General features: G+C 73.3%; 94 protein-coding genes and 1 tRNA gene (2 of these 95 cut by a window edge). 56 read left to right on the forward strand and 39 right to left on the reverse strand.

Translation table 11 applies throughout. The annotated features are described in order from the left end of the window. Nucleotides 1-1,832: the 5' portion of a Tex family protein gene (locus tag HT134_RS20515; RefSeq protein ID WP_175602021.1), read on the reverse strand. It extends 634 nt beyond the left edge of the window; only the first 1,832 of its 2,466 coding nucleotides appear in the window; it begins with the start codon at nt 1,830-1,832; its stop codon lies beyond the left edge, outside the window. Between the two features lie 179 nt (nt 1,833-2,011). On the opposite strand from HT134_RS20515, the gene HT134_RS20520 reads away from it, so the two are divergent. The 8 genes from HT134_RS20520 (at nt 2,012) to HT134_RS20555 (ending at nt 10,295) form a co-directional block, all read left to right on the forward strand. Continuing rightward, complete coding sequence (locus tag HT134_RS20520; protein WP_175602022.1) at nt 2,012-2,446, forward strand: RpiB/LacA/LacB family sugar-phosphate isomerase; 435 nt, start codon at nt 2,012-2,014, stop codon at nt 2,444-2,446. 81 nt (nt 2,447-2,527) lie between these two features. Then, complete coding sequence (locus tag HT134_RS20525) at nt 2,528-3,598, forward strand: S-methyl thiohydantoin desulfurase family protein (protein ID WP_175602023.1); 1,071 nt, start codon at nt 2,528-2,530, stop codon at nt 3,596-3,598. Continuing rightward, nucleotides 3,591-5,150, forward strand: a complete 1,560-nt coding sequence (locus HT134_RS20530) for a hydantoinase/oxoprolinase N-terminal domain-containing protein (RefSeq protein WP_175602024.1) — start codon at nt 3,591-3,593, stop codon at nt 5,148-5,150. Before HT134_RS20525 ends, HT134_RS20530 begins: the two co-directional genes overlap by 8 nt. Before the next feature lie 24 nt (nt 5,151-5,174). Further along, a complete protein-coding gene (locus tag HT134_RS20535) occupies nt 5,175-6,812 on the forward strand; it encodes an ABC transporter substrate-binding protein (RefSeq protein WP_175602025.1) in 1,638 nt (545 codons plus the stop codon). A 3-nt stretch (nt 6,813-6,815) separates the two neighbouring features. After that, entirely contained in the window at nt 6,816-7,832 is a 1,017-nt protein-coding gene (locus tag HT134_RS20540; protein WP_175602026.1) for an ABC transporter permease, read from the forward strand. Nucleotides 7,833-7,843: 11 nt separating this feature from the next. Further along, nucleotides 7,844-8,680 (forward strand): ABC transporter permease, encoded by an 837-nt coding sequence (locus tag HT134_RS20545; RefSeq protein WP_312888272.1) that lies wholly within the window; start codon nt 7,844-7,846, stop codon nt 8,678-8,680. Next, the gene (locus HT134_RS20550; RefSeq protein ID WP_175602027.1) at nt 8,677-9,414 is read left to right on the forward strand and encodes an ATP-binding cassette domain-containing protein; all 738 of its coding nucleotides are present in this window, start codon (nt 8,677-8,679) and stop codon (nt 9,412-9,414) included. Before HT134_RS20545 ends, HT134_RS20550 begins: the two co-directional genes overlap by 4 nt. Further along, a complete protein-coding gene (locus HT134_RS20555) occupies nt 9,411-10,295 on the forward strand; it encodes an ABC transporter ATP-binding protein (protein ID WP_175602028.1) in 885 nt (294 codons plus the stop codon). Before HT134_RS20550 ends, HT134_RS20555 begins: the two co-directional genes overlap by 4 nt. Nucleotides 10,296-10,307: 12 nt before the next feature. On the opposite strand, the gene HT134_RS20560 is transcribed toward HT134_RS20555, so the two are convergent. After that, nucleotides 10,308-10,796 (reverse strand): MarR family winged helix-turn-helix transcriptional regulator, encoded by a 489-nt coding sequence (locus HT134_RS20560; protein WP_175602029.1) that lies wholly within the window; start codon nt 10,794-10,796, stop codon nt 10,308-10,310. Nucleotides 10,797-10,866: 70 nt separating this feature from the next. Between HT134_RS20560 and HT134_RS20565 the strand changes: the two genes are divergently transcribed. Continuing rightward, complete coding sequence (locus HT134_RS20565; RefSeq protein WP_175602030.1) at nt 10,867-12,273, forward strand: MFS transporter; 1,407 nt, start codon at nt 10,867-10,869, stop codon at nt 12,271-12,273. Here HT134_RS20565 and HT134_RS20570 read toward each other — a convergent pair. Both HT134_RS20570 and HT134_RS20575 read right to left on the reverse strand, forming a co-directional pair. Continuing rightward, the gene (locus HT134_RS20570) at nt 12,251-12,607 is read right to left on the reverse strand and encodes a DUF742 domain-containing protein (protein ID WP_175593501.1); all 357 of its coding nucleotides are present in this window, start codon (nt 12,605-12,607) and stop codon (nt 12,251-12,253) included. The two genes, HT134_RS20565 and HT134_RS20570, sit on opposite strands and share 23 nt — an antisense overlap. Continuing rightward, entirely contained in the window at nt 12,600-14,516 is a 1,917-nt protein-coding gene (locus HT134_RS20575) for a sensor histidine kinase (protein ID WP_217708113.1), read from the reverse strand. The genes HT134_RS20570 and HT134_RS20575 overlap by 8 nt, the downstream gene beginning before the upstream one ends. 163 nt (nt 14,517-14,679) lie before the next feature. On the opposite strand from HT134_RS20575, the gene HT134_RS20580 reads away from it, so the two are divergent. Further along, nucleotides 14,680-16,260: an ABC transporter substrate-binding protein gene (locus HT134_RS20580; protein WP_175602031.1), complete on the forward strand. Its 1,581-nt coding sequence runs from the start codon at nt 14,680-14,682 to the stop codon at nt 16,258-16,260. A 4-nt stretch (nt 16,261-16,264) separates the two neighbouring features. On the opposite strand, the gene HT134_RS20585 is transcribed toward HT134_RS20580, so the two are convergent. After that, nucleotides 16,265-16,417, reverse strand: a complete 153-nt coding sequence (locus HT134_RS20585; protein WP_175602032.1) for a hypothetical protein — start codon at nt 16,415-16,417, stop codon at nt 16,265-16,267. Between the two features lie 20 nt (nt 16,418-16,437). On the opposite strand from HT134_RS20585, the gene HT134_RS20590 reads away from it, so the two are divergent. Further along, entirely contained in the window at nt 16,438-17,103 is a 666-nt protein-coding gene (locus HT134_RS20590; RefSeq protein ID WP_217708175.1) for a hypothetical protein, read from the forward strand. A gap of 49 nt (nt 17,104-17,152) precedes the next feature. Here HT134_RS20590 and HT134_RS20595 read toward each other — a convergent pair whose 3' ends face one another. Together HT134_RS20595 and HT134_RS20600 are read right to left on the reverse strand one after the other, a co-directional pair. Further along, nucleotides 17,153-18,052, reverse strand: coding sequence for a cobalamin biosynthesis protein (locus HT134_RS20595; RefSeq protein ID WP_312888300.1), 900 nt, complete (start codon nt 18,050-18,052; stop codon nt 17,153-17,155). A gap of 88 nt (nt 18,053-18,140) precedes the next feature. Beyond that, nucleotides 18,141-18,923: a phosphotransferase gene (locus HT134_RS20600; protein WP_175602035.1), complete on the reverse strand. Its 783-nt coding sequence runs from the start codon at nt 18,921-18,923 to the stop codon at nt 18,141-18,143. A gap of 142 nt (nt 18,924-19,065) precedes the next feature. On the opposite strand from HT134_RS20600, the gene HT134_RS20605 reads away from it, so the two are divergent. Further along, nucleotides 19,066-19,139, forward strand: a tRNA-Arg gene (locus tag HT134_RS20605). A gap of 346 nt (nt 19,140-19,485) precedes the next feature. Here the strand turns inward: HT134_RS20605 and HT134_RS20610 are convergent. Together HT134_RS20610 and HT134_RS20615 are read right to left on the reverse strand one after the other, a co-directional pair. After that, nucleotides 19,486-20,733: an alpha-L-fucosidase gene (locus HT134_RS20610; protein WP_246364860.1), complete on the reverse strand. Its 1,248-nt coding sequence runs from the start codon at nt 20,731-20,733 to the stop codon at nt 19,486-19,488. Between the two features lie 27 nt (nt 20,734-20,760). Next, on the reverse strand, nt 20,761-21,948 hold the full coding sequence (locus HT134_RS20615; protein ID WP_175602037.1) for an ROK family transcriptional regulator: 1,188 nt from the start codon (nt 21,946-21,948) through the stop codon (nt 20,761-20,763). 95 nt (nt 21,949-22,043) lie between these two features. On the opposite strand from HT134_RS20615, the gene HT134_RS20620 reads away from it, so the two are divergent. Genes HT134_RS20620 through HT134_RS20645 form a run of 6 tightly spaced genes read left to right on the forward strand, consistent with a single transcriptional unit; the run spans nt 22,044 to nt 30,726 of the window. Next, nucleotides 22,044-23,333 carry a sugar ABC transporter substrate-binding protein gene (locus HT134_RS20620; RefSeq protein WP_175602038.1) on the forward strand — a complete coding sequence of 430 codons (1,290 nt, stop codon included), beginning with the start codon at nt 22,044-22,046 and terminating at the stop codon, nt 23,331-23,333. Beyond that, nucleotides 23,330-24,298 carry a carbohydrate ABC transporter permease gene (locus tag HT134_RS20625; protein WP_175602039.1) on the forward strand — a complete coding sequence of 323 codons (969 nt, stop codon included), beginning with the start codon at nt 23,330-23,332 and terminating at the stop codon, nt 24,296-24,298. Before HT134_RS20620 ends, HT134_RS20625 begins: the two co-directional genes overlap by 4 nt. Next, on the forward strand, nt 24,295-25,146 hold the full coding sequence (locus tag HT134_RS20630) for a carbohydrate ABC transporter permease (RefSeq protein ID WP_175602040.1): 852 nt from the start codon (nt 24,295-24,297) through the stop codon (nt 25,144-25,146). Before HT134_RS20625 ends, HT134_RS20630 begins: the two co-directional genes overlap by 4 nt. 17 nt (nt 25,147-25,163) lie before the next feature. Beyond that, nucleotides 25,164-26,138: a Gfo/Idh/MocA family protein gene (locus tag HT134_RS20635; protein WP_175602041.1), complete on the forward strand. Its 975-nt coding sequence runs from the start codon at nt 25,164-25,166 to the stop codon at nt 26,136-26,138. Further along, the gene (locus HT134_RS20640) at nt 26,135-27,100 is read left to right on the forward strand and encodes a Gfo/Idh/MocA family protein (RefSeq protein ID WP_175602042.1); all 966 of its coding nucleotides are present in this window, start codon (nt 26,135-26,137) and stop codon (nt 27,098-27,100) included. The genes HT134_RS20635 and HT134_RS20640 overlap by 4 nt, the downstream gene beginning before the upstream one ends. Next, nucleotides 27,100-30,726, forward strand: a complete 3,627-nt coding sequence (locus HT134_RS20645; protein ID WP_175602043.1) for a carbohydrate-binding protein — start codon at nt 27,100-27,102, stop codon at nt 30,724-30,726. The genes HT134_RS20640 and HT134_RS20645 overlap by 1 nt, the downstream gene beginning before the upstream one ends. 115 nt (nt 30,727-30,841) lie before the next feature. On the opposite strand, the gene HT134_RS20650 is transcribed toward HT134_RS20645, so the two are convergent. Beyond that, the gene (locus tag HT134_RS20650) at nt 30,842-31,348 is read right to left on the reverse strand and encodes an MBL fold metallo-hydrolase (RefSeq protein WP_217708114.1); all 507 of its coding nucleotides are present in this window, start codon (nt 31,346-31,348) and stop codon (nt 30,842-30,844) included. Nucleotides 31,349-31,418: 70 nt separating this feature from the next. Here HT134_RS20650 and HT134_RS20655 point away from each other — a divergent pair, with 70 nt between their 5' ends. Both HT134_RS20655 and HT134_RS20660 read left to right on the forward strand, forming a co-directional pair. Then, nucleotides 31,419-31,928 carry a cupin domain-containing protein gene (locus HT134_RS20655; RefSeq protein ID WP_281387590.1) on the forward strand — a complete coding sequence of 170 codons (510 nt, stop codon included), beginning with the start codon at nt 31,419-31,421 and terminating at the stop codon, nt 31,926-31,928. 77 nt (nt 31,929-32,005) lie between these two features. Beyond that, the gene (locus HT134_RS20660; RefSeq protein ID WP_175602044.1) at nt 32,006-32,374 is read left to right on the forward strand and encodes an Mth938-like domain-containing protein; all 369 of its coding nucleotides are present in this window, start codon (nt 32,006-32,008) and stop codon (nt 32,372-32,374) included. A 380-nt stretch (nt 32,375-32,754) separates the two neighbouring features. Here the strand turns inward: HT134_RS20660 and HT134_RS20665 are convergent, their stop codons facing one another. Next, nucleotides 32,755-32,925 (reverse strand): hypothetical protein, encoded by a 171-nt coding sequence (locus tag HT134_RS20665; protein WP_175602045.1) that lies wholly within the window; start codon nt 32,923-32,925, stop codon nt 32,755-32,757. A gap of 191 nt (nt 32,926-33,116) precedes the next feature. On the opposite strand from HT134_RS20665, the gene HT134_RS20670 reads away from it, so the two are divergent. From HT134_RS20670 to HT134_RS20680, 3 genes are all read left to right on the forward strand, one after another. After that, entirely contained in the window at nt 33,117-35,699 is a 2,583-nt protein-coding gene (locus HT134_RS20670; protein ID WP_175602046.1) for an NACHT domain-containing protein, read from the forward strand. A gap of 5 nt (nt 35,700-35,704) precedes the next feature. Beyond that, nucleotides 35,705-36,604, forward strand: a complete 900-nt coding sequence (locus HT134_RS20675; RefSeq protein ID WP_175602047.1) for a DNA-processing protein DprA — start codon at nt 35,705-35,707, stop codon at nt 36,602-36,604. Nucleotides 36,605-36,666: 62 nt separating this feature from the next. Then, nucleotides 36,667-37,401, forward strand: coding sequence for a hypothetical protein (locus HT134_RS20680; RefSeq protein ID WP_175602048.1), 735 nt, complete (start codon nt 36,667-36,669; stop codon nt 37,399-37,401). Between the two features lies 1 nt (nt 37,402). On the opposite strand, the gene HT134_RS20685 is transcribed toward HT134_RS20680, so the two are convergent. Next, a complete protein-coding gene (locus HT134_RS20685) occupies nt 37,403-37,993 on the reverse strand; it encodes a TetR/AcrR family transcriptional regulator (RefSeq protein ID WP_175602049.1) in 591 nt (196 codons plus the stop codon). Nucleotides 37,994-38,080: 87 nt separating this feature from the next. Here HT134_RS20685 and HT134_RS20690 point away from each other — a divergent pair, with 87 nt between their 5' ends. Further along, complete coding sequence (locus tag HT134_RS20690; RefSeq protein WP_217708116.1) at nt 38,081-38,497, forward strand: DUF6463 family protein; 417 nt, start codon at nt 38,081-38,083, stop codon at nt 38,495-38,497. Between the two features lie 10 nt (nt 38,498-38,507). On the opposite strand, the gene HT134_RS20695 is transcribed toward HT134_RS20690, so the two are convergent. The 4 genes from HT134_RS20695 to HT134_RS20710 form a co-directional block, all read right to left on the reverse strand. Then, the gene (locus HT134_RS20695) at nt 38,508-39,173 is read right to left on the reverse strand and encodes a TetR/AcrR family transcriptional regulator (RefSeq protein WP_175602050.1); all 666 of its coding nucleotides are present in this window, start codon (nt 39,171-39,173) and stop codon (nt 38,508-38,510) included. Nucleotides 39,174-39,227: 54 nt separating this feature from the next. Then, entirely contained in the window at nt 39,228-40,481 is a 1,254-nt protein-coding gene (locus HT134_RS20700; protein ID WP_217708117.1) for a DUF1266 domain-containing protein, read from the reverse strand. After that, nucleotides 40,478-41,248 carry a transcriptional regulator gene (locus HT134_RS45765; RefSeq protein WP_246364710.1) on the reverse strand — a complete coding sequence of 257 codons (771 nt, stop codon included), beginning with the start codon at nt 41,246-41,248 and terminating at the stop codon, nt 40,478-40,480. The genes HT134_RS20700 and HT134_RS45765 overlap by 4 nt, the downstream gene beginning before the upstream one ends. 171 nt (nt 41,249-41,419) lie before the next feature. After that, complete coding sequence (locus tag HT134_RS20710; protein ID WP_175602051.1) at nt 41,420-42,403, reverse strand: AF_0692 family protein; 984 nt, start codon at nt 42,401-42,403, stop codon at nt 41,420-41,422. 164 nt (nt 42,404-42,567) lie between these two features. Between HT134_RS20710 and HT134_RS47060 the strand changes: the two genes are divergently transcribed. Together HT134_RS47060 and HT134_RS20720 are read left to right on the forward strand one after the other, a co-directional pair. Continuing rightward, nucleotides 42,568-43,797: a sensor histidine kinase gene (locus tag HT134_RS47060; protein ID WP_175602052.1), complete on the forward strand. Its 1,230-nt coding sequence runs from the start codon at nt 42,568-42,570 to the stop codon at nt 43,795-43,797. A 52-nt stretch (nt 43,798-43,849) separates the two neighbouring features. After that, the gene (locus HT134_RS20720; protein ID WP_312888279.1) at nt 43,850-44,509 is read left to right on the forward strand and encodes a response regulator; all 660 of its coding nucleotides are present in this window, start codon (nt 43,850-43,852) and stop codon (nt 44,507-44,509) included. A gap of 64 nt (nt 44,510-44,573) precedes the next feature. On the opposite strand, the gene HT134_RS20725 is transcribed toward HT134_RS20720, so the two are convergent. Further along, nucleotides 44,574-44,918 carry a VOC family protein gene (locus HT134_RS20725; protein ID WP_175602053.1) on the reverse strand — a complete coding sequence of 115 codons (345 nt, stop codon included), beginning with the start codon at nt 44,916-44,918 and terminating at the stop codon, nt 44,574-44,576. Nucleotides 44,919-45,038: 120 nt separating this feature from the next. Here HT134_RS20725 and HT134_RS20730 point away from each other — a divergent pair, with 120 nt between their 5' ends. Together HT134_RS20730 and HT134_RS20735 are read left to right on the forward strand one after the other, a co-directional pair. After that, nucleotides 45,039-45,506: a cupin domain-containing protein gene (locus HT134_RS20730; RefSeq protein WP_175602054.1), complete on the forward strand. Its 468-nt coding sequence runs from the start codon at nt 45,039-45,041 to the stop codon at nt 45,504-45,506. 139 nt (nt 45,507-45,645) lie between these two features. Beyond that, nucleotides 45,646-46,674: a hypothetical protein gene (locus tag HT134_RS20735; RefSeq protein ID WP_175602055.1), complete on the forward strand. Its 1,029-nt coding sequence runs from the start codon at nt 45,646-45,648 to the stop codon at nt 46,672-46,674. A gap of 59 nt (nt 46,675-46,733) precedes the next feature. Here HT134_RS20735 and HT134_RS20740 read toward each other — a convergent pair whose 3' ends face one another. Beyond that, a complete protein-coding gene (locus HT134_RS20740; protein ID WP_175602056.1) occupies nt 46,734-47,360 on the reverse strand; it encodes a TetR/AcrR family transcriptional regulator in 627 nt (208 codons plus the stop codon). A 70-nt stretch (nt 47,361-47,430) separates the two neighbouring features. On the opposite strand from HT134_RS20740, the gene HT134_RS20745 reads away from it, so the two are divergent. Both HT134_RS20745 and HT134_RS20750 read left to right on the forward strand, forming a co-directional pair. Beyond that, nucleotides 47,431-48,963: an FAD-dependent monooxygenase gene (locus HT134_RS20745; protein WP_217708118.1), complete on the forward strand. Its 1,533-nt coding sequence runs from the start codon at nt 47,431-47,433 to the stop codon at nt 48,961-48,963. 57 nt (nt 48,964-49,020) lie between these two features. Further along, a complete protein-coding gene (locus HT134_RS20750) occupies nt 49,021-50,025 on the forward strand; it encodes a BtrH N-terminal domain-containing protein (protein ID WP_175602058.1) in 1,005 nt (334 codons plus the stop codon). A gap of 34 nt (nt 50,026-50,059) precedes the next feature. Here HT134_RS20750 and HT134_RS20755 read toward each other — a convergent pair whose 3' ends face one another. After that, nucleotides 50,060-50,635: a hypothetical protein gene (locus tag HT134_RS20755; protein WP_246364712.1), complete on the reverse strand. Its 576-nt coding sequence runs from the start codon at nt 50,633-50,635 to the stop codon at nt 50,060-50,062. Between the two features lie 257 nt (nt 50,636-50,892). Between HT134_RS20755 and HT134_RS20760 the strand changes: the two genes are divergently transcribed. From HT134_RS20760 to HT134_RS20780, 5 genes are all read left to right on the forward strand, one after another. Then, nucleotides 50,893-54,183 carry a DUF4132 domain-containing protein gene (locus HT134_RS20760; RefSeq protein WP_217708119.1) on the forward strand — a complete coding sequence of 1,097 codons (3,291 nt, stop codon included), beginning with the start codon at nt 50,893-50,895 and terminating at the stop codon, nt 54,181-54,183. Then, the gene (locus HT134_RS20765) at nt 54,180-55,256 is read left to right on the forward strand and encodes an ATP-binding protein (protein WP_175602059.1); all 1,077 of its coding nucleotides are present in this window, start codon (nt 54,180-54,182) and stop codon (nt 55,254-55,256) included. The genes HT134_RS20760 and HT134_RS20765 overlap by 4 nt, the downstream gene beginning before the upstream one ends. A 2-nt stretch (nt 55,257-55,258) precedes the next feature. Next, nucleotides 55,259-57,502, forward strand: coding sequence for a DUF5682 family protein (locus HT134_RS20770; RefSeq protein WP_175602060.1), 2,244 nt, complete (start codon nt 55,259-55,261; stop codon nt 57,500-57,502). Continuing rightward, on the forward strand, nt 57,499-58,617 hold the full coding sequence (locus tag HT134_RS20775; RefSeq protein WP_175602061.1) for a VWA domain-containing protein: 1,119 nt from the start codon (nt 57,499-57,501) through the stop codon (nt 58,615-58,617). Before HT134_RS20770 ends, HT134_RS20775 begins: the two co-directional genes overlap by 4 nt. A 68-nt stretch (nt 58,618-58,685) precedes the next feature. After that, nucleotides 58,686-60,776 (forward strand): YehQ family protein, encoded by a 2,091-nt coding sequence (locus HT134_RS20780; protein WP_175602062.1) that lies wholly within the window; start codon nt 58,686-58,688, stop codon nt 60,774-60,776. Between the two features lie 16 nt (nt 60,777-60,792). Here the strand turns inward: HT134_RS20780 and HT134_RS20785 are convergent, their stop codons facing one another. The 5 genes from HT134_RS20785 to HT134_RS20805 are packed head-to-tail and all read right to left on the reverse strand — an operon-like array spanning nt 60,793 to nt 64,605. Next, the gene (locus tag HT134_RS20785; RefSeq protein ID WP_175602063.1) at nt 60,793-61,299 is read right to left on the reverse strand and encodes a DUF1707 SHOCT-like domain-containing protein; all 507 of its coding nucleotides are present in this window, start codon (nt 61,297-61,299) and stop codon (nt 60,793-60,795) included. Further along, nucleotides 61,296-62,099: an ABC transporter permease gene (locus HT134_RS20790; RefSeq protein WP_175602064.1), complete on the reverse strand. Its 804-nt coding sequence runs from the start codon at nt 62,097-62,099 to the stop codon at nt 61,296-61,298. Before HT134_RS20790 ends, HT134_RS20785 begins: the two co-directional genes overlap by 4 nt. Beyond that, a complete protein-coding gene (locus tag HT134_RS20795; protein WP_175602065.1) occupies nt 62,096-63,061 on the reverse strand; it encodes an ATP-binding cassette domain-containing protein in 966 nt (321 codons plus the stop codon). The genes HT134_RS20790 and HT134_RS20795 overlap by 4 nt, the downstream gene beginning before the upstream one ends. A 27-nt stretch (nt 63,062-63,088) precedes the next feature. Continuing rightward, nucleotides 63,089-64,075 (reverse strand): DUF4097 family beta strand repeat-containing protein, encoded by a 987-nt coding sequence (locus HT134_RS20800; RefSeq protein WP_246364714.1) that lies wholly within the window; start codon nt 64,073-64,075, stop codon nt 63,089-63,091. After that, nucleotides 64,075-64,605: a toxin-antitoxin system HicB family antitoxin gene (locus HT134_RS20805; protein ID WP_175602066.1), complete on the reverse strand. Its 531-nt coding sequence runs from the start codon at nt 64,603-64,605 to the stop codon at nt 64,075-64,077. The genes HT134_RS20800 and HT134_RS20805 overlap by 1 nt, the downstream gene beginning before the upstream one ends. Before the next feature lie 281 nt (nt 64,606-64,886). Here HT134_RS20805 and HT134_RS20810 point away from each other — a divergent pair, with 281 nt between their 5' ends. From HT134_RS20810 to HT134_RS20825, 4 genes are all read left to right on the forward strand, one after another. After that, nucleotides 64,887-65,564, forward strand: a complete 678-nt coding sequence (locus HT134_RS20810) for a YqjF family protein (RefSeq protein ID WP_217708120.1) — start codon at nt 64,887-64,889, stop codon at nt 65,562-65,564. A gap of 123 nt (nt 65,565-65,687) precedes the next feature. Then, nucleotides 65,688-66,977 (forward strand): cellulose binding domain-containing protein, encoded by a 1,290-nt coding sequence (locus tag HT134_RS20815; RefSeq protein ID WP_175602068.1) that lies wholly within the window; start codon nt 65,688-65,690, stop codon nt 66,975-66,977. 181 nt (nt 66,978-67,158) lie between these two features. Continuing rightward, nucleotides 67,159-67,434 (forward strand): hypothetical protein, encoded by a 276-nt coding sequence (locus HT134_RS20820; protein ID WP_175602069.1) that lies wholly within the window; start codon nt 67,159-67,161, stop codon nt 67,432-67,434. Between the two features lie 164 nt (nt 67,435-67,598). Next, on the forward strand, nt 67,599-68,654 hold the full coding sequence (locus HT134_RS20825; RefSeq protein ID WP_217708121.1) for a trypsin-like serine peptidase: 1,056 nt from the start codon (nt 67,599-67,601) through the stop codon (nt 68,652-68,654). A gap of 229 nt (nt 68,655-68,883) precedes the next feature. Here the strand turns inward: HT134_RS20825 and HT134_RS20830 are convergent, their stop codons facing one another. Continuing rightward, entirely contained in the window at nt 68,884-70,035 is a 1,152-nt protein-coding gene (locus HT134_RS20830; RefSeq protein ID WP_175602070.1) for a CU044_5270 family protein, read from the reverse strand. Beyond that, nucleotides 70,032-70,586 (reverse strand): RNA polymerase sigma factor, encoded by a 555-nt coding sequence (locus tag HT134_RS20835; RefSeq protein WP_312888280.1) that lies wholly within the window; start codon nt 70,584-70,586, stop codon nt 70,032-70,034. The genes HT134_RS20830 and HT134_RS20835 overlap by 4 nt, the downstream gene beginning before the upstream one ends. A 330-nt stretch (nt 70,587-70,916) precedes the next feature. On the opposite strand from HT134_RS20835, the gene HT134_RS20840 reads away from it, so the two are divergent. The 3 genes from HT134_RS20840 (at nt 70,917) to HT134_RS20850 (ending at nt 73,652) form a co-directional block, all read left to right on the forward strand. Then, the gene (locus HT134_RS20840) at nt 70,917-72,020 is read left to right on the forward strand and encodes a hypothetical protein (protein WP_175602071.1); all 1,104 of its coding nucleotides are present in this window, start codon (nt 70,917-70,919) and stop codon (nt 72,018-72,020) included. Nucleotides 72,021-72,195: 175 nt separating this feature from the next. Then, entirely contained in the window at nt 72,196-72,741 is a 546-nt protein-coding gene (locus HT134_RS20845) for an RNA polymerase sigma factor (protein WP_175602072.1), read from the forward strand. Beyond that, on the forward strand, nt 72,738-73,652 hold the full coding sequence (locus HT134_RS20850; protein ID WP_175602073.1) for a hypothetical protein: 915 nt from the start codon (nt 72,738-72,740) through the stop codon (nt 73,650-73,652). The genes HT134_RS20845 and HT134_RS20850 overlap by 4 nt, the downstream gene beginning before the upstream one ends. Before the next feature lie 367 nt (nt 73,653-74,019). On the opposite strand, the gene HT134_RS20855 is transcribed toward HT134_RS20850, so the two are convergent. From HT134_RS20855 to HT134_RS20865, 3 genes are all read right to left on the reverse strand, one after another. Further along, complete coding sequence (locus HT134_RS20855) at nt 74,020-83,625, reverse strand: non-ribosomal peptide synthetase/type I polyketide synthase (RefSeq protein ID WP_175602074.1); 9,606 nt, start codon at nt 83,623-83,625, stop codon at nt 74,020-74,022. Next, complete coding sequence (locus tag HT134_RS20860; RefSeq protein WP_246364884.1) at nt 83,622-88,319, reverse strand: non-ribosomal peptide synthetase; 4,698 nt, start codon at nt 88,317-88,319, stop codon at nt 83,622-83,624. The genes HT134_RS20855 and HT134_RS20860 overlap by 4 nt, the downstream gene beginning before the upstream one ends. A gap of 185 nt (nt 88,320-88,504) precedes the next feature. After that, a complete protein-coding gene (locus HT134_RS20865; RefSeq protein WP_175602076.1) occupies nt 88,505-89,227 on the reverse strand; it encodes a GntR family transcriptional regulator in 723 nt (240 codons plus the stop codon). 160 nt (nt 89,228-89,387) lie between these two features. Here HT134_RS20865 and HT134_RS20870 point away from each other — a divergent pair, with 160 nt between their 5' ends. Together HT134_RS20870 and HT134_RS20875 are read left to right on the forward strand one after the other, a co-directional pair. Further along, entirely contained in the window at nt 89,388-90,041 is a 654-nt protein-coding gene (locus HT134_RS20870; protein WP_175602077.1) for an N-acetylmannosamine-6-phosphate 2-epimerase, read from the forward strand. 11 nt (nt 90,042-90,052) lie between these two features. Continuing rightward, a complete protein-coding gene (locus tag HT134_RS20875; protein WP_175602078.1) occupies nt 90,053-90,934 on the forward strand; it encodes an ROK family protein in 882 nt (293 codons plus the stop codon). Between the two features lie 99 nt (nt 90,935-91,033). On the opposite strand, the gene HT134_RS20880 is transcribed toward HT134_RS20875, so the two are convergent. The 4 genes from HT134_RS20880 to HT134_RS20895 all read right to left on the reverse strand — a co-directional run bounded on the left by HT134_RS20880 (nt 91,034) and on the right by HT134_RS20895 (nt 96,671). Then, nucleotides 91,034-91,597, reverse strand: a complete 564-nt coding sequence (locus HT134_RS20880) for a hypothetical protein (protein ID WP_175602079.1) — start codon at nt 91,595-91,597, stop codon at nt 91,034-91,036. 67 nt (nt 91,598-91,664) lie between these two features. Next, nucleotides 91,665-93,485, reverse strand: coding sequence for a PQQ-binding-like beta-propeller repeat protein (locus HT134_RS20885; protein ID WP_175602080.1), 1,821 nt, complete (start codon nt 93,483-93,485; stop codon nt 91,665-91,667). Then, on the reverse strand, nt 93,479-94,237 hold the full coding sequence (locus HT134_RS20890) for a hypothetical protein (RefSeq protein WP_175602081.1): 759 nt from the start codon (nt 94,235-94,237) through the stop codon (nt 93,479-93,481). The genes HT134_RS20885 and HT134_RS20890 overlap by 7 nt, the downstream gene beginning before the upstream one ends. Before the next feature lie 265 nt (nt 94,238-94,502). Then, on the reverse strand, nt 94,503-96,671 hold the full coding sequence (locus HT134_RS20895; protein WP_175602082.1) for an MMPL family transporter: 2,169 nt from the start codon (nt 96,669-96,671) through the stop codon (nt 94,503-94,505). Between the two features lie 65 nt (nt 96,672-96,736). On the opposite strand from HT134_RS20895, the gene HT134_RS20900 reads away from it, so the two are divergent. Further along, nucleotides 96,737-97,198 (forward strand): MarR family winged helix-turn-helix transcriptional regulator, encoded by a 462-nt coding sequence (locus HT134_RS20900; RefSeq protein WP_175602083.1) that lies wholly within the window; start codon nt 96,737-96,739, stop codon nt 97,196-97,198. A gap of 2 nt (nt 97,199-97,200) precedes the next feature. On the opposite strand, the gene HT134_RS20905 is transcribed toward HT134_RS20900, so the two are convergent. Beyond that, nucleotides 97,201-98,127, reverse strand: coding sequence for a diacylglycerol/lipid kinase family protein (locus tag HT134_RS20905; RefSeq protein ID WP_175602084.1), 927 nt, complete (start codon nt 98,125-98,127; stop codon nt 97,201-97,203). 98 nt (nt 98,128-98,225) lie between these two features. On the opposite strand from HT134_RS20905, the gene HT134_RS20910 reads away from it, so the two are divergent. Next, a complete protein-coding gene (locus HT134_RS20910) occupies nt 98,226-98,975 on the forward strand; it encodes a phosphatase PAP2 family protein (protein ID WP_175602085.1) in 750 nt (249 codons plus the stop codon). After that, entirely contained in the window at nt 98,959-99,666 is a 708-nt protein-coding gene (locus tag HT134_RS20915) for a phosphatase PAP2 family protein (protein WP_175602086.1), read from the forward strand. Before HT134_RS20910 ends, HT134_RS20915 begins: the two co-directional genes overlap by 17 nt. Here HT134_RS20915 and HT134_RS20920 read toward each other — a convergent pair. The 3 genes from HT134_RS20920 to HT134_RS20930 all read right to left on the reverse strand — a co-directional run bounded on the left by HT134_RS20920 (nt 99,645) and on the right by HT134_RS20930 (nt 103,599). Next, nucleotides 99,645-100,526: a DNA-3-methyladenine glycosylase family protein gene (locus HT134_RS20920; protein ID WP_175602087.1), complete on the reverse strand. Its 882-nt coding sequence runs from the start codon at nt 100,524-100,526 to the stop codon at nt 99,645-99,647. The genes HT134_RS20915 and HT134_RS20920 overlap by 22 nt on opposite strands. Before the next feature lie 31 nt (nt 100,527-100,557). Further along, nucleotides 100,558-101,460, reverse strand: a complete 903-nt coding sequence (locus HT134_RS20925; protein WP_175602088.1) for a diacylglycerol/lipid kinase family protein — start codon at nt 101,458-101,460, stop codon at nt 100,558-100,560. 93 nt (nt 101,461-101,553) lie between these two features. Beyond that, a complete protein-coding gene (locus tag HT134_RS20930; RefSeq protein ID WP_175602089.1) occupies nt 101,554-103,599 on the reverse strand; it encodes a serine/threonine-protein kinase in 2,046 nt (681 codons plus the stop codon). A 209-nt stretch (nt 103,600-103,808) separates the two neighbouring features. On the opposite strand from HT134_RS20930, the gene HT134_RS20935 reads away from it, so the two are divergent. The 5 genes from HT134_RS20935 to HT134_RS20955 all read left to right on the forward strand — a co-directional run bounded on the left by HT134_RS20935 (nt 103,809) and on the right by HT134_RS20955 (nt 108,929). Next, nucleotides 103,809-104,594, forward strand: coding sequence for a hypothetical protein (locus HT134_RS20935; protein WP_175602090.1), 786 nt, complete (start codon nt 103,809-103,811; stop codon nt 104,592-104,594). Nucleotides 104,595-104,623: 29 nt separating this feature from the next. After that, nucleotides 104,624-106,132 carry a cobyric acid synthase gene (locus HT134_RS20940; protein WP_312888281.1) on the forward strand — a complete coding sequence of 503 codons (1,509 nt, stop codon included), beginning with the start codon at nt 104,624-104,626 and terminating at the stop codon, nt 106,130-106,132. Nucleotides 106,133-106,229: 97 nt separating this feature from the next. Beyond that, nucleotides 106,230-107,141, forward strand: coding sequence for an ABC transporter ATP-binding protein (locus HT134_RS20945; protein WP_175602092.1), 912 nt, complete (start codon nt 106,230-106,232; stop codon nt 107,139-107,141). Beyond that, nucleotides 107,119-107,910: a DUF2705 family protein gene (locus HT134_RS20950; RefSeq protein WP_175602093.1), complete on the forward strand. Its 792-nt coding sequence runs from the start codon at nt 107,119-107,121 to the stop codon at nt 107,908-107,910. The genes HT134_RS20945 and HT134_RS20950 overlap by 23 nt, the downstream gene beginning before the upstream one ends. Continuing rightward, on the forward strand, nt 107,910-108,929 hold the full coding sequence (locus HT134_RS20955) for a PucR family transcriptional regulator (RefSeq protein WP_175602094.1): 1,020 nt from the start codon (nt 107,910-107,912) through the stop codon (nt 108,927-108,929). The genes HT134_RS20950 and HT134_RS20955 overlap by 1 nt, the downstream gene beginning before the upstream one ends. 12 nt (nt 108,930-108,941) lie before the next feature. On the opposite strand, the gene HT134_RS20960 is transcribed toward HT134_RS20955, so the two are convergent. Further along, nucleotides 108,942-109,568, reverse strand: coding sequence for a LysE family translocator (locus HT134_RS20960; RefSeq protein ID WP_175602095.1), 627 nt, complete (start codon nt 109,566-109,568; stop codon nt 108,942-108,944). Between the two features lie 90 nt (nt 109,569-109,658). Between HT134_RS20960 and HT134_RS20965 the strand changes: the two genes are divergently transcribed. Next, nucleotides 109,659-110,870, forward strand: coding sequence for a low temperature requirement protein A (locus HT134_RS20965; RefSeq protein WP_175602096.1), 1,212 nt, complete (start codon nt 109,659-109,661; stop codon nt 110,868-110,870). A gap of 4 nt (nt 110,871-110,874) precedes the next feature. On the opposite strand, the gene HT134_RS20970 is transcribed toward HT134_RS20965, so the two are convergent. Then, a complete protein-coding gene (locus HT134_RS20970; RefSeq protein ID WP_175602097.1) occupies nt 110,875-111,822 on the reverse strand; it encodes a quinone oxidoreductase family protein in 948 nt (315 codons plus the stop codon). A 223-nt stretch (nt 111,823-112,045) separates the two neighbouring features. Here HT134_RS20970 and HT134_RS20975 point away from each other — a divergent pair, with 223 nt between their 5' ends. The 3 genes in view from HT134_RS20975 to HT134_RS20985 are tightly spaced (at most 7 nt apart) and all read left to right on the forward strand, a layout consistent with a single transcriptional unit that may run on beyond the window. Continuing rightward, the gene (locus tag HT134_RS20975) at nt 112,046-113,707 is read left to right on the forward strand and encodes an ATP-binding protein (protein ID WP_175602098.1); all 1,662 of its coding nucleotides are present in this window, start codon (nt 112,046-112,048) and stop codon (nt 113,705-113,707) included. A 7-nt stretch (nt 113,708-113,714) separates the two neighbouring features. Continuing rightward, nucleotides 113,715-114,170 carry a roadblock/LC7 domain-containing protein gene (locus tag HT134_RS20980; protein WP_175602099.1) on the forward strand — a complete coding sequence of 152 codons (456 nt, stop codon included), beginning with the start codon at nt 113,715-113,717 and terminating at the stop codon, nt 114,168-114,170. Then, nucleotides 114,167-114,287 carry the beginning of a DUF742 domain-containing protein gene (locus tag HT134_RS20985; RefSeq protein ID WP_175602100.1) on the forward strand. The gene runs 230 nt beyond the window's last position, so 121 of the gene's 351 nt are visible here — the first part of the coding sequence; its start codon is at nt 114,167-114,169; its stop codon lies beyond the right edge, outside the window. The genes HT134_RS20980 and HT134_RS20985 overlap by 4 nt, the downstream gene beginning before the upstream one ends.

The following is a 114,287-nucleotide window of genomic DNA, read 5'->3' on the forward strand; positions in this document are numbered from 1 at the left end:
TCCAGCTCGCGCAGGATGTCGGTGACGGTCGGCAGGCCGAAGGTGTCGTCGGTGAAGTCCTGCGGCTTGATCGAGCGCAGCACCGCGGTGTTGCCGATCAGCGACTTGAGGTCGGCCTGGACCGACCCGAGGATGCGCCGCACCACGGGGTAGGCCTCGGGGTGGACGCTGGAGGCGTCGAGCGGGTCGTCGCCCCCCGGGATGCGCAGGAAGCCGGCGCACTGCTCGAACGCCTTGGGCCCGAGGCGGGCGACGTCCTTCAGGGCCGTGCGGCTGCGGAACGGGCCGTTGGCGTCGCGGTGGCGCACGATGCTCTCGGCCAGCGTGGAGCCGATGCCCGACACGCGGGTCAGCAGCGGCGCCGAGGCGGTGTTGACGTCGACGCCCACAGCGTTGACGCAGTCCTCGACGACCGCGTCGAGCGAGCGCGACAGCTTGGACTCGGCCAGGTCGTGCTGGTACTGGCCGACGCCGATCGACTTCGGGTCGATCTTGACCAGCTCGGCCAGCGGGTCCTGCAGCCGGCGGGCGATCGAGACGGCGCCGCGCAGCGACACGTCGAGGTCGGGCAGCTCCTGCGAGGCGTACGCGGAGGCGGAGTAGACCGACGCGCCCGCCTCGGAGACCACGACCTTGGTGACCGACGGCATGTGCTTGACCAGCTCGCCCGCCAGCTTGTCGGTCTCGCGGGAGGCGGTGCCGTTGCCGATGGCGATGAGCTCGACGCCGTGCCGCTGCACGAGCGCGCCGAGCACCGCGAGCGACTGGTCCCACTGCCGCTTGGGCTCGTGCGGGTAGATGGTGGTGGTCTCGACGACCTTGCCGGTGGCGTCGACCACGGCGACCTTGACGCCGGTGCGCAGGCCCGGGTCGAGGCCCATCGTGGCGCGCGTGCCTGCGGGGGCGGCGAGCAGCAGGTCGCGCAGGTTGGCGGCGAACACCCGCACCGCCTCGTCCTCGGCCGCCTGCCACAGCCGCATCCGGATGTCGAGGCCCAGGTGGACGAGGATGCGGGTGCGCCAGGCCCAGCGCACGGTCTCGGCCAGCCAGCGGTCGGCCGGCCGGCCCTGGTCGGAGATGCCGAAGCGGGCGGCGATGCGCTCCTCGTAGGGGCCGTCGTCGGGCTCCAGCGTGACGCTGAGCACCTCTTCCTTCTCGCCCCGGAACATCGCGAGGATCCGGTGGGAGGGCAGCTTGGTGAACGGCTCGCCGAACTCGAAGTAGTCGGCGAACTTCGCGCCCGCCTCCTCCTTGCCCTCACGGACCTTGGACACCAGCCGGCCGCCGTTCCAGAGCTGCTCGCGCAGGCCGCCGATGAGGTCGGCGTCCTCGGCGAAGCGCTCGATCAGGATCGCCCGCGCGCCCTCCAGCGCCGCCCCGGCGTCGGCGACGCCCTCGGCGACGAACGCCTCGGCCTCGGCCGCCGGGTCGAGCGACGGGTCGCCGAGCAGCCGGTCGGCCAGCGGCTCCAGCCCCAGCTCGCGGGCGATCTGCGCCTTGGTGCGCCGCTTGGGCTTGTAGGGCAGGTAGATGTCCTCGAGGCGGGCCTTGGTCTCGGCCGCCATGATCTGGGCGCGCAGCTCGTCGTCGAGCTTGCCCTGCGACTCGACGGACTCCAGGATGGCCGCCCGCCGCTCCTCCAGCTCGCGGAGGTAGCGCAGCCGCTCCTCCAGCGTGCGCAGCTGCGCGTCGTCGAGGGCGCCGGTGACCTCCTTGCGGTATCGGGCGATGAACGGCACCGTGGCGCCGCCGTCGAGCAGCTCGACGGCCGCGAGCACCTGCCCGTCGCGCACGCCGAGCTCAGCCGCGATCCGCTGGTGAATAGAGAGCACTTGCCTGCCTTTCGATGGTCCCGCCGGTCAATTGTGCAGGAACGGGCCGTCCCGCGAGACCGCGCGGGGCACTGGGGACACGCCGGTCGTCGTCCAGCACCCTAGAGGCAGACACCGACGATTTCGCGCGGATCGGCGGCGAGCCGAGGCGAAGTCGCCCGTGGTGGTAGACCTGAGGGATGCGGATCTCGGTGGCGGCCGACAGCCTGGACGGCGTGGCGGAGCGGGTGGTGGAGGAACTGCGCCGGCGCGGACACGAGGTGATCCTCCACGGGGCGCTCGACCCCACGGCCCGCGACGACTGGGCGTGGGCGTCGGAGGCGGCGGCCCGCGACGTCGGCGAGGGGCGGGCCGAGCAGGCCGTGGTGTGCTGCTGGACCGGCACGGGCGCGTCCATCGCGGCCAACAAGGTGCCGGGCGTGCGGGCGGCGCTGTGCGCCGACGCGTACACCGCGGACGGCGCGCGCCGCTGGAACGACGCGAACGTGCTGGCCCTCAGCCTGCGCCTGACCTCCGAGGTGGTGCTCGGCGAGATCCTGGAGGCGTGGTTCGCGGGCGAGCCGAGCACGGACGACGCGGACCGCGCGAACGTCGCGCACCTCGACGAGATCTGAGACGGGATCTGAACAACCCCGGCAGACTGGGCGATTCGGACTGGCGTCGGCGTGGCGGCATGTGCTTGGTTGTGACGCCATATGAAGATTCAAGCAAGCGATGTCGCCGCCCTGGCCCGGGGCTGCGCCGTGCTGGGCACCGGCGGCGGGGGCGACGTGCGCACCGGGGCGCTGGCGGCGCGGCGGGCCATCCAGGAGTACGGCGAGGTGCCGCTGGTCCGGCTGGCGGACTTACCCGGCGACGCGCTGGTGGTGCCGCTGTCCGGCATCGGCGCGCCCACGGTGAGCCACGAGATGATCCACGGCGAGGACGAGCCCAGGCGGATCGCCGAGGAGATCGAGCGGATCTTCGGCCGGCCGCCCGCGGCGGTCATGTCGTCGGAGATCGGCGGGGCGAACGGCGTCGCGCCCGTCGCCTGGGCCGCGCAGCTCGGGCTGCCGCTGCTCGACGCCGACGGCATGGGCCGGGCGTTCCCCGAGGTGCAGATGGTCTCGATGTACGTGGCCGGGCTGCCGGCCGACCTCGTGATCATGTCGGACGTCGCGGGCAACGTGGTCACGATCCGGCCGGTGGACGGCCTGTGGTCGGAGCGGCTGGCCCGCGCGGTGTGCGTCGCGGCCGGGTCGCACGCGCTCATGGCCGACTACGTGCTCACCGCCGCGGGCGCGCGGGGCGCGGTCATCGAGGGCACGGTCACGCGCGCCCTCGCCGTCGGCCGGGCCACGGAGGGCGCGGCCGACCCCCTGGGGGCGCTCAAGGCGGAGCTCGGCGCGTACGAGCTGATCACCGGCAAGCTGGCGGACGTGGAGCGGCGCACCACGGGCGGGTTCGTGCGCGGCACGGCGACGGTCGAGGGCACCGGGGCCGACCGGGGCAGGGTCTTGACCTTGGAGCTGCAGAACGAGAACCTCGTCGCCATGGCCGGCGGCCGGATCTTGGCCATGGTGCCCGACCTCATCACGGTGGTCGACACCGAGACGGCCGCCGCCATCCAGACCGAGAGCCTGCGCTACGGCCAGCGCGTCACCGTGCTGGCCTGGCCGTGCGACCCGCTGTGGCGCACGCCGAAGGGCCTGGAGACGGCGGGGCCGCGCGCCTTCGGCCACGACCTCGACTACGTCCCCGTGGAGGAGCTGGCCCCGCATGAGTGAGAAGGCCCTGAGGATCGGGATCGACGTGGGCGGGACGAACACCGACGCGGTGGTGCTGGACGCCGCCGACCAGGTCGTCGCCAAGGCCAAGCGGCCGACCACGCCCGACGTGACCGGCGGCCTGCTGGCGGCGCTCGGCGCGGTCCTGGCCGAGCTGGACCGTTCCGGCGCGCCGCGCGACGTGACCCGCGTCATGCTGGGCACCACGCACGCCACGAACGCCGTCCTGGAACGCCGCGGCCTCGGCCGGGTGGCCGTGCTGCGGCTCGGCGCGCCCGCCACGACGTCCGTGCCGCCGCTGTCGGACTGGCCGGCGAGCCTGCGCGCCGCCGTCTCCGCCGGCGAGGCCGTGCTGCCCGGCGGTCACTACGTGGACGGCCGCGAGATCGGCCCGCTCGACCGCGACGCGGTCCGCCGGTTCCTCGACGGGGTGGAGGCGGACGCGGTGGCGGTGACCGGCGTGTTCAGCCCGGCCACCGCCGAGCACGAGCGGGCGGTCGCCGAGCTGGTGGCGGGCGAGTACGGGCTGCCGGTCTCGGTCAGCCACGAGATCGGCTCGCTCGGCCTGCTGGAGCGCGAGAACGCCACCGTGCTCAACGCCGCCCTGTACGGCGTGGCCGGCAACGTCACCGGGGCCCTGGCCGGGGCGCTGGCCGAGCACGGGCTGACCGCGACGCCGTACCTCGCGCAGAACGACGGCACGCTCATGACGACGGAGCACGCGGCGCGCCTGCCGGTGTCCACCATCGGCTCCGGCCCGGCCAACTCGCTGCGCGGCGCCGCGTTCCTGTCGGGGGTGTCCGACGCGGTGGTGGCCGACGTGGGCGGCACGTCCACGGACCTCGGCGTGCTGACCGGCGGCTTCCCGAGGGAGTCGGCGGCGGCCGTGGAGATCGGCGGCGTGCTCACCAACTTCCGCATGCCCGACATCCTGGCCATCGCGCTGGGCGGCGGCACCGTGGTCAGGGACGACGCGGTCGGTCCGGACTCGGTGGGCTACCGCATCACCGAGGAGGCGCTGGTCTTCGGCGGGTCCACGGTCACGATGACCGACGCCGCGGTGGCCGCCGGGCGCGTGCCGCCGGGGGGCGACGGCTGGCGCCACCGGCTGGGCGACAGGTCGGAAGGTTTTCGAGACACCTTGCAAAGGGCGGTGGCGGCGGCCGACGCGATGGTCGCCGACGCCGTGGACCGCATGGCGCTGGGCCGCGCCGACCGGCCGCTGGTGGCGGTGGGGGGCGGCGCCTTCCTGCTGCCGCCGCGCGTCGCGGGCGTGAGCGGCGTGGTACGGCCCCGCCACGCCGAGGTGGCCAACGCCGTCGGGGCCGCGATCGCGCTGGCGAGCGGCAGAGTGGATACGATCTTGCCTGCGGGCGAAAGCCGGTCGAAGGCGATCGAAAGGGTCAAGGAGGAGGCTGCCGCGCGAGCCGTGGCCGCGGGCGCGGACTCCTCGCGGGTCGAGATCGTGGACCTGCTGGAGGTGCCCCTGAGCTACCTCTCCGAACCCGCCGTGCGGGTACACGTCAAAGCCGCCGGACCTCTCGCCCGGTGACGTAACCGAAAGGATCCCCCCACCATGCGCTGGCACAAGCGTCTGCTCGTCGCCGGAGTCGCCGGCGTCGTCGCCATGACAGCGTCCGCGTGCGCGGGCGGCCAGGTGCGCGGCGCCGGCCGGACCCCGCAGCCGAGCACCGGTACCAGTACCGGCACCAGCACCGGCGCCGCCGAGGCGCCGGCCGCGAAGGCGAACGACGCCACGTTCGTCTACGCCCCCAACCTGGACGTGGTCACCGACTGGGACCCGGCGAGCTCGTACTCCAACGAGATCATCGCCATGTCCAACATCTACGAGGGCCTGACCCGCTACGACGCCGAGGCGCGCAAGCCGGTGCCGCGCCTGGCCACGGAGTGGACGTCGGCGGCCGGCGGCAAGGAGTGGACGTTCAAGCTGCGGCAGGGCGTGAAGTTCCACACCGGTGCGCCCCTCGACGCCGAGGCGGCCAAGAAGGCCATCGAGCGCACCATGAAGATCAACGCCGGCGCCGCCTACATCTGGGGCGCGGTCAAGACGATCGAGGCGGTGGACGCCTCGACGCTGAAGTTCACGCTCAAGTACGCCGCCCCGCTCGACCTCGTCGCCTCCTCCGGCTACGCCGCCTACATCTACGACACGGCCGCCGCCGACAAGCTCAAGGACGGCGAGAGCGACGCCGGGACCGGCCCGTACACGATCGACACCTGGCAGAAGGGCAAGGAGACCGAGCTCACGCTGAAGGCGTTCGACGGCTACTGGGGCGGCTGGAAGCCCGAGCAGTACCGGAAGGTCGCCTTCCGCGTCACCCCGGAGATCACCACGGCGTGGCAGCTCCTGCAGAAGGGCGAGGTGAACTTCGTCCCCCGGCTCAACCCGCAGCTCTTCGCGCAGGCCGGCGCCACCGAGGGCGTGCAGACCTCGCAGAAGCCGTCGTTCCAGAACCTGCTCGTGCTCTTCAACACCGCGACCGGCCCCGCCAAGGACGTCAAGGTCCGGCAGGCGCTCCAGCTCGCGATCGACTACGACGGCCTGGTGGCCGCGCTCAAGGGCGCCGGCACGAAGGCGTCGGGCCTGGTGCCCGAGGGCCTGCTCGGCCACGTCCAGGGCATGGAGCCCAAGCAGGACCTGGCCCGGGCGGCGGAGCTGCTCAACGCCGCGGGCTACGGTCAGGACCTGGAGGAGCTCAAGCTCACGATGACGTACGCGCAGGGCGACGAGGACCAGAAGCTGCTGGTCACGCTGCTCAGCTCCACGCTCAAGAAGCTCAACGTCACCCTCCAGGCCAAGCCGATGGCCTGGAACGCCCAGTGGGACCTCGGCAAGAAGAAGGGCCAGGACATCTTCGTCATGTACTGGTATCCGGACTATCCCGACGCCTACTCGTGGTTCCTCAACGTGTTCAAGAGCGCCGACAAGCCGCAGTTCAACCTGTCGTACCTGAAGAACGCGGAGATCGACAAGGCCATCGACGCGCTGCCGCAGCTCTCGGCCACCGACGCGCTCGCCGCCGACCAGGCGTACGCCGACCTGCAGAAGAAGATCATCCAGGAGCAGGCCGCGGTGGCGGCGCCGTACGTGCAGACCTACCAGCGCGCGCTGTCGGCCACCGTGCAGGGGTACACCGACAACCCGGCCTACCCGAACGTGGTCTTCTTCTACGACCTCAAGCCCGCCGGCTGAGCCGTGCCGCGCTACGTGGCCCGCCGGCTCGGCCAGGCGTTCCTGGTCGTGGCCGGCGTGGTCGTGCTCACCTTCGTCGTGACGCGGCTGCTGCCGGGCGACCCGGCGGTGGCCTTCGCCGGGCCGAAGGCGACGCCGCAGCAGCTCGCCGAGGCGCGGGCGCGCTTCGGCCTCGACGACCCGCTGCCGGTCCAGCTCTGGAACTACGTCAGGGACCTGGCGACCGGTGACTGGGGCACCAGCCTGCGGACGCGCCGGCCGGTGCTGTCCGACCTGTACGTGGCCTTCCCGGCCTCGCTGGAGCTGGTCGGGGCGGCGCTGCTGCTCGCCGTGCTCGCCGGGATCCCGGCGGGGGTGCTCGCCGCCCGCCACCGGACCCGGCTCCCCGACCTCGGGGTGCGGGTGGGCGGCATGCTGGCGGTCTCGGTGCCGGTGTTCTGGCTCGCGCTGGCGCTGCAGACCGTCTTCGCCGGCAGCCTCGACTGGTTCCCGGTCGCGGGCGAGTACGACGCGGCGCTGGACACCACCAGCCCGCTCACACTCTGGACGAACATCACGCTCGTGGACGCGCTCATCACCGGCAACTGGCCCATCCTCACCAGCACCTTGCGGCACCTGGTGCTGCCCGCGATCGTCGTGGCCGCGTACCCGGCGGGCGTGATCGCCCAGATGACGCGGGCCGCGCTGATCGAGGAGGGCGGCCAGGACCACGTCCGGCTGGAGCGGGCGCTGGGCTTCGGCGAGACGTCCATCCTGGTCCGCTTCGCGCTGCGGCCCGCGCTCAACCCGCTGCTGTCGCTGATCGCGCTGGTCTTCGCGTACGCGATCGTCAACGGGTTCCTGGTCGAGGCGGTGTTCAACTGGCCGGGGCTCGGCCGCTACGCCGTGGACGCGATCGCCGGCTCGGACGTCCCGGCCATCGCGGGGGTCACGCTGCTCGTCGCGCTGGTGTACGTGCTGGCCAACCTCGTCGTGGACCTCCTTCAGGGCGTGGTGGACCCGAGGGCGAGGCAGCGGTGAGCGTCCTGTCCGTGACCGAGCCGGTGGAGCGGCCGGGGCGGGTGGACCGGCTGGCGGTGCTGGGCGGCGCGCTCATCGTGCTGGTGGCGCTGTCGGCCGTGCTCGCGCCGTGGCTGGCCCCGTACGAGGAGAACACGCCGGACCCCCTCCACAGCCTCGATCCGCCGAGCGGCGCGCACTGGTTCGGCACCGACTTCGCCGGCCGGGACGTGCTCACCCAGGTCCTGTACGGCGGCCGGACGTCGCTGACCGTCGTCGTCGCCGTGCTGACCGTCTCGGCGCTGGTCGGCGTGACGCTGGGCGTCGTGGCCGGCTACGCGGGCGGCCTGACCAGAGACGTGATCATGCGGGTCACGGACGTGTTCCTCGCCTTCCCGGCGCTGCTGCTGTCGCTGGCCCTCGCGGTCGTGCTCGGGCCGAGCGTCACCACGGCGATCGTGGCCATCGCCGCCACCTGGTGGCCCTGGTACGCGCGGCTGGCCGCCTCCGTCGCCGCCTCGGTCGCCACCCGGCCGTACGTGGACGCCGCCCGCTGCCTGGGCGTGCCGGCGCCGCTGATCGTGCTGCGGCACGTGCTGCCGAACTCCCTCACCCCCGTCCTGGTCCAGGTCTCGCTGGACGCGGGCGGCGTCATCCTCACCGCCGCGGCCCTGTCCTACCTGGGGCTCGGGGCGCGGGAGCCGGTGGCCGAGTGGGGGCTGATGGTGCAGCAGAGCCAGACGTACTTCACCACCAACTGGTGGGTCGTCACGTTCCCGGGCCTGGCGATCCTCGTGACGGCGTTCGCGTTCAACCTGCTGGGCGAGGGGCTGCGCGCGGCCCTGGATCCGCGAAGGGTGATCAAGTGATCGAGGTGCGGGACCTGCGGGTCCGGTACGGCACGCGCACCGTCGCCCACGTGCCCGAGCTGGACGTGGGCGCGGGGGAGTGCGTGGCCGTGGTGGGGGAGAGCGGGTCGGGCAAGTCGACGACGCTCATGGCGCTGCTCGGGCTGACCGAGGGCGCCGAGGTGTCCGGGCACGTCCGGGTCTGCGGCGTGGACGTGCTCACCGCCCCGGCGCGCCGGCTGCGGGAGATCCGGGGCGCCCGGGTGGCGCTCGTCATGCAGTCGCCGCAGGCGGCGCTCAGCCCCACCACGCGCCTGGGCGTCCTCATGCGGCGCGCGCTCGACCTGCACGACGTGGACGCGAGCGAGCGGGCCATGGCCGAGGCGGTGGAGGCCGTGCTGCTGGACCCGGCGATCCTGCGCCGCTACCCGCACGAGGTGTCGGGCGGCCAGGCGCAGCGGTTCGCGATCGCCCTGGCCCTGGCGCTGGGGGCGGAGGCGGTGCTGGCCGACGAGCCGACCAGCGCGCTCGACGTGACCGTGCAGGCGGAGGTGGTCGGCGTGCTGCGGCGGCTGCGCAAGGAGCGGGGGCTGGCGCTGCTGCTGGTCTCGCACGACCTGGCCCTGGTCTCCACGATCGCCGACCGGGTGCTGGTCATGAAGGACGGCGAGGTGGTGGAGAGCGGCCCGGCGGCCCGGGTGCTGGCCGAGCCCTCGCATCCGTACACGCGCGAGCTGCTGGAGGCGCTGCCATGACCGTTCCGGCGCCGGTGCTGCGGGCCGAGCGGGTCACGCTCGGGTACGGCCGCACGGCCGTCGTCCACGACGTCAGCCTGGACGTCACCGAGGGCGGGGTGGGGCTGATCGGGGAGAGCGGGTCGGGCAAGACGACGCTGGCGCGCGCGTTCCTGGGCCTCCTCGCCCCAATGTCGGGAGCCATCTGGTACGGCGACCAGAACCTGAAAAAGCTGGATATGAGGCGCTTCAGGCGGGACGTCCAGCCGGTGTTCCAGGCCGAGGCCCTGGACCCCCGCATGAGCGCCGGCGCCTCGGTCGCCGAGGCGCTGCCCCGCAAGGAGCGCGACCGCGTGCCCGCCCTGCTGGAGAAGGTCGGGCTGCCCGCCGAGGTGGCCGGGCGCAGGCCGCACCAGCTCTCCGGCGGCCAGCGCCAGCGCGTGGTGATCGCCCGCGCCCTGGCCGTCTCGCCTCGCCTGCTCATCCTCGATGAGCCCACCAGCGCCCTCGACGTGACCGTGCAGGCGCGGATCCTCGACCTGCTCGCCGGGCTCGGCACCGAGCGGCTGCTCATCACCCACAACCTCGCCGTGGTGTCCCGGCTCTGCCGCACCGCGCACGTGCTGTTCGCGGGCCGGGTCGTCGAGTCGGGGCCCACGGCCGAGCTGCTGGCCCGGCCGGCCCACCCGTACACGCTGGCCCTGCGCGACGCCGTGCCGAAGCTCGGCGGCGCGCCGCCTCCCGCGCGGGGGCGCACCGAGGCGCGACCGGCCGCGACCGGGTGCCCGTTCCGGCTGCGCTGCCCGCTCGCCGTGGCGGCCTGCGAGCGGGCGCCCGAGCCCCGTGAGGTGGGGGAGGGGCGGCGGGCGGCCTGCCACCGCGCCGAGGAACTGCTGTCCTGACCGGCCCGCCTGCTAGCGCCGGGCCGTGGGCGCGGCGGGCTCCTCGTCGCGCAGCCGCACGTACATGTCCTCCGAGAGCCGGGAGAGCAGCCGCGCCAGCTCGGCGCGGTCGGCCTCCGGCCAGTCGGCGAGCGCGCCGGTGAACCAGTCCAGGGTGACCTGGCGGCAGCTCTCCGCGGCCTTGACCCCGGCGGGCGTGAGCGTGATCCGCCAGGCCCGGCCGTCGTCGGGGTCGCGCACGCGCTCCAGCAACCCGCGCTTCTCCAGCGCGGACACGTGCCGCGTCACGTGCGGGCTCTCCACCTGGAGCCCCTCGGCGATCGCGCCGATGCGGCGCGGCTCGCCCGCGTCCAGCAGGTAGGCGAGGACCTGCACGTCCGGCCGGTCCAGCCGGACGCCGGCGGCCGAGGTCAGCCGCTCGTGCGTCTTGGCGCGGTTGAGCGAGGTCACCAGCCGCCGGAACGACGCCACGGTCGTCTGCAGGTCTGCGTCCTTCGACATTTTACTTACCTAACTTACGTATGTATGATCGCTCCTCGGTTACTTACCTAAGTTATCCAAAGGAGCCGTCATGGCGACACTCGCCGCACCCCCGTCCCCGGGGGAGACCACCGCGCGCAACCCGTGGCCCGCCGTGGTCTCGCTGGCCTTCGCGGCGTCCATCGCCGCGCTGCAGAACACCGCCGTCGTCCCGTTGCTTCCCGTGCTCCAGCGCGAGCTGCACGCCTCCCTGGCGGCCGTGAGCTGGACCTTGACGATCAGCCTGCTGGTGAGCGCGGTGGCCACTCCGCTGTTGTCCAGGTTCGGCGACATGTACGGCAGGCGGCCGATGATCCTCGGCGCGATCGGCCTGCTGGTGGCCGGCTCGGTGCTGGGAGCGCTGGCCACCTCGCTGACGTGGCTGATCGTGGCCAGGATCCTCCAGGGCTCCGTGGCCGCGCTGGTGCCGCTGTCGATCGGGGTGGTGCGCGAGTCGCTGCCGCCGCGGCAGCTGGCCACCGGCATCGGCGTGCTGAGCGCCACCATGGGCTTCGGCAGCGGAGGCGGCATGATCCTGGCCGGGCTGGTGGCCGGCGACTACCACATGCTCTTCTGGGTGACCGGTGCGATCGCCGTGCTCGCCGGGGCGCTGGTGGCGCTCCTGGTGCGCGACCGCGCCCCGTCCGGCGGGGGACGCCCCGACCTGCTCGGCGCCACGCTGCTGGCCGTCTGGCTCGTCGCGCTGCTGCTCGGCATCAGCCAGGGCGGCACGTGGGGCTGGACCTCGCCGCGCGTGCTCGGGCTGTTCGCCGTCGCGCTGGTGACCGCCCTCACCTGGGTGGTCGTCGAGCGGCGCGTCCGCCAGCCGCTGGTCGACATGGCGATGCTGACCCAGCGCGGCACGGTCGGCGCGACGGTCGCCTCCACCCTGCTCGGCTTCGCGTTCTTCACCTGCATGACCGGCATCTCCGGCTTCACCCAGGCCCCCGGCTTCGGCTTCGGCGCCTCCACCCTGCAGGTCGGCCTCTACCTGCTGCCCAGCACGCTGTTCATGCTGGTGATCTCGCTGTTCGCCGGCCGGTTCATGCGCCGCTTCGCGGCCTCCTCGATGGTCGCCGCGGGCTCGGCGGCCGTGGCCCTGGCCGGGCTGTGGATGGCCGTCCGGCACGGCGCCCCCGCGGACGTCTACGTGGCCACCTCGCTGCTCGGCGTGGGGCTCGGCGTCGGCTACGCCGCTCTGGGGACGATGGCCGTGGAGCACGTGGACCCGGCGAAGACTGCCGCCGCGGCCGGGGTGAACGCGCTGGTGCGCATCGTGGGCGGCAGCACGGCCGGCGCGGTCATCGCCGCGATCCTGGGCGCGCTGCCCGGCGAGCACGGCTACCAGTGGGTGTTCGCCACCGCCGCCGCGGGGAGCCTGGTGGCGGCGGTCTTCGCGGCCGTGTTCGGCCGGCTCAACCGCCGGGCCACCGGGATCACAGCGCCCGCAGGCCGTTGATGACCTCCAGCAGCACGCTGGCGTCGGGTGCGGGAGGCGGGTGCTCGACCTGCACGAGCTGCTGCGCGTGCAGGTCGCCCACCAGGACGCGTACCACGCCGATGGGCAGGCCCAGCTCGGCCGCCACGTCCACGAGGCGGGTCGGCGTCGTGCACTTCTGCATGATGATCAGATGCTCGGGCCCGAGCCCGGCGGGCGGGGTCAGGCCGCCGGCCGTGATGATGACCGCGATGAGGTCGATGGCCTCGCTCGCGGGCACCGTGCGGCCCTTGGTCAGCAGGTAGGCCGGGACGATCGGACCGGCGTCCTCGTCCAGCCAGCGCTCGTCACTCACCCTGCACCACCCGGATGGTACGAGCGCCTTCCTTGGCGGGTTCCTTGTCCGTGGCGCGCTCCTCCGGCTCGGCCGGCGGGTCGCTCACGTGTTCTGCCGGGATCAGCACGATGGCGGTGGTCCCTCCATATGGTGAACCGCGCAACGTCACGCGGATGTCATGCCTGGCGGCCAGGCGGGAAACGACGAAGAGGCCGAGCTGGTCGCTGTCGGCCAGGTCGAACTCGGGAGGGCTGGCGAGCCGCGCGTTGAGCTCGGCCATGACCTCCGGGCTGATGCCGAGACCGCGGTCCTCCACCTCCAGGGCGAAGCCGCGGGCCGCGACCTCGCCGCGCACCTGGACCGGCGTGTGCGGCGGAGAGTAGACGGTGGCGTTCTCGATGAGCTCGGCGATCAGGTGGATCACGTCGCCGACGACCGGGCCCGCCAGACGCTGGCCCGGCATCGGCTCGACGATGACCCGGGGGTAGTCCTCGACCTCCGCCGCGGCGCCGCGCACGACGTCGAGCAGCGGCACGGGCTTGCTCCAGCCGCGGCCCGGCGTGGCGCCGGACAGGATGATCAGGCCCTCCGCGTGACGGCGCATGCGGGTGGTCAGGTGGTCGAGGCGGAACAGGTCGTCCAGGGCCTCCGGCTCGGTGGCCCGGTGCTGCATGTCCTCCAGCTGGATGCGCTGGCGGTGGAGCAGGATCTGGCTGCGCCGGGCCAGGTTGCGGAAGACGTGGCCGACGCCGTCGCGCAGCTGCGCCTGGCCCACCGCGGCCTCCACGGCCGTCTGCTGCACCGTGGAGAACGCCTGGCCCACGTCGCCGATCTCGGTCGTCGTGCTGGCGACCGACAGCTCGGGCACCTCGACCTTCTCGCCGCGGCGCAGCTTCTCGACGACCTGCGGCAGCCGTTCCCGGGAGACCTCCAGGGCCGCCAGGCGCAGCGCGGTCAGCTCGCGCGAGAGGCGGTTGCCCATCCGCAGCGAGAACCCGATCGACACGATCACCAGCACGAAACAGGTGCCGGCCAGCAGGAACGCCCGCCGCAGGACCGCGTCGGCGACCGGCTCGGCCCGCCCGGACAGCAGGGAGCTGGCCTGGAGCTGGGCTTCCGAGAACGACTTGTTGAGCGCCTCGGTGGTGCTCAGCCAGCCGGCGGGGGTGCCGCCCGCGATGATCTGGTCCTCCATGATGCGCATCCGCTGGTACGCGGGTGAGGTGATCAGGGAGACCTGGGTGTCGCGCAGGCCCGGGTCCAGCTCGCCGAGGGCCTGGTCGAGCAGGAAGCGGCGGTTGCCGACGATCTGGGTGAACAGCCGCCGCTCGGCGGCCGTCGTCGGACCGGCGGCCAGGGCCTGCTCCCGGGTCAGCAGCTCCCGGGCGTAGGAGACGTCCACGACGACGCGCGACTGCTCGTAGATCGGGATGTCGTCGATGAAGGCGACGTTGCGGTGCAGGCCGAACAGCGAGTCCGTGACCCCGTTGTAGGTCTCGATCACGTGCAGCCGCGCCGCCAGGCCCGCGTCGATCTCGCCCCGGATCGGCTCCAGCCGCCCGAGCTGGGCGAGGACCGCGTCCACCTGCGCGTGGATGCGCTCGGAGGTGTGCATCGAGGCGGCCGAGAGCTGCTTGAACCGCTCCCTGGCCGCGTCGGTGCGCGAGCGCTGCGCGACCAGCTCGGACTCGTTGGTGTCGCTCTTGACGCGCAGCAGCCGGGCCGAGGCCAGGCGCTCGCGCTGGAGCTCGGTGGTGAGCTGGTAGGCCGGCAGACGCAGGTTGGTCCAGAGCGTCTTGTACTGCCGGAGCTCCAGGCTCTCGGTGGCGGTCACGGCGGTGATGACCCCCCACAGGACCACCATCGAGACGAGCGGGATCAGCAGCAGGCCGATGATCTTCACGCGGATCGTGCGACTGCGGCCCATGGCACCTCTTCCGGTCGGTCCCCTGCTGGTGAACCCCGGACGGGACAACGCACGAGAATAGCAATTCGATCTCTAGAAGTCCTAATTTTTCGGGACTTTTGGGCACTCTATGATGATCTTCCAGTAGGTTTTCGCGGTAGACCGGGACACAGAGGGAGATGCGTTGCGCCGTCGTCTCGCAGCGGCCGCCGCCCTGCTGCTGTCCGTCGCCGCGTGCTCGGCCCCGGCCCCCGATCCGGGCGCGGTGGAGGTCCGGCAGACGCCGCGCGGCGAGTCGGCGTTCGTCCACGTGCAGAACCTGGACGTGATCACCGAGTGGGACCCCGCGAGCTCCTACTCCAACGAGATCATCGCCTTCCAGAACGTCTACGAGACGCTCACGATGTGGAACCCGGTGACCGCCAAGGCCGCCCCCCGCCTGGCCACCTCCTGGGTCTCCTCCGTGGACGGCCGGACGTGGACGTTCAAGCTGCGGCCCGGCGTGACCTTCCACACCGGCCGGCCCCTCGACGCGGCGGCCGTCAAGGCGTCCGTCGAGCGGACCATGAAGGTCGGCGAGGGCGCCTCCTACATCTGGGACGCCGTCCAGAGCATCAAGGCCGACGACGCGCTGACCGTCACCTTCACCCTCAAGTACCCCGCGCCGCTCGACCTCGTCGCCTCCTCCGGCTACGCCGCCTACGTCTACGACACCAAGGCCGCGCCCGACCTGCGCGCCTGGCTGCGCACGGGCAAGGACGCCGGGTCCGGCCCGTACATGATCAAGTCGTGGCAGAAGGGCAAGGAGGACGAGCTCACGCTCACCGCGTACGACGGCTACTGGGGCGGCTGGACGGGCCCGCACTACCGCACGGTCAAGTACCGCGTCGTGCCCGACCTCGACCGGGCCTGGCGGATGCTGCTGCGCGGCGAGGCCAGCTTCGTCGAGCGGCTCGACCCCCGCCTGTACGCCCGCGCCAGGACGACGCCCGGCGTGCGCACCTCGCGCAGCCCGTCGTTCCAGACGATGATGATGCTCTTCAACACCGCCGGCGGCCCGACCGCCGACGTGCGCGTGCGGCGCGCCCTGCAGAAGGCCGTCGACTACCAGGGCATCATCAAGGCGCTCAGGGGCGCCGGCTCACCCGCCAGCGGCATCGTCCCCGAGGGGCTGCCCGGTCACGTCCCCGGCCGCGAGCCCCGCCAGGACCTGCCCGGCGCGACCGAGCTGCTGCGCCAGGCCGGGTACGGCCCCGGCGGCCGGCCGCTGCGGCTCACGCTGACCTACGCCGAGGGCGACGCCGACGAGAAGCTCCTCGCCACCCGGCTCGCCGCCACGCTCAAGCCGCTCAACGTGACCCTCGACGCCAGGGCCATGCAGTGGAACGCCCAGTGGGACCTCGGCAAGCGGCGCGGCCAGGACATCTTCGTCATGTACTGGTGGCCCGACTACGCCGACGGCTACTCGTGGTTCGGCAACGTCTTCCACAGCCAGAACCCCACCGTCTTCAACCTCACCTACCTGCACGACAAGGAGACCGACGAGCTGCTCGACACGCTGCCGCGGCTGACCGTCACCGACAAGGCGGGCGCCGGGCGCGCCTTCCGGCAGGCGACCGCGCGCGTCCTCGACCGGCACGCCGCCGCCGCGCTGCCCTGGGTGGTCACCTACCAGCGCGCCTACCTCGGCGGCATCCAGGGCTACGACGACAACCCCGCCTACCCGGACGTGGCCTTCGTCCACGACCTGCGGCCCGCGAGCTGACCGCCTACGTCCTGGCCGTCTCGACGCGCTCGCGCAGTCGCTGCCTGATCTCCTCCGGGGTGTAGGCGCGGCGGCGCCGCTCCGCCCGCGCGATCGCCACGCCCGTGGCCGCGACGCCCGCGACCCCGGCCAGCCCGAGTATCTTCCACCAGCGCATGTGCCTAGGCTAGCGATGTGCTGACTCTCGACGAGGCCGTCGACCTCACCCGGACCGGCGATCTGTGGGTCTTCCGCGGCCGGTCGGTGCCCGACCGGGCCATCCAGACCATGACCAACAGCCCCGTCAACCACGTCGGCATGGCGATCGTCGTGGAGGACATGCCGCCGATGATGTGGCACGCCGAGCTCGGCCGGTCGCTGCCCGACCTGTGGTCGGGCGTCCACCAGCGCGGGGTGCAGCTCCACGACCTGCGCGACGCCGTCACGGTCTGGGCGGACAAGTACGGTCAGCGGGCCTGGCTGCGCCAGCTCGAACCGGAGGCGACCCCCGAGATGGAGGACGCGGCGCTGCGCGTGGTCGCCCGGCTGGACGGCACGCCGTTCCCCAGCACCGCCCGGCTCGCCGCCCGCTGGGCCCGCGGCCGCGTCCACGGCCTGCCCGCTCTGCGGGCCCTGCCCCGCTTGTTCCGGGAGCGGGCCGGCGGGGAGCGGGGGCTGGAGAGCGCGTACTGCGCCGAGGTGGTGGCGGTGACGTACGAGGAGATGGGGCTGCTGCCGGGCGGCAGGCGGCCGAACTGGTACGACCCGGGCAGGTTCTGGAGCGGCGACGACCTCGGCCTGCTCGGCGGGCACCGGCTCGGCAAGGAGATCACGATCGGCGTCGAGCGCTCACGCGCGACCTGACCGGTGGCGGTCTCACCGTCTTCGTGACGCCCTGACCGGGACGGCGGTCTCACCGTCTTCGTGACGCCCTGACCGCGACGGCCGCGACGCAGAGGGCGGACGCGGCGAGACCGACGATGCGCGCGAGCCGGACGGCGGGTCGCACGTCACCCACCCCCGGCTTGCGGCCGTCGCCCATGGTCGGGCGGTGCTCGGTCCGGCCGCCGTAGACGTTGGCGCCGCCCAGCGTGACGCCGAGCGCCCCGGCGAACGCCGCCTCGCACCGTCCCGCGTTCGGGCTCGGATGCCGATGCCCGTCACGTACCAGGACGGCCAGCGCCCGCCGCGGGGCGGGGGCGGCGAGCACGGTCAGCAGCCCCGTGATCCGCGCCGGGACGTAGTTGGCCACGTCGTCGAGCCGCGCCGCCGCCCACCCGAACCGCTCGTAGCGCGGCGACCGGTGCCCCACCATCGCGTCCAGCGTGTTGACCACCCGGTAGGCCAGCAGCCCCGGCACGCCGGCCACCGCGCCCCAGAAGAGCGGGGCGACGACGGCGTCGGAGGTGTTCTCGGCCAGCGACTCCACCGTGGCGCGGGCCAGCTCGGGGGCCTCCAGGCTCGACGGGTCGCGCCCGCACAGGTGCGGCAGGCGCTCGCGGGCACGTTCCAGGTCGCCGTCCTCCAGCGCCTCGGCCATGAGCTCGCCCTCGCGGGCCAGCGTCGTCCCGCCGAGCACGGCCCAGGTGGCCACGGCCGTCAGGGCGGCGCGGGCCGCCGGATGAGACACCCGCTCGGCCGCCACGCCGAGCGCGACGGCGCCGCTGACGCACACGGCGACGTGGACGACGCCGTTCACGCGCGCGTCACGGTACAGGCGCCGCTCCAGCGCGGCGGCGGCCCGCCCGAACAGCGCGACGGGATGCCCGGCCCGCGGGTCGCCGACCGCGGCGTCGAGCAGCAGCCCGGCCACGACCCCGGCGACCCTCGGCCCGTCGCCGCACCAGAGCGGCCCGTCGCTGTACCGGAGCGGCCCGTCGCCGCACCGGAGCGGCCCGTCGTCACACCAGATGGGCACGGAGGGAGTCCTCATGAGAGTCGAGCCAGGCCGCCGCCCGGCGGATGCGCTGCCCGGCCCCGCCGGCCCACATGCGCGCCCAGCCGCCGCCGGTGGCCGCGCGCGCCCGCATCACCTCGTACGAACGGTGGAAACGCAGCCGGGCGAGGTCCAGCAGCCGGCGCCGGTCGCGGGAGGCCAGGCCGTACGCGTCGCAGAACAGCCGCAGCCGCGCGCCCACGTCGAGCCCGCGCAGGAGCACGGGACAGTCCACCGGATCGGCGATGGGCGCCCAGTGGCGGAGCGTGGTGACCACGTCGAACAGCCGTGTCGTCGGCCGCGCCAGGTCGAAGTCGATGAAGGCCCGCGGGGACCCGTCGCGGAAGACCACGTTGTCCGGGGTCGCGTCGCAGTGCCCGACGATCTCCGGCTCCAAGTCGTCGTTCGACCCCGCCTGCCAGCCCCGCGTGCCCAGCGGGAACCCGGCGGTGGCGTCGTGCAGCTCCCGCAACAACCCGGCCACCTCGACGAGCGCCCCGTCGGAGGCGGTCACGGCGTTCAGCCCCGTCGTGCCCGGGACGTAGGTGAGGATCTCCCGCCCCAGCTCGTCCATGCCCACCACCCGCGGCGCCCCGTCGAATCCGGCGACCTCAAGATGGCGCAGCAGGGAGTGGACGGCGGGGGTGAACGATCCGGCGGGCCTGCGCACGGTCTCCCCGACGCGCACCACCCCGTCGGTCACGTCCCCGCCCTGCAAGGGGATCTCGTGCAGGAGCGTCGCGACCATGCCACGACAGCTTAGACCCATATGTACGGCCCTCGCCCGCCATTTCGGACGGCAACATCTCCGGGGATCGTCAGGTTGGGCGGACGAACACGGGGAAAACGTGTGCATGACAGGTCCCCGGATCATGCACAATAAGGCGGGAGCGCCCTTAGCTCAGCTGGATAGAGCACCGGACTTCTAATCCGACGGTCGCAGGTTCGAATCCTGCAGGGCGCGCAACCAAGACCAGGCAATCTGTGGGTTGACCTGGTCTTCTGCGTGATCGGTGGTCTTGGCTCGTAGGCGGGGTGAGGCGGCCGAAAGCAGCCATGTGCCACTGGTCGCGGAACGTACGCGGAATGCTCTCAGGCCAGTTTTCCCAGGTCAGCATGGTGGTTCCGAGCCCTGGAACGGCGACAGGACCCCGAGCTGTCCCGAGGTCCTGTCGTGAAGGTGTGGTCACGTTGTGGCACGCCCGCGTTGAGCCGGAGCGAGGTCCCTGCTCCTCCGTTCACCGTCACCGTGGTGGCAGGTCTTCAGGTCGGCGTGTCGTGCGTGTACCTGACCTCTGTGGTCGGTACTCCTAGTCGCGGCCGCTGCCGCGGTAGAGGTCGAGCTCGCCGTCGAGTTCCAGTGCGATCACCGTGGCGTGCGGGTCGATCGCGTGGGCGGGTGGCGCGTCGATCCACAGGATGCCGGGCACCCCGTTGAGCTCTCCGGTGATCGTGTGCCCGAGCTCGGCGTCGGCGCCCACGACCCTGGCGCGCAGGACGGTGTTGCGCAGCCCGCGTACCGCCACCGTGTCGCGGGGTGGGTCGAAGCAGGTCAGGTACAGGGTTCTGCGGTCGGCGGACAGGGTGCTCGGGCCGTAGTGGTGGCCCGCCGGCAGTCCGGCGGTCGTGCCGTACACCGCCTCCGCGTGTCGTTCGATCCAGGCGCCGAGGCCCTTCAGGCGGTCGGCCTGTTCGGGGAGGATGCGGCCGTCGGCGGTGGGACCGACGTCGAGCAGGAGGTTGCCGCCCGCGCCGATGGTCTCGGTGAAGTAGCGGACGAGGTGGCCCACCGGCTTGTGGTTGGTGTCGTGGGGGCGGTAACCCCAGCTGTCGTTGATGGTGAGGCACAGCTCCCACGGGCCGTCGGGTGGCGTGATGGGGACGCCCTGTTCCGGTGTCGCGTAGTCGCCGCGTGAGAGCATGCGCGCGTTGAGCACGGCCTGCGGTCGTACGGCGAGGATGCGGTCGGCGAGGGCGTCGATGCCCCACTGCTCCTCCGAGCGTTCCCACTCACCGTCGAACCACAGCAGGTCGGGCCGGTACCGCTCGACGAGCTCGTCGACCTGGCCGTCGCGGTAGGCCAGGTAGCGGGCCCACGCGACCGGGTCCTCCTGCCCCTCCGGGGGAGTCACGTAGGGGCTCGGGTGAGCCTGCGGGCCGCGGACGGTGGGGTAGTCGGGGTGGTTCCAGTCCGAGTGCGAGTAGTACAGGCCGACCTTCAGCCCGCGCTCGCGCAGCGCGTCCGCGAAGGGGCCGACCAGGTCGCGTCCCGCTGGGGAGGCTGTGACGTTCAGCTCGCCGTACGCGCTGTCCCACAGGGCGAAGCCGTCGTGGTGCCGGGTGGTGAGCACGGCGTACCGGGCTCCGGCCTGCGCGAACAGCTCCGCCCATGCCGCGGGGTCGTAAGCCTCCGCGGTGAATCCGTCGAGCTGGGCCAGGTAGTCCTCGCGGGAGATGTCGCCGTAGTAGAACGACCAGGACTCGGCCACTCCCTCGACGGCGTAGAGGCCGTAGTGGACGAAGATGCCGAGCTTGGCGTCGGGAAACCAGGGCTGCATGGGCACGGGGGGATCCTTCTTCGGTTCTTACCAGGTCCAGGGGGGCGTCGAGGCGCTGGAGAGGGTCTTGCCCCCCAGGGCCGAGGCGTAGAGCTGTTCCATGACCGAGGTGGCGGCCAGGCCGCCCGCGCCGGTGATCGACGCGCGGTCCTTCAACGCGGAGGGGACGATCGGTGGCGCGGGCCGTACGGTGCACAGCCTCTCGACGTGGCGGCGCAGCGGGTCGAGGAAGGTGTCGCCCGCCTGGACGTTGCCGCCGCCGACGACGACGATCTCGGGGTCGACGGTGAGCACCAGCGCGGCGATGCCGATCGCGATGACCTCGGCGAACCGGTCGACGGCGGCCACGGCGAGCGGGTCGCCCGCGGTCGCGGCGTCGAACACGCCCTCCCTGCTGACCTTCCGGCCGTCGGTGAGCTCGACGTCGTGCAGGTACTGCTGGGCATGTTCCCAGCCCATCTGCGGCAGCGCGCCGATCTCGCCGGCGGCGCCGTTCGCGCCGCGTACGACGGCGTTGTTCAGTACGACCCCCGCCCCGGTGCGGTTGCCGCAGTGCACGTAGACCATCGAAGCGGCCTCGGCGGCGCTGCCCTTCCACGCCTCGGCGAACGCGGCGAGGTTCGAGTCGTTCTCGACGGCGACGGGGCACTCGAAGGAGGAGGCGAAGGCGGCGCGTACGTTGAGCCCCTCCCAGACGTCGAGGCCGCGCGTGATGACGTCCTGGTAGACCACGCCGGGGATGGACACCCCCATCGCCCACACGTCGGCGCGCTCGCGCCCCTGCGCGTCCAGGAGCTGGTCGACCGCCTTGACGGCGTCGGCCAGGACGGCCGCGGGCGGGTCCGTGACGGAGACGGTGACCGAGCGGGCGGCCTGGACCTCGCCGTTCAGGTCGGCGAGCTCGACCCGGGTGGTGTGCTGGCCGATGTCGATGCCGGCGACGACGGCCGCGCCCGCGTTGAACCGGTAGCGGTTGGCCGGCCGCCCGGCTCCGGTGGGGGAGAGGGGCTCGACGCTGGTCACCCAGCCGAGGGCCACGAGGTCGCCCACCACCGTGTCGGCCGCGGTCTTCGACAGCCCCGCGACCTGGGCGATCGCCGGGATGGTGAGAGGCTCCGTGCGGATCGCCTCGATCACCGCCAGCGAATTGATCCGGCGCAGGCGCGACTGGCCTACTGGCTGGCGCAGGAGGCTCGCTTCACGTCCGATCAGCACTCACGTGGCCCTTTCGTTTCCTGGGACGTCTTCCATTAAAACACAAAGTGTATTTATTATTGCCAACCGTGCCCCCCAGCAAGAAGGGACCATCCATGCGCAATCGCGCCATAGCCGTCGCCACCTGCGCCTCCGCCGTGCTCGCTCTCGGCGCGTGCGGCCAGAAGCTCCAGGACGCCGGCCCGTCGGCCACGGCCGGCGCCGAGCCCGCGAACCTCCTCTATTGGGGGAAGTGGGCGAAGGGCACCCCGCAGGCGAACCTGTTCGAGAGCGTCATCGCCGACTACACCAAGCAGACGGGCGTCAAGATCGACGTTCAGTGGCTCGCGCAGGGCCAGGAGCAGCAGGTCAAGAACGCCGTCGCAACCGGCGCGGGTCCTGACTTCTTCGACACCGCCATCGACCACACCGCCGAGTTCCGCACCGCCGGCGTGCTCGGCGACATGGGCCCGATCTTCAGAACCAAGATCCCGGGCGAGAGTGGAACCATCGAGGAAGTCCTGCCGAAGAGCGTGCTCAAGGCCATCAGCGACGACAAGGGGTACGGCTTCGTCCCGCACAGCGTCTTCTCCATCGGCCTCTGGTACGACTCCGCCAAGTATCCCGACTTCGCCCCCCAGTCGTTCGACGAGTTGCTGGAGATCGCCAAGAAGGAGAAGGCGTCCGGCCGCGCGCCGATCGCGCTCGACGGCTCGGTCAACGCCTACAACTCCTTCTGGATCCACCAGATGCTGCTGTCCACGGCCGGCCCCGGCATCCTGCTGAAGCTCGCCGAGGACCCGGCCGCCTGGGACCTCCCCGAGGTGAAGCGGGCGGCCAAGGCGCTGGAGTCGCTGGTGAAGGCCGAGCTCTTCGAGCCCGACTACATGGCCACCAAGTTCCCGGCCGCGCAGAACGCCTGGGCGGGCGGCAAGCACAGTTTCATCCTGAACGGCTCCTGGCTCGGCAGCGAGACCGCCTCGCTGCGCGCCGCCGCGGTCAAGCCCCGCATCATCGCCTTCCCACCGGTCGATCCGGCCAAGGGCTCGGTCGCCACCGTCGGAGCGCTCGGCTGGGGCGTGAACGCCAAGTCGAAGAACCAGAAGGCGGTCGCCGACTTCCTGGCCTTCGCCATGCAGAAGAAGTACATCGACCGGATCGGCACCGACGCGGCCAACATCCCCTCGCGCATCGACTCGCCCGCCCCGGTGGAGCTCCAGCAGTTGCAGGCGTCCATCCGCGACGCGGAGCAGGTCACGCTCGACGGCGACGGCGTCTCGACGGTGAAGCCCAAGTGGCTGGCCGACGTCTTCCTCCCTCTCGACGACAAGTTCGTCGCCGGCAAGCTCAGCGCCGAGGAGTTCCTGGCCGAGGGCAAGGCGAAGACCGCCGCCATGAACGGATGACCGTGACCGCGTCCGACACGGCCCTGCGGGCTCCGTCCGCGGGCAGGCGGGCGAAGGTGCCCCGCGGCGCGCTCCAGGGCGAGCGCCGCCGGCTGTACCTGCCGATGCTGCTTCCCGCACTGATCGCCTACCTGGTCTTCTTCGTACTGCCGTCGCTGTTCGGCGTCGTGCTCAGCTTCGCCGAGTGGTCAGGGCTGGGGACGGAGCTCTCCTGGGTCGGTTTCTCCAACTACGTGTCGATGGCCGGAAGCGAGCTGTTCCGCGCCTCGTTCGTGCAGACGCTGATCCTGACGCTGGTCGTGGGCCTGGCACTGTTCCTCATCGCCGGCGCCTCCATGATCGTATTGCGTACGGCGCGCGGCAGCGCGTTCATCCGGGCGGCCGTCTTCCTGCCGTTCATGATCTCGCCCATCGCCGTCGGCCTCGCCGTCTCCTTCCTCTTCAACCCGGACGGACTGATCAACACCGTGCTGGGGGCCCTCGGCCTGTCCGAGCTGCGCCAGCCCTGGCTGGCCCCCGAGCTGATCTTCAACGTGATCATGGCCGGAGTGGTCTGGAGCGCGGCCGGCTTCTACGTCGTGCTGGTCATGTCCGCGGTGGACGGCATCCCGCCGAGCTACTACGAGGTCGCCAGGATCGAGGGCGCGAGCGAGCTCCAGCAGTTCCGCTACGTCACGCTCCCGCTGACCAGGGACATGCTGGCCATCGCCGCCTCGCTCTGGGCGATCGCCGGCATCAAGACCTTCGAGATCGTCATCGCCTTCGTCGGCACGGCGGGCACCCCGCCCCCGGAGGCCAGGACCCTCGCCGTCGAGCAGTACCTCCGGGTCACCGGCGGCCGTGAGGGCGGCCTGGCCCAGCTCGGCGAGGCCGCGGCGATCGGGATCGTGATGACGGTGATCACCGCCGTCCTGATCGTCCTGTCGCGCCGGATCCAGCGGCGCGAACGACTGGAGCTGGCATGATCCGCGCCGGGCTCGCCCTGATCAGGGCCCTGATCTGGGCCTGGGTGCTGTTCAACGTCGGCATGGTGGTCTGGGTCCTGCTGAACTCGGTGAAGAGCTCGCGGGAGATCTTCGACAACCCGGCCGGCCTGCCCGCCACCTGGATGTGGGAGAACTTCGCGACCGCGTGGTCGGACTCCGGGCTCGGGGCCGCCGCGATCAACTCGGTGGTCCTCACGCTCGTGTCCGTCGCGCTCATCATGGCGCTGTCCATCCCCGCCGCCTACGCGGTGGCCCGGCTGGGCGGGCGCTCCAGCGGTCCTGTCACGACCTTCTTCGCGGTGGGCATGAGCATCCCGTTCCAGGCGTTCGCCGTCCCCATGGTCCTCATCGGGGCGGGGCTGTCCCGGTTCATGATCGACTGGGTCACCGGCGTCTGGGACACGCGGATCACCGTCACGCTCTTCTACGTCGTGCTCAGCCTGCCGTTCAGCATCTTCGTGCTCATCGGCTACTTCCGCTCGCTCCCCGGCGACGTGGAGGAGGCGGCCGCCCTCGACGGCGCGTCGCCGTTCCGCACCTTCCGGCAGATCATGGTGCCGCTGGCCAAGCCCGGCATCACGACCGTGGCGGTGCTGAACGCGCTGAGCCTGTGGAACGAGACCGTGATCGTGCTGATGCTCGTCCCCGACCAGAGCGCGCAGACGCTCAACGTCGCCCTGCTCAACTTCTACTCCAACATGCAATACACCTCGAACTGGGGTGGGCTCTTCGCCGGCGTCGTCATCGTGGTGCTCCCGATGATCGCGACCTATCTCTGGTTCGGCCGCCGCATCGTCAACGGCATGACGCAGGGCATCGGCAAATGACAAGAAACGGATCTCCCATGCACGCAACGGTCGGACTCATCGGCGCCGGTGGCATCGCCAACGCGCACCTCCCGGCCTGGCTCGACCTCGGCCACGACGTCGTCGTCCACTCGATCGCCGACGACGCCGAGGCGCTGACCCGCCGCCACGGGGGCGGCCGGGTCGTCCCCAGCCTGGACGCCCTGTTCGAGGCGGCGGACGTCGTCGACATCTGCACGCCGACGCACACCCACTACGAACTGGCGCTCGCCGCGCTCGGTCACGGCCTGCCGACGATCTGCGAGAAGCCGCTGACCCGTACGCTCGCCGAGGCGGAGGACCTGGTCGCCCGCTTCGCCGACGCCCGGGTCCCGCTCTTCCCCGCGCACGTCGTACGCTACTTCGCCGAGTACGCCGAACTGCACCGGGCCGTCACCCGCGGCGACATCGGAAGCGTCGCCGTACAGCGGCACACCCGCCAGGGCCGCAGCCCGGCCGGCGGCTGGTTCCTGGACGAGGCCCTCTCCGGCGGCGTGCTCCTCGACCTCATGATCCACGACATCGACATGGCCCGCTGGATCGGGGGAGAGGTCGAGCGCGTCTTCGCCCGTACGCACGCGGTCGGCGGCAGCCAGAGCACCCAGGCGTTCCTCACGCACGCGAACGGCTCGATCTCCGTGCTGACGGCGACCTGGACCACCGCGCCGATCGCGTTCAGGACGCTGTTCGAGGTGGCCGGTTCGCGCGGCCTGCTGCACGCCGACTCCGACGAGCGCCGCCCCTACCGCTACCAGGGCGACGCCGTGCCCGCGCCCGACATCCTGCCCGACTTCTCCCCGCTGACCAGCCCCTACCGGGCCGAGATCGAGGACTTCGTCCGCTCGGTCGCCACCGGTGCCCCGCCGCGCGTCACCGCGCTGGACGGCCTCGCCGCCATGCGCATCGCCGACGCCGTCGCCCGCTCGGCCGCCGAAGGCCGGCCGGTCGACCTCAAGCCCCTGGAAGCCGCATGAAGATCGCCCTGCTCTCCTTCGCCCACCTGCACGCCGCCGAGTACGCCGCCGCGCTCCTGCGCTGCGGCGACGTGGAGATCGGCGCCTACGCCGACGGCTACGACGGCGTCCCGGACGGCGTCACCGCCTTCGAGACCGAGGACGACCTGTGGGCCTGGCGGCCCGACGGCGTGGTGATCTGCGCCGAGAACACGCGTCACCGGGAGTTCGCGCTGCGCGCCGCCGCCGAGGGCGTGCACGTGCTCTGCGAGAAGCCGCTCGCCACCTCGCTCGCCGACGCCACCGCGATGCTGGAGGCCGCCCGCGCCGCGGGCACCGTCCTCATGACCGCCTTCCCGGTCCGCTTCGCGCCGGCCTACGCCGACCTCCGGGCCGCGGTACGGCGGGGCGACCTCGGCCGGATCGTGTCGATCGCGGCCACCAACTGTGGCGGCGTCCCCACCACCCGGGACTGGTTCACCGACCCGGCGAGCAGCGGCGGCGGCGCGCTGACCGACCACGTCGTGCACGTCGCCGACCTGCTCGCCGACCTGCTGGACGACGACCCGATCGAGGTCTACGCGATCGCCAACTCCATCCCCAACCCGGGCAAGGCCGTCGAGACCGCCGGGCTGGTCTCCCTGCGCTACCGCGACGGGGTCATCGCCTCCATCGACTGCTCCTGGTCGCGCCCGCCCGGCCGTCCCAACACCGGCGACCTGGTCACCCTCACCGTGATCGGCACCGAGGGCGTGGTCGACATCGCGCCCTTCTCCGGGGTCCTCACCGGCTGGAACGGCGGCCCGCTCGCGCACGGGTACGGGGCGCCGCTCGACGACCTGCTCATCCGCGCCTTCCTCGACGCCGTTCGCGACGGCGAGGCCCGCCAGCCCGACGCCAGAGCGGGCCACCGGACCGTCGCCCTCGTCGAGGCGGCCTACCGCTCCCTGCTCGCGGCCGCTCCCGTCCCCCTGGAGATCTGATGATCCGCCATGTCCTCGGCGTCACCGCGACGACCGCCGCCTTACTGGTGGTGCCCGCGCACGCCGCCTCCGCCGCTGAACCGGCCGCCGCCCGTACGACGGTGACCTTCTCCGACACCCACGAGATCCTGCACGGCAATCCGTACACCGGCACCGCGTTCGACGTGAACACGCACAGGACGCCGGGCACGCCCGGCTACACCTTCACCAACGACCCGGGCATCACCGACTTCATCGAAGGCACCAAGAAGATCCCCGCCGACGCCGACGTGGTGCGGCTCCAGATCGCCTGGGCCGACTTCGAGCCCGACGACGGCGTCTTCGTCTGGGACCGCCTCGACGCGTTCATGAAGCGCGTCAACGAGCAGGGCAAGAAGGTCGAGTTCCAGCTGCTCATGTCGGAGGCGCCCGACTACAAGAACGACCCGGGCGTCTTCCCGTACGAGTACCCGCCGGCCTGGCTGTTCGACAAGGCCGGGGTGCCCTTCCGGATGGCGCCGTACAACGACTACTTCTCCAAGCAGCCGATCTACTACAACCCGATCTACCTGGACCGGCTCAAGCGCGCGGTGGACGCCTTCGCCGGCCGCTACGACGGCGACCCGGGTGTGGCGTGGGTGGACCTGCGCGCCTTCTCCCTGTTCGGCGAGTGGTCGGGCTGGAACGACGCGATGAACTTCCCGTGGCCCGACAACGCCACCCGCGTCGCGACGCTCCAGGCGATCCTCAAGATCTACGACGACGCGTTCGACAAGTCGATGGTCATGATGCAGAACGCCGGCGCGGAGGTGAACAAGAACGACCCCGACGCGGACACCCAGGCCAAGCGGTTCAGCGTGTTCGGCTACGACAAGGCGGCCACGTTCAAGAACTGGGGCGTGCGGTCCGACACGGTCAACGCCGGCTTCGTCTGGCACAACTACGGCGACACCTCGCAGGCCCCGTACGTCAACCGCAGGCTCCGCCGCGACATGATCCAGGTGTCCGAGGGCTCCAACTGGGACAACCCCACGATCATGTTGAACAACCCCCGGCTGTTCGTGAAGAACTCGCTGGAGGGATACCACTCCAACCTCCAGGGCATCAACAACACCGGCTTCGAGAACTGGCAGCCGATGAAGGACGCCTACGGCGAGTGGTTCGAGACGCTGGCGCGCTACACCGGCTACCGCTTCCTCATGCCCACCGCGACCTACGACACCGAGGTCAAGCCCGGCGGCGAGTTCCGCATCTCCCACACCTGGACCAACAACGCGGTCGGCTTCAGCCCCCGGCGCTACCCGGTCGAGGTGCGCTTCACCGACAAGTCCACCGGCGACGTCGTGTGGCGCGGCACCGACGCCACCCTCGACCAGACCAAGCTCTTCAAGGGCGACGTCCGCCAGATCAACTCGGCCTTCACGCTCCCGGCCGACCTGCCCACGGGCTCCTACGACGTGGCCGTCGCCATGCTCGGCGAGGACGGCAAGCCGGCTATCGAGCTGGCGATGCCGGGCGGCAAGGGCAAGGTCTACCCGATCGGCGCCGTCCAGGTCGTCGCGGGAGCCGTACAGGCGGGGCTGCCGACGACCCCGCTGACCCAGTTCACCATCCAGAACGAGGACTACACCGCTGCCGTCGGCGCCTACGGCGTCGAGGCCCCGCCCGAGGGCGGCCTCGGCGCGCTCTACATGGACGCGGCCGGCGAGTCCGCCGAGTACGACAACGTCGACGTGCCGGCCACCGGCACCTACCGGGTCGAGTTCCGGGCCTCCTCCGAGGAGGCCAACCACCTGAAGTTCGAGGTCGACGGCAAGGAAGTCACCACCGTCAAGGTGCCGGACTCCGGCGGCTACAACACCTACCGGACCTTCGAACGGCAGATCCCGCTCACCGAGGGCCGTCACACGATCAAGCTCACCCGGCCCGACGGGCGCTGGTTCTTCCTCAACTGGATGCGGTTCACCCTCGAACGGCCCGAGTCGGTCACCCTCCAGGCCGAGTCGGCCACCGAGCAGCAGGGCACCCAGAACACCGACCTCACCGACAGCGACGACGGCACCCCCGGCGTCGCCTACATCGACACCGGCGACTGGTCGCGCTTCGACGACGTCAGCGTCCCCGCCGACGGCAAGTACCTGCTGCAGCTCCGCTACTCGACCGTCAACGACAAGCCGCTGAAGTTCCGCGTCGAGGTCGACGGGGCCGACGCCACCGGCCCGCTGAGCCTGGGCCCCACCGGCGGCATGCTCAGCCCGCGCACCGAGGACTTCGTCCTCCCGCTGACCGCGGGCAAGCACTCGGTCAAGGTCGTCTGGATCGAGGCGAGCACCAGCGTCGTCTGGAACTGGATGCGGCTCGACCTGCAGGGGACGTCCGAGCAGACCGTCGAGGCCGAGCACTGGACCATGCAGTGGAACACCGACCAGGAGTGGAACTGGAAGGGCGCCGACACCGGCGTCGTCACCAAGGACGGCATCGTCGGCGGCATCGACCCGCACGACTACCTGCGCTACGAGAACGTGTTCGTCCCGTACACCGGCATGTACAAGGTGACCTTCAAGGGCTCGGCCGCCGAGGACACCACGTTCAGGTTCGAGGTGGACGGTGACCGCAACACGGTCTTCGTCCCCAAGTCCGACAACGCGAACATGACCACCTGGGTCAAGATCCCCGCCGGCCTGCACACCCTCCGGATCGTGAGCGAGGGCAGCGGGCTGGAACTCGACAGGTTCACCCTCACCGCCTCCACCGCCGCGATCAAGGCGCTCGACATCACGGGCGCCAGCACGCTCAAGGTCGGCGAGCCCGGCCAGTTGTCCGTCTCGACGGTCGCCGCCGACGGCACCCGTACCCCGGTGACCAAGGGTGTCACGTTCAAGAGCTCCGACCCGTCGATCGCCACCGTGGACGCGGACGGTCTCGTCACCCCCCGCACCTGGGGCACCGCCACGATCACCGCGATCCACGACGGATTCTCCGGCGAGCACAAGCTCACCGTCACCGACCCGAAAGTGGTGCTCACCTACGTCAACGACACCGACCAGCGCATCGTCTACCCCGCCGACGACTTCATCTACAGCCCCGACCGGGGGATGGGCGACTACGGCGACGACGTCCACGCCGGCTGGCGCGCCGGGCAGGCCGTCGAGTTCACCTTCACCGGCACCGGCATCAGCCTGCTGTCCGAACGCTACTCCGACATGAGCACCATCGACATCTACGTCGACGGCGAGCTCAAGGCCACGGTCGACTGCGACTCCCCGGTACGGCTCACCGCCCAGCGGGTGTTCCAGCTCACCGGGCTGCCGATGGGCGATCACACCATCAAGGTCGTCAACGGCGCGGACAAGTTCCTCATCATCGACGCGTTCGTGGTCGAGACGCCCAACACCTGGAACGGCGCCGAACTCGGCGTCGGCAACGTCAGCGCCAAGTCGGTGACCCTGACCTGGCCGTCCGTGCCGACCGCCACCGGTTACGCGGTCTTCAACGGTGGCACGGAGGTCATGCGGGTGACGGGGACGACGGCCCGGGTCACCGGGCTCCGCGGCCGTACGAGCTACACCTTCACCGTCCGCCCGCTGGCCGCCGGCGGCACGACCCTCCCTATCGAACTGTCAGCCACGGTCCAGACCAAGGGCTGACCGTACCCGCTCGAACGAACCGGCTGGGTCGCCCGACCCGGCCGGTTCGCTTCGTGCGCCTGGCATGCATCGCGAGCGCGTCATCGCGAGCGCGGCCCGGAGCCGACGGGCTCGATCAGCCGATCGGTGGTGCGAGGTACTCCAGTGCATAACCGTCGCCGGAGGCGGTGACGCGGGCGATGCCGGGTGAGTCGAGGTGGGCGCCGGCTACGAAGTGGTCCGGTCGGGTCAGTCGTTCCAGGAGCGCCGCTCGCGCGGCGCGGGCCTGGGACTGGTCGCCGTCGAGCTCCCAGGACACGTGCGGCTGGTCGAGTTCGGTGAACGCCTCTGAACCGTCCGGGGCGATCAGGCCGCTCACGTGGTCTTCGTGCTGGTGGGTGATGGCCACATCGGTGACATCCGCGCGGTCGACTCCCGCTTCGTCGAGCGCGTCGTAGATCAATCCCATGGTGGGGTCGTGCCAGACGTCGGACGCGCCGGTGTCGATGAGAACCGACCGCGTGCCGTCGGTGACGAAGAAGGCGTTGACCGACAGCCGCAAGTTGTCACCGGCCAGCGGGACGGCGGCCGGCAGCTCATCGAGCCAGATCACCGAATTCGAACCTGGCATGGTGCCGGCCACTCGAGATCAGACGCATGGAAGTCTCCAATAGAAGAATCTGTCTTCTTCAGGAGAAACCCAGGAGGCGGGCCTGACGCTGGAGCAGCTGTCCGCCCAGTCGTCGGTCAGCCGGGCGATGCTGTCCAAGGTCGAACGCGGTGAGAAGACCCCGACGATCGGCGTCGCGTCCTGGATCGCCCACGCGCTCGACGCGTCGCTCTCGGACCTGATCGGTGCGCCGGCTGCTGCCGCGTCTGGTGTGGCCGTCGTCATGCGCAAGAAGGATCGCCCCGTTTTCCGTGACCCGGAAACCGGCTTCGAGCGGCACATGGTGTCGGCGGCCCCGGGCGCGGGAGGGGCCGAGATGGTCGTTCATCACCTCCCCGCGCAGGTCTCCACCGGGCTGCTGCCCGCGTATCCGCCGGGTACGGAGAAGCAAGTCGTGGTGCTCGAAGGCGCCCTCACCGTCGCGACCGGCGGGATCAACGAGACCCTGAACACCGGCGACTCGCTGTTCTTCCAGGCCGACGCGGACCACGGCTTCGCCAACCGAACGAACGCCCCCTGCGAATACATCATGGTCATCTCGCGCAGAACGTGATCGGCGCCGCAGCTCGCGGGCCTGGACGATGGCGGATCTCTCGCCGCTTGCGACACAGTGAGAAGTAGTCTCGCCGTATGGACCGTCGATCACCGCTGATCACACAGATCTCCTGGGGCCGGACGGTGGTCGAGGGCCTGGGCGAAGGCAAGGACTTCAAGCTCTACCCCGGTGGTGGACGGCCCTGGGACTGGAACGAGACCGGCACACGGCACAGTCCGGGCATCCAGCCTGCCGACGTCCGAGAGCTCCTCGACAACGGCAGCCGGGCCATCGTTCTTTCCCGGGGTATGCGGTTGGTCCTGCGGACATGCCCCGAGACGCTGGACCTCTTGATGGAGAACGGCGTCGAGGTCTACGTGGAGGAGACGACGGCCGCCGTCGAGCGTTACAACGCCCTGGCGGCGACCATCCCCGTGGGCGGGTTGTTCCACTCCACCTGTTGATCACCACGTACGCGGAATCGCCGGTGCCGCACGCCGCGATGTAACGCTGGCAGACCAACTCGGCATCACTCCACCCGCGGGACTCACCAGCCGCCAATGGAGCCGGCAACTCGGGGTCGCAGCAGGTGAAACCCTGTGGGCCCTCCTTGCCGACACTCGCCACGGCGCCGTACTGGAAAGCTTCTGGCCGGCAGGCCTGCGACCCGTCGTGGTGGACGGGCTCCACCGTGCGGGAATTCGGAGAGCACACGAAGTCAGGTGCATACACGACGCGGCCCGTGGACATCAGGGCACTGGCGACGGAGATCCGTGGCCACACCAACACGGGCGCCTCGGTCGCTCCGGTTCCCGGCTGATCGCCGCACGCGTCGGTGAGGTCGCTATTTCTTGCCGAGGATCGAACGGATCACCCGTGCGATGCCGTCGAGCACCTGTGGCAGGTCCGCTGAGTCCGCGCGACGGACCGTGAGCCCGACGATCGCCACTGCGGCGAGCGCGACGATCAGTACGACAGCCGTCGAGGTCATGGCGGCGACAGCCAAGGGGTCCATGATGAGTTTCCCTTCTGGGGGATCGGCTTGGTCGGAGTCAGGTAACGTGCACGAACCGGCCGGGGTCGACGGATGTCGGACCGATCGGAGCAGGGCCGTATCACCGCAGGCCACTGACCTGTCCGGGGGCATCGAAGCCGGATGAGCCGGACCCGGTGGGGTGCCGTGGCGGGTGGAAGGAGACGCGTGGCGTGGCTGCCGGACTGCACAAGTACCTGCAGGATCTGGAGAGCAAGGCGCAGCGGCAAGTGCCCGGCTACCGTCGGGAGCAGGTCATCGAGCAGGTCAACCGTGGGCGCCCGGCGTCGCTGAGCACCTCGACGGTCGGCGACTGGATGGCCAAGGGACGTACGCCCCGGGATTTCCCCACGCTGTGGGCGTTCGTCGAAGCGCTGCACCGGGCGATCACGGTCGGGCAGGACCCGCCGCCCGCCTGGTGGAAGCAGGAGAGGAGCAAGTGCGAGGGCCTCTGGGAGGCCGCTCTTGAGCTCCGTCGCGCGGCCGGCGGCCTCGCCCCCGCCGTGAACGAGGAGCAGCACGCCCGATCGGTCCGGCACTATCTGCGCGCGGTCGAGCAGGCGGCCGCCTCCCATCCTTACCCAGGGGTGCTTCCTGGCAGCCCGTTGCCACCTCTGAGGCAGGTCCATGTTCGGCGGCGCGTCACGACGCCGGCCCGCCCGGGCACCGGTGACCAGGAACGATGTCGTCCCGCTGAAGAGGTCCTCGCCACGGAGGGCCGGGTCGTCCTGCTGCTCGGCGGCCCCGGCGCAGGTAAGTCCAGCTTCTTACGCACCAGTCTGATCGCACTCGCCGAGCAGTGGACGTCGGGCGCGGGAACGGGCTCCGTACCCGTGTACGTTCCCGCGCATTTCCTCACGCGGGAGGGCGTTCTAGGCGAACAGCTCGCCCAGGCCGTGCGATCCCAGATCAAGGGCCGCGACTGCCTGCCTCCGCCCGCGTCCTTCTTCGCCGGCCCGCCCCTGCCGGGCGGCCGTTGGCTGATCCTGGTGGACGGTCTCGACGAGATCCCCGACGCCGCCGAGCGTATCGACGTCCTCCGGCGGCTGGCGTCGCTGCCGGGGGATCGCTATGAGCTGCTCGTCGCCAGCCGCCCGCTCCCCGAGGAGCAACTGTCCGAGCTCGGCCCGGCCGATCACGTCGAACGTTTCGAACTGGTGCCGTTCGACCCGCGGCAGTTGCCGGATTTCGCCAGGTCATGGATGACGGCCGCCGGAGTCGGCGATCCTGAACGAGCGGTCGCCACGTTGCTGGCGCAAGCCGTCCGGCCTCCGCTGGACCGGCTCGCCACCAACCCGTTGCTGGCCACCATCATGTGCCAGCTCCACGCGCACAACGTCGATTCGCCGCTACCGGCCAGCCGGTACGGCATCTACCAGCACTATGCCGACCTCCTCGTGGATCACCTCGATGGCCGCCTGCACAACCGCATGGATTCGCCCCTAGTCGAACGGCTGGCCGGCCACCCAGGGCTCCTCCTCCAGCTACGTGGCCGCCTGCTGGGCGCGCTCGACGAGCTGGCCCTGCTGCACATGCGCCAGGACGTGCCCGCCGCCCTGGAGTCGCTGATTGAGCGGGTCGCCGATCTGCGCCCGCACACCCTTCGCGGGGAGGACTGGCACTCGGTCGTCACGGACCTGCTGCATGCCACCGGTCTGGTCACGGTGCGGGGCACGAGGATCGACTTCCTCCATCAGACAATCGCCGAGTTCCTCGCGGCCAGGTACGTCGCGGCCGACGCGGACCTCAGCAAGTCGGCCTTCCGCCAGCTGTTCGGCAGCCGGTGGCTCAGGCCCCTGCGGCTCCGGAAGGGCGGCGGCGAATCGTCGTACGGCCGGATGCTCGTCGCGGCGTGGCTGGCTTCACCCCGTCGTCCTCGTGCTCTGCTCGACGTGCTCCGCAGGCTCGCCGCGCGCGACGGCACCGTCGGCCGGGTCGCCGAGCTGGCCGGCGATGGAGCCTCCTTGCCGCAGGAGATCCGTGACCTGGCGCGACGCCGCTGTCATCGGACAGCCACGACCACTCTGTCGCCCGCGGAGATGACGTTGATCGAGTCGCTGGGCGGGGGCCCGTCCATCGAACTGCAGAAGCAGCTCACCTCTCGTCGCATTCGCGCGGCGCGGATGCTGGTGAACCTGGGTGATGAACGCGGCAGAAGCCTGCTGGACATGATCACCCTCGACACCACGTTGCCCGCTGTGGTGCGTTTCGACGTGGCCAGGACGCTGGGACGTCAGGAGGGTGAGCGGGCCGGAGACCTGCTCGAGACGCTCGCCCGCGACACGGAAGTGACCGGCGATCACCGCGTCCTGGCGGCCCGGCAACTGGCGCTCATGGCTCCGTCGACGGGGCCCCTGCCGAACAGGCGCGGAGTGGACCTCCTCGAGCTGCTGGCCGGGGACATCACGCTGCACATCCTCAACCGGGTGGCGGCGGCTGCGGCGTTGCACAGGTACGACGGTGAGCGTGGCCGGGATCTCCACGATGCCGCGATCCGCGACCTCGACCTGTTCGCCCGTGACACCGGAGCGGACGGCCGTGCCCGCGTGGCATCGGCGGTGTGGCTGGCCGACGTCCGCCACCCGGGCGCCGTGAACCTCCTCGCTTCGCTGGTCCGCGACAGAACGCTGAGGCGAACCCATCGCCGCAGAGCGGAGAGGAGATTGGCGGAACTGGGCGTCCTGCAGGCGGAGGGGACCCAGGCGCGTCGGTGCCGGCGCGTACGTTCACAATCGGAATCAGGTTCGAGATGGTGATGACCATGACCGTGATCGACGAGCAGGCCGCAGTCCTGGCTCTCGCCCAAGCCACCCACGACAAGCCCTGGCACCACACGACACGCGTCATCGCCGCCGCCGGCAGCGCCCTCGGCGTGCTCGGCGGTGCGTTCGCCGGCCGCGACGAGGATGACCAGGCGCACGCCGCCGCCATCGCCGCCCGCGTCCGGGCCGAGGACCTCGACTGGGCGCGCGACCTCATCGCGGCCATGCTCGCCGCGGGCGTCCGCCTGGTCACCGTGCTGGACAGGGACTATCCCGGCAACCTGTACTCCGCCTACGACCGTCAGCCGTTCCTGTGGGTGCGCGGCGCCACCGAGCCCGGCGACCACCGGGCCGTCGCGGTCGTCGGCGAGCACGATCTCGACCATGCCGCCGCGGCGGCCCGCGCCCTCGCCCGCGCCGGGCTCACCGTCGTCTCGCCGCTCCGCACGGACCTCGACGCGGCCGTCCACGAGGCGGCTCTGGCGGCCGGCGGGCGGGTGCTGGGGGTTCTGGCCGGTGGCCTCGCGGCGTCGTCGGCATCCGGCGCGCACGCCAGTGTGGCCAAGCGGATAGCCGAGCGGGGCGCGGTCGTGTCCCCGTTCTGGCCCGACGTCGATCCGACGGAGCGGACCGTCGCGCTCGCCCGCGTCGTGACCTGCGGGTTGGCCGACTGTCTGTACGTCGTCGACGGCCACCGCGGGGGCTCCTCCCACGGGCATGCCGCGAAGGCTCTGGCGACCGGCAAGTCTGTGCTCGTGTCCCAGCGGCTCCAGCAGGAACAGCCGTGGGTCGCGCAGGAGGGCGGGCGGGGAGGCATGACTGTCGTCCAGGACATTGACGACCTCTCCCGGCGGGCGGTCAATCTCGTAGACATGACCCCTCGACTGAACGTCTCCTGACCATGGGCGGTCACCACGCTCTCGCAGAGCGGTACCGCCACATTCTCCGGAACGTTCCGGCGGTGCGCCCCGGAGTCTGCCGGATCTGTCACTCAGGGCCGAACGAGATCACGAACAGGACGCAGGAGGAGGAGAAGTTCTTCCCCGAATGCCTCGGCTGCCGCCTTGTCGCGGAGGAGCTGCCCTTCGGCGTGACGGCCCTGACGGAGATCGTCCCGCTCTCGCTGGCCTGCAAGGAGGACGATCAGCTGTACGCGGCGGTGACGACCTACGACGAACCGTGCCCGCCGCCCAACAGCGTCGACTGGGTGTCGGTTCTCGCCGCCGTGGTCGACCGGTTCTGCCGGGCGCATGCGCGGTGCCTGTCCCGGCTGGCCGGCGGTGACTTCACGCTGGTCACCACTCTGCCCAGGCCGGTGCTCGGCCGGCCGGACGTCAAGGCGCGGGACCGGGTGCGACGCATCGCGACGAAGGTCCCGATCCTGCGCGACCTGTACAGCCCGGTGCTGGAGCCTGGCCCGGCGGCGGGGGGCATGAGCGAGATGACGGCGCAGCAGGACGGCTTCACCGCCACCAGCCCGCTCCGCGGGCAGAGAGTGCTGCTCCTGGATGATTTATGGGTCCGTGGCGGCTATGTGCAGAGCGCGGCGTTGGCGCTGTATCGGCAGGAGGCCGCCACCGTGGTGCCTCTGGTGATCGCGAGACGCATCTCGCCGCCGTACAACGCGGCGAACACCCTGATCCGGGACGAGGCGTCGAACGGGGGCTTCAGCTTCGAGCGCTGCTGCCTGTGCTGACCTACGCGCCCCCGTCGCGGCCGAGCAGGTGCCCCACGCCTCGGGCGAGCGTGTCGGCGAACGCCGGCGCCTTCCCGGGATCTTCGAGGAGGAGGAACAGCCAGGCGAAGATCGGGCCCAGCAGCAGCGCGTGCACGGTCGCCGGGTCGGGGAGCCGGGGCAGTTCGCCGCGTGCCACCGCCCGTTCCAGCACCTCCGTGACGCAGTCGCGCTCGGCCCTGACGAACGTCCGCGCGAAGGCGGCCGCCATGGCGGGGTCCGCGTGCACGTCGGCCAGCAGGGCCGGCACCACCCCTGGGGGCGGCGTGGCGAGGGCGGCCAGGATGTCGCGGGTGATCGCGGCCAGATCGGTGGCCAGCGATCCGGTGTCGGGCGGAGTCGCGAGGTCGAGGTCGTGCATGACCGCCGCGAAGATCATCTGCTGTTTGGTGGCGTGGCGCCGGTAGATCGCGGCCTTGCCCACCCCGGCCCGGGCCGCCACGGCGTCCACGGTGAGCCGTGCGTACCCCTGCTCCGCCAGCACCTGCCTCGCGGCCGTCGCGATCGCCTCGTCCACCCGGCTGTCCCTGGGGCGGCCCAACGGTTGGCTCATGGATGGAGCTTATACGGAACGACGGGATCCGTAATGTGACCGATCTGACGTTGCCCCGGCCTGCGGATGGGCGCATGATTCGGAACTATGAGTTCCGATACTGTCGTTTCCGTTAAGAGCGTGGTGTGGGCCGGCCGGATCCTGGTGTTCCTGGGCTGCGCGCATCTCGTGATCACGTTGCTCGTCAGCGCGGACCACGTTCCGGGGTGGCTCGGGGGAGAGCTGTGGCACTTCCCGCCTCACCTGGACGACCTGTCCCGGCCGGCCCCGAACATGGGAGCGTTCTGGCTCGTCTGGGGCAGTTTCGCGGTGCCGTTGGGGCTGGTCGGCGCGCTGGTCGCCGGGCTGGGGAGACGCGGGGTGGTGCCGCCCGCCTACTGCGGCGCGGGCCTGGCTCTGTGGGCGCTGGTCGGCGCCGCCGTGTTCGAGCCCTCGCCGTTCCTCCTCGCCGTGGTGCCCGCCGTGATGCTGCTGACCGCCAGGCGCCCGCGCGGCGGGCGCTGAGCGTGCGGGATCACGCGTCGCCGGAGGAGTCGGTGCGCGGTGCCGGCGGGGGCGGCGGGACGGTGAGGACGCCGCGGACCGCGGCGTCCAGCCGTGCCCGCCTGTCCGCCGTGATCACGGGACGGCCGCCGGGAGGAGGCTGGGTCAACGCCCGGCGGAACACCGCCGTCGGCAGATCCACCACGCACAGCGTCACCACCTCGACGCCCGGCCCGTCGGCTCGGCCCCACAAGCCCCGCGCCAGGCGCTTCAGCAACTCCACCAACTGCCTGTCCAGCGACAGCATCGCCTCGGCCAGCTCCTGCGGCACCTCCGGGCCGAGCAGCTGGTCACGGCGCACCGCGATGAGCATCCGGGCCGCGGCGGGTCGCCGGTCGGCGAAGACCGCGGGCGCGCCGGCCGCGGCCACCACCGCGTCCACCGCCGCGTCGTGGCCGTCGCCCCGCACCGCCTCGACGAGCTCCACCTGGAGGTCCAGGAACTCTCTGGCCGCCCGCAGCCACAGCCGCCCGAGCAGGACCGGCAGCGACCCGAACGCGTGGTAGATCGCGCCGTTCGACACCCCGGAGGCCGCCGCGAGGGCCCGCACCGTGAAGCGCTCCGGACCGTGGTCGGCCACCAGCCGCTCGGCGACGTCCAGCAGTTGATCGAGGTCATGAGTGCGAGGGCGTGCCATGGCGCCACCTTACGGGTTGCCCGGGTGCGAGACCTGCCGTGCGGGCCGGCTCGCTCACTTGAAGGGGATGGTGAGCCACGGACTGTCCGGGTCGCTGGTCAGGATCCTGTGAGCGTTGAGCATCTCCCCGTACCAGTCGCCGAACTCCTCCTCGTCGAAGTGGAGGCAACGTCCCAGGACGTACGCGGCGGAGAACTCCTCCCACGAACGGTAGTTGATGCGGCTGAGCCGTCCGGCGTGGACGACCGCCTGCTCGGCCTCCGCCAGGTCGCAGTAGCGGGCGCCGAGTCCCCACCGGGCCATCTTCGACGCCCGGCCGTAGTCCCACGCCTCCACCGTCCGTACGAATCCACCCTCGGGGAGGAGCCCGTCCGCGCGGAACCGCGCCTCATAGCGGGTGATCCGGCCGATGAGCCGCTGTGCTCCAGCGATCAGCGCCTCGGTGTCGCTGTCGGTGCGCGGAGTCGTCACGGTGACCGCGTCGGGGGCGCTGCCCGGCTGCGCGGCGCGGGCCCGGATGACGCGGGTGGTCATGTGGCGCCAGTGGTCCACCTCGACCACGCCGCCGAAGTCGTGCGCCATCGAGCTGCGTATCCCCAGGACGAAGCCCCAGAACGAACTGCTCATCCGGCCGTCGAGCAGCGTCTGCTGAGCGCGCTGCCATCCCTCGCGGTCGGTGATCTCCCACCACTCCTTGAGGCGTCGCCGCTCGCGGACGTAGCCGGTGCCGTGCCAGCCCATCGCGTTCCAGAGCGAGGCGTTGGCCACGCAGAGCAGCGCCCCGCAGGCGAGGCCGTGTGCGACCGGGCCCCGCAGGGGGCCGCCCACCCAGAGGGTGCGCAGTTCGTTGCGGCGCGGGTAGGTCATCCGGTCGGCGTGCCGGCGCCATGTCAGCCGGTGGGCGGCGGTCGCGGGGAAGAACGCTCCGCAGGGGCTGCCGGGGTTGATGGCCAGCCCTTCGTCGTCCTGGGGCCAGTTGTCGGCGAGTTCGCCCAGATCGTCCTGGAAGAACACCGGGTCCGCCACCGGTGCGGGCAGCATCCCCTCGGTCAGGAACACCAGGTACTTGGACGTGGCTCCGGGGTGCGGGCCCCAGTAGGTGGGCGTGTAGCTGATCCAGCCGGGACGGGAGTCGGCCGTGGCGCGCGGCATCGCGTGGTAGAGGTCCGCCGTGGCGAGGACGTCGAAGTACGCGGCCCAGTCGCCCCGCATCTTGGCCTCGTACAGATCGCGTTCGATCGCGGTGGGCGCTCGCCATCCGGCCGCCTCGCCGGGCCCGCCGGGTCGCCCCGCGTATGCGGAGCTCATGCGACTCCACGTCGGGCAGCGTCACCAGAGGTGGCCTGGGCCAGCCGCTCCAGTGCCGCGACATGGCCGTGGAAGGCCCGCCGCCCCATCGGTGTGACCTGTACGTAGGTGCGCCCGCTCCCCATCGCCCAACCCTCGCGTATCGCGGCATGACCGGCCTGGACCAAGGGGGAGAGCTCCTCGCGCAGGGCGGAGTCGCTGATCCTGACCATGTCCCTCAGCAGGCCGGCTTCCATCCAGGTCGCCACGTCCAGCGACGCCACGATCGAGAGTCTAGCGGGGACGTGCAGGAACGCACTGAAGGACGGATCCACCGGCGCCGCCTGCGGGGCTCGCTCCAGGAGCCGTCTGTAGGCGCGGCGGTGGACAGGGCTGGTCGCGATGCCGATGACGACCGTCGCCGCGGCGGCGATGGTCATGGGAAAAGGCAGGTCGAGTGCCCAGGCGGCGATCCGGAAGGCGAGGAGGGCCGTGAGGGGGCCGGCGGCCCACCGTACGGCGAATCCGAGGTCGGCGGAGGTGAACGCCCTGCGGATCGGGAGCGTGGCCATGACGGCCGACATTCCCGCGAGCCCGCCGCATGCGCTCACGCGGACGCCGATGGCGGTCGGATTCGGGAGATCGAACGATGCCAGCACGAGAAAGACCAGCAGCAGCGTGACGAGGGTGGTGGGGAAGGCGAAGCTTCGGCGGAGGTATTCGTCGATGGTCCTGTCCCGCAGGCGACGGATGTCGTCGAGCGCGGTTCGGGCGTCGTAAGGCTGCATGGCCGGTCCTTGGACGTCGGGGCGGCGCCGGCGTCGATGCGGCCGGCCCGTGAGAACGACGGCACGCGCACACTCCAGCGTCGGCGCCGGGAGGACGGGTGGGTGTCCACGATACCTCATATCGGAGCATATGCTCTAGAATGTGTGCGGGGGGTGAAGGCGGCGCCGTGGTCACCGCGTGCGCCGGGCGAGCAGGGCCAGCAGGCCGATCATGACGACCCCCAGCGCCGCCAGCGACACGCGGTCCGCGTTGGTGTCGCCGTTGGCGATCACCCCGAACACGGTGTGCGCGACGAGCGCCCCACCGGCCAGCGCCAGGCTGTGCCGGTCGCGCCACCCGCCGTGCGCCGTCCACCGGCGCAGCAGCAGCCCCGCCGCCACCGCGAGCAGCGCCGCCGCCACCATCGGGACGACCACCCAGCCGCCTTGGGTGAAGGCCGGGTGCCGGGCGCCGCCGAAGGGGAACAGCAGCGCCAGATATCCGAACGCCACCACCCCGGCCAGGAACGCGACCACCGGCGGCGCGGGGATCGTCCGGGGCCCGGCGGCCGGCGGGTCCGGCGGGCGGGGGACGAACCGCAGCGCGAGCAGCGCCAGCACCGCGATCACCAGCGCGAACGCCGCCAGCGCCCCCGGAGGCGCCTGGTAGCCCGGGTCGATGAAGACTGTCGTCCACCGCAGCAGCAGGGCGCCCAGCACGAACACCACCCCCGCCATGACCAGCCCCGTCCGCCCCAGATGAGGCCGATGGCGAAGAGCCGGGACGGCGAGGTCCACCAGCAGGATCGGCAGGGCCACGCTGAAGACCGCGTGGTAGGGGATGTTCAGCTCGGTGTAGGCGCTGTTGAGGCCGAGGACCCTGGGCGCCCAGCCGGCCACGCCGTAGAGGGTCGGGCTGGTGAGCGCCTGCAGCGCCAGCCCTTCCTCCACGATCCCGTACGCCGCCCCGAGCAGCAGGACGGCGTACCAGCCCCGCCCGGTACGGCGTACCAGCTCGCGGATCAGCACCGTGCCGGCGCCGTAGATCGGCATCCACAGCAGCAGCAGCCACGCCTGGCGGAGCGGCGGATTGCCGAGCGTCAGCTCGGCGACGACCGGGGTGAGCCCGGCCAGCAGGAGCGCGGCCCACCGGCCGCGTGCTGGTGAGGTGACCATGCGTCCACGGTCGCCCGCGGCGGGTGGAGCGCGCTGCTGCCGTCAGGCCGGTCCGTGGCCTCTTCGGTCGCGGCCGGGTGGTGACTTTGGTTGCCATGGCGGGGGCGGCGATGGAGACCTTGGTTGCTTACCGGGCGGAGGGCCGGCGGATACGATCGGCGGTTGTGTTCGCAGCACAGGGCCGGGCCGCACACGGCCGGAACAAGGGCCGGGACACGGGCCGATGGGGCGCGCCGGTGGACGGCGGGCCGGGGTGGTCGCGGCGCGACAGGGTGGCCGGCGCCGGCGGCGTCGTGCTCGCCCTGGCCGGGGCCGGCTCGGTGATCTGGGGGGATCTGGTCCCCGGGATCCCCGGCTGGTACCTGTGGGCCGACCTCGCCGGCGGGGCCCTGGCGTGCGCGGGGTTGTGGCTGTGCCGCCGGTGGCCGGTGGCCGCCGCGCTGGCCGTCGTCGCGCTGTCCGTCCCCGCCGCGTCCGCGTCGGTGGCCGCGGGGATCGCCACGCTCGGCGCGGCGCTGTACCGGCGACCGCCCGCGGCCGTCGCGGTGGGAGCGGCGTGGGTGGCGGCGACGCTGGTCAGGTTCGGTCTGCGACCGCCGGGGCTGGCGCCGTACCCGGTGTGGGCGCTGGTCGCCGTGCTGTTCGGCGGGGCGATCACCGGTTGGGGCATCCTGGCCAGGACCCGGCGGGAGTTGCTGGCCTCGCTGGCCGAACGGGCCCGCCGCGCCGAGGCCGACCAGCGGCTGCGCGCGGAGGAGGCGCGCCGCGCCGAACGCCTCGGCATCGCCCGCGAGATGCACGACGTGCTCGCCCACCGGCTGTCGCTGCTGGCGGTGCACGCCGGGGCGCTGGAGTTCAACGCCGGCGCCCGGCCGGACGAGGTCGCCGAGGCCGCCGGGGTCATCCGGGCCAGCGCCCACCAGGCCCTGGAGGAGCTGCGCGGCGTCATCTCCGTGCTGCGCGAGAGCCCGTCGGCCGAGCTTCCGCTGACCGGGCTCGCGCCGCTGGTGGAGGAGTCGCGGCGGGCCGGGATGCGCATCGAGCTGCACGAGCCGGACGTACGTTTCGCCGACCTGCCGGAGGCGACCCGGCGCACCGCGTACCGCGTCGTGCAGGAGGGACTGACCAACGCGCGCAAGCACGCGCCCGGCCGGCCCGTCACCGTCGTCGTCTCCGGCGCGGCCGGCGGCGAGCTGACGGTCGAGGTGCGCAACCCGCTCCCCGCCGGGCGGGAGGCGGAGGGGCTGGCCACGACCGGGGGCGGGGCCGGGCTGGCCGGGCTGGAGGAACGGGTCACGCTGGCGGGCGGGCGCCTGGAGCGGGGACACGCCGAAGGCGGGGGGTTCCGGCTGGCGGCGCGGCTACCATGGCCACGTGAGCGGCCCGACGAGTGAGCCGGTGAGCGGCCCGACGCGTGAACCGGTGGGCGGGGCCGCGGGGCCTCACGTGAACGCGTCCGCCGCGATCCGGGTGCTCATCGTCGACGACGACCCGCTCGTCCGCGCCGGGCTGACGCTGATGCTCAAGGGCGCGCCCGCCCTCCAGGTGGTGGGCGCGGTGGCCGACGGCGCGCAGGTGCAGGCCGCGGTCGCCGAGCACTCTCCCGACGTGGTGCTGATGGACATCCGCATGGCCGGCGTCGACGGCATCGACGCGACCCGCAGGCTGCGCGCCCGGCGCGACGCGCCGCAGGTCATCATCCTGACCACGTTCGACGCCGACGAGCACGTGTTCCGGGCGCTGCGCGCGGGAGCCGGCGGGTTCCTGCTGAAGGACACCTCGCCGGAGGGCATCGTCGAGGCGATCCGGCGCGTCGCCGCCGGCGAGCCCAGCCTGTCGCCGAGCGTCACCCGGCGGCTGATCGCCCATCTGATGCCCGAGGAGGAGGACCGGCGGCGGGCCGACGCCCGGCGGGTGCTGGCGGCACTGAGCGAGCGCGAGCGCGAGGTGGCGCTCGCGGTCGGGCAGGGCAAGACCAACGCCGCCATCGCCGGCGAGCTGCACATGAGCGTGGGCACGGTCAAGGGTTACATCTCCCGCATCCTCACCAAGGCGGGCCTGGACAACCGTGTCCAGCTGGCCCTGGTCGTCCACGACGCCTCATAGCGTCCTAGGACGGCGCGCCGCACGCAGACGACCGCCGTCCTCACCGGCCGTCGCTGCGGGCCGGCTACGGGACGGGTGCCTGCGCGAGCGACAGGCTGTTGCCGTCCGGGTCGAGGATCTCCACGTGGCACACGCCGTTGCCGTACGTCTCCACGGGCTCGTGCCTGACGCCGTGCGCGGCCAGCCGGGCCAGGGTGTCGTCGAGGTCGGTCACGCCGAACGTGATCATGGTGCCGCCCACCCGCGCGGCCCGCATGTGCCGGTCGTCGATGACCACCCACGCGTTCTCACCGACCTGCCACAGGCACTCCTCACCGATGATCTGGTCCGCCGGTCGCCCGAAGAACGCCTCGTACCACTTCTGCGATGTCGCCCGGTCACGTACGCACACGACGCTGTACAGGTCCACCGGAGCCGCTCCTTCCCGTCGTTCCGGAAGGGAGACCGCTCCCGGGCCCGGAACTCATCGGCGACCGGCCGGGCGGTGCCCGGCAGGCGCCCTCCGACGCCGTCGGCCGATAATGCTGAGATGATCGACAACCAGATGCCGGAGCCGCGCCCCCTGCTGCGCCGCCCCGAGGACGGCGAGCTGATCGACGTGGCCGGAGTGGCGCACTTCTTCCGGCTGACGGGCGAGCACACGGGAGGCCGCTTCGCGTTCGAGGAGTTCACCCTGGAGGGGGGCACGATCGGGGCCCGCCCGCACGTGCATCACGGGCACGACGAGTACTTCTACGTCCTGCGGGGCGACCTGACCCTGCACCACGGCGACGGCGAGGTGACGGTCGGCCCCGGGAACCTGCTGGCCGCCGTGCGCGGAACCCCGCACGGCTTCCGCAACGCCGGCACCGAGCCGGTCCACGCCTTGTGCCTGTACACGCCGGCCGGGTACGAGGGGTACTTCCGCGAGGTGCACGCGGCCGTGGCGGCCGGCGCGGAAGTGACCGACGAGCTCCTGGCGGAGTTCCGCGCCCGTCACCGCACGACGTCCTTCTGAACCTTCAGGATCTGACCGCCGGGACGGGGCGTCCGGTGAGACGCTCCGTCAGGCTTGTGCGCGGTTTCGCGGACACATCCGGTCCCGGCCGAATACGGTGGACGATCGGCCAAGCCCGTAGACCTTCCGGAGCTTCTCCATGCGTACCGCAGCGGCAATCCTGTCCTTCGTGCTCGCCGTCACCCTCCTGCCCACCCCATCCGTGTCGGCGGTCGCCGCCTCGTCGCTGCCGGGCGGCAGGACGACCTTCGTCGTCTCGCAGGGTCACCTGAAGGCCGCGTCCCAGCAGAACTGGGTACGCCTCGGCACCTACCGCTTCGCCGGGAACGGCACGGTCAGCGCCGCCATGTACCTGTGGTGGCAGCGTCATCCCACGGCCCGCCAGCGCACCGGCACCGTCCCCGACCCGAGCTGCACCACCAAGGCGGGCGGCAAGCAGTCGCGGCCCCGCGGCTGCGAGGTGCTGACGGCCGGCGGCTTCACCGGCGCCCCGAACGAGAGCCGCACCGGGACGTACACCGTCGCGGGCAACGTGCTCACCATCCGGTGGAACATCGCCCAGGCGTGGACGGAACAGTGGTACGTGCGGACCTCCTCCGACGGCAAGCTGGCCCGCCTCGACCTCAAGCAGAGCACGCTCGCCACGAACGGGTACGGCTACGGCAGCAACGCCGCGGTCGGCACCCGGCGCGCGATGAGCTCGGTGAAGGCGTTCCCCGGCTCGCTCAGGCAGGACCTGACGAGCTGGGCGAGCGGCAAGCTCGTCACCTCCGGCAACCAGCCGTTCGGCCACGCCGCCTTCCGCGCCTGCGCCGCCACCACCTCGTGCCTGACCTACCTGCAGCCGTCCTCGCGCGGCGCGTGCCAGAAGTCCGGCGGCTGCCCCCGGTACGGAGGCGGAACGCGGGCCGACGTCAGCTCCATCCAGTACTACCTCACGATGATCTCCAAGACCGACCGGCGTGACACGCTGTGGCACTGGTGCACCTGCCTGGCGATGGAGCGGGGCGAGTTCTGCTACACGGGGAACTCCCACGTCAAGCCGCTCATGCAGATCATCGACGACACGGGCGCGTTCCGCGGCTGGGTGGGCGTGGAGGCGTCCTTCTCGACCGGCTCGCGGGCGACGGACATGCTCGCGGTGCTGCGCATCTCCGACTTCCGCTGAGCTACGGCCGACTCCGGCGCCCTGACCAAAGCGCCGGAGTCGCTTCTCGCCGACCTCGCTCAGCCGGCGGCTTGCGGCGCCTGTCCGTCGGGACGGTCTCCGGGCGCGCCCAGCAGCGGGAGCCACACCTCGTCCACGATCTCGACGATCGACTCGTCCGGCACCGCGCGCATCGTCGTGAGCAGGTCGTGGCGCAGCAGGTCGAACGGCAGGTTCACCACGCGGGGCGAGCGGGGCACGTCGGGCAGTTCGCCGCGCCCGACCGCGCGGGCGACGATCGTCTCGAAGGCGGTCGCCCGGGCGGGCCGGAGGAGGGTGTCGCGCAGCTCGCCGAAGCTGGTGCCGGCGTCGCGGAAGTAGTCGGCCAGCTGCGCGTTCAGCAGCGTGATCGTGGGCGCGCGCTCGGCGTTGGCGGCGCGCAGGAAGCCGATCGCGTCGTCGCGCAGGCCGCCGGTGTCGGGCACCTCGATCGGCCGCCAGAACCTGGTGAGGGTCGCCACCAGCAGGTCGTCGCGCTGCGGCCAGCGCCGGTAGAGCACCGGGCGGCTCGTGCCGGCGCGGGCGGCGACCGCCTCGTAGGTGAAGCCCTGGTAGCCGTGCTCGATCAGCACGTCCCACGCGGCGTCGAGGAGGGCGTCCTCGAGCGCGGGACCGCGTCGACGGGCTCCACCGCGCTTGAGATTCACTTGCGTATCTTATCGCGCCGGCCTACGGTGGCCGCCATTAGATACATCCATGTACCTTAAGGAGTGGTCAGTGACGTTCGACGTGGTCATCGTCGGCGGTGGACCCACCGGCCTGTTCCTGGCCTGCGAGCTGCGCCTCGCGGGCGTCCGGCCCCTGCTGCTGGAACGGCGGCCGGACCCCGACCTGGCGGACAAGGCGCACGGCCTCGCCGGCCAGGTCGTGCGGCTGCTGGACCACCGCGGCCTCTTCGAACGCTGCGGGGGGCAAGGGGCGCCGGCGCCCGCGCCCGGGTTCTTCTTCGGCGGGATGCCGCTGCCGCTGCACGTGCTGGGCGAGGACAACCCGATGCACCTCCTGCCGGTCAACCAGCGCGACCTCGAACGCGTGCTCCACGAGCGGGCGGCGGAACTCGGCGCGGACGTCCGCCGGGGCTGGGACGTGCTGTCCGTCAGCCAGACCGACGACCGGGTCGACGTCGTCGTACGCGCACCGGACGGGACCGGGACGACGCTGACGGCCCGGTACCTCGTCGGCTGCGACGGCGCCCGCAGCCTGATCCGCAAGCAGGCGGGGATCGCCTTCCCCGGCGTCAGCGACGACGGCGTCGTCGACCGCTCGGCCCTGATCGGGCCGAGCGACCGCTTCCGCCTCGTGCCGGGGGGACGGGTCGTGATCGACGGCCTCGGCGAGATCCCGGCGCACTTCCACCGCACCGAAAGGGGCGTCTTCACCCTCCTCGCGCACGACCCGGAGCGGCCGCTGGTCAGCACGTCCGAATGGGAGGACCACTCCGCGGGCGACGCCCCCGGGACGGGTGCGCCGATGACGATGGCGGAGATGGAGGACAGCGTCGAACGGGTCCTCGGTGTGCGCCTGCCCCTGACCGCGCCGCCCGAGGGCGCGCCCACCATGCTGCGCCGCCTGCGCGGACGCAACTCCCGGCTCGCCGACCGCTACCGCGCCGGCCGGATCTTCGTCGCCGGCGACGCCGCGCACGTGAGCCACGGGCCGACCCTGAACCTGGCGCTGCAGGACGCGGCCAACCTCGCCTGGAAGCTCGCCGCCGCCCTGCGGGGACGGGTACCTGAAGGCCTGCTGGACAGCTACGAGAGCGAACGCCGCCCGAGCGGCGAACGCGTGCTCATGCACACCCGGGCCGCGACCGCTCTGATGGCGCCCGGAAGCGACGTCACCGCGCTGCGCCTGCTCTTGTCGGAACTGCTCGGCCGCACCGAGAACCTCCGCGCGATCGCGGCCCTGATGGCGGGCACCGACGTCCGCCACGACATGGGCGAGGAGCACCCGGCCGCGCCCACCGGCTGGTTCGCGCCGCCCCTCGACCTGACCACCGGTGACGGACGCGCACGGCGCCTGGCCGAGCTGCTGCGCGACGGCCGCCCCCTGCTTCTCGACCTCACCGGGACGAACGAGCTGGCCGTCGTCGCGGAGCCCTGGTCCCGCGGTGTACGCCGCGTGACCGCGACGGCCGGCGACGCACCGGCGCCCGCGTTGCTCGTCCGGCCCGATGGCTACGTCGCCTGGGCGGGCGACGACCCCGACACCCTGAAGGCGGCCCTCACCCGCTGGTTCGGCCCGGCCTGAGACCCCGCCACCGCACGGTTGGACTCTCCCCCCGTGGGAGGGTTCACCATGATGGGCATGACGAAGGTGAAGGGCGTCGACGCCCGCGGTACGCAGCACTGCGAGACGTCGGCTCTCGGAGTGCTGCTGCGGCACCAGGGGCTGGACCTGTCCGAGCCCATGCTCTTCGGCCTCGGCTCCGGTCTGTCCTTCGTCTACTGGGACAGCAAGGCCATGGACTTCCCGTTCCTCGGGGGACGGGTCAAGCCCTTCGAGCTCACCGAGAACCTGGCCGCCAGGCTCGGGCTGGAGCTCGTCGTCCAGGAGACCGGCTCGCCCCGCAGGGCGTGGGAGAACGTCGCGGCCGTCATCGACGCCGGCCGGCCCGTCGGGCTGCAGCTCGACAGCCACCACCTCGAATACTTCGGGTCGAAGGTGCACTTCGGCGGCCATGTCGTCGCCATGTACGGCTACGACGACCACGACGCCTACCTGGTGGACACCGACCAGCAGGGCGGTGCGGTGTCCACGAGCCTGACCAGCCTCGCCCAGGCCAGGGCGGCGCGCGGCCCGATGACCGCCAAGCACCGCTCCTTCACCCTCACCGTCCCGGAGAACCCGCCGTCGCCGCGCGAGCGGATCGTCCCCGCCATCACCGCCTGCGCCGAGGCCTTCCTCGACCCGCCCATCGCCAACCTGGGACACCGCGGCATCGACAAGGCCGGCAAGCTGGTGCGCACCTGGCTCCAGCGGGCCGGCGACCCCCGGCGGGACCTCCCGCAGGCCGCCCTGCTGATGGAGCGGGCCGGCACCGGCGGGGCCCTGTTCCGCAACCTCTACCGCGACTTCCTCGCCGAGTGCGCCGAGCTGCTGGACAGCGGTCACCTGCGCACCGGCCACCGGCTGTACGCCGAGGCGGCCACCCTGTGGACGGAGGTCGCGGCGCTGATCGCGAAGGCCGGCGAGTCGGGCGACCCGCGGTGCCTCGAACAGGCGAGCGCCGTCCTGAGTGAGCTCGCCCGCGTCGAGCGCGAGGCCATGCGGGCACTGAGCCGTCTGGGCTGTGAGCCGTCCGGGCTGTGAGCTGCCTGGGGAGTGACCCGGGCCGGCGGGCGCGCTAGGCGACCGAGTGGCGGACGACGCCGGTGTAGGTGCCGGCCACGGCCTGGGCGGGGACGTCGACGACGACCGTCGGGTTCCAGGTGGCGGAGTTGCTGCCCGAGCCGGCGGTCTTGGAGAAGGCGATGCGGGTCTGGTCGAGCACCACGGACGAGGCGGCGTTGGCCTGGCCGGGGACGAAGGTCCCGGTGCCGGTGGTGGCGGTGGCCGGGCCGGACCAGTAGCTGATGTGGGAGCTGGCGATGGTCTCGGCGGCGGTGCCGCCGCCGGTGGTGAAGTCGGTCGCCGACACCTGCGCCACCCAGGTGGCGGTGACCGTGGCCCGGGCGTCGGAGACGGTGACCGAGCCGAGCTGACCGCTGACGGTGGTGCCCGGGCCGCCGCTGCCGATGCTCAGCGGCCCGTTCGGGACCGTGATCTGCAGGCCGGCTCCGGCGCTGACGGTGAAGGTCACCGTGGTGTTGCAGTTGGCCGAGGCCGTGCACGTGTCGGCGTGAGCGGGCACGGCGGTCGTCGCGACCGCCAGGGCGACGGCCAGCGCCGCCGCCAGGGCCATGCGGCGGATGTGGGACATGGCCGAACTCCTACGGGCTGCCCGGGGCTCATCGTCAGTGATCGCATCGTGGACGCCGGCCGGCGGGGACAGCCCGTCCGCCACGCGACATCAGGGCGCCGTTTGCCGTGATCTGCCATCTCTTGGCGTGAACGGCGGTTTGTCGGTCGTGCCCGCCATACTCGCCGCTGACGATCACGAGGGTGAGACGTCGGTGACGGCGCGGTCGCGTGCCGCTGAACGACTAGCCCTCCTCATCACAGCGCGGAGGTATCGGCATGAACGCCGATCGGACGCCGGCCCATGCCGGCGCGGCCCAGGGGCCGGTGGCGGAGAAGCCACGCGACGAGGACCTGCTGACCATGCCGGCCTCCTGGCTGCGCGTGCTCCATCCGCGGCGGGGCGGGGCGAAGGTCGCCGTGAAGCGGCCGGACCCGGGCGCGCCCGAACAACTCGCCGCGAAGCTGGACGAGCGGCGGCAGCAGCTCCTCGACTCGCTGGCGAGGTGCCGCGATGCGGAGCTGGCCACCGCGGGAGCGGCGTACCTGGCGGGGGAGCCCGCCGCCACGCCGCTGGGCGCGGCGGCGGTCGTCGCGTGCATGCCCTGGGACGCTCAGGAGCTGTCATGCCTGTTCGCCGACGCCTGGCTGGTCGGACGCGGCCTGGTGTTCGCGGCGCTGGCCGTGGCCGAACGGGCCTCGCTGGACCTCCACCAGGAGGGGGACGGCTGGACGATCCGGCGGATGGCCGCCGGCGAGGCCCCCGCCCACCTGTACGGCTGGAACCGGCAGGAGCTCGCCAAGCGGGTCCGTGCCGTCCTCGCGACCGCGTCCGACGCCGAGTACGCCGAGGTCGTCGCGGCGCTGGCGGAGAGCCGCGAAGGCGGGCTCCACCACCGGGTGGCGGCCTCCTACCTGGCGCCGACCGAGACGGACTGGGTGGGGGCCGACTGCGCCGAGGTGAGCCGCGTCAACGCGCGGCTCGCCCTCGACCTGGTCGCCGCGGTCAGCACGCCGGAGCACGCCGAGCTGATCGCGGGCCACGCGGGCGGCTACTACGTGATGGGCTCCCTCGCGCTGCCCGCCACGATGGTCGACGGCATGGGCGAGGCGGCCGGTCCGGTGCTCGCCGGATGGTTCGACGACCTCTACGACTCGGGGAGCGAGCGGCGGCTGCTGGAGATGCTCGCCGAACTGCCGACCGACGCGGCGATGCGGGCGCTCCTCGACCGGATCGACCACAAGTACACCCAGCCGGCGCTGCTGCGCGCGGCGGCCCGCTTCCCGCGCCGGGCGATGCGGATGCTGGCCGCCACCCCCGGCAAGGTCGCGGACGCGCTGCTGCGCGCCCACGTGCTGACCCATCCCGACCTGGTGGCCGAGGTGCTGGAGAGCGCCGGCGACGCCGCCGCCGAGCGGATCGACAGGATCGCCGCGGCCGCGCCCGCCGCCGTCGCCCCGCTCGACGCCTTGCCCGAGGTGCTGGTCAGCCCGCCGTGGACGCGTCCGCGGAAGGCACGCAAGCCGGTCGTGATGAGCGGCCTGGTGTGTGCCGACGAGCCGGCCCTGGTGTGGGCGCCGGGGGAGCGGGACCGCTGGCATTCCGCCCCGCCGGAGCACGGCTCATGGGACGTCGGGCGCCAGGACTGGAAGAGGATCGCCCACTCGGTCGCCACCGAGCGGCGGGGCGGCTATGACGACCAGATCGCCCTGTTCGTCGCCGGGCCCGAGGAGCTGGCCAGGCCGCTGCTGCCGAAGTGGCACCCCGAGCTCTGGGGAGCCTCCGAGTGGATGCCGAGAGTGGTCGCCCGGTTCGAGCTGGCGGCGTTGCCCCTCGTGCTGGACAGCGCGCGGAGCAGCCCCGCCGCCCTCGCCCCGTCGCTGCTCCCGTTCGCCGCCCCGGAGATCGCCGTGCTGATGGCCGAGTGGCTGGCCCGGCTGAAGTCGGTGCGCGCCACCGCGCTGGCCTGGCTGGCCCGCCACCCCCGGGCGGCCGCCAGGGCGCTGATCCCGGCCGCGCTCGGCAAGGCGGGCGCGGCCCGGCGGCAGGCCGAGCAGGCGCTGATGGTGCTGGCCGCGGGCGGGAGCCGCGACGTCGTGGTGGAGGCCGCCGCGGGGTACGGCCCCGTCGCCGAGGCCGCGATCGCCGGCCTGCTCTCGGCCGACCCGCTCGACGCGCTGCCCGCCAGGCTTCCCGTGCTGCCCGAGTGGGCGGATGCCGCGATCCTGACGCCGATCGAGCTGCGCGGCGACGCCGGCGCGCTGCCGGCCGAGGCGGTCCGCCATGTGCTGACGATGCTGGCGATCTCCCGGCCCGGCGAACCGTACGCCGGTCTCGCCGTGGTCAAGGAGGTCTGCGACGGCCGCAGCCTCGCGGAGTTCGGCTGGTCGCTGTTCCAGCGCTGGCAGGCGGCCGGCCACCCGGCCAAGGAGAGCTGGATGATGGACGCGCTGGGACTGCTCGGCGACGACGAGACCGTCCGGAGGCTGACGCCGCTGATCAGGACCTGGCCCGGTGAGGGCGGGCACGCGCGGGCGGTCGCCGGTCTGGACCTGCTGGCCCGCATCGGCTCCGAGGTCGCCCTCATGCACCTGCACGGCGTCGCCGAGAAGGCCAAGTTCGGCGGGCTCAAGAAGCGGGCCAGGCAGAAGCTGGACGAGGTGGCCGCCGAGCTCGGCCTGACGGCGCAGGAGCTGGCCGACCGGCTCGTGCCCGACTTCGGGCTGTCCGCCGACGGCAGCCTGACCCTCGACTACGGCCGCAGGCGGTTCGTCGTCGGCTTCGACGAGCAGCTCAAGCCGTACGTGGCCGACGCCGCCGGCAAGCGGCTGCGGAACCTGCCCAAGCCGGGGGCGAACGACGACCCGGAGCTCGCGCCCGCCGCCCACCAGCGCTTCGCCGGGCTGAAGAAGGACGTGCGGGCCGTGGCCGCCGACACCATCCGCCGGCTGGAGCAGGCCATGGTCGACCGGCGCCGCTGGAGCGGTGCCGAGTTCGGGCGGCTGCTCGTCGGCCACCCGCTGCTCTGGCACATCGTGCGGCGGCTGGTGTGGGGCGTCTACGATCCCGACGGCCGGCTCACGGGCGCTCTGCGCGTGGCCGAGGACCGCAGCTTCGCCGACGTCGGGGACGACACCCTGACCTTGCCCGACGAGGCCGTCGTCGGGGTGGCGCACCCCCTGGAGCTGGGCGAGGACGTGGCCGCCTGGGCCGAGGTGTTCGCCGACTACGAGATCCTGCAGCCGTTCCCGCAACTGGGCCGGGAGACCTACGGCCGGGACGAGACGCTGCTGGAGGAGATCTTCACCGCCAAGATCCCCACCCGCGCGGTGCTCGGCCTCGAACGGCGCGGCTGGCGGCGTGGCACGCCGCAGGACGCCGGTCTCCAGTTCTGGATCGAGCGGGACGTGCCCGACGGCAGGACCGTCACGGTCGGTCTCGAACCCGGCATCGCGGTCGGCTACGTCGACTTCGCCGACGAGCAGACCCTGACGGGCATCGACCTCCACGGCCTCCACCCGATCACCGTCTCCGAGATCCTGCGCGACCTACGGGAGATCACCCGATGAACGAGCACGTCCAGCGGCCCCCCGCCGAGGTCCGCCACGCCGGCGAACTGGCCCGGCTGCGGGACGACGACACCGACGACCGGCCGCCCGGCTGGGCGCTGAGCCTGCGCGCCGCCCGGCGCTTCGTCCTCGGGGACGAGAAGCTGGGCATCAGCCGCAAGTTCGTGGGTGATCCGTCACTGATCGACCGGTCCCTGGTCTCGCTCGCGACCAACCGCGGGCTGATGCTGGTGGGCGAGCCCGGCACGGCGAAGTCGCTGCTGTCGGAGCTGCTCGCCGCGGCGGTCAGCGGCACCTCCACGCTCACGATCCAGGGCGGGGCGGCCACCACCGAGGACCAGATCAAGTACTCGTGGAACTACGCGCTGCTGGTCGCCGAGGGCCCGTCCCCCCGGTCGCTGGTGGCCGCCCCGCTGCTGCGCGGCATGGCCGAGGGCAAGGTGGTGCGCTTCGAGGAGATCACCCGGTGCCCGCTGGAGGTGCAGGACTGCCTGCTGTCGCCGCTGTCGGACCGGGTGCTCGCCGTACCGGAGCTGACCGGGCCGGAGTCGATGGTGTTCGCCCAGGAGGGGTTCACGGTCATCGCCACCGCCAACACCCGCGACCGCGGCGTCAACGAGATGAGCGCCGCGCTCAAGCGCCGCTTCAACTTCGAGACCGTCTTCCCGATCGCCGACTTCGACACCGAGCTGCACCTGGTGGAGCAGGAGGCCACCGCCCTCCTGAAGCGCTCGGGCGTCGGCGCGCCGCCCCGCCGGGACGTGCTGGAGGTCCTGGTCACCACGTTCCGGGAGCTGCGCGAGGGGCGGACCGCGCGCGGTGACGCCACCGACCGGCTGTCGGGGGTGATGAGCACCGCCGAGGCCGTCTCGGTCGCGCACGCCGTGGGGCTGCGCGGCTGGTTCCTGCGCCGGGAGCCCGGCACCGCCGCCGACCTGGTCTCCTGCCTGGCCGGCACGGCGGCCAAGGACAACCCGGAGGACCTGGCCAAGCTGCGCAGGTACCTGGAGCAGCGGCGGCGCGGAGACCAGTGGAAGGCCCTGTACGAGGCCCGTCACCTGCTGCCGGGCTGACGATGGCGGTCACGTTCCTCGGCGTGCGGCACCACAGCCCCGCCTGCGCCCGGCTGGTCGCCGACACCATCCGCTCCGAACGGCCCGCGTACGTGCTGGTCGAGGGCCCGGCGGAGATGAACCCCAGGATGGACGAGCTCCTGCTGGGACACGAGCTGCCCATCGCCGTCCACACCGGCTACCGCGACGCCGAACGACGGCACAGCTCATGGACGCCGCTGTGCGACTACTCCCCGGAGTGGATCGCGCTGACCGCGGGCCGTGACGTCGGCGCCGAGCTGCGCTTCATCGACCTGCCCGGCTGGCATCCGGCGCTGGCCGAGGTCCGCAACCGCTACGCCGACGCCGAGGCCCGCCACGGCGAGGTGACGGCGCGCCTGTGCCGCGCCTTCGCCGTGGACAACGTGGACGCGTTGTGGGACCACCTGTTCGAGGTCGAGCCGGCCGACGGGCTGGCCGAACGGCTGGCCACCTACTTCGACCTGGTGCGCGGCGACACGGAGGCCGGCCCGGAGGACGCCGCCCGCGAGGCGTACATGGCGCAGTGGATCCGCGCGGCCGCCGCGGACGCGGGCGACCGGCCGGTGGTCGTGGTCACGGGCGGCTTCCACCGTCCCGCGCTGATGCGGCTGGCCGAGCACGGCGACCGGAGCTGGCCGGAGCCGCCGCGGCCGCCCGCGGACGCGGTCGTCGGCAGCTACCTGGTGCCGTACTCGTTCCGGCGGCTGGACGCCTTCGACGGCTACCAGGCGGGCATGCCGTCGCCGGGCTACTACCAGGACCTGTGGGAGTCCGGACCGGCCGAGGCCGCCCGCAGGCTCACCGAGGCGGTGACGGCCCGGCTGCGTGCCCGGCGCCAGCCGGTGTCCACCGCGGACCTGATCGCCGCGCGGGCCACCGCCGACGGCATCGCGTCGATGCGCGGGCATCCGCTTCCGGCCCGGGTCGACGTGCTGGACGGCCTGGCGAGCGCGCTGGTCAGCGAGGCGATCGAGGTGCCGCTGCCCTGGGCGTCCCGTGGCCCGCTGGGGGCGGGCACCCATCCGGTGGTCGTGGAGATGATCGCGGCCCTCAGCGGTGAGCGGGTGGGCCGCCTGCATCCCTCGACCCCGCTGCCGCCGCTGGTCCACGCGGTTCTGGCGGTGCTGGGCGGTCCGGGGGAGGAACGGCTCGACCTCGGCGAGGAGGACGGTCGCGAGCGCAGCCGGTTGCTGCACCGGCTGCGGGTGCTCGGGATCCCGGGCGTCACGCGCACCTCGGGACCCGGCCCGGCCGGCGGCGGTGAGCTGGTCGAACGGTGGACGCTGACCGACTCCGACGACCGGCTGCCCGCGCTCATCGAGGCCGGCGGGTACGGCGTGGACCCGCAGGAGGCGGCGGCCGCCGTCCTCGCCGGACGGATCACGGGCGCCGACCTGGACCGGCTGGCCGAGATCCTGTTCGACGCGGCGCTGTGCGGCATCGGCGAGCTGACCGGAAAGGTGCTCGACGACCTGGCGCGGGCGGTCGGCGCGGCGGCCGACCTCGGATCGCTGGGCCGCACGCTGGCCGTCGCCCTGGCGATGTGGCGCCACGACGACCTGTTCGGCACCGGCGGCGGCACCACGTCGGGCACCGTCGTCCGGGCCGCCGCCCGCCGGGCGCTGTGGCTGGCCGAAGGCGTGCGCGGCGGCCCCGCCCCGGCCGACCCGCGGCGCATCGGCGCCATGACCGCCGTCCGCGACGCCCTCCGGCACGCCGGCCCGTCGCTCGGGCTGGACACGGACGCGGCGCTGGGCGTCGCCGACCGGCTCGCCGCCTGCCAGGAGGCGCCGCCCGACCTGCGGGGAGCGGCGCTGGGCCTGGGCTGGTCACTGCGGGGCACGGCCGCCGCCGACCCGGCCCGGGCGGTGCGCGGCGCGTTCGTCCCGGCGTGGGCCGGGGACTGGCTGGCCGGGTTGTTCGCGCTCGCCCGCGAGGAGGTCCTGCACGCCGCCGGCATGCTGGAGCTGCTCGACGAACTGGTCGGCGGGATGACCGAGCACGACTTCCTGGTGGCGCTGCCCGCGCTGCGCCAGGCGTTCGGCTTCTTCCCGCCGCGCGAACGGCACCTCATCGCCACCCGCCTGGTCGAGCGGCGGGCCGGCGGCGCTTCCGGCTGGGACCTGATGCGCCTGGACGCGGCGCCGGAGCTGGTGGCCGCCGGCATGGCACTGGACGAACGGGTCGAGGCGGCCCTGCGCCGGGAAGGACTGATCACGTCATGACCGACCCCACCCTGGAACGGTGGCGTCTGCTGCTCGGCGAGCCCGGGGGCGCGTGCCTCGGCGGGCAGCGGCTCGACGCGGAGGCCGCCGCCCGCGACGCGGCCATGGACTGGCTCTACGGCCGCGACGACGACCTGCGCCGCCGGGGCGTACGGCGAGGCGGGACGGGCCCGTCGGCGCTGACCACCGTCGACTGGCTGGACGACATCACCCGGCTGTTCCCCAAGGAGACCGTCGAACGGCTGCACCGCGACGCGGTCGAGCGGTACGAGATCCACGACGTGGTGACGGACCCGGACGTGCTGGCCCGCATCGAACCCGATCCGGCGCTGCTCAGGGCGGTGCTGCGGACCAAGCACCTGATGAACCCGCAGGTGCTGCGGCTGGCCCGGCGGATCGTGGAGCAGGTCGTCCGGCAGCTCGTGGACAAGCTCGCCACCGAGGTCCGGACCGCGTTCTCGGGCACCAAGGCGCGACGGCACAGCCGGATGCGGCTGGCCCGCAACTTCGACGTGGTCAGGACCCTGCGCGCCAACCTCGGCCGCTACCAGCCCGCGACCGGCAAGGTGGTGATCGAGACCCCGTTCTTCTTCTCCCGCACCCGCCGCCACCTGGAGCAGTGGCAGGTGATCCTGCTCGTCGACCAGTCCGGGTCGATGCTCGGCTCGGTGATCCACTCGGCGGTCACCGCGGCCTGCCTGTGGGGGCTGCCCGGGGTGCGCACCCACCTGGTCGCGTTCGACACCGAGGTGGTGGACCTGACGGCCGACGTCGACGACCCCGTGGAACTGCTGATGAAGGTGCAGCTCGGCGGCGGCACCGACATCGCCCGCGCGGCGGCGTTCGGCGCGAGCCTGGTGGACCGGCCGCGCCGGGCGATCGTCGTGCTGATCTCCGACTTCTACGAGGGCGGCGATCCGCACCGGTTGGTGCACGTCGTGCGCGACCTGGTGGCGCAGGGCAGCAAGGTGCTGGGCCTGGCCGCCCTCGACGAGCAGGCCAACCCCGACTACGACCGGGCGCTGGCCCAGCGCCTGGCCGACGCCGGAGCCCAGGTGGGGGCGATGACGCCGGGTGAGCTGGCGTCCTTCGTCGCGGAGCACGTGGGCCGATGAGCGGCGGAGCACCTGGGCCGATGAGCGGCGGAGCACCCGGGCCGTCGAGCGGCGGAGCACCCGGGCCCATGAGAGCGGACCTGCTGGGCCTCACGGCCGGCTCCCTCGCCGCGCTCACCAACCGCGGCCTGGTCAAACGCGCCGGCAAGGAGGCGCTGCCGGAGCTCCGGACCGACCCCGACGGCACCGTGCACGGCGCCTTCCCCGGCGGCCCGGCCACGACGCTGCCTCCCGGCGGCCTCGACACGGCCCGCTGCACCTGCGGCGCCACCGGCGTCTGCCGGCACGTCATCGGCGTGATCCTCGCCTACCAGCGCCTGCCCGCCGAGGCCGGCCCGGAGCCCGCCGAGGCCGGCCCGGTGCCCGCCGAGGCCGGTCCGGTGCCTGCTCAGGCCGGTCCGGTGCCTGCTCAGGCCGGTCCGGTGCCTGCTCAGGCCGGTCCGGCGTCCGCTCAGGCCGGTGGGGGGTCCGCCGAGGTCGGCCCGGTGTCCGCGGAGGCCGGCGCGGAGCCGTCGCCCTGGTCGCCGGGTCAGGTGACCGACGACGAGCTCACCGCCAGGATCGGCGCGCGCCTGATGGCCGCCGCCCGCCGCACCGAGAAGGCCGGGTTCACCGCGCGGGTACGCCGCGCGAGCGCCGCCGACCCGGTGCCGCAGGTCGAGCTGGCCACCGCCACCGTGCGCTTCCTGGTCCCCGGCGACCTCGGGTTCGTCCACACCGACACCGTCGCCGGCAGCCGCGACGACGTCATCGCCCTGGCGGTGTGGGCGTTCCGGGCCGCCGACGAGCTGCACCCCGGCGCCGCCGAGGCGCGGGTCGACGTCGGCGGACAGGCCGAGACCGGCGACGGATCCGGGTTGGAGCGGGCGCTGGGGCTGGCCGGCACGGTCCTGCGCGAAGGCGCGGCGCACCTCGGCCAGGGCCTCGACGCCGCCGTCGCCGACGTGCGGCGCCACCTGGACGCCGCCGGGCTGCGCTGGCCGCTGCTGGCCGTCGACGACCTCGCCGGGCAACTGGCCGCCTACCGCGACCGCGACGCCCAGTACCGTCCCGAACTGCTGGCGAGCCACGTCGCCGAGCTGCACGCCCGGCACCGGGCGGTGACGCGGCCGGACGCCACGCTGCGCGCCGGCGTGCTCGGCACCGCCGAGGCCGCCGAGACCCCGCTGCGGCTGGCCCGGCTGGAGAGCCTCGGCTGCCGGATCCGCGCCGTCGGCGACCGGCGGATCGCCGAGGTCTACCTGGCCCACGCCGACAGCGCCATGGTGCTGGTCCTCCGCCGGGAGTGGGACGGCGACGACGACGGTGCGGCGCCGGCGCGGCGGCGGGTCGCCGGCTCCACGCTGGCCGCGCTGGCCACCGGCAACCTGGTCACCGAGTCCGCCGTCCGCAGCGCCAGCCGTACGGTGCGGCTGGCCACCGGGCGGATCTCCAGGACGACGGTCACCCCGTCACGGGGCGACTGGGGCGCACTGCCGCCGTCCCTGGCGGTGACCGACCTGGCCGCGCTCGGCCGCGAGCTGGACGCCCTGACGCCCCGGCCCGTCCGCCCGCGCGTGGAGGCGGAACTGGTCCGGGTCGTCGCCGTCGCGAGGGTGGAGGCCGTCACCTACGCCCCCGGTGACCAGCGTCTGGACGCCGTCATCGTCGACCGGGCGGGTGGCACCGCCACCGTCAGGGCCACGCACACCGCCGCCGCCCCCGGGCGCCTCGACGCGCTGGCCGCCGTGCTCGCCGGCGAGGAGGGGGAACTGCGTCACGTGAGCGGCGTGGTCGGGCGGAGTGCGGGGGGCGTCGTCATCGAACCGGTCGGCCTGGCGGCCGGCGGCCGGGTCGTCGTCCCCGACCTGCGGCCCGCCGGCGGAAGCGGCACGCTCGTGCCCGCCGAGCAGGAGCGGCCCGAACCGCTGGCCGCGGCTCTGGTCGACACCCGGGCCCTGCTCGCCGAAGCGGCCCATCACGGGACGTCCCACCTGCCGCCGACCTACGACGACCGGCTCGCCGCCGCGGCGCGGCGGTTGACCGTGCTCGGCCTGCACCGCGTGGCGGGGGCCGTCACCGCCTTCGCGGCGGCGCGGACCTCCGACCGCGGCGAGGAGGTCGAGCGGGCCTGGGTCGACGCCTACCTGCGCCTGGAGGTCGCCCTGGACCTGAGCTGACCCGGCGGCGCCGGGGTCACCCGCGCGCGGCGCGGATGGTCAGGCGGCCGTAGGGCATCTGCCCGGTGACCTTCACGTGGAGCTCGCCCGGACGCGGGCGGCCGGCCGCCTTGCAGGTCACGCGGCCCCATGCGGTACGCACCCCGTCGGTGTCCGCGCTCGCGCCCGCCGGCAGGATGATCGTGGCGCTGCCGTACCCGAGCCGGAGCTCGACGTCGATCCGCGTGTACGGGACGTGGGCCCGCGACAGGTCGAGCCGTACCCCGCCGTACTCGGACTCGATGCGCAGCCGGCGCGGGACCTGCCAGTCGCCCGCCCGCGTGACGCGCCCGCCGGTGGTGGTGATCAGGACCACCTCGTCCGGCAGGTCGGCGACGACCGGCTCCAGCTCGTGGGCGGAGGTCGCGGTCAGCGCGCGTTCGAGCCGCCGCTCCAGCTCGGCCGGGTCTAGCCGGCCGTCCGCGTACGCCTGCTGCACCAGCTCGACCGCCCGCTCGCGATCGACGTCGGAGACGGCGTTCACCGGCTGACCGCCCGGTTGTACAGCCGCGTGGCCAGCGGCACGAACACGACCAGCAGCAGGAGCGACCACAGCAGCGACACCGGCACCGCGTGCCGCAGCGGCCAGGCGGCGGGCACGGGCAGGGCCGGGCTGGTGTTGCCGAACAGCTCGCGCGCGGCCTGGACGAGCGTCGAGACCGGGTTCCATTCCGCGACCGCCTTCAGCGGCCCGGGCAGGCGCGTGCTGTCGACGAACGCGTTGGACAGGAAGACCAGCGGGAACGACAGGATGGTCGCGAGGTTGTTGAAGACCTCGGGCGTGCGCAGGGCCAGCGCCACCGTGGCCGTCACCCAGGAGAAGGCGTAGGCGAACAGCAGCAGCATCAGGAACCCCAGGGCGGCCTCGGCCGGGGTGGAACGGATGCGCCACCCGGCGACCAGCCCGACGAGCGCCATGGTGACGATGCTGGTGACGTTCATGATCACGTCACTGACGGTCTGGCCGGTCAGCACCGCCGAGGGCGACATCGGCAGGGTGCGGAACCGGTCGAAGACACCCTTCTGGAGGTCCTGCGTCAGCGTGTAGCCGGTGATCTGCGCGCTGGTGACGATCGTCATGACGAAGATCCCGGGCAGCAGGTACTCCCCGTACGACATGCCGGGCACGTCGATCATGCTGCCGAAGACGTAGGTGAACAGCAGCACGAACACGATCGGGAGCATGACCACGCCGCCCAGCAGGTCGGGGGCTCGGCGGATCTTCAGGGCGTTCCGCCTGGCGATGGTCATGCCGTCGGCGACGGCGAGCCGCAGGGCGTTCATCGGACGGTCTCCTCGGTCTTGTCGTCGGCCTGGTGTCCCGTGAGGCTCAGGAACACGTCGTCCAGGGTCGGCCGGCGCAGGCCGGCGTCGCGTACGGTGATCCGCTCGGTGGCCAGCCGGCCGAGCGCCCGGGTCAGAGCGGTCACGCCGTCGGCGACCGGGATCGTCACCCGGAGGGCGGCGGCGTCGATCCGCACGTCGCCGGCCGCCAGCGGCGCCAGCGTCCGCGCGGCGCCCTCCAGGCTCGCCGCGTCGGCCAGCGACAGCTCGACGCGCTCGCCGCCGACCCGGTCCTTCAGCTCGTCGGCGGTGCCGAGCGCGATCACCCGGCCGTGGTCGACCACCGCGATGCGGTCGGCGAGCCGGTCGGCCTCCTCCAGGTACTGGGTGGTGAGCAGCACCGTGGTGCCCTCGGCGACGAGCTCGGCGATGACGTCCCACAGGCCGATCCGGGCGCGGGGGTCGAGCCCGGTGGTGGGCTCGTCGAGGAACAGCACGGGCGGGGCGGCGACCAGCGCGCCGGCCAGGTCGAGCCGGCGTCGCATGCCGCCGGAGTAGCCCTGCACGGGGCGGTCGGCCGCCTCGGCGAGGTCGAAGCGCTCCAGTAACTCGCGGGCGCGCCGGCGGCTGCGTCCGGCGCCGAGGTGGTAGAGGCGGCCGACCATCTCCAGGTTCTCGGCGCCGGTGAGGTGGTCGTCCACGGCGGCGTACTGGCCGGAGACGCCGATGTGGGCGCGCAGCCGGCCGGCGTCGCGGACGACGTCGAACCCGGCGACCGTGGCGTGGCCGGCGTCCGGCCGGAGCAGTGTGGTGAGGATGCGCACCGTGGTGGTCTTGCCGGCGCCGTTCGGGCCGAGCAGCCCGAACACCGTCCCCTCCGGGACGGTCAGCTCCATCCCGTCCAGGGCCGCCACGTCGCCGTACTTCTTGACCAGCCCTTCGGCTGTGATCGCGTCTGGCATGACATTCTCCTCGGTCTCCGGGAACCTTCAGGAACGGTGGACGACGATGTCGCCGTAGGTGGTGTGGGCCCGCACCTCGACGGTCCGGTCCGTCCGGCCGGGGGCGTCGGCGGGGGAGAGGGAGACGTCCACGGTGCCGTACGTGGAGCTCACGTCCAGCCAGGCGGCGGTGCCCTCGCCGATGCCGAGCTCCAGGCCGCCGCCGGTGGTCTCCATGACGACCGAGCCGGACGTCGCCTCGCCGATCTCCACGCTGCCGTACGAGGTCCTGGCGGAGACGCCGGCCCGGGCCCGGTCGACGGTGACGTGGCCGTGGGCGCTGTTCAGCCGCAGCTCGCCGGTCACCTCGCCGATGCGGACGTCGCCGTGGGAGGTCCTGACCGCGGCGGTCCCGTCGATCTCGCCGATGCGGATGCCGCCATGGGTCGTGGTGACCTCGGCGTGCCCGGACGCGCGGGTGACCGAGATCTCGCCGTGGGTGCTCTTGAGCCGGAGCCGGCCGGCCCGCTCGACCCGGATGTCGCCGTACGACGTGGTGAACGACACCTCGCCGAGCGGCCCACGGCAGCGCAGGCCCGCCGCGGACCTGGCGTCGACGCTGGAACCGGCCGGCAGGCTGACCGTCACGTCGACCGAGCCCGGGCCGTGCAGGAGCGAACGCGCCCAGTCGGCGGGCGACTCCACGAGCTTGTCGAGCGACAGCCCCCAGCCGAGGCCCGGGCCGGCCTGGTCGTCGCCGGACCGCACCAGGAGCCGGCCGTCGGCGTACTCGACGAGCGTGTGCCGGGCGGCCCGCACGTCGGCGTCGTTGTGCTCGTCGCTCGGGCGGACCTCGACGACGGTGTCGGCGCGGTCGCCCGCCTCGATCCGGATGGTGGCGGTCGCCAGGTCGAGGACGGCGACGATGGGTTCGGGGGTGTCGAAGGTCGGCATTCCGGTTCCCTTGTCGTGGGTGGGCCTGGTCGGCAGCGCGTGGGTGGGTCTGGTCATCGGCTCGTGGGCCGGCGTGGTCATCAGCGCACCCAGCCGCTGTAGCGGTTGCCGGTCTGCCGGTCCGGGCGCCGGCCGGAGCGGCGGGCGGCCTCACCGGGGTCGAGCGCGGCGGAGACGGCGCGGACCAGCCAGGCGTTGACCGACAGGCCGTCGCGGGCGGCCGCCTCCTCGATGCGCGGCTTGAGGTGCTCGGGGACGCGGAGCGAGATCCGGGACGTCCCGCCCTCGTCGGCGTCCGGGGGCGGCGGCGGGGCGGGCGGCTGCCCGGCCGGTCCGATGCGGTCGTCCTCGTCGAAGGGGCGGGCGCTCGGCGGCGGGGTCACGACGAAGGCGGGGTCGCGCCCGCGCAGGCGCACCTCGACCGAGCCGGGCGCGAGGTCGTGGGTGATCTCGTCCGCGGCGGCCGAGAGGGCCTCCAGCAGCGCCAGCCGGGTGGCCGACTCCAGCGCGGCGGCCAGCCGTTCGGCCAGCGCCCGGGCTTCGTCGCCGCCCGCTCCGGCGGCGATCGCGAGCTCGCGGCGGAGGTGATCGACATACGGCGAAAGGTCCATGACGCCATAGTGACATCATTTTGGCGTCACCACAACGGCAAAGGGGAGCGGCGTGGCGTCATGTGGCGTCATTCGGGTGAAGCGCTGGCGTCCGCGGCGTACGGCCCGGCGCGCTTCGCTTCCCTGCCCGCCCGCCCGTCCCGTCCCGGCTTCTCCGCCGTTCGCCGTTTTCCGGCCGCGGCGGGGGTAGAGGTCGGACCGGAGGCGACGCACCCATGGCACAACGCGACGATTCGACCCGCCACAAGGCCCCGTCCTCTCCGCGGGTCGCGTGGCCGGTGATGTATCAGCGCTGGTCCCAGATCACGTTCCTGCACTGGCGGTACCCGGTCGAGGCGGTACGGGCCCTCGTGCCGGAGTCGCTGACCGTCGAGACGTTCGACGGCACCGCCTGGGTGGGGCTGACCCCGTTCCGCATGGACGACGTGCGGACGCCCGGCCTTCCGGTGCTGCCGTGGCTGTCGAGCTTCCCGGAGACGAACTGCCGCACCTACGTGCGCGATGAGCGCGGGCGCCCCGGCATCTGGTTCCTGTCGCTGGACGCCGGGAGGCTGGCGGCCGCGGTCGGCGGGCGGGCCGGCTACTGGCTGCCCTACTTCTGGTCGGACATGTCCGTGCGCACCGAGGGCGACCGCAGGCGGTACCGGTGCCGGAGGCGGTGGCCGGGACCGGACGGGGTGCGGTGCGACGTGGACGTGCGCATGGGTCCGGCGCTGGCCGAGGACGAGCAGGACGAGCTGGCGCACTTCCTGACCGCCCGCTACCGGCTGTTCAGCGTCGTGGCGGGGCGGCCGGCCGCCGCCGAGGTCGAGCATCCCGACTGGCCGCTGCGCCACGCCCGGCTGACCGGCCTGGACCAGAACGTGCTCCAGGCCGCCGGCCTGCCGGCGCCGGACGGCGACCCGGTCCTGCACGCCTCGCCGGGCGTGCCGGTGCGCGTGGGGATGTGGAGCTGGTGACCCGGTCACCGGGTGAAAGTTTCACCGTTGTCGGCGGGTTCTTCCGGCGCGCACGCGCCTCCGCTTGACCGTCCGGCGCCCGGCGGGGAGGTTCGTTGCGAACCTGTCTGAGTTGGGGGTCCGATGAGTCACGCCCGCCGCCGGTCGCTCGCCCTCCTGCTGCCCGGTCTCCTGGTCGCGCTGTGCGCCCTGGTCCCCCTCACGGAACGACCCGCCGGAGCGGTCGGCGACCCGTCCGGCCCCGTGACCGGCAACGCCACCTACTTCGACGGGCTCGGCGTGCCGTACGGCGGTTGCGGGCTGCCCCAGGCGGATCTCGACTCGCAGGACTTCGTGGCGCTCAACGTCTACAACACGCCCGGCGACTACGGCTTCTACCCGCGCCCGCTGACGGGGGCCGATCTCAGCAAGGCCGGATTGTGGAACAACGGCCTCAACTGCGGCCGCTACGTGCAGGTGGAGATCGGCGACTACTGCACCGGCACCAACGACGGCGCGCAGAACCAGGCGTTCTGCCGGGGCGGCTCCTGGGTCTCCGACGCCTACGACGGTGCGAAGCTGACCATGCTGGTCGCCGACAGCTGCGGCGACTCCAACGGCTGGTGCCGCGACGACCCGTACCATCTGGACCTGTCCAAGGACTCGCTCAACCGGTTCGTGAAGAACGGCGCCCCGGTCGGCGACCTGTACCCCGGCCACTGGAACAACCGGCACGTCACCTGGTCCTTCGTCCCGGCGCCCGGCTACAGCGGCGACATCGGCATCGGGTTCCTGCAGGGCGCCCAGGTGTGGTGGCCCGCCATCTCCGTCTCGCACCTGGCCAACGGCATCCACGGCGTCGAGTACTTCGCGAACGGGGCCTGGCGGACGGCCCAGATGAACGGCGACATGGGGCAGTCGTACGTCATCGGCGGTACCACGCCGGGCGGCAACCAGTTCCAGATCCGGGTGCGGGACGTCACGGACACGCTCATCAACGGCGGGCGCGTGTACAGCTTCACGCTTCCGGCGGCCTGCGACCCGCGGTGCGGCGCGCCGTACACCAAGGTCGGCTACACCACCTCCAACGGCTCGACCCCCACCCCGACGCCGACCCCCACCCCCACGGGCGGCGGCGTCTCCTGCGGCGTGAACCACCAGGTCGTCAACGCCTGGCAGGGCGGCTTCACGGCCGACGTCACGGTACGCAACACCGGGGCCACCACCTGGAACAACTGGACGGTCACGTGGACGGCGCCGTCCGGCGTGACCCTCACCAACGCCTGGAACGCCACCCTCACGTCGTCGGGCACCACCTGGACGGCCAAGGCGCCGAGCTGGGCCACCAGCCTGGCCCCGGGCGCGTCGGCGACCTTCGGCTTCCAGGCCGGCGGCCCCTCCACACCGGGCCCGTCCGGCATCACCTGCTCCTAGCGCCGGGCCGCGCGCCCGCCAGGAGCGGGCCGGCCGTCGGCGGGCAACTGTCCTTCGCGTCGCCGTGTGAGCCGCGACCGCCGTCCGGAGCCCTGTCCGCATCCGGCCAGCGTCGATCGTCAACCACGCCTGCCGGGCGGCCGTCGTACCTGTGGTCCCGTCCCAGCCACGGAGGTACACCTTGCTCCGACGCCTGCTCGTCACCGCCGTCCTCGCCGGCTCCGTCCTGGCCGTTCCCGTCGCGACGGCCCTGCCCGCCGCCGCGGCGGTCCCCGTGTCGGTCGCCGGCCATGCCTGCACGTACCAGAGGGACGGGAACGTGTGGCGGTGCGTCACCCCGGGCGCGTTCTGCCCGAAGGCGGCGCATGGCCGGTACGGGTACGCGAAGGCGACCGACCGGCGTTACAAGTGCCTCTACAAGAACGACGACCCGTACTGGCGCTGGCGGCGCGCCTGACCCCGGCCGCGGTTGCCGCAGCCTCGTGAACATTCGTGACTGGCTGTGAAAATTCGGATCTTCCAGCCATTGATCATGACGGTGCGGACCGGTAACGTCCTTGCCTGGCGACGATCACATGTTCGAATTCTTGTCCGGTAATACTCGTCGCCCAGGAGATGCGCATGTTCAAACGAACCTCAGGTGCCCTCGCTGCCGGCCTCCTGGCGTCGCTTCTGGTGGCCGCGCCGACCCCGGCCGTCGGCGCGAGCGTGGTGAGCGCCCCGTTGGTCTCCTCGCAGACGGCCGCCGCCGAGATCGCGACGTTCTGGCTGGGTGACGGCGGCGCCAACCTGGCCGCCGCCACCCCGTACGCCGTCCAGACCGCCGTGGACCAGATCACCACCGGTGGCGGCTTCTCGTCCGACACCAAGCCCGGCTCCACCGTGCCGTCGGCCCCCTCCGGCACCGGCACGGCGAAGCCCGGCACGCCCGCCACCGCGGGCAAGGTGTTCTTCGTCGGCGCCGACGGGCACCCGCACTGGTGCACGGGCACCGCGGTGACGTCGCAGTACCGCAACCTCGTGGCGACCGCGGCGCACTGCGTGTACGACACCGAGACGACCGGCTCCACGCTCACCAAGTGGGTCTTCGTGCCGGGCTACGCCGACGGCGCGGCCCCGTCGGGCCTCTACGTCGGCAAGCAGCTCTTCGGCCACTACGACTTCGACGTCTACCGCGACTACGACCGCGACTACGCCTTCGTCGCCGTGTACGGGGGCGTCGTCACCTCCGCCACCGGCGGGCTGGCCAACTTCGGCAGGCTGGTCGACAACGTCGGCGGGCAGGGCGTGGCCTGGAGTCAGCCGGTGGACTCCACGGTCGACGTCTTCGGCTACCCGGCCGGCCCGCACCCCGACGGCAAGCGGCCGTACACGGGGGAGACCCTCGAATCGTCCGGCGGCGTCACGACCACCGCCACGGCGCCCAGCCTGAAGGGCGAGAGGCTGCTCGCCGTGGGGTCCCCGTTCACCGGGGAAGGCTCCCTCGGCTCGTCCTGGCTGGTGCGCTACGACAAGGCCAGCGGCAGGGGCTACCTCGCCGGCCTCACCATCAGCGTGGCCGACACCGACGCCGACCTGCGCTACGACACGAGCCTGTCGTCCTACTTCGACGGCGAGGCGGCGGCCGTCTACTCCGCCGCCAGCGCCGTCTGGAGCGGGGCGGTCCTGCCCGGGTGAGCCGGCCGTCCCGCGCCATCCGGCCGGCGAGGGGTACGTGTCGCTGCGTGCCCGGGCGGTGGACGAGGCGGGCGCGGCGGTGGAGCGGACGGTCATCCGGGCCTACCGCATCCGTTCTCTGTGAGGACGAGCCCCGCCGGACCGGGTGGTCCGGCGGAGCTCAACGGTCGGGGCCCATCGGTAGGGGCCCGTCGGTCGGAGCCCATCGGTAGGGGCCCGCCGGCCGGCGTCAGGAGGGCTTGGTGTCGGTCCAGCCCGCCTCGAGGACGGTGGTGGAGCTGAGCACCGTGCCGGGCTCGAAGCCCGCCCGCCAGCCGCCGGGCCGCACCACGACGCTCTGGCCGCCGAGGGCCTGGCCGGTCGCCTCGTCGAGGATCAGCCGGTTCTCCAGCACGCCGGAGCCCTTGACGCGCTCCTCCACGGCGACGGCCGTGCCCTGGCGGCCCTCGCCGTCCGCGACGTTCTCGATGACCTTGACGGTGTCGAGGCCGGCGAGCATGCGGAAGGCCGCCCCCCGCACCTGCGGCGTCACGGGCATGTCGGTGATCAGCCCCGCGCCGACCCTGAACAGCCAGGCGTCGGAGCTCATCGGGACGCTGGAGGACTCCGTGTCGTGCCCCTCGTACGAGCGCAGCAGCCACCGCTTGAGCTCGCCCGGTTCGCCGGGAAGGCCGCGCAGGTCCTTCATCGTGACGTTCCTGCCCAGCCAGAACACCTTGTCGCCGTCCACCAGCGGAGAGTGGCTGGGCCGCGCCTCGCCGGGGGAGGTCGTCAGCGTCATGGGCTTGCCCTTGCCCGGCACCGTGACGTCGATCTCGCTGGGGGAGCCGGCCCGCTCCCACGCCGCACGGTCCTCCTCGGTGGCCGGGCGCGCCCCGAGCGGCTGGTTGAGCCCCCACTGCTCGCCGCCGGTGGCGACGGGCGTCCACAGCTCGTTGCGCTCCTGCGCCACGACCCGGTAGCCGCCCCGCGCCGCGCTGAACACGTTGCGGGTCACCGTCGCCGTGTGCCAGTAGTCGCCGTCGCCCTCGCTTCGCCGGTCGGCCTTCTCGGCGGCGGCCAGCAGGACGTCCCGGGCCGACAGCCTCACCCGCGTCGCCGGCACGGTGCCGGGGCTGGCGGCCACCGGACGACCGCCGTCGGGGGCCCGTGGCGTCGGCACCGTGCCGTTCCCCGACATGACCACGACCGCCGCGGTCACCGCGGCCGCCGCCCCGGCCAGGCCCAGGCCCCACACGGGCTTGACCGCGCGGCGCCGGCGCCGCGCCGGCCGCGGCCTCGCCATGGCGCGGGCCAGCTCGGCCTCCCTGGTGGGCGGGTCCACCGGCCGGTCGCCGAGATGCGCGGGGCGCGCCGCCCGCAGCTCGTCCATGAGGTTCATGACCACTCCTCGCTGAGGTTCCGTACGTGGGACAGGGACGGCTGGGCGGGCTCGCCGCGACGCGAGCCGTCGGCCGGTTCGCCGGCCATGGCCTGCCTGAGCCGCTTGCGGGCCCGGTGCAGCCGCACGCGGTAGGCCGCCGACGAGCAGCCGACGACGCGGGCGGCCTCCTTGGGGGACAGCCCGTGCCAGGCGACCAGGACGAGGATCTCCCGGTCGTCCTCCGGCAGCGCGGCCAGCGCCCGCAGCAGGCCCAGCCGCTCGGTCACCTCGTCGGCCACGTCGCCCTCGGTCCAGCACCGCAGCTCGGCGGCCAGCGCCTCCCTGCGGGCCTCGGCCCGCACGCTGTCGCGCAGGACGTTGCGGGCGACGCCGAGCAGCCACGGCAGGGCGTGCTCCGGCACGTCGTCCAGCCGCCGCCAGGCGATGGCGAACGTCTCGCTCACCACCTCGTCCGCCACCTGCCGTCCCGCGCGGCTGACCACGTAGGCCCAGACCCGTTGTCGGCATTCGTCGTACATACCGGTGAACCGGTGCGCATCGTCCGTCACCACCCAGCCCCTTCGTTAGGGTGCGTTCTCTGACACCAGGAAGTGGTGCGAACCTTCCGCTCGTTACGCCCTGACCTGAATATTTCCGCTCCGTAAGGGTGACAGTGATCACGCGGAGACACTTTTCGGCTGCGCCATGTGGTCGCGAGAAACCGCCCGAAACACCGGTCCTCCCCGGCACACTACGTGGTGCCGAAGTTTCGCCTCCGCCGGACGGCAGGGGCGGAACCAATACCGACCATCTCGGAGCACGACATCAAGACATCACCCCCTCAAGGCATCGAAGGCCGCCGGCGCATCCCGCTCGGCCGCGCGCTGGTCCGGAGCTGCTTGTCCGCCGCCGTCGCGCTCGCGTGCCTCGCCGCGGCCTCGTCCACGAACGTCGTCGCCGGCGGCGAATTACGGACGGCCGGTTCGGAGGAGGCCGTCAGCGCCGTCGACGCCCGCCCCAACGACGGCTCCGGCTACTGGCCGGACTTCTCCAACACCGGCTACGCCAACACCCCGGCCAACGCCGGGGGGCTCGGCCTGGGCGCGTACCCCGGCAAGCTCACCGACTACACCTCGGGCATGAGCGCCGACCAGCCGCTCAGGCTGGAGTTCCCGGACAACAGCGTCATCTCCTTCAAGCGCTTCCTCGCCCAGAAGGTGATGATCTACGGCGACAACCTCACGTTCGTCGGCTGCCTGTTCGAGGGCACCAACCCCAACGACAACCTCGTCCAGATCTACTCGGACAACAACATCACGTTCCTCTACTCGACGTTCAAGCCGAGCTCCTACGCGATGCCGCCCGGCAACGACGGCACCGTCTCGTCGTCCCACACCAAGCCCGGCACGCCCTTCGAGGACTCCTGGCAGCTCGCCACGACGATGAAGGAAGCCGTGGCCGTCATGGACCACAACGACATCTGGGGCAACGCGGGCATGATCATGGTGACGGGTTACCCGGACCGCCCGTCGACCTGGACGAACAACTACATCCACGACATGGCGGATACGTCGCACGACGAATACCACCACGACGGCATCGGCCCGCAGAGCGAAGGCAACGGCGGCCCCATGATCGTCCGCCACAACACCCTGGCCTCCCTGGGCAACACCAACGCCCTGGCCCTGCAGGGCGGCGGCGTGTACGACCACATCTCGGTCACGGACAACTACGTCTCGGGCTGGGGATACGCCTTGCACATCGGCGACGTCAACAACGCCACCAACATCACCGTCACCGACAACGTCTTCTCGGCCGAGCTCGAACAGCTCTACGGCTTCCTGTACGGCGGCATCTGGGGCGGGACGGCGCGCGGCTCCACCTGGCGCCGCAACCTCGTCCAGGCCCGTACGGGTGACGACAACAAGAGCTACACGACGGCCGACCACGGGAAGTACCTGTGGCCGGACGGCGAGACCCACACCACCGACTACACGGGCTGAGCCCCCTCCCACGTGAGGACCGTCTCGCCGCTCTCGGTGCCCCACTCCGGGTCGGAGAGCGGCGAGGCTGTCCAAGATTCCCCGCTTCCGGTCGAAATGATGGGGCCGCCTCCACCCATGAGAAGGACGTTCGTATCCATACCGGAAGTGGAGGACGTCCCGATGGGAACCGCACGTGTCAGATGACACCCACAGGTTCGAAGCGGTCTACAGGGCGACCTACGACCAGATCACCGCCTACGCCGGCCGCCGCTGCGACTCGCCGCAGGACGCGGCCGACGTGGTCGCCGAGACCTTCGTCATCGTCTGGCGCAAGATCGACGAGCTGCCGCCGGGCGCGGAGGCGAGGCTCTGGGTGTACGGAGTGGCCCGCAACGTGCTGGCCGACCACCGCCGCGGCGCGCTCCGCCGCCAGGCGCGGCACCGGGACCTCGACGCGGAGATGGCCGACCTCTACGGCGATCCCGCCGACCACAGCGTCGAGAGGTCCGCGATCGCCCAGGCGTTCAGGACGCTTTCCGACGACGACCGCGAGCTGCTCGCGCTGGTCGCGTGGGAGGGCCTGGACCGCGAGGAGATCGCCACGATGCTGGGCCTCTCCCGCAACGCCGTCCGCATCCGGCTGCACCGCGCGCGCAGACGCTTCTCCCGGGCGCTCGACGAGGCCGACGTCCGGCGCGCGCTGACCGGCACCGTCGCACCCGTGGGGAGAACGCTATGAGAGACACCGATGAGATCGGCGAGCTGCTGAGGCCGCTGGCCCGGATCGCGCCGGACGAACCGGGCGGACGCGCCGGAGGGGCCCGCGCGCGGGCGCTGTTCGCCGACATCATCGCCCAGGAACGGGACACGGCGACGACGGTGCCGCTCCCGCGCCGCCCGCACGGGGGGCGCCCCGGTCGCGGTCGCCGCGCGCTGCTCGGGCTCACCGCCTCCGCCGTCCTCGCCCTCGGCGTCGTGCTCGGACCGAGCCTGGCCGGCGGCACCGCGACCTCCTACGCCAACTCGGCGGTGGAGATCCACGAGGAGGCCCACACGTATGTCGCCCGGATCAAGGACCCCTACGCCGACCAGCGTGAGTTCTCCGAGGCGTTCCGTGCCCTCGGCCTGAACGTCGAGCTCAAGGTGATCCCGGTCTCGCCCTCCGCGGTCGGCGAGATCGTGAGCATGGGCGGCAGCTTCAACGCGACGTCGCCGAAGGTGCCCTACGGGGTCCGCAAGGAGCCGGCCGGCTGCGACCTGTCCGACAGCGCGTGCTTCATGGTGGTGACCGTCCCGGCGGCGCTCAAGGACACGCCCGACGTGATGCACTTCGAGCTGGGCCGGCCGGCCCAGCCGGGTGAGTCCTACGAGAACGACTGGCAGTCGGTCACCCGTCCCGGAGAGCCGCTGGCCGGCGTCAGGGTGAGCGGCCGGACCGTCACGGACGTGCTGGCCGAGGTGGGCAAGCGCGGCCTGGCCGCGGAGTTCCGCCTCGTCGTGGTCCACGAGGGCGGGTACACGGTCGAGCCGCTGGCGGCGGACGAGGTGGGCGGCGACTGGATCGTCTTCAAGGCCACTCCGGCACGCGCCGGCGTGGTCACCCTGGAGGTCACCGCCGAGCGACAGACGGGCCTGCAGTACGCGGACTGACGCTCGCGTGCGGAGCCGGCACGGGAAGAGCTCGTCCGCGTTGTGCCGGCGGGCGCTGAGTTCTGGCGCCGGTCGTGTTCCTCGACCGGGGAGACCCGTCACGGGCCCATGTGATCGTCCGGGACCCCGGCCCAGTCCGGGAGCGGTTCGCGTCTCCGGCTCCACTCCGGCGGCAGGCGCGCGTCCGCGGCGGCCCCCACGATGCCGCCGACGATGGCGCACGTGAGACGGAGCAGGCCATCTCGGTGTCGTCCGTCCACTGCCACGGGCCGGGCGGCAGGAGGTGCGGACATCTCCCCGCATCCAACCGCATCTCCCGGTACGGCACCAGCCATACCGGGAGCCGGCCGTACCGGGAGGACTGCGGTCAGGCGACGAGCTGCTTGTCGGCCTGCTGCTGGATCTCGTCCTTGTCGGTGATGACCACCGCGTCCGGGATCGCGTCGGGCAGGTCGTCCTCCAGGTGGCGGACCGGCCGGTAGCGGAAGGCCGCCAGGCCGATCAGCACCGTCACCGCGCCCGCCACGATGGTCAGCAGGCCGATGCCCCGGCCCTGAGCGGCGCCCGCGATGGGGTTGAAGACGTGCTCGACCAGCGGGCCGGCCAGCAGGAAGCCGACCGGGACCATGGCCCAGCTGAGCATCAGGTTGGTGGCGATGACCCGGCCCTGCAGGTCGAGGCCGACCTTCTGCTGCACGATGGAGAACCAGTGCGCGTTCAGCAGCGCGGTGAGCAGCCCGACGAGGAACAGCCCGATCGCGGGCAGCGCCGGGTGGGGCGCAATCCCGATGATCGCGAAGGCGACGCCCAGGGCCATGAAGCAGCCGAGGATGCCGTGCGTACGGCGGGCCAGACCGCCCGTCACCGTCATGATGAGGCTGCCCACCAGGAGCCCGACGCCGCTCATCGACAGCGCCAGCCCCAGGCCGCGGGCGTCGGTGAGGCTGAGCAGCAGCGGCGTGGACAGGACCTCGACCATGGCGAACGGGAAGTTCAGGAACGAGGTGAACAGGATGATCGCCAGCAGGCCGTGCCGGCGCGAGATGTAGCGCCAGCCGCCGGTCACCTCGTGCCAGAACGGCTCTTCCCGCTTCTTGAACAGCGTGTCCGGGAAGCGGACCGCCAGGGTCACGGTCACCGCGAAGGCGAACGTGGACAGGTCGATCACGACGATGCCGCGCATCCCGATCATGGCCATGAGCGCCCCGCCCAGCAGAGGAGCCAGGACGGTTCCCGCCGCCTGCCCGAGCTGCGCCAGGCCGTTGGCTCTGCCGTAATAGCGTTTGGGCACGAGCTGGGCCACGGCCGCCATGTACGCGGGCTGGTGGAAGGCCGTCGAGACGGCGCCGACGGCGACGATGGCGTAGACGTGCCAGAGCTGGAGCCCGCCCGTCCAGAGCAGGGTGGCCAGCGCGATGGAGGCGCACCCCGCCGCCGAGTCGGCAGTGATCATGACGAGCCTGCGGTCCAGCCGGTCGGCCACCGCTCCGGCGATGGGCGCCAGCACGACGGCGGGCAGCAGTGCCATGACCGACACGATGGAGAACATCGTGATCGACTGCGTCTGCTGGTAGACCCACAGGCCGAGGCCGAACGTGGTCAGTCCCGTGCCCATCAGCGACACGAGCTGGCCGAAGGCCACCAGGAAGAACGTCTTCAGGCTGGGCTGCCGGCGACCCGCCGCCTCTGGGGCGGCCGCCACAGAGGCGGCTGCCGCGGGGGCCGGCGCCGGGACGTCGGTGCCGGCGCCGGTGAGGATCTCGGCCAGTTCGGGCGCCTGGTGCTTCTGGAAGTAGTGACCCGCCTTGGGGATCACCTCCAGCGACACCGAGTCGGAGAAGGCCTCCCACTCGCGGTAGCGCTCCTCGTACAGCTCGGTCGCGCGGTCGTTCTCGCCGACCACGCACACGAGCGGCGCCGACAGCTTCTCGATGGGGTTCTTGTAGAGCTCGGTGTAGTAGTCCTCGCCCTCCTGGGTGTCGTGCAGGAAGACGCCCATGATGAAGTCGCGCTCGGCGGGGTCCAGCGCCTCGGTGAAGAAGCCCATGGCCCGCAGGAACTCCAGCGCCTGCCGCTTGGACGTCCACCGCTCCATCGGGAAGACCTTGCGCATCCAGGCGAACGCCTTGCCGGGCAGGCGGGGCGCCGGGAAGTGCCCGCCGATGACGACCTTGACCAGGTCGACGCCCTCCTCCTCCAGCCGGCGCGCCAGCAGGGTGGTGAGCGCGCCGCCCATGCAGTGGCCGTACAGCGCGACGGGTCCCTCGACCCCGTCCTTGATCTCCTTGACGCAGCCCTCGACGAGCTCGTGGAAGGGCAGGACGGGCTCGCCGGGGTTGCCGGTGTCGTGGCCCGGCGGCTCCAGCGCGAGCATGGTGACGTGCTCGGGCATGGCCGCGGCCAGCGGCTGGTACGTGATCGCCCCGCCGCCCGCGAACGGCACGCAGACCAGGGTCAGCGAGGCCGCGGAACGGGGCGGTGTCAGCTCGTGCAGGAGGCCGCCTCCCCGGGACGACGACCCGTCGAGCGTGGCGAACGCCCGGATCGTGGGGTGCTTGAACAGGTCCAGCACGGTCGCCTGGATTCCGGAGTCCCGTACGGCCCGCACGGCCTTGAACGAGTCGCCGCCCATCGCGAAGAAGTCGTCGTCGATCCCGATGCCCTGCACGCCCAGGATCGCCGACCAGAGCTCGACCAGCCTGGCCTCGGCCGGCGTCCGCGGCGCCGTGCCCTCGGCGCGCGCCTGGCCGACCGGCTCGGGCAGCGCCTTGCGGTCCACCTTGCCGTTCGGGGTGAGCGGCAGCGTGTCCAGCGGCACGAACGCCGACGGGATCATGTAGTCGGGCAGCTTGCGCCGCAGGTAGTCCCGCCAGTCGTGCTCGGCGCCGGTGTCGGTGACCAGATAGGCGGCGATGCTCTTGTCCTCGTCCGAGCCGCGCACCACCACGGCCGCCTGGCGGACCGCGGGATGCGCCAGCAGGAGCGACTCGATCTCGCCCAGTTCGATGCGGTAGCCGCGGACCTTCACCTGCCCGTCGGCCCGGCCGAGGAACTCGATCGAGCCGTCGGCCCGGCGGCGGGCCAGGTCACCGGTGCGGTACAGCCGGGCGCCGTCCCGCCAGGTGACGAAGCGCTCCGCGGTCAGCTCGGGCTGGCCGAGGTAGTCGCGGGCCAGCCCCTCCCCGCCGATGTACAGCTCGCCGACCACGCCGGTCGGGACCAGGTTCATCGCGGTGTCGAGCAGGTGGACCCGGGTGTTGGCGATCGGGTGGCCGATCGTGATGGGCCCGTCGGTGACCCGGGTGAGGGTGGACCAGATCGTGGTCTCGGTCGGCCCGTACATGTTCCACAGCTCGGCCACCCGTCCGCGCAGGTCGCCGGCCAGGTCGGCGGGCAGCGCCTCGCCGCCGCACAGGGCCTTCAGGGTCGGCTTGCCCGCCCAGCCCGCCGACAGCAGCAGCCGCCAGGTGGCCGGGGTGGCCTGCATGACGGTCGCGTCGTCCAGCAGGGCGGCCAGCCGCACCGGGTCGTAGGCGGCCTCCCGGCCGGCGATCACCACGTGGCCGCCGACCGTGAGCGGGAGGAACAGCTCCAGCACCGAGATGTCGAAGGCGAACGTGGTGACGGCCAGGAGCGTGTCCTCGCCGGTCAGGCCGGGCTCGCGGCTCATCGAGGCCAGGAAGTTGACCACCGACGAGTGCTGGACGCGCACGCCCTTGGGCCGTCCGGTGGAGCCCGAGGTGTACAGGACGTAGCAGAGGTTGTCCCGCGTGGCCGACGCGGGCAGCCGTCCGGAGCCCGCCGCGGAGAAGCCGTCGTCCGTGAGGACGAGCTCTCCCTGGAAGCCGGTGTAGCGGTCGGCCAGCTCGCGTTCGGTGACCAGGACGCCGATGCCGGAGTGGCCGATGATGTAGTCCTGGCGATCCTGCGGGTACATCGGGTCGAGCGGCACGTACGCGCCCCCCGCCTTGAGCACGCCGAGCAGGACGACCAGCATCGTGGCCGACCGCTCCAGCGCGACGCCCACCAGCGTCTCGGGGCCCACCCCGGCCGCGCGCAGGCGGCGCGCGACCCGGTCGGCCCGCTCGTCCAGCTCCCGGTACGTCATCGAGACGCCCTCGAAGGTGACGGCCACGGCGTCCGGCGTACGGTCGGCCTGGGCCTCCACCAGCTCGTGGACGCACCGGTCGGGCACCTCGACGTCCTGGCCGTCGAGCTGCTCGGCCAGTTCCTCGCCGGTGAGCAGGGCCAGGTCGGACAGCGGGGCCGTGGGGGTCGCGACGATCCCGGACAGCAGGGTCTCGTAGTGCCGCAGCAGCCGCCGCGCGGTGCCGGCGTCGTAGAGCGCGGTGTTGTACTCCAGCCGGCACAGCAGCTCGTCGCCCTGCTCGTAGACGTAGAGCACCAGGTCAACCTGGGCGGTGCCGGTCTCCACGGCCATCTCCGCGACGGCCAGCCCGTCCATGTCGAGGTCGCTCTTGGGCAGGTTGAGCAGGTTGAACAGCACCTGGAAGAGCGGGTTGCGCGACAGGTCCCGCGGCGGGTTGAGCTCCTCCACCAGCCGTTCGAACGTCACGTCCTGGTGGGCGTACGCGCCGAGCGCGTACCCGCGCACCTGGGCCAGGAGCTCCGTGTACGGCAGGTCGCCGTCCATCGTGGCCCGCATGACGAGGGTGTTGATGAAGCAGCCCGCGATGTCCTCGAACTCGGGGCGGGTGCGGCCGGCCACCGGGGAGCCGACGCAGATGTCCTCCTGGCCGCTGTAGCGGTACAGCAACGCGTGCAGCCCGGCCAGCAGGGTCATGTAGAGGGTGGCGCCGCGCTCCTGGCTCAGCCGCCGCAGCCCCCTGGCCAGCTCCGCGGGCAGCGCGTGGGTGGCGACGGCCCCCTCGAAGGTCTGCATCGGCGGGCGCGGCCGGTCCGTGGGCAGGTCCAGGCTGTGCGGGACGCCGCGCAGCCGCTCCGTCCAGAAGCCGAGGTCGACGGCCTGCTGCCGCTGCCAGCGCGCGTAGTCGCGGTACCTGACGGCCGGTTCGGGCAGGGTCCGGCCGTTGTACAGCGCCGCCAGCTCGGTGCGCAGCAGGGTGATCGTCCAGCCGTCCACGACGATGTGGTGGAAGGCGAGCGACAGGACGTGGTGGTCGGGGGCGAGCCGCAGCAGCCGGGCCCGGAACAGCGGGCCGTGCGCCAGGTCGAACGGCCGGGCCGCCTCCTCGCTCAGCGCCCGCTCGGCGTCGTCGCAGTCGTCGACCGGCAGCGGCACCTCGCCCGGGGGCAGCACCACCTGCTCCGGCTCGCCGTCCGGGGCGCGGAAGACGGTCCGCAGCGACTCGTGCCGCCGCACCAGCTCGCGCAGGGCGGCGCGCAGCCGCCCGGCGTCCAGCTCGCCCCGCAGGTCCAGCGCGGTGGCCACGGCGTAGGCGGCCGATCCGTGGACCTGGTCGATGAACCACATGCGCCGCTGGACGAACGAGACGGGCGCGGGGCCCGGGTCGTCGACCACCGGGATCGTGTCGACGGCCGCAGCGGGGGCGACGGCCGGGACGATCTCGGTGGCGGGCGCGGCCTCGCGGGTGGGCGCCGCCGAGGCGACGAGCGCCCGCTGGCCGCCCAGCGTGGGATTGTCGAAGATCGCCTCGATGGGCAGGCCGAGACGGGAGGCGAGCTGGGTGGCCACGAGGGAGTCGCCGCCCAGCTCGAAGAAGTCGTCCCGCGGGCTCGCCGGCGCGATGCCGAGCACGTCGTGCCAGGCGGCGGCGACCGTGTCGGCCTCCTGGGCCGCCGCCGCCGCGCCGAGCGGCGCCGCCGTGGGAAGAGCCGCGGGGGTCGCCGCCGTGACCTCGAAGCGCCGGGTGCGCGGCTCCACCCAGTAGCGGCGCCGGTCGAACGGGTACGTGGGCAGCGGCACCCGCCTGCCCGGCGGGGCGAAGGCCGCCCAGTCGACGTCGGCGCCGTTCACCCACAGCCGCCCGACGCCCTCCAGCAGGGCGGCCTGACCGCCGTCCGGCTCGGTGAACGGGGCGACCACCGCCGTTCCTCCCTGGCGGCGGACCAGGGTGGCCAGCGTGCGGCCCGGCCCGGCCTCCACCATCGCGGCGCCGGCCTCGACCAGCGCGCGGGCGCAGTCGGCGAAGCGCACGGTCTCCCGCAGGTGGCGCACCCAGTACGCGGGGTCCCGCGTCTCGGCGCCGGACACCCAGTCGCCCGTGACGTTGGACAGGTACGGCAGGCCGGGAGCGCCGAGCCGCACCGCGGCGACCTCGGCGGCGAAGGCGTCGAGCACCGGGTCGAGCATGGCGGAGTGGAAGGCGTGGGAGGTCCGCAGCGCGCGGCAGGCGACGCCCTGCCGGGACAGCCGCCGCTCCAGCTCGGCGACGGCCTGCTCCGGGCCGGCCACGACGCACGTCTCGGGGGTGTTGACCGCCGCCAGCGAGAGCTCCTCGCCGAGCAGCCCGGCCACCTCCGATTCGGGCAGCGGCACGGCCAGCATCGACCCGGGCGGCAGGCTCTGCACCAGGCGGCCGCGCGCCGCGACCAGGCGCAGGGCGTCCTCCAGGGTGAAGACCCCGGCCAGGCACGCGGCGACGTACTCGCCGATGCTGTGACCGGCCATCATCGCCGGGCGGACCCCGCGCTCCATGAGCGTGCGGGCCAGCGCGTACTCCGTGACGAACAGCGCGGGCTGGGTGAGCCGGGTCTGGTCGAGGTCGCCGGCCTCGCCGTACAGGGCCTGGCGCAGGTCGAGGCCGAGGTACGGCTCCAGGACGGCGGAGCAGGCGTCGACCGTGGCGCGGAAGACCTCCTCCGACCGGTACAGGCCCGCGCCCATTCCCCGGCGCTGCGCCCCCTGGCCGGGGAAGAGAAAGGCCACCTCGCGCCGGTGCGACGCGCCCGTGACCAGCTCGGCCTCCTGGACCGAGCGGTGGTCCTCGGCGACCAGGAATCCGCGGTGGCGGAGCTGGCGGCGGCCGTGCCGCAGGGTGGCGGCGACGTCCGCCAGGTCGGTGTCCGGGTGCGCGCGCAGGTGGGCGCGCAGCCGGGTGGCCGATTCGGCGAGCGCCGCCTCGCCGGCGGCCGACAGGAGGAGCAGGTGGGGGCCCGCCGCCGGGGGAGCGGCCGTCGGCGCGGGCGGCTCGGGCGCCTCCTCCAGCACGACGTGGGCGTTGGTGCCGCCCATGCCGAAGGCGCTGACGCCCGCCCTGCGCGGGCCCTCCCCCCGCGGCCATGCGGCGCGGGTGGTGGGCACGTGGAACCGGCTGAAGTCGATGCGCGGGTTGGGCGTCGCGAAGTTGACCGTGGGCGGCAGCGTGCGGTGCTTGAGCGCCATCACGGTCTTGATCAGTCCGGCCATCCCGGCGGCGGCGTCGGCGTGGCCGATGTTGGACTTGACCGAGCCGAGCGCGATCGGCCGGTCCCCGGTGAAGACCTGGGACAGCGCCGCGACCTCGATGGGGTCGCCGAGCGCGGTGCCGGTGCCGTGCGCCTCGATGTAGTCGATCGTGCCGGGCTCGACGCCGGCCGAGGCCAGCGCCGCGGTGATGACCTCGGCCTGCCCGTTCACGGCCGGCGCGGTGTAGCCGACCTTCCGGGTGCCGTCGTTGTTGACCGCGGAGCCGCGGACGACGGCGTGGATGGTGTCGCCGGCGGCGAGCGCGTCCTCCAGCCGCTTGAGCACGACGACGCCGACGCCGCCGGCGCCGATCGTGCCCTGCGCCTCGGCGTCGAAGGGCCGGCAGTGGCCGTCGGGGGAGCCGATGCCGCCGCTCTGGTACAGGTAGCCGCGGCGGGTCCAGGCGTTGACCCGCACCGCCCCGGCCAGCGCGACGTCGCAGTCGCCCGCGATCAGGCTCTGCCTGGCCAGGTGCAGCGCGACCAGCGAGGTGGAGCAGGCGGTGTTGACGCTGACGCTCGGCCCGCGCAGGTCGAGCTTGTAGGAGGTCCGGGTGGGCAGCGAGTCCTTGTCGTTGCCGAGCATGACCTGGTACGCGCCCACCGCCCTGAGCACGTCGGGCGCGGCCAGCAGGTTCTCGATGTAGTAGGTGCTCATCGCCGAGCCGGCGAAGACGCCGATCCGTCCCGTGACGCGGTCGGGGTCGCAGGCCGCGTCCTCCAGCGCCTCCCAGGCGGTCTCCAGGAACAGGCGCTGCTGCGGGTCGAGGATCTCCGCCTCGCGCGGGGTGAACGCGAACAGCTCGGCGTCGAACAGGTCGATGCCGTCGAGCACGGTCCCCGACCGGACGTAGGCGGGGTCGGCCAGCAGGCCGGGGTCCTCGCCGTCGGCGAGCAGCTCCTCGTCGGTGAAGTCCTGGACGGCCTCGACGCCGTCGCGGATCGCCGCCCAGAACTCCTCGGGCCCCGCGGCGCCGGGGAAGCGGCAGGCCATGCCGACGATGGCGAGCGCGCCCGAGGGGGGCGCGCCGGTCGTCCTGGCCGTCTCCCGCGCCGGGCCGTCGGGGCTGAGGAACGCGGTCAGCGAGGCGACCGTCGGGTACCGGAACAGGTCGGTCACCGTGAGGCTGAACCGCTTGCGCAGGCGCTCGTGCACCTGCAGCACGAGCAGCGAGTGGCCGCCCACGTCGAAGAAGTTGTCCTCGGGGCCGAAGGAGGAGGTGCCGAGCGCCTCCCGCCAGGCCCGCGTGACGAGCCGGGCGACCTCGTGGCGCGGCGTGCCCGCGGCCGTCTCCCCGTCCGTCCCGGCGGGGGCCTCGTCCCCGTCCATGGCGGCGGCCAGCACTTGCCGGAGGTCGGCCACCAGGCTCCTGATCGTGCCCGCGTGGAACAGGTCCGTGTTGTACTCCACGAGACCGTCCAGCGTCTCGCGGACGCCCACGGTGAGGTCGAACTTGGCGGTGCGCTCGGGGATCTCCACCGGGCTGACCGTCAGGCCGGTCAGCTCCAGCTCCGCCGTGGCCTCGGGCAGCATGTTGAACATCGTCTGGAACACCGGGCTGCGGTCCAGCCGGCGCTCGGGGTTGAGCTCCTCGACCAGCCGCTCGAAGGGCATGCCCTGGTGGTCGTGCGCGTCGAGCACCGCGTCCCTGACCCGCTCCACCACCTCGGCGAACGACGGCTCGCCCGACAGGTCGGCCCGGATGGCCAGGGTGTTGGTGAAGAACCCGATGAGGCCCTCGAACTCGACCTCGTCGCGGTTGGCGACGGGCGTGCCCACCACGAGGTCGCGCTGTCCGGAGCGCCGGGAGAGCACCACGAGGTAGGCCGCGAGGAGCACCATGTACGGGGTCGCGCCCAGGCTCCGGCAGTACGCCCTGAACTCCTCGCGCGGGAGGTCCAGGGAGAAGGGCAGCTCGGCGCCCGCGTACGTCTGGACGGCCGGCCGGGGCAGATCCGCCGGCAGCTCGGTGACCGGCGGGGCGCCCGCGAGCGTCTCGCGCCAGTAGGCGAGGTCCTCGCCGTGGTCCTTGCCCCGCTGCCGGATCGCGTAGTCGGGGTACTGCTGGGACAGCGGCGGCAGCTCGCGCCCGTCGTAGAGCGCGCTCAGCTCGCTGCGCAGCACGTCCAGCGACCAGGCGTCGGCGACGATGTGGTGCAGCGTGAGGTGCAGGACGTGCCGCTCGGGGCCCTCGCGCAGCAGGTGCGCGCGGATGAGCGGGCCGGTGGTCAGGTCCATCGGCGTGGCGTCCGCGGTGTCGGCCAGCTCGACGGTGAGCGAGTCGGCCACGATCTGGTAAGGGCCGTCCTCGTCCATGGCGAACGTGGTGCGCAGGCTCTCGTGCCGGGCCACCAGGGCGTTCAGCGCGCGGTGCAGCGCCTCGCGGTCGAGGGGGCCCTCGATGCGGAAGGCGAGCGGGATCAGGTAGTGCGCGGCGCCCGGCGCCATCCGGTCGAGGTACCAGGCGCGGAGCTGGGTGAACGACATCGGCAGCCGGTCGGGCCTGGACCGGGCGGTCGCGGCCTGCTGCTTCTTCTTCCGTAACGCTTCCAGGAGCTGGCGCTGCTGGTCTGACAGACTCATTGGGGACCTTCCATCGACCGCAGCAGGGCTTCGGCCTCGTCGTCCGAATACGCCGCGACCATGAGATAGAGCTCCGCGGCCGCTTCCACGTCGGGCGACGTGAGCTGCGCGGCGAGCTCGGCGACGGTCGGGTGGGAGAACAGGGTGCGCAGCGGGACCCGCACCTCCAGGGCGTCGCGCAACCGGGAGGCGATCTGGGTGGCGTTGAGCGAGTGGCCGCCCAGCTCGAAGAGGTTGTCGTGCCGTCCGACCTGTCCGCCCAGCACCTCCTGCCAGACGGCCGCGACGACCTGCTCCAGCGGGGTGGCGGGGGCGGTGAAGGCGCGCGCGCCCTGGCCGGGGTCCGGCAGGGCGTGCCGGTCCACCTTGCCCGAGGGGTTGACCGGCAGGGCGTCCAGCGGGACGAACGTGCTCGGCACCATGTACTCCGGCAGCCGCTCGGCCAGGTAGGGCCGCAGCCCGGTGGTGTCGTCGGCGGCCACGTACGCGACCAGCCGGTCCTCGCGCGCCATGACGAACGCCTCACGCACGGCGGGGTGCCCGGCCAGCACCGCGGCGATCTCGCCGGGCTCGACCCGGTAGCCGCGGATCTTGACCTGGTCGTCGGCGCGGCCCAGGAACTGGATGTCCCCGGCCTCGTCGAGGCGGGCCAGGTCGCCGGTCCGGTACAGCCGGCGGCCGTCCCGCCAGGTGATGAACCGCTCCGCGGTCAGCTCGGGCTGGCCGTGGTAGCCCCGGGCCAGGCAGGCGCCGCCGAGATGCAGCTCGCCGGGGACGCCGTCGGGCGTCTCGTTGCCCAGGCGGTCGAGGATCAGCGCCTGGACGCCCGTGACCGGCCGGCCGATGGGCGGCAGCCGCGGCCAGCCCTCCGGCGGGCCGGTGAGCGTGTGCGCGATGTCGATGATCGCGCCCTCGGTCGGCCCGTACTGGTTGTGCAGCCTCATCCACGGCCTGATGAACCGTTCGAGCTGCGGGGTCACCTGGAGCTGCTCGCCCGCGGTGATCACCTCGCGCAGCGTGGCGGGCGGCTCGACCCCGGCGCCGGCCAGCGACTGCAGGGCCACGAACGGCAGGAAGATGCGCTCCACCCGGCTGCGGGCGATGTGGTCGAGCAGGGCGGCCGGGTCGCGCCGGACCTCGTCGCCGACCATGACCAGCGTCCCGCCGTACGCCCAGGTGCTGAAGATCTCCTGTACCGAGACGTCGAAGCCGAGCGCGGTGAACTGCAGGCTGCGGTAGGCGCCGCTGTGCCAGGCCATGAGGTTGGCGACCGGGCGGTGCGGCATCGCCACGCCCTTGGGCTGCCCGGTCGAGCCGGAGGTGAACAGGATGTAGGCCAGGTCGTCGGGGCCGGCGCCGCCGTCCGGCCGGTGGTCGGGCCGGCCGTCGAGGTCGGTGTCGACGTGGACGGGCCGCTCGTGCGGCAGGCCGCCGGCCAGCGCCCGGTGCGTCACCAGGACCGGGGTGTCCACCCGGCCGAGCACCTGGGTGAGGCGCCCCTCGGGGTAGGAGGGGTCGAGCGGCACGTACGCGCCACCCGACTTGAGGATCCCCAGGATGGCCACGGGCAGGTCGAGCGAGCGGCGCACGTGCAGCGCGACCGGCACCTCCGGGCCGACGCCCAGCTCGCGCAGCAGGTGGGCGAGCTGGTTGGCGCGCCGGTCGAGCTCGGCGTAGGTGAGGGCGGCGCCCTCGAACTCGACGGCGACCGCGTCGGGCGTCCGGTCGGCCTGCTGCTCGAACAGCCCGTGCAGGGTCTGGTCGGGACCGCGGCCGGCGGGGCCGTGGTCACGGGTGAGCAGCGCGGAGACCGGCGCCGCCGGGTCGGCCGCCACCTGCTCCAGGACGCGGACGTAGTGGCCCAGCAGGCGCTCGGCCGTGGCGCGCTCGAACAGGTCGGTGGCGAACTCCAGGCTCATCTCGCGCCCTTCGGCGTACAGCACCAGGTCGGCCTTGGCGCCGCCGTTCTCGACCTCCTCCAGCATCCGGAAGGTCACCTCGCCGGCCCGTCGCGCGGCCGGGGGCTCCTGCATCGCGAACATCACGTCGAACGGCGGCCGGCCGTCCGGGCAGAGCTCCCGCACGATCTCCTCGAGCGGCACGTCCGTGGGCGTGGCGAGGACGCCGGCGCGCACGCGCGCCAGCAGGCGCTCGAAGGACGGGTCGCCCTCCAGGCCGGTCCTGATCGGCAGCGTCTCCACGAAGAAGCCGATCGCGGAGTCCGCGCCCGGCGCCTCCCGGCCGGAGAACGGCACGCCCGTCATGATGTCGTCCCGGCCGCTGTAGCGGTGCAGCAGGGCCTGGAACGCCGCGAACAGCACCATGAACGGGCTGGCCTGAGCGCGCCTGCCCAGCGACTCCAGCTCGGTGAGCAGCCCGTCGGGCAGCGTGGCCCGCACCCGGCCGCCGCGCCGCGTCGGGCCGGACGGTCCCGGGCCGTCGGCGGGCAGCCCCAGCCGCTCCGGCGGCGACTCCAGGAGCTCGCGCCAGTACGGCAGGCCGTCCGCGCCCCGCGCCCGCCGGTGGGCGACGGCCGGCGCGGGCAGGCTCTCGCCCGCGTAGAGCCGCGCCAGTTCGTCCAGGAAGACCCCGGCGGACCAGCCGTCGAAGGCGATGTGGTGGACGTTGACCAGCAGCCGGTGGCTGTCGTCGGCGAGCCGGAGCAGCAGCGCCCGCAGCACGGGGCCGGTGCGCAGGTCGAAGGGGTCCCGGGCGGCGTGCTTGGCCAGCGCGGTCGCGCCGCGCGGGGTGGCGTCCATGACCTTCAGCGGGACGGTCACCGCCGGCTCCACCACGGGCACCGGCTCGCCGTCGCGCTCCTCGTAGCGGGTGCGCAGGGGGGCGTGCCGGCGGACGATCTCGTTGATCGCGGCCTCCAGGCGGTCCGTGTCGAGGGGACCGTCCAGGGCGTACAGGATGGGCACGTTGTACTGCGCGCCGGGCGCCACCTGGTCGATGAACCAGAGCCGGCGCTGCGCGGGCGTCAGCCCGCGCTCGCCGGGGGCCGGCGCGCTCGTCCGCGGCAGGGCGTCGACCGCGCGGGCCAGCTCGGCGACCGTGGGGTGCTCGAAGAGCATCCGGGGCTCGACCGGCCGGCCCAGGCTCTCGCAGGCGCGGGCGGCGATGCGCATGGCCAGCAGCGACTGGCCGCCCAGGGCCAGGAAGTCGTCGTCCGCGCCGACCGTCCCAGTGTCGAGGACGTCCTGCCAGATCTCGGCGAGCGCCACCTCGGTCGGGGTGCGGGGCGGGGTGGCGGAGCGGGACTCGCGGACGGGGTCGGGCAGCGCGGCGCGGTCCACCTTGCCGTTGCCGGTCAGCGGGAGCTCGTCCAGGAACACCCAGGCGGTGGGGATCATGTAGTCGGGCAGGAGCCGGCGCAGGTGGACGCGCATCTCCTGCTCGGTCGCCTTCCCCACGACGTAGGCGACGAGGTCGCGGCCGCGGACGGCGGTGGTGACGGCGCGCACGCCCTGGTGGCGGCCGAGCACGGTCTCGATCTCGCCGAGCTCCACCCGGTTGCCGCGGATCTTGACCTGGTCGTCGAGCCGTCCCAGGAACTCGAACTCGCCCGCCCGGTTGCGGCGGGCCAGGTCCCCGGTGCGGTAGAGGAGCCGGCCGTCCTGGTCGCGGACGAAGCGCTCGGCCGTGAGGTCCGGCAGGCCGAGGTAGCCGAGGCCGACGCACACGCCGCCGAGATGGATCTCGCCCTCCTCGGCGGGCCGCATCTCCTCGTCCAGGAGGTGGACGGTGACGCCGGGCAGGGGCCTGCCGAGCGCGGGCGGCCGGCTCCGGTCGTCGCGGGGCGGCACCTCGCCGGCGATCGCGTTGACCGCGCACTCGGCCGGGCCGTACAGGTTGACCAGCTTGAAGGGCAGCCCGGGACGCGGGTAGGTGGTGAGCCGGTCGCCGCCGGTGCTCAGGGTCGCCAGCCTGGTCTCCGCGGGCCAGGCCAGGCCGAGCAGGCCCTCGGCGACGGGGGTGGGCGCGTAGCAGGTGGTCAGCTCCTGCTCGACGATCCAGTCGCGCAGCGCGGGCAGGGAGAGCCTGGTGCGCTCGTCGGGGATGACCATCGTGGTGCCCGCGGTCAGGTACATCCAGATCTCCCAGACCGACGGGTCGAAGTTGGGGCTGGTGAGCAGCGGGGCACGGCCGCCCAGTCCGAAGGTCTCGTGCGACCACCCGATCAGGTTGGCCAGCGCGCGGTGGGGGACGAGCACGCCCTTGGGGGTCCCGGTCGAGCCGGAGGTGTGGACGACGTAGGCGAGGTCCTCGGGTCCCACGTCGGGGAGGGGCGACGCGTCCGCCTCGGTGAGCTCGTCGATCACGGGGATGCCGTCGGGGACCAGGGATCGCCACTCCGGCGCGGTGACCACGGCCGCGGCTCCCGCCAGCATGGCGCGGACGCGCTCCACGGGAGTGGCCGGGTCGATCGGGGCGAAGGCGAGGCCCGCCTTCATGGCGCCGAGCTGGCCCGCGACCAGCCGGATGGAACGGTCCGCCAGTACGGCGACCCAGGGCCGGCCGGTCGCCGTGGAAGGACGCAGCCGGGCGGCGATGCCGTTGGCGAGGCGGTCCAGCTCACGGTAAGTGAGGTGATCTTGACCGGCCGAAATGATCGTCCTTTGTGGGGTCTCGCTCAGCCGATTCTGGTAAAGCCGCAGAACAGATGCGAAAGGTAAGGCATCTGACGTCATGGTCGCGCCTGCCGATTGTTGAGTTGTTTGCGCCGTTTTCGGCACGCCGCGGATCAGAATGATTGATCACCAGATTCGTGTCAACCCTGTCGCGATCACTCCACGGGCTCCTCCAAGCGGTCCGCAAGACCGGCACCACCGGGCTCCAAGAGCGGTGGCTCAGGGGTCCGGCGGACGCGTGACGCCTACGGGGCGTCGCGGTAGATGGTGAGCTGGTAGGAGTAGCGATCGCCCCGGTAGAGCGAGTCGGCGCGCTCGACGGCCCGGCCGCGGGCGTCGAAGCCGACGCGCCGCACGAGGAAGGCCGGCGAGAACGGCGGCGCGTCGAGCGCCCGGGCGTCGTCCGGGCCGAGCACGGTCGCCCTGATCGTCTGCTCCGCCCGGTGCAGGGTCAGCCCGTACCGGGACGACAGCACCTCGTACAGCGAGCCGTGCAGCTCCGGCTCCAGGTCGCCGGGCACGAGCTCGGCGGGCAGGTAGCTGTGCTCCAGGCACATCGGCTCGTCGTCGGCGGTGCGGACCCGGCGGATGTGCAGGACCTTCGCCGACGGGCTGATCCGCAGGGCGGCGCCGATGTCGGCGCCCGCCGGGATCCGCTCGCAGCTGACCTCCAGCGACCCCGGGCGCAGGCCGCGTGAGCGCATGTCCTCGCTGAAGGAGGTCAGCTCGACGGACTTGTGGATGCGCGGCTCGCTCGCGAACGTGCCCGAGCCCTGCACCCGGTAGACCCGTCCCTCCCGTTCGAGCTGGTCCAGGACGCGCCGCACGGTGAGCCTGCTGACGGAGAACTCCTCGGCCAGGCTGCGCTCGGTGGGCAGCCGCTCGTGCGGGGCCAGCTCGCCGACCAGCAGGTCGACCAGGTGCCGGCGCAGCCGGCCGGACTTGGCCGGGGGGCGTTCCGTCGTCATGGCCCAAGACTCTATCGTGAATTGGTGTACTCCAATATCTTGACCCTGCCACGAGGTGGGGTCTATACCGTTCCCAGCAAGTCCTGGCACTTCCTGAGGAGCGAGAGATGAGGATCCCCGAAATGGGCATGCCCTTGGTGCTCGTGGCAGGGGCACTCGGATGAACCGGCTGCGCGGCGGCCTGATCGTCTCCTGCCAGGCCCCGGAAGGTCATCCGCTGCGCGACCCGGAGGTGATCGCCCGCCTGGCCGAGTGCGCCGTGCTGGGCGGGGCCGTGGGGCTGCGGATCAACTCGGCCGAGGACGTGGCCGCGGTGCGCAGGCGTACGGACGCGCCGGTGATCGGCCTGCACAAGGTCAGGCACGGCCACCGGGACGTGATCACCCCGACGCTGGAGCACGCGGCCGGGCTCGCCGCGGCCGGCGCCGACATGATCGCCGTGGACCTCACGCCCGAGACCCCCGGGCCCGGGCTGGAGCTGATCGAGCCGATCCACGCCCTGGGGGTGACCGTCATGGCGGACGTCTCGACCCTCGCCGAGGGCATGGACGCCTGGGAGGCCGGCGCCGACGTCGTCGGCACCACGCTGTCCGGTTACACCGCGCGTCAGCTCCCCACGCCGCACGATCCCGACCTGCACCTCGTCGGCGCGCTCGCCGCGCGCGGCGTACGGGTGATCGCCGAGGGCCGCTACCGCACCGAGCAGCAGGTACGGCAGGCGTTCGCGGCGGGCGCGTGGGCCGTGGTGGTCGGCGGCGCGATCACCGACCCGATCTCCGTCACCCGGCGGCTGGCCGCCGCGGCACCGCGATGACCCGGCCCGCGGTGAGCCCGCTTGCGCTGGCCGTCGACATCGGCGGCACGAAGATCGCGGCCGGCCTCGTGGCCCCGGACGGCACCCTCCTCCACCGGCGCAGGACCGCCACCCCCCGCGGCGGACCGGAGATCCTGCGGGCCGTCGCCGAGCTCGCCGGGCCGCTGGCGGAGCGGGCCGCCGTCTGCGGCGTCGGCACCGCCGGCACCGTCGACCCGCTCGGACGCATCGCCTCGGCGACCGGCCTGCTGACCGGCTGGGCCGGCACCGACGTCAAGGCGGCGGCGGAGCAGGCGTTCGGGCTCCCGGCGCTCGTCCTCAACGACTGCCACGCCGCCGGGGCCGCCGAGGCGCGCGCCGGAGCGGCCCGCGGCGCGCGCACGGCCCTGGTCGTCGCCATCGGGACGGGCATCGGCGGGGCGGTCTGCGCCGGGGGGCGGGTGCTGACCGGCGTCTCTGGCACCGCGGGGAGCATCGGCCACCTGCCCGCCCCGGCGGACGCGGGCGTCCGCTGCTCGTGCGGGGCGCTCGACCACATCGAGGCGTACGCCTCCGGCCCCGCCATCGAGCGCGCCCACCGGCGGCGGACCGGTCAGGCACTGCCCCTGGCGGAGATCGGCCGGATCGGCTCGCCGGTCATCGGCGAGGCGGCGCGGCTCATGGGCCGCGTCCTGGCCGGCGCCGCCGGCCTGATCGACCCCGACGTGATCGTCATCGCGGGCGGGGTGTCCATGCTCGGCCCGGCGCTGCTCGGCCCCATGGAGGCCGCCTACCGTGCCGAGGCGCTGCCGGGCCCGTCGGCCGTCCCGCTGCTCCCGGCCCGGCTCGGCGAGGACGCCGGGCTGGTGGGCGCCGGCCTGGAAGCCCTGTCCCACCTGGGGGAGGGTCCGTAGCGGCCCGGAAGGGGCGGCCCCGCGGGCGCCGTCAGGGATGCTGCCGGTACGGCCACGGGCCGGCCACCGTCCGGGTGAGCGGCCCGTCCTGGCGCGGGGTCAGTTGACGCAGTCCTGGGCGTGCAGGCCCAGCGCCATCTCGTAGACCTTGCCCTTGTGCAGCAGGAACGAGTAGTAGGCCCGCGGGTCGCCGGGCACGTCCACGTAGGGGTAGCCGCTCGCGGCCGTCTTCAGCCGGGGGTAGAGCTTCTTGAGCTGCGTGTACGTGGAGCCGAGGCCGGCGCCCTCCGGGGTTCTGGCGCCCTTCGGAGCGAAGATCACCGCCACGCCGTGCTTCTTGGAGATGTAGAGCCCCACGGCGTCGCGCCCGATCGGGTGGGCCTTGAGCCGCCAGCTCGTGCAGCTCGGGGAGTCCTGCCCGGGCAGGTGGGAGATCTTGCCGGTGGCCGCGGCGGCCTTGGCGCTCATCCCCAGCCTGACGCCCCCGTAGCCCTTGGGGCCGAACGGCTCGGGGGCGGCGGCTGTGCGCGCGGCCGGCATGTCGGTGGCCTCGGTGGCGTGCGCGGCGGTGGCGGCGTGCGCGGCGGTGGCGGGGCCGACCAGGGCCAGGCCGGCGGCCAGGAACGTTCCCAGCGCGGCACGGGCCGTCGTGTGTTGGATCATGCCTGATAGGACGGCCGGATCCGCGGAGTTGTTCACGCTCCGGCCGAGGTTCTTCCCGGCGCGCGGGTCATGGCGCGCCTCCGGCGGTCGCCGCGCGCAGGTTGTCGCGCAGCCGGGGGCCGAGGAGCCGCACGGCCGCTTCCGAGCGGGTCATCAGCCGCGCGACGACCGGGCCGGCGACGACCAGGGCGTGGAACTGCGTGCCCGCGGGTGTGCCGAGCCCGTGGAGGAGGACGTCGGGCCGGCCGCTCGGGAGCACCCTGACGCCGGCGTCCGCCTTCAGCCGGGCGGTCTCGGCGGCGAACAGCTCCCGCGCCTCGCGCGCCGAGGGCGCCGCCCACTCGACGGAGACGAAGACGACGGTCCCGTCGTCCGCGGGCGGGATCCAGTCGCAGGCCACGTGACCGGGCGCCGCCGCGCCCGCCCTGCCCGGCATGCGCGCCGTGCCTGACGTGCCCGTCGTGCCCGTCGCGCTCGCTGTGCCCGTCGTGTCCGCCGCTCCCAGGGGTCGTGGGAGGCGCGGGGCGGGCGTCCGGGGGAAGGCGCGGTGGCCGCCGCCGAGCGGGGCCAGGTCCGCGGCGGTGAGGAGGCGGCAGGCGTCCGGCCAGCGCGACGCCTCGACGGCGCCCAGGGGCGCGGCCCGGGGCCGCTCCTCCCGCATCAGCCGGTACGCGGTGACCCGGGCGGCGGGCCCGTCGCCGCCGAGCGTCTCGGGAACGGGATCGAGCACGAACGCCAGACCGCCGCCCGCCCCCACGAGTTCGGCCATCGCGTGCGGAACCGGCAGCGGGAGGTCGGCGGTCTCCCCGGTCACGGCGTCGACGGACGTCAGGTGCGCGGGGAGCGGCCAGGTGAGCCCCTGCGTCCACCCCATGACGTCCATGGCGACGAAAGTCCTGCCGTCCGCGAAGAGGGGCCCGGACGCGCCCGTCCGGCGGGTCCGGAGCAGCCCTCGGCCGCCCGGGTCGAACGCCTGCGTGACCGCGGCCTCCGGCCGGCCGTCGGGCGACGCGGGGGCGAAGGAGTGGGCCAGCACGCGCCCCGTGGTCACCACGCGGGCCTCCGGGGCGGGGGAGAGGACGCCCGGCAGCGGCCGGCCGTCCGGCGCGTACAGCAGCGAGGTCTGGTTGACCCGGACCAGGACGGAGCCGTCGGCGGTCCCCTGCACGGCCGTCTCCATGCCCTTCCCGGCGCGGTCGCCGGGCGGCGTCGTGTACGGGAGCACGCGCTGCCAGCGCGCCCGGCCGGTGGCCGGGTCGATCGCCGACAGCCGCGGCGCCTCTCCCGGGCAGCCGCTGAGCACCGCCACGGCCGCGCCCGCCGCCGCAACCCTCGTCGCGCAGCCCGGCCGGACCGGCACGCCGCCCGTGGCCGTCCCGCGCCGCAGGTCGTACAGGTCCAGGCGGGAGGGGCGGGCGATCGCGACGCCGCGGGGCGTGACCTCGGCGAACTCCTCGTCGCCCGCGACGTACGTCACCCACAGCGGGGCGGCGGTCGGCAGGTCGTACGCGGCCAGGTAGGCCGGCGCGCCGAAGCCGGACGGGGCGGCGCCGCGCTGGACGACGAGGGTGTCGCCGGTGACCCAGATCCGGCGCACGTTCCCGGAGCCCTCCGGCCGCATCCGGGACCGGATCCGGCCGGTCCCCGCGTCGATGACCACGACCGGACCCCGCCCCAGGCCGAGCGCCACGACGCCCTGCGACACCTCGGCCGCGTACTCCCCGACGGGGTCCCGCCAGAGGCGGTCCGAGCCCTGCGTGAGGGTCACGGACCAGACCGCCTCCCACCCCACGGCCCGCCGCGTGGCGTCCGCCGAGTCGGAGGCCGGCGCCAGGCACACCGCCAGGGCCGCGGCGAGCGACGCCGCCACGCCCCGGGCGCTCAGCACGCGTGCCCTTCCGCGCGCCGGCAGACCACAGGGGGCTCCCAGCCCGCGGCGGGTGAGGTGCGGTAGACGGCGCGGTACGCCCGGGACCGGGCGGTCAGGCGGAACGGCCGGCCGCCCGGCGCGGTGATCCGCACCTCCTCGGCGTGCCCGTCGCTGACGACCGTGGCCACGAAGTCGAACTCGTAGTACGCCCTCCTGGTGGTGGCCGTGATGCTCAGCGTCGCCCGCTCGCCCCTGACCAGGTCGATCTGCCGGGCGGAGAAGTACGGGGTGCGCGGGTCCTTCTTCGTGGCCAGGCGCGGGACGGGCCGGTCGAGGTCCGCGACCACCTCGATGGCGGGCGCCTCGCCCGCGCTCGACGGCGTCAGCAGGGCGGCGTCGGACGGCGGGGCGCTGTCGAGGACGCGCGGGCGCACGTCGGCGATGCGCAGCCCCGCCCGGTTGCCCTCCAGGACGACGGTGATCTGCATCCGCTCGATCCCGGCCGCCCGGTAGCGCTCCAGGAACGCCTCGCGCTGGGCGGCGTCAGGGCGTCCCAGCAGGATCGCCCGGTCCTGGAAGGCCGTCACGGGCTCGCGCAGGGCGAGGTCCAGCTCGTCGTTCTGCAGCATGACGTGCGCGACGGTGACGGGCGGGGATCCGCCGAGCCCGTCGAAGGCCGCCGGGCCGAGGGAGTTGAACCAGCCGGTGAACACGACGCCCGACGCGGTGCCGATGACGGCGGCGGCGATCCCGGCCACCCACGCGACCACCGGCCTGCTCCTCCCGGACGCGGCGGGCTCGGCCCGCCCCGCCTCCGGCGGCTCCGCCGGCGCCGGGGGCGGATCGACCGCGCTGCCCCGTCTCCTGCCGCGCCTTCGTGCCACGAGCGACCCTCCAGCCCAGGGACATGGCGGCGCGACCGGACCACCGGGGAAGGCGGAGGGGCGCGCCGCGTGGCTTGAGGCGAACGTACCTCGGGACGCGGCGTCCGGGACCCGGAACCGCCGGATCAGCCGCGCGGGCGACGCGCGCGGCTCACCTCGGCGCCGGGGCTCCCGCCTGCGCGGGCTCCCGCGGCGTCCCGGCGCGCGCCAGGCGGCTCGGCCACCACGCCCGCCCGCCCAGGTCCCGCACCAGCGCCGGCACCAGCAGCGAACGCACCACCAGGGTGTCGAGCAGCACGCCGAACGCGACGATGAAGGCGATCTGGACGAGGAACGCCAGCGGGATCACCACCAGCGCGGCGAAGGTGGCGGCGAGCACGACACCGGCCGAGGTGATCACCCCGCCGGTGGTGACCAGCCCGCGCAGCACGCCCTCCCGGGCCCCGTGGCGGGCGGTCTCCTCGCGTACCCGGGACATGAGGAAGATGTTGTAGTCCACGCCCAGCGCGACCAGGAAGACGAAGCCGTACAGCGGCACCGACGCGTCGCTGCCGGTGAAGCCGAGCACGTGCGTGAAGACCAGCTCGGAGACGCCGAGCGTGGCCAGGAAGTTCAGGGCCACGGTCGCCACCAGGAGCACCGGCGTCGTCAGCGAGCGCAGCAGGGCGACGAGGATGACCAGGATGACCGCCAGCACGACCGGGACGATGCGCAGCGTGTCGCCCTTCGCGGTCTCGGTCGTGTCGTGGCGCTGGGCGCTGTACCCGCCGACCAGCACGCCGTCCTCGGCTCGGAACGCGGCGCGCAGGCGTTCGACCGTGTCCTGGGCGGCGTCGCCGTCAGGGGAGTCGCGCAGCGTCGCCTCCACCAGCACGAGCCCGTCCACGACCTTGGGGGCGTCGCCCGGCCGCCCGCTGCGCGTCACCGCCGCGGCCTCCGACACGCCCTCGGTACGGCGGGCCGTCGCCACCACGGCCGCCGCGCGCCCCTCGGGGGCCACGACGACCGCGGGCTGCCCGGAACCGCCGGGGAAGTGCGCGGCCAGCGCCGCCTGCGCCGCGACCGACGGCGCGTCGTTCACGAACGTCTCGTCCAGCGGCACCCCTCTGGCGTCGAGCCGCGGCGCGAGCAGGGCGAGGGCGGCGAGGGGCAGGACGGTCGCGATCCACAGCCGGCGCGGACGGCGGTCGACCAGGGCGGCCACGCGGCCCCAGATCCCGCGCCCGCCGGTGGCGGCCACGGGACCCCAGATTCCGCGCCCGCCGGTCGTGGCCACGGGACCCTCGTTCCCCGGGTCGCCGGCGGTGGCCGGGCGCGGGCGCGCCGGCCACAGCGCGGCGCGGCCGAGCAGCACGAGAGCCGCGGGCAGGAAGGTGAGCGCGCTGAGCGCGGCGCACGCGATGCCGATGGCGCCCACGGGCCCGAGCGCGCGGTTGTTGGTCAGGCTGCTGAGCAGCAGCGCCAGCAGGCCGAGGGCCACCGTGGCGGCGCTGGCGGCGATCGGCTCGAACGAGCGCCGCAGCGCGACGCGGCCCGCGGCGAAGCGGTCGCCCCCGGCCGCCAGCTCCTCGCGGAAGCGGGCGGTCAGCAGCAGCGCGTAGTCGGTGGCCGCGCCGATGACGAGGATGAACAGGATGCCCTGCACCTGACCGTCCACCCGGACGACGTCGTGGTCGGCCAGGACGTACACCACGGCGCACGCCAGGCCGAGCGCGAACACCGCGCCCGTGATGATGATCAGGGGCAGCAGCACGCTGCGGTAGACGGCGAGCAGGATGACCAGCACGGTGACCAGCGCGACGCCGAGCAGCAGCCCGTCGATGCCGGCGAACGCCCCGGACAGGTCGGCCCGGGTGGCGGCCGGGCCCGCGAGGCGCGCCCGCAGGCCGTCGACCCGCACCGCCGCGCCGATCCGGTCGAGGGTCTCGCCGAGGGAGTCGCCGAGGTCGGGGGCGAGCGGGACGACGCCCCGCAGGGCGCGACGGTCGTCCGAGCCCAGGGCGGGCGAGGGGGTCCCGGCGACGCCCTCGGTGCCGCGCAGCGCGGCCAGCCGCCGGGTCGCCTCGGCGCTCTGCCCGGCGGTGACGTCCTTCCCGTCGGAGGTCCACACGACGATCAGGGGCTGCGTCTCGCCCTCGCGGAACCGGTCCTGCACCTCCAGCACGCGCGTCGACTCCGCGCTCTCCGGCAGGAACGCCGCCTGGTCGTTGGTGGACACCTCGGTGAGCCGTCCGGCGAAGGGCCCCGTCGCGCCGCCCGCGGCCAGCCAGGCCAGCACGAGCAGTGCGGGCACGAGCCACCGGATCGATCGCCGCGCCATAGGGTCGCCTCCATATAACTCAATCATCGACTATCTCAATAATTGAGTTAATGTAGCATTGCGTCATGGACGGCGGCAACGGGGAGGACATCGACCTGCGGTCGTTCGCGGTGCGCCTGCGCCGCATGACCGCCGAGTTCAACCGCATCGCCCACGAGTTCGCCGGGGCGCACGGGCTGCACACCACCGACGTCCAGGCGCTGATCATGATCTTCGACGCGCCTGCGCCGATCACGCCGAGCCGGCTGCGCGAGGAGCTCAACCTCACCTCGGGCGCGGTCACGGCCTGCCTCGACCGGCTGGAGCGGGCCGGGCACATCCGCCGGGTCCGCGACGCGCACGACCGCCGCGTCGTCCACCTGCACTACCTCGACGCGGCCAAGGAGTTCGCCGCCGCCTTCTTCCGGCCGCTCGGCCGCGCCACCGACAACGCGCTGCGGCGGTTCAGCCCGGAGGAGCTGCGCACGGCGGCGGCCTTCCTCGACGCCATGAACGAGGAGCTGATCGCGCTGCGCGACGCGCCCTGACCTCAGACCCGCACGGCTTCCGACGGACGAGCGGCCTCGGCGGGACGAGCGGCCTCGGGCAGGCAGAGGGTGAGGGCGCCCGGCACGGCCTTGGCCTTGAGGCGGGTGGTGGGCTCGCGTTCGCCGCCGTCCAGCTCGTACGTCAGCGGCGCGCCGAACCGCGCCGACACCTTCCTGGCCCGGGTGATCCGGACGAACGGCGACTCGTCGGAACGGCCCGCGGCCATCTTGCCGAGCACCCGCGCCCACTGGAGCGGCCCCTTGGCCGTGGAGACGCCCACCTCCAGCCAGCCGTCGTCGGGCCGGGCGTCGTCGAAGGCGTCGACGCCGCCGGCGATCGTGCTCACGTTGCCCAGCAGCAGGCAGCTCGCCTTCCCCTCGAACCAGGTCGCGCCGTCCACCTTGACCGTCATCGGCACCAGCGGCCCGCCGACGTGCCTCACCGCCGCCTTGACGTAGCTGAGCTTGCCGAGCCGCCTCTTGGCCTGCCCGTCGGCGTCGGCGATCATCTCGGCCTCGAACCCGGCGCCCGCCATCACGGCGAAGTGCTCGCCGTTGAGCAGACCCAGGTCCAGCTTCTCGCGGCGGCCGTGGAAGCCGATCCGCACCGACTCCTCCAGGTCGATGGGGATGCCGAGGTTGTTGGCGAACAGGTTCGCGGTTCCGGCCGGGAGGATGGCCATCGGCACGCCCGAGCCGGCCATCGCGTCGGCACAGCGCTGCACCATGCCGTCCCCGCCCCAGACGAACACCAGCTCGGCGCCCTCCTTCAGCGCCTTGCGGACCTTCTTCGGCGCCTTCTTGCTCTTGGGCACCTCGTACCAGAGCAGGTCGCCGACGTTCTGTTCGGTGATGAGCACGCGGAGCCGGTCCAGGCCCGCGCCCAGGATCTTCTTGCGGTGCGCCACGACCGCCACAGTGGGGGACATGTCACCGGCACTACCCGCGCCGAGCCCCTTCAGGCAGGAATCATCGGGCGCGGGCGGGGTAGCCGACGGCCCACGCGCATCGGAGGGAGGCCACGACCATGGGGCGTCGACAGCGGAAGGCTCGCGTCGAGGGTGACCGCCGGCTGGGGCTGCGCCTGACAGTGGCCAGCCTCGCGGTGGCGCTCATCATGATCCCGTTCACCCTGCTGCTCGTCGTGGCGAAGATGCCGGTCAACGGGCTGGACGCGGGGGTCGCCGAGCGGCTGCACGCGTACGCGCTCGCCCATCCCGGCGTGACCCGGGTGCTCATCGTGTGGACGGACCTGTTCGGGCCGTGGCCGTGGCGGATCGCGGTGATCGCGTACGCCGCCTGGCTGCTGTACAAGGGGGCGCCGCGGCTGGCCGTCTGGGCGGTCACCACCGTGACCGTGGGCGGGCTGCTCGGCCTCGCGCTGAAGATCGTCGTCGCGCGGGCCCGGCCGCACCTTCCCGACCCCGTCGCGCTCGCGCCGGGCGACTCCTTCCCGTCGGGCCACGCGGTCAACGTGACGCTCGGCGCGGGAGTGATCGTCCTGCTGCTCCTGCCCCATCTGCCGCGCTGGGGGAAGGCGGTGGCCTGGGCGCTCGCCTGGTTCCTCGTGCTGTCGGTCGGCTACACCCGGATCGCGCTCGGCGTGCACTGGGTGAGCGACGTGGTCGCCGGGATCGTGCTGGGCGCCGCGGTGGTCGCCGCCACCGCCGCGGGATTCGAGACGTGGCGGCGTGAGCAGGGCCGCAGGCCCGTCTCGCCGCTGACTGAAGGAGTGGACCCCGAACCGGTGAAGGTGAGCCATGTCCAGAAGAGCTGAGCACGTGAAGTACTACGCCCTGACGATCTTACTGCCGCTGCTCCTCATGGGCGGCGTGACGTACGGCGTGGGCGAGCTGATCCTCGCCTGGCCCACCGGCGAGGCCGGGGTCAGCCGGGCGCTGGCCGCCGACCGCACCCCGTTGTGGAACACGCTCACCGACTTCGGCAGCAGCCTGTCGGACACGCCGTACATCGTGGCGCTCACCGCGATCGCCGCGATCGCCTTCCGGCTGGCGTACCGGCGCTGGCGCGAGTCGGTCTTCCTCGTCGTGGCGGTCTGGAGCCAGTCGCTGGTCTTCCTGGCCGTCACCGAGGTGGTCGGGCGGCACCGGCCGCCGGTGGAGCACCTCGACCCGGCCCCGCCGACCTCCAGTTTCCCCTCGGGGCACGTCAGCGCCGCCGTCGCGTTCTACTGCGGGCTCGCGCTCGTCCTGACCACGCACCTCCGCAACCGGGCGCTCCAGGTGGTGGTCTGGACGCTCGGGATCGCCGCCCCGCTCTCCGTCGCCTTCTCCCGGCTGTACCGCGGCATGCACTTCCTCACCGACATCACGTGGGGGCTGCTGCTCGGCGTCGTCTGCGTCGTGGTGGCCGCCCGCGCGATCCTGTACCGGCGCGAGGGGCGGGCCGTGGCGCGCGAGTCCCGGCCGAGGATCCGGCCGGGCGCTCAGTCGTCCATGACGCCGTAGGTGGAGGCCCGGAACGCGAAGGAGGCCCAGGAACGGTAGGGCCGCCACGCCTCGGCCAGCCTCCGGTACGCCGACGGGGGCGCGTCCTCCGGCAGGCCGTACGCCTCGCGCAGGATCGCGAACAGGCGCGGCTCGTCGCCCGGGAACGCGTCGGGCGCGCCCGCTCCGCGGATGAGGATCAGGCCGGCCGAGAACGGCCCCACGCCGGGCAGGGCGCGCAACTCGGCCAGGGCCTCCTCCGGGGCGAGCGAGCGCAGGTGCTCGGTCGTCAGGACGCCGTCCAGCGCCGCCCGGGCCAGCCCGCGCAGCCACTCCTCCTTCTGCGCGGGCAGGCCGAGGCCGCCGGCGTCCAGCAGCGTCATGGGCGGCGGGAACGCCGTGCACTTCCGGCCGTCCACGGTGACCGTCGCGCCGTACCGCTCGGCGACGCGCTGCTTGATCCGGGACGCGATCAGCATGGACGAGCGCTGCACGATCACCGCCCAGCAGGCCGCCTCCCACGGGCTCCAGAAGCAGACCGGCCGCAGGCCGGGGCGGCGGCGCTGCAGGTCGCCGAGCACCGGGTCGGCCGCACCGACCTCGGCGAACCCGGCGCCGTCCACGTCGAGCGAGAGGATGCGCGCCACCTCGCCGCGGATCGCCGGGCCCGCGGCCCGGGTCGTGGCGACCGCGACCCCGCCCGGCGCGCCGGTCACGCTCACGCCGATCGGCAGCCAGTCGGCCTCCGCGCAGTAGGCGAAGCGCAGCGTCCGGCCGTCGGAGGGCAGCGCGCTGGTGGCCGGCCAGTCCTCGACGAAACGCAGCGAGGCGGCGAAGTCGAACGGGCCCTCGGCGGTGAGCCCGAAACCGTGCGTGGTCATGCGCGCATGCTACGAGCCCCGGCGGACCTCTTCAGCCCTGGCGGCCTGGGCCGTGTGGCAGGGTGAGGCGCCAGGCGTGGGGGAGGACCGTCCAGGTGCGGTCGGTGTACGGGCCGGTCAGCTCGCCGTCGGCGTTGACGCGCACCGCGGGCCCCGACAGGCGCACGCGGCGGCCCCGCACCGTCACCACGTCCGCCCGCCCGGTGTGCCGGCCCAGCTTCAGCAGCAGGCCGTAGCCCAGGCGGCGCAGCGGGCCCGTGGCGAAGGAGACCATCACGTCGGCGAGCCGGTCGTCGGGGCTGGCGCCGGGCGTGACGGGCGTCCCGCCGCCGATGGTGCGGCCGTTGCCGATGCCGACCATGAGCACGCGGCGGCGCCCGTCCGCGACCACGTGGCCGTCCACCTCCACCCGCAGCGGCGCGCCGCGCGTGCGCACGCCGGCGATCACGCTGCCGGCGGCGTAGGCGAAGCGGCGCAGGAACGGCTTGAGCGGCCGGGCCGTCCGGGCGGCCTCGACCCCGACCCCGGCGTGCACGGCGTTGACCACGACGCCGCCGTCGTCGTCGCGCAGCAGGTCCAGCGGGTGCGGCTCCCCGGTGGCCGCCACCCGGGCCGCCGCCACGGGGTCGAGCGGCAGCCCGACGCCCCGGGCCAGGTCGTTGCCGGTGCCCAGCGGGACCAGCCCGACCGTGCGGGACCCCAGCTCGCCGCGCTCGGCCAGCGCCGCCACCAGGCAGTGCAGCGACCCGTCGCCGCCCAGCACCACCGGGTCGCGCCCCGGATGCTCCCCCAGCAGAGCGGCCAGTTCGGACGGGTCCTTGATCCGGGCCTCCACGGTGTCGGCGTGCCCGGCCAGCTCGGCCAGGACCCGCGACAGCACGTCGTCGTCCGTGCCCCCGGCCGAGGAGTTGACGATGGCCACCAGTCGGCGCACGAGTGCTCCCTTCTCGCCGTGCGCCGTCTACCCCGATCCGGCCCCGGCTCACCGCGGCGGGACCGTCAGGTGCGCCGGGCCGCGGCCGCCCCGTCAGGCCGGGCCGATGTTCCAGGTGCGCAGCGTGCGGTCCTCGGTGACGCCCGTCACCACGGGGAGGCCCGCCGCCTCCGCCAGGGCGGCGGTGCGGATCGCGCCGCCGGGCCCCGGCCCGAGCGTGCCGACGACGTCGCCGCCGTCCAGGTTCCAGACCCGTACGAGGACGTCCTCGCCCGCCGCGTCGTGCACGGCCACCGCGATGGGCGCCTCGCCGGTGCGGCCCGTGGTCAGGGCGGTCACGCCCCGGTCGTCCGGGCTGCCCGCGCTGAAGGTCCACTTCTCGCGCCGCTTGCCGGTCGCCAGGTCGTACACGCGGAGGGTGGCGTCCAGGTGGGTGGAGACCAGGACGGCCCGGCCGCCGATCTCGGCGCAGGCCAGCCGCTCGACGCCGCCGATCTCCCCGGTGCCGAACGTGCGCGCCACCTTGCCGTCCGACAGCCGCCGCACCTGGATCCGGTTGTGGCCGTCGCCCGTGACCAGCACGTCCTTCCCGTCGAGCGTGCCGAAGGCCAGCCCGCTGACCCCCTGGAAGTGGTCGGTGACGGTGGCGCCGAGCTGCTTGCCGGTGGCGACGTCCCACAGCCGTACGACGCTGTGGAGGTCGCGGAGGCTGTCGTACTTCTGCGACACCGCGACCACCCGGTCGCCGGCGACCGCGACGCCGATGATCGGGTCGGCGGCGCGATGCGTGGCCAGGCTCTCGCCCGTCGCGCTCCACAATCGCATCCGGCCGTCGCCGTGGCCGGAGACCACCACGGGCGTGCCGTCGCGTTCGCCGCACGCCACGGCGGTCACCGAGGCGCCGCCGTCGCCGAGGCGGGTGGCGGCGGGCCGCCCGGTGGTCCAGGCCAGCACGGTGCCCTTGTCGGTGCCGCAGGCGACGAGCGGGCCGGAGGCGGCGAGCACGGTGACGGCGCCCCAGTCGCGGGCGAGCGGGACGGGCTCGGTGAGAGGCGCGCCGAACGGCTGCTTCGTGGGCGTCGCGGACGGCCCGGCCGTCCCGGTGGGGGCGGGGGAGCGCTCGTCGCTCACCGGGCGGGCAGCCTCGTCGCGGCCTCCGAGCAGGGCGAACGCGGAGACCGCCGCGGCGGCCGTGACCGCCGCCCCGCCGATCAGGGCCCGCCGGCTGAACGTCCGGGGCCGGCTCGGTGAGGTCGGCGCCTCGCGGATGTCCGAGGGCGGGAGGACGGGGGCGCTCGCGGCCGAGGGCGCGGGGACGCCCGGCGCCGCCGGTCCCGTACGGCCGATCAGCCGTTGCAGCAGCGCGGCGGGCGTGGGCCGGGCGGCGGGGTCCTTGGCCAGGCACTCCTGGATCGGTCCCACCAGGTGCGGCGGGACGCCGGTCAGGTCGGGCGTCCCGCTCAGGACCTGGTTGAGGATGGCCGGCACCGTCTCCCCGCGGAACGGCGCGCGCCCGGTGGCGGCGAAGACCATCGTGCCCGCCCACGCGAAGACGTCGGACGCCGGCCCGACCCGCTCGCCCCTGAACTGCTCGGGCGACATGTACGCCGGGGTGCCGACGGGCCCGGAGGCCATGGTGGTCGCGTCCAGGGCCTTGGCGATGCCGAAGTCGATGACGATCGGGCCCTCGGGACCCATCAGCACGTTGGCCGGCTTGAAGTCGCGGTGCACGATGCCGGCCTCGTGGATGGCGGCCAGCGCGGTCAGCGTCGAGATGGCGAGCCGGTCGAGCACGCCCGCGGTCCGCGGTCCCCGCTCGCGCACGACCGCCTGCAGGGTGTCGCCGGCGACGTACTCGCTCACGATGTACGGCCGGCCGTCCACGGTCCCGACGTCGAGCACGGCCGCCGTGCAGAAGGCCGCCACCCGGCGCGCCGCCTCCACCTCGCGCAGGAAGCCCTTCGTGACGTCGGTGTCCTGGCTGAGATGGCTGTGGACGACCTTGACCGCGACGTCGCCGCCGCCGTCGCGCTCGCCCTTGTAGACGATGCCCTGGCCGCCGGAGCCGAGCACGCCGACGATGCGGTACGGGCCGATCCGCTCGGGATCGCCCGGCCGGAGCGGGCGTGCAGCCGGCATGCCGCTCCCTCCCCGTCCTTCCCGGATGTGCGCGGCCCTGTGCGGGCGATCCACACCATAGGGCCGCCCGCCCTTCCCCCGGAAGCCGGGGTCGCCGGGCCGATCACCGCCCCCAGGTGGGCGCCACGTTCCCGGATGAGGCAGTATGGGGAGAACGTGACCGGACGGCGCCCCATCCTCGCGCCCCCATCGACCCCGGCTCCCACCCCATGCTTGACGACTTCACGCATCACCATCCCGAGTCGCCGGCCCTGACCCGCGACGACCCCATGGCCCGGCCCCTGACCTATCCCGGCCTGCTGCCGCGGGGCCCGGGCGTGCTGGCCGGCCGCCGCTTCCTGCCGCTGGCCGGACGCGACGGCGACTGGCACGTGGACGGCTCGCCCATCGACGCGTGGCTGGCCGCCCGCGGGGAGGCGCCGATGCGGGCCCGCCACGCGGTGGTCGCCGTGGGCTCCAACGCCGCCCCGGCCCAGCTCCACCGCAAGTTCACGCGCCACCGGGTGCCCACGGTGGTGCCGCTCACCCGGGTGAGGGTGCGCGGCCTCGCTCCGGGCGTGTCCGCGCACATCAGCAGGTACGGGTACATCCCGGCCGCCCCCGTGGCGGCGCCCGGCGTGTCCGAGCTGTTCGTGTCCTGGGTGGACGACAGGCAGCTCGCCGCCCTCGACCGGACCGAGCCCCACTACCGGCGGCGCGTCCTGGACCCCGGCGCTCACCCTGTGACCTTCGACGGGCCGCCCGCCCGGCCGGAGCAGGCGGGGCCGGTCGCCTGTCACGTGTACGAGGGCCTGTACGGCTGCCTCGCGGACGAGGCGGGACGGCCGGTGCGCCTGGCGCCGCAGCGGCGGCTGATCGGCGCGCTGCTCGGCGCGTCGGCGGAGCTGGCGCGGGTGTGCGGCGCCACGCCGGAGGAGTTCGTGGTCAGGGTGCGTGACCCGCGGGTGCGCGACACCGCCCAGAGACTGCTGCGCCGGACCCCTCCCGCCTGCTGACGAATCGGGAGATGTGGGAGGATCCGGGCGTGCGAAACGTGCGGGCGGTCAGGGGCGCGCTGCTCGTGGCGGGAACCACCTCCGACGCGGGCAAGAGCGTGGTCACCGCCGGGATCTGCAGGTGGCTGGCCCGGCAAGGGGTCCGCGTGGCGCCGTTCAAGGCGCAGAACATGTCCCTCAACTCGTACGTCACGACCGACGGCGCCGAGATCGGGCGGGCCCAGGCGATGCAGGCGCAGGCGGCCGGCATCGAGCCTGACGCCGACATGAACCCCGTCCTGCTCAAGCCGGGCAGCGACCGGCGCAGCCAGGTCGTGCTCCTCGGCCGGCCCGTCGCCGACGTGGACGCCATGGAGTACGGCCGGGTCCGCGACCTGCTGCGCGCCACCGCGCTGCGCTCGCTCGACCGGCTGAGGAGCCGGTACGACGTGGTGATCTGCGAGGGCGCCGGCAGCCCGGCCGAGATCAACCTGCGGCGCGGCGACCTGGCGAACATGGGTCTCGCGCGGGCCGCGAACCTGCCCGTGGTCGTGGTGGGCGACATCGACCGGGGCGGGGTGTTCGCCGCGTTCTACGGCACGGTCGGGCTCCTGGAGGCGGCCGACCAGGCGCTGGTGGCCGGGTTCGTGGTCAACAAGTTCCGCGGCGCTCCCGAGCTGCTGCGGCCCGGGCTCGACCAGCTCCGCGGGCTGACCGGCCGCGAGGTGTACGGGGTGCTGCCGTGGGCGGACGGCCTGTGGCTGGACGTCGAGGACTCCCTGGCCCTGGACGCGCGCCCGGCCGCCACCCGCGAGCCGTACGGGCGGCAGACGCTGCGCGTGGCCGTGGTGCGCCTGCCGCGGATGTCGAACTTCACCGACGTCGACGCGCTGGCGGCCGAGCCGGGCGTGGTGGTGCGGTTCGTCACGGGCGCGGCCGACCTCGACGACGCCGACCTGGTGGTGCTGCCCGGCTCGCGGGCCACCGTGGACGACCTCGCCTGGCTGCGCCGCACCGGCCTGGCCGCGGCGCTGCTGGCGCGCAAGGGGCCGATCCTCGGCGTCTGCGGCGGCTTCCAGATGCTCGGCCGGGAGATCGTGGACGAGGTCGAGTCGGGCGCCGGGCGGGTGGACGGGCTCGGGCTGCTGCCCGCGCGGTTCGTGTTCGCCGCGGACAAGGTGCTCGGCCGGCCCTCCGGCCACGCCTACGGCCAGTCCGTCTCCGCGTACGAGATCCACCACGGGGTGGCGACGGTGGACGGCGGCGAGCCGTTCCTGGACGGCTGCCGCGTCGCGAACGTCTGGGGCACCACCTGGCACGGCGCGCTGGAGAACGACGGCTTCCGCCGCGCCTTCCTCACGGACGTGGCCCGGGAGGCGGGCCGCGACTTCACGCCCGCGCCCGGCACGGACTTCGCCCGGCTGCGCGAGGAGCGCCTGGACGCGCTGGGCGACCTCGTCGAGCGGCACCTCGACACGGACGCGCTGCTGCGCCTCATCGAGCACGGGCCGCCCGAGCTGCCCTTCCTCCCGCCGGGCGCGCCCGGCCCCGTCCCGTAGCCGCTCCGGTGGTTGCCGGGGGCCGGAAAGGAGCCGCCCGGCCGCTTGCCGGGTTCGCGCCCTGACAGCGCCCCGCCCCCGCCGTCACCATGGCGGCATGACGGCAGTGGTGCGGGCCGAAGGGCTCAGCAAGTACTACGGCAGGCGCCGTGGCCTGGAGGATCTCACGCTGGACATCCAGCCGGGAGAGATCTTCGGCTACCTCGGGCCGAACGGCGCGGGAAAGACGACCACGATCAGGCTCCTCATGGACCTGATCCGGCCCACCGGCGGCCGGGTGCGCGTGCTCGGCGCGCCTCCCGGCGAGGCGGCGATCCGGGCGCGGATCGGCTACCTGCCCGGCGACCTGGTGCTGGAGGGCCGCGAACGGGCCCGCGACTACCTGGCGTTCCTGGGCAGGATGCGGGGCGGCGTGCCGCCCGGCCGCGTCACCGAGCTGGCCGAGCGGCTCGACGCGGACCTGTCGCTGCCGATGCGCAAGCTCTCCAAGGGCAACCGGCAGAAGATCGGGCTGATCCAGGCGTTCATGCACGAGCCGGAGTTCGTGATCCTGGACGAGCCGACCTCGGGGCTGGACCCGCTGGTGCAGCAGGAGTTCCTGGCCATGGTGCGGGAGGTGCGCGCCTCCGGCCGCACGGTCCTCATGTCCTCGCACGTGCTGGCCGAGGTGGAGCACGTCTCCGACCGGGTCGGCATCGTCCGCTCCGGGCGCCTGGTCGCCGTGGAGAACGTGGCCGCGCTGCGGGAGAAGGCCGTGCGCCGGGTGGAGCTGCACTTCGACGCGCCCGTGCCGCGCGAGGCGTTCGAGGGGCTGCCGGGCGTGCGCGACCTGCGCGTGGAGGGGGCCGCCGTGCGCTGCACGATCGACGGCCGTCCGGACGCGCTGGTCAAGGCCGCCGCCCGCTTCACCGTCGTGCACCTCGTCAGCGCCGAGCCGGACCTGGAGGAGATCTTCCTCACCTACTACAGCGAGGAGGGCGCACATCATGATCATCAAGTACCTGCGTGACAACCTGCGGGCCCTGGCGGGCTGGACGGTCGGCCTGAGCGCGTTCCTGACGATGTACCTCGGCATCTACGCGAGCATCAAGGACGACCCCGCGACCTACAGCGCCCAGGCCATGGCGAAGTACCCCGGCGCGCTGAAGGACCTCATGGGCGGCCTGCAGGACATCGCCACCGGCACCGGCTACCTCCAGACGGTCGTCTACCAGCTCATCGTCCCGATGCTGTTCGTCGTCTGCGCGATGATCCTGGCCAACCGGGCCATCGCCGGGCCCGAGGAGGCCGGCACGCTGGAGCTCGTCGTCACCCTGCCGGTGGAGCGCCGGCGGGTGGTGCTGGAGCGGTTCGCCGGGCTGGCGCTCGGCCTGCTCGCCGTGGCGGCCGTGACCTTCGTGGTCGTGTGGGGGATGACCCGGCAGGTCGGCATCGACACCCCCTTCGGCCGGCTGCTGGCCGCGCACACCGGCCTCTACCTGCTCGCGCTGTTCTTCGGCACGCTGACGCTCGCCGTGGGCGCCGCCACCGGGCGCAAGGCCGCCGCCTCGGCCGTGCTCGGCGTGTGGGCCGTGCTCGGCTACATGGTCGTCACCGTCGGCCGCGGCGTGGACGCCGTCTCCTGGCTGCGATGGGTGTCGCCGTTCCACTACTACGCCGACGGCAGGCCCCTCTACGAAGGACTGCCGGCCGGGGACTACCTTGTGCTGGCGGGGGCGACGGCCGTGCTCGCCCTCACCGCGGTCCTCGCCTTCGACAGGCGCGACGTAGGAGTGTGATGGCAGCGTCCCGGGTGCCCGCCGACCTGCTCGGCGGGCACTTACAGGTGCTCGCCCGGGCGGCGGAGACCGGGCGGCTGCCCGAGCGGGCCGACCTGGACGCCTACCACGAGGCCGGGGCCCGCGCCGCGCGGCTGGGCGTCCCGCTGCGCGACCTGGTGGACGCGGCCCTCGCGGCGGCCGAGCGCCGGCCCGCCGGGAACGCCGTCCTCGCCGCGCTGCGCCGGGCCGTGTCGGCCCTCATGGAGGGGTACGAGCAGGCCCAGCACGCCGCGATCCGCGAGGAGGAGGCGGCGCGCCGCGCGTTCGTGGACGACCTGCTCCTCGGCCGCGCCGAGCGCCTGGCCGAGCGCGCCGAGCACTTCGGGCTGCGGCTGGCCGAGTCGTACGTCGTGGCCGTGGCCCGCGGGCTGGAGGACGGCGGGCAGGAGCGCATCGAGCGCGACCTCGTCGCCCGCTTCGGCTCCCACAACGTGCTGGTGGCCGTGCGCGACGGGCTGCTCGTCTGCGTCGCCCCCGCCACGCTGACGCCGGCGGTGGGGGAGTTCACCCACCACGTGCGCTCCCGCTTCGCCCCGGGCTGGCGGGTCGGGGTCGGCCGCCCGCAGCGCGGCCCGGGCGGCGTGGTCACCTCGTTTCGCGAGGCCGCCTCCGCCCTCGACCTCGCCGACCGGCTCGGGCTCACGATCGACGTGGTCAAGGCCGCCGACCTGCTGGTCTTCCCCGTCCTGCTGCGTGACCGGGCGGCGATGGAGGATCTCGTGACGAGCGTGCTGAGCCCCCTGCTGACCGCTCGCGGCGGCCACGGGCCCCTGCTGGAGACGCTGGAGGCGGTCTTCGCCGCGCAGGGCAACCAGACGGCCGCCGCGCGCCGGCTGGGCATCAGCACCCGCGCCGTCACCTATCGCCTCGAACGGGTGCGCCGCCTGACCGGTTTCTCCCCGGACGACCCCACCCAGCGCTTCACCCTGGAGACGGCCGTCCTGGGCGCCCGCCTGCTGGAGTGGCCGTGGGCGTGAGCCCGGCCGAGGTCACCTCTCGACAGCCAGGCGCAAGCCGAAGCCCACGATGACCACGCCCGTGACCCGGTCGAGCACCCGCCTGACCCGGTCGGTGCGCAGCACCCCGCTCATCAGCATGGCGAACCCGATGAGCACGGTGCTCCACACCAGGCCCTCGGCCACGTGCACGCCGGCCAGCAGCAGGCCCATGGCGGCGTGCGGGGCGTCGTCGGGGATGAACTGCGGCAGCATCGCCACGTAGAAGGCGCCCACCTTGGGGTTGAGCAGGTTCGTGAGCAGCCCGCGCCGGAACCCGGTGCGGAAGCGGGTCTCCCGCCGCCCCTCCTCCGCGGGCGCCGCTCCCGCGGCTCCCTTCGCGAGCAGCATGCGCAGACCCATCCACAGGAGATACGCGGCCCCGGCCCAGCGCAGCACGTCGTACGCGAGCTGGGAGGCCGCGAGCAGCGCGGACAGCCCGGCCGCGGTGAGGCCGCCCCACAGCAGCGTGCCGAGCTGGACGCCCAGCACGACGCCCCAGGCCGGGCGGCGTCCGGCCATGACGGAGGTCCGCAGGATGAGCGCCGTGTCGAGGCCGGGCGTCACCGTGAGCAGGGCGACGACCACGGCGAACGAGGCGACGGAGGCACCGATCTCCATGACGTCGAACCCTACCGAAACCCTCACGAATGGAGCCGATCGCCCTCCTTCTGACATATGAGGTTCCGTGGCGATCTATTCTCGTGTGCCGTGAGTGAAGCGGGAGAGCGCCACGCGAGCTGGCTTGAGCTGTTCTTCGACCTGGTCGTGGTGGTGGCGGTGGCCCAGCTCGCGCACCGGCTCCAGCACCCGACATGGGAGAACGTCGCCCTGTTCGCGGTGCTCTATTACGCGGTGTGGAGCATCTGGACGTCGTTGACCCTGTACGCCAACGTCCGGGCGGAGCAGACGCACACGCGCAGCATGCTCATCGGCATGTTCGGCATCGCCGTCATGGCGGCCGCCGCGCCCGACGTCGCGCACGAGATCACCGGGGTCGGCACGCACGACGGCTGGTTCATCGCCGCCTACATCACCTGCCGCATCAGCGCCTCCCAGTCCCTGCAGGCCGCGGGCACGGTCATGACGGCCTGGCCGGCGACCCAGCTCGGCGCGGGGCTGGCGCCGTGGTTCGCCTCCATCTGGATGGAACCGCCGGGCCGCTACGTCATGTGGGCGCTCGGCGTCGTGCTGGACGTGACCTTCTCGGTGCTGCAGAGCCGCCGGCCGGAGCGCTTCATCGACGAGATGCGCAAGCAGGCCGAGCGCCTGGAACGGCGGGAGCGGCGCAGGCTGCTCACCGGCCGGCCCACGCACCCCGTCCGGACCGCCGTCCCGGCCGTCCTCGACCCCGCCCACCTGGGGGAGCGGCTCGGCCTCTTCGTCATCATCGTGCTGGGCGAGGCCGTCATGCAGGTCGTGGTGGCCGCCTCCGGCCACGACTGGGGGCTGCCGCTCGGGCTCGCGGCCGTGGCCGGGTTCGGGCTGATCGTCTCCCTGTGGTGGCTCACGCTCCACTACGGCCTGAGCGCCGTCCCCGGCGCCAGCGAACGCGGGCTCAAGCCGTACATCGCGCTGCCCGCCCACTTCGCCATGACGGCGGGCATCACCGCGACCGCCGCCGGTCTCGGCGTGGTGGCCGCCGCGCCCGAGGAGCACCTGCACGGCGGCACCGGCTGGGTCATGGGCGGCGGACTGGCCGTCTACTTCGCGGCCTCCGCCGTGCTGGGCGTGGCGGCGCGGGCCGGGCGGATGTGGATCTGGGTGTGGGCGCTGCCCTCCGTCATGCTGCCGCTGGCCGTGGCGGTGGTGTCGGGCCTCCTGCCGGGGTGGGGCGTGGTGGCGCTGCTGCTCGTCGTCGCCCTGTGGCGCGTGGCCTACCGCCCCCGCGGCGGCGCCGTGGAGGCGGCCTCGCCGGCCTGACCCGTTACGGGATCAGCAGCAGCTTGCCCGTGGTGCGGCGGGCCGTCAGGTCCTCGTGGGCCCGGCCCGCCTCCGCCAGCGGGTAGCGCGCGGAGACGTTGACGCGCAGCCGTCCCGTGCGGATCCACTCGAACAGGTCGGAGGCGCGCTGGAGCAGCTCCTCCCGCTCGGCGATGTAGTGGACCAGGGTCGGGCGGGTCAGGAAGAGGGAGCCGTTCCTCGCCAGGACCTGCGGGTCCAGGGGCGGGACCGGGCCGCTGGCCGCGCCGTACAGGGCCATGAGGCCGCGCGGGCGCAGCGCCTTCAGCCCACCCTCGAAGGTCGTGGCGCCCACGCCGTCGTAGACCACGTGCATCCGGCCGGCCAGCGCCTCGGCGAAGTCGTCGTAGCGCAGCACCTCGTCGGCTCCGGCCTCGCGGGCCAGCTTCTCCTTCTCGGGCGTGGACACGGTGCCGTACACCTTGGCGCCCCTGAGCTTGGCGAGCTGCGTGAGGAGCAGCCCCATGCCGCCGGCCGCGGCGTGGACCAGCACCTCGTCGCCCTCGCGCACCGCGTACGTCGAGTGGGTGAGGTAGTGGGCCGTCATGCCCTGGAGCATCACGGCGGCGGCCAGGTCGGCGCTCACGCCCTCCGGCACGGGCACCACCCGGCCGGCCGGCACCACGGCCTTGTCCGCGTAGCTGCCGAGCACGCTCGCCCAGGCCACCGTGTCGCCCACGGCGACGTCGCGCACGCCCGGGCCGACGGCCGACACGACGCCCGCGCCCTCGGAGCCGATCGTCGTGGGCAGCTCCAGCGGGTACGCCCCGGAGCGGTGGTAGACGTCGATGTAGTTGACCCCGCTCGCCGCGACGTCGACCACCACCTCGCCCTCGCCCGGCTCGGGGTCGGGTCGTTCGACGTACTCGAGAACCTCTGGCCCGCCGTTGGCGGAGATGACTATGGCTCGCATGCTCCTAGTCAACCTCGCAGTCCGGCGCTCGATTCCACCGGGCGGCGCCCCCGGCGCCGACCTGGTGATCTTCCGCGGACCCTTACGGACAGTTGACTAATGTGACTAAAACGGAATACTGGGACTCCTGATTCGGCCGCTGCGGACGGACGCAGTGGACGGCTTCCTCCGTGCTGCCGCCGTCCCGCCGGGTGTCCCCCCTCCCCCCGACCCCAGGATTCTCATGCCGCAAGACCCCCTCATCCTCGCGACGGTGATCGGCGTCGCCGTGCTCGCCGTCGCGGGCGTCCTGTTCGTCCACCTCCGCGTACGGCGTGACCTGGCCCAGGCCCGCGCGCAGCTCGCCCAGGCCCGGCAGGCGCAGGAGCACCTGTCCCGCGAGACCAACGTGAGGGACCAGCGGCTGAGGGAGGCCGAGCGGCAGATCCACGAGGCGGTGGAGCGGCAGGCGCTGGAGGCCGCCGAGGCCGTCCGCGAGGCCCGCGGCCACTACGAGCAGATGTGCGCCGAGACCGCGTACCTGCTCGACAAGCGGATCCCCGCGCTGGTGTCGCACCTGCGCTCCCCGCACGTCGTCGTGCCCGGCCTGCGCGACGCGACGCTGGCCGGCACCGACGTGGACCGGCTGCACCGCGGCATCCTCGACGCGCTCGCCCGCGCCATCCGCGAGGAGGGCGAGCGCGTCGACGAGGCGGCCCAGGCGGTCGTGCGCGGCGCGATGTCGCGCGTGCAGACGCAGGCGCTGCGCGCCCAGGACCTGCTCGCCGACGTGCAGCGCCGCTACAGCGGCGACGAGCACACCGCGCTGCTGCGCGAGGTGCTGGGCCTGGACATGTTCAACGAGCTGATCATCCGGCGGGTCCAGGCGACCGGCATCGCCTGCGGCGCCACGCCCGGCCTGTCGCGTGACGACACCTACCTCGTGGACCTGGTGGTGGGCGCCATCTCCCGCGTGGAGAACTTCGAGCAGCGCGTCGAGGGCCCGGCCAACCACCTGCGCCGCCGGGTCGGCGTGGCCGCCCGCGCCGCCGAGCCGATCCTGTTCGTCACCTCCGAGCTGCTGGCCAACGCGGTCCACCACTCGCACGGCACGCTCAAGGTGTCCATCGCCGTGCACGAGACCAACACCGGCGCGGCCATCGTCATCGACGACGCCGGGGTCGGGCTGAACGAGGAGCAGTTCGCCCGCGCCTCCCGCCTGCTGAACGGCACCCAGCCCGTGCGGCTGGTGGACCTGGGCAACCCGCCGCACACCGGCTGGGCCGCGATCGGCCGGCAGGTCGCCCACTACGGCATGCAGGTCACGGTCAAGAAGAGCGCGTTCGGCGGGGTCCAGGCGGTGGTGGGCATCCCCAACGGGCTGCTGGTGGAGATGCCCGAGCACAGCCGGCCCTCGGTGCTGGCGCCCGAGCCGGTCCGGGCCGTCGCCGCCACGTCGCTCCGCCGGGAGCCCGCCGCGACGCCGTCCCGGGCCGCCGCCCCGGAGGCCCGTCCGGTGTCCGTCCCGGCCACCAGCGCCGCGCCGGCCACGGTCGCGGGTCCCGGCTCGGCGGCCACGGTCGCCGGCACGGCCCCCGGCGCCGGCCCGGTCGCGGACCCCGGCCCGGTCGCGGCCCCCGGCTCGGTCGCCGGCCACGACGGGCAGGCGCGGCCGGACGGCGCCGAGCCGCTCCCCGGGCTGCCCCAGCGCCGCCGCCAGACGCCCCGCGCCACCCCCGCCCGCGCCGCCCGCCCGGCGGCCGGAGCCCCCGGCAGGGGCGCGGACCGGGCGCTCACCACCCCCGAGGAGGCGCAGAGGCGGTGGGGAGACTTCCAGACCGGCGCCGAAGCGGGCCGCCGCGAGGCGATCCCGTCCCAGCCGCACGACATCACCGAAGGGAACTGACCACCCCATGGACGCCCACTCCGCAGCCACCACCGCGCAGACCAAGGGCCGCCCGCTCTCGCTCGACGTGTCCTGGGTGCTGGCGCCGCTGCTGGCGCTGCCCGGCGTCGCGAGCGGCGTGGTGCTGAGCCGTGACGGGCTCATCCTCGGCGGCTCCGCCGGCCTGTCCGTCGAGGCGGGGGAGCGCTCCGCCGCGATGACCAGCTCCGTGCTGGGGGCCGCGCGCGCCCTGTGCGCCGGCCTCGGCTCCGCCGCCGACGGCGAGGTGGTCGACATCGTCATCTCCACGGGCGCCGGCTACACCTACATCGCCCCCGCGGGGGAGCGGGCCGCCATCGTCGTGTCCGCCACCGGAGGGGTCAACATCGGCTCCCTGGCGTACGAGGTGCAGCTCCAGGTGCAGAAACTGATCAAGGCCCTCGACGAGGCGAGCGCCGCCAGGACGCCGGGCGTCCGCGCATGAGCTCCGGACGGCAACGGCGGCGTGTCGTCCCGGACTACATGGCCGCCGCCAGGGTGAGCGTCCCCGAGCACATCACCGTCGAGAGGACCACCCTCGTCTACGTCGCCCCGGACGTGG

This window comes from Nonomuraea rhodomycinica, from assembly GCF_013363995.1.
Taxonomy (GTDB): domain Bacteria; phylum Actinomycetota; class Actinomycetes; order Streptosporangiales; family Streptosporangiaceae; genus Nonomuraea; species Nonomuraea rhodomycinica.

What these genes read in the sequence shown, in the direction of transcription:
- HT134_RS20520 (WP_175602022.1), top strand. Translation starts at nt 2,012, where the DNA reads ATGCGGATCTCGGTGGCGGCCGACAGCCTGGACGGCGTGGCGGAGCGG.
- HT134_RS20525 (WP_175602023.1), top strand. Translation starts at nt 2,528, where the DNA reads ATGAAGATTCAAGCAAGCGATGTCGCCGCCCTGGCCCGGGGCTGCGCC.
- HT134_RS20530 (WP_175602024.1), top strand. Translation starts at nt 3,591, where the DNA reads ATGAGTGAGAAGGCCCTGAGGATCGGGATCGACGTGGGCGGGACGAAC.
- HT134_RS20535 (WP_175602025.1), top strand. Translation starts at nt 5,175, where the DNA reads ATGCGCTGGCACAAGCGTCTGCTCGTCGCCGGAGTCGCCGGCGTCGTC.
- HT134_RS20555 (WP_175602028.1), top strand. Translation starts at nt 9,411, where the DNA reads ATGACCGTTCCGGCGCCGGTGCTGCGGGCCGAGCGGGTCACGCTCGGG.
- HT134_RS20560 (WP_175602029.1), bottom strand. Translation starts at nt 10,796, where the DNA reads ATGTCGAAGGACGCAGACCTGCAGACGACCGTGGCGTCGTTCCGGCGG.
- HT134_RS20565 (WP_175602030.1), top strand. Translation starts at nt 10,867, where the DNA reads ATGGCGACACTCGCCGCACCCCCGTCCCCGGGGGAGACCACCGCGCGC.
- HT134_RS20575 (WP_217708113.1), bottom strand. Translation starts at nt 14,516, where the DNA reads ATGGGCCGCAGTCGCACGATCCGCGTGAAGATCATCGGCCTGCTGCTG.
- HT134_RS20585 (WP_175602032.1), bottom strand. Translation starts at nt 16,417, where the DNA reads ATGCGCTGGTGGAAGATACTCGGGCTGGCCGGGGTCGCGGGCGTCGCG.
- HT134_RS20600 (WP_175602035.1), bottom strand. Translation starts at nt 18,923, where the DNA reads ATGGTCGCGACGCTCCTGCACGAGATCCCCTTGCAGGGCGGGGACGTG.
- HT134_RS20610 (WP_246364860.1), bottom strand. Translation starts at nt 20,733, where the DNA reads ATGCAGCCCTGGTTTCCCGACGCCAAGCTCGGCATCTTCGTCCACTAC.
- HT134_RS20620 (WP_175602038.1), top strand. Translation starts at nt 22,044, where the DNA reads ATGCGCAATCGCGCCATAGCCGTCGCCACCTGCGCCTCCGCCGTGCTC.
- HT134_RS20625 (WP_175602039.1), top strand. Translation starts at nt 23,330, where the DNA reads ATGACCGTGACCGCGTCCGACACGGCCCTGCGGGCTCCGTCCGCGGGC.
- HT134_RS20630 (WP_175602040.1), top strand. Translation starts at nt 24,295, where the DNA reads ATGATCCGCGCCGGGCTCGCCCTGATCAGGGCCCTGATCTGGGCCTGG.
- HT134_RS20635 (WP_175602041.1), top strand. Translation starts at nt 25,164, where the DNA reads ATGCACGCAACGGTCGGACTCATCGGCGCCGGTGGCATCGCCAACGCG.
- HT134_RS20640 (WP_175602042.1), top strand. Translation starts at nt 26,135, where the DNA reads ATGAAGATCGCCCTGCTCTCCTTCGCCCACCTGCACGCCGCCGAGTAC.
- HT134_RS20645 (WP_175602043.1), top strand. Translation starts at nt 27,100, where the DNA reads ATGATCCGCCATGTCCTCGGCGTCACCGCGACGACCGCCGCCTTACTG.
- HT134_RS20660 (WP_175602044.1), top strand. Translation starts at nt 32,006, where the DNA reads ATGGACCGTCGATCACCGCTGATCACACAGATCTCCTGGGGCCGGACG.
- HT134_RS20665 (WP_175602045.1), bottom strand. Translation starts at nt 32,925, where the DNA reads ATGGACCCCTTGGCTGTCGCCGCCATGACCTCGACGGCTGTCGTACTG.
- HT134_RS20675 (WP_175602047.1), top strand. Translation starts at nt 35,705, where the DNA reads ATGACCGTGATCGACGAGCAGGCCGCAGTCCTGGCTCTCGCCCAAGCC.
- HT134_RS20685 (WP_175602049.1), bottom strand. Translation starts at nt 37,993, where the DNA reads ATGAGCCAACCGTTGGGCCGCCCCAGGGACAGCCGGGTGGACGAGGCG.
- HT134_RS20690 (WP_217708116.1), top strand. Translation starts at nt 38,081, where the DNA reads ATGAGTTCCGATACTGTCGTTTCCGTTAAGAGCGTGGTGTGGGCCGGC.
- HT134_RS20695 (WP_175602050.1), bottom strand. Translation starts at nt 39,173, where the DNA reads ATGGCACGCCCTCGCACTCATGACCTCGATCAACTGCTGGACGTCGCC.
- HT134_RS20700 (WP_217708117.1), bottom strand. Translation starts at nt 40,481, where the DNA reads ATGAGCTCCGCATACGCGGGGCGACCCGGCGGGCCCGGCGAGGCGGCC.
- HT134_RS45765 (WP_246364710.1), bottom strand. Translation starts at nt 41,248, where the DNA reads ATGCAGCCTTACGACGCCCGAACCGCGCTCGACGACATCCGTCGCCTG.
- HT134_RS20710 (WP_175602051.1), bottom strand. Translation starts at nt 42,403, where the DNA reads ATGGTCACCTCACCAGCACGCGGCCGGTGGGCCGCGCTCCTGCTGGCC.
- HT134_RS20730 (WP_175602054.1), top strand. Translation starts at nt 45,039, where the DNA reads ATGATCGACAACCAGATGCCGGAGCCGCGCCCCCTGCTGCGCCGCCCC.
- HT134_RS20735 (WP_175602055.1), top strand. Translation starts at nt 45,646, where the DNA reads ATGCGTACCGCAGCGGCAATCCTGTCCTTCGTGCTCGCCGTCACCCTC.
- HT134_RS20750 (WP_175602058.1), top strand. Translation starts at nt 49,021, where the DNA reads ATGACGAAGGTGAAGGGCGTCGACGCCCGCGGTACGCAGCACTGCGAG.
- HT134_RS20755 (WP_246364712.1), bottom strand. Translation starts at nt 50,635, where the DNA reads ATGTCCCACATCCGCCGCATGGCCCTGGCGGCGGCGCTGGCCGTCGCC.
- HT134_RS20760 (WP_217708119.1), top strand. Translation starts at nt 50,893, where the DNA reads ATGAACGCCGATCGGACGCCGGCCCATGCCGGCGCGGCCCAGGGGCCG.
- HT134_RS20765 (WP_175602059.1), top strand. Translation starts at nt 54,180, where the DNA reads ATGAACGAGCACGTCCAGCGGCCCCCCGCCGAGGTCCGCCACGCCGGC.
- HT134_RS20770 (WP_175602060.1), top strand. Translation starts at nt 55,259, where the DNA reads ATGGCGGTCACGTTCCTCGGCGTGCGGCACCACAGCCCCGCCTGCGCC.
- HT134_RS20775 (WP_175602061.1), top strand. Translation starts at nt 57,499, where the DNA reads ATGACCGACCCCACCCTGGAACGGTGGCGTCTGCTGCTCGGCGAGCCC.
- HT134_RS20780 (WP_175602062.1), top strand. Translation starts at nt 58,686, where the DNA reads ATGAGAGCGGACCTGCTGGGCCTCACGGCCGGCTCCCTCGCCGCGCTC.
- HT134_RS20790 (WP_175602064.1), bottom strand. Translation starts at nt 62,099, where the DNA reads ATGAACGCCCTGCGGCTCGCCGTCGCCGACGGCATGACCATCGCCAGG.
- HT134_RS20795 (WP_175602065.1), bottom strand. Translation starts at nt 63,061, where the DNA reads ATGCCAGACGCGATCACAGCCGAAGGGCTGGTCAAGAAGTACGGCGAC.
- HT134_RS20800 (WP_246364714.1), bottom strand. Translation starts at nt 64,075, where the DNA reads ATGACCACGCCGGCCCACGAGCCGATGACCAGACCCACCCACGCGCTG.
- HT134_RS20805 (WP_175602066.1), bottom strand. Translation starts at nt 64,605, where the DNA reads ATGGACCTTTCGCCGTATGTCGATCACCTCCGCCGCGAGCTCGCGATC.
- HT134_RS20810 (WP_217708120.1), top strand. Translation starts at nt 64,887, where the DNA reads ATGTATCAGCGCTGGTCCCAGATCACGTTCCTGCACTGGCGGTACCCG.
- HT134_RS20815 (WP_175602068.1), top strand. Translation starts at nt 65,688, where the DNA reads ATGAGTCACGCCCGCCGCCGGTCGCTCGCCCTCCTGCTGCCCGGTCTC.
- HT134_RS20825 (WP_217708121.1), top strand. Translation starts at nt 67,599, where the DNA reads ATGTTCAAACGAACCTCAGGTGCCCTCGCTGCCGGCCTCCTGGCGTCG.
- HT134_RS20830 (WP_175602070.1), bottom strand. Translation starts at nt 70,035, where the DNA reads ATGAACCTCATGGACGAGCTGCGGGCGGCGCGCCCCGCGCATCTCGGC.
- HT134_RS20850 (WP_175602073.1), top strand. Translation starts at nt 72,738, where the DNA reads ATGAGAGACACCGATGAGATCGGCGAGCTGCTGAGGCCGCTGGCCCGG.
- HT134_RS20855 (WP_175602074.1), bottom strand. Translation starts at nt 83,625, where the DNA reads ATGAGTCTGTCAGACCAGCAGCGCCAGCTCCTGGAAGCGTTACGGAAG.
- HT134_RS20860 (WP_246364884.1), bottom strand. Translation starts at nt 88,319, where the DNA reads ATGACGTCAGATGCCTTACCTTTCGCATCTGTTCTGCGGCTTTACCAG.
- HT134_RS20865 (WP_175602076.1), bottom strand. Translation starts at nt 89,227, where the DNA reads ATGACGACGGAACGCCCCCCGGCCAAGTCCGGCCGGCTGCGCCGGCAC.
- HT134_RS20870 (WP_175602077.1), top strand. Translation starts at nt 89,388, where the DNA reads ATGAACCGGCTGCGCGGCGGCCTGATCGTCTCCTGCCAGGCCCCGGAA.
- HT134_RS20880 (WP_175602079.1), bottom strand. Translation starts at nt 91,597, where the DNA reads ATGATCCAACACACGACGGCCCGTGCCGCGCTGGGAACGTTCCTGGCC.
- HT134_RS20895 (WP_175602082.1), bottom strand. Translation starts at nt 96,671, where the DNA reads ATGGCGCGGCGATCGATCCGGTGGCTCGTGCCCGCACTGCTCGTGCTG.
- HT134_RS20900 (WP_175602083.1), top strand. Translation starts at nt 96,737, where the DNA reads ATGGACGGCGGCAACGGGGAGGACATCGACCTGCGGTCGTTCGCGGTG.
- HT134_RS20905 (WP_175602084.1), bottom strand. Translation starts at nt 98,127, where the DNA reads ATGTCCCCCACTGTGGCGGTCGTGGCGCACCGCAAGAAGATCCTGGGC.
- HT134_RS20910 (WP_175602085.1), top strand. Translation starts at nt 98,226, where the DNA reads ATGGGGCGTCGACAGCGGAAGGCTCGCGTCGAGGGTGACCGCCGGCTG.
- HT134_RS20915 (WP_175602086.1), top strand. Translation starts at nt 98,959, where the DNA reads ATGTCCAGAAGAGCTGAGCACGTGAAGTACTACGCCCTGACGATCTTA.
- HT134_RS20920 (WP_175602087.1), bottom strand. Translation starts at nt 100,526, where the DNA reads ATGACCACGCACGGTTTCGGGCTCACCGCCGAGGGCCCGTTCGACTTC.
- HT134_RS20930 (WP_175602089.1), bottom strand. Translation starts at nt 103,599, where the DNA reads ATGCCGGCTGCACGCCCGCTCCGGCCGGGCGATCCCGAGCGGATCGGC.
- HT134_RS20935 (WP_175602090.1), top strand. Translation starts at nt 103,809, where the DNA reads ATGCTTGACGACTTCACGCATCACCATCCCGAGTCGCCGGCCCTGACC.
- HT134_RS20945 (WP_175602092.1), top strand. Translation starts at nt 106,230, where the DNA reads ATGACGGCAGTGGTGCGGGCCGAAGGGCTCAGCAAGTACTACGGCAGG.
- HT134_RS20950 (WP_175602093.1), top strand. Translation starts at nt 107,119, where the DNA reads ATGATCATCAAGTACCTGCGTGACAACCTGCGGGCCCTGGCGGGCTGG.
- HT134_RS20955 (WP_175602094.1), top strand. Translation starts at nt 107,910, where the DNA reads ATGGCAGCGTCCCGGGTGCCCGCCGACCTGCTCGGCGGGCACTTACAG.
- HT134_RS20960 (WP_175602095.1), bottom strand. Translation starts at nt 109,568, where the DNA reads ATGGAGATCGGTGCCTCCGTCGCCTCGTTCGCCGTGGTCGTCGCCCTG.
- HT134_RS20970 (WP_175602097.1), bottom strand. Translation starts at nt 111,822, where the DNA reads ATGCGAGCCATAGTCATCTCCGCCAACGGCGGGCCAGAGGTTCTCGAG.
- HT134_RS20975 (WP_175602098.1), top strand. Translation starts at nt 112,046, where the DNA reads ATGCCGCAAGACCCCCTCATCCTCGCGACGGTGATCGGCGTCGCCGTG.
- HT134_RS20980 (WP_175602099.1), top strand. Translation starts at nt 113,715, where the DNA reads ATGGACGCCCACTCCGCAGCCACCACCGCGCAGACCAAGGGCCGCCCG.